The organism is Streptomyces sp. NPDC096324 (assembly GCF_044763015.1).
Classification (GTDB): domain Bacteria; phylum Actinomycetota; class Actinomycetes; order Streptomycetales; family Streptomycetaceae; genus Streptomyces.
In genome coordinates, this window is record NZ_JBIWFK010000005.1 from 570,956 (window position 1) to 672,283 (window position 101,328).

Sequence of the window (101,328 nt, forward strand, 5' to 3'; positions counted from 1 at the left end):
GAAACCGTCCAGACGGCCCTGGTCCTCCCAGCCGGACAGCGAGGAGTACGCGAAGGAGGCGTCGGCCGTCCGCGAGACGCTGGACACCCGCAGCCGGGTCGCGGAGGACAGGCTGCGTCCGGTGAACGCGCCGTGCCCCTTCGCCGCCCACCAGCGACGGCCGAGCGCGGGGGCGGAGACGACGCCCACGACCGGCTGGTAGCCGCCCTCGCCCGCCTCCATCAGGGAGATCAGCGTGGCCCACACCGGCACACCGCGGACGTAGTTCTTGGTGCCGTCGATCGGGTCGATGACCCAGCGGCGCGGGCCCGTGCCCTCGATGCCGTACTCCTCGCCGAGGACCGCGTCGCGCGGCCTGGCACGCTGGAGATGGCCGCGGATGAGTTCCTCTGCGGCCTTGTCCGCCTCGCTCACCGGCGTCATGTCCGGCTTCGTCTCGACCTTCAGGTCGAGTGCCTTGAATCGGTCCATCGTCGCGGCGTCGGCGGCGTCCGCCAGGACATGGGCGAGGCGCAGGTCATCGCGGTAGTCGGGCATGGGTGAACCGTATCTGCCCGCGTCGGGACGGGGCTACACAGGACCGCCGGGCGATCACGGGGCCGGCCCGTCCCACGGCGCCTCGGAGAGGCGCCGTCGCCGGGGCTCGTGCCGGGTCCCGGCGCGCGCGGCTTCGGGCCGCGCGCCCCTCGGGGCCGCCGCGACCCCTTGACAGTGCTCCCGCACGCGTCAAATCTGGCTCCAGAGCCGCTCGCCCCGAGGAGGCGATGATGCCCGCAGCGCGCGAATCGCTCTTGGACGCCGCCTACACGGCACTCGCGCGCAGGTCGTGGTCCGCGGTGCGGATGGTCGACGTGGCCGCGGTTGCCGGAGTGTCACGCCAGACGCTCTACAACGAGTTCGGGAGCAAGGAAGGCCTCGCGCGCGCCCTCGTACGACGGGAGGCCGACGCCTATCTCGCCGGTGTGGACCGGGCCCTGGCCGCGCACACGGACGCCCGGGACCGACTGGCCGCGACCGCCGAGTGGACGGCGTCGACGGCCCGCAGCAACGCGCTGGTGCGGGCGATGCTGACCGGATGCTGGAGCGAGCGGCTGCCCTCGCCCGCGCCGGCCGCCGTGCCCTCGTCGTCCGCGGTGCCGGCGCAGCGGCGGGCCGACGGACCGCTGCCCTCGCCCGCCGATTTCGTGACGCTGGTCCGCGACCGCGCGGTCGCCGCGCTCGCCCTGTCCCGGGCGGACACCCCCGAGGTCGCGCGGTCCTGCGAACTGGTGGCCAGGCTCGCGCTGTCGTGTGTCGTCGCGCCGCCCGCCCGGGGCGGTGTCACGGAGCTGGTCAGAACCGCGCTCGCGCCGTCCCACCGGCTGGGGGTCTGAAGGGCGGGGCGCCTCGGCGCTCAACGGGTCCCGGAGGGGGTGGACTCAGTGGGCCGATCCCGACAACTGGAGCCCGATGACGCCCATGATGACCAGGCTGATCGAGACGATCTTGAGGACCGAGACCAGGTCGTCGAGGAAGATCATGCCGTAGATGGCGGTGCCGGCCGCGCCGATGCCGGTCCACACCGCGTAGGCGGGACCGACGTCGAGCTTCTTCAGGGAGAGGGTCAGCAGACCGAAGCTGCCGAGGGCGAAGACGCAGAAGGCGACGGTCGGCCAGAATCTGGTGAAGCCGTGGGAGAGCTTCAGGCAGACGGCGAAGCCGGTTTCGAGCAGTCCCGCCACAACGACCAGCAGCCACGCCATGTCTTGTCCTCCCGCATTCGCACGTCGACGGCTTCGGCTGGTCCGGTCCGGCTCGGTGCGATTATGCATTCACCGACCCGGAGAAGCCCTTACCGACGGCGGGCGTACGCAAACACGGGGACGTCAGTCGCCCTCACGGCGCTCCCGTGTGGCCAGCAGACGGCGCAGCGAGTACAGCCGCTGCGGGTCCGCGTGGCCGTCGGCCACCCACTGGTCGAGCGCGCAGTCGGGTTCGTCGTGACTGCACGCGCGGGGGCAGCCCTCGGTGCCCGGTTCCAGGTCGGGGAAGGCGTGGATGACCCGGGACGGATCGACGTGGTGCAGGCCGAAGGACCGGACACCCGGGGTGTCCACGACCCAGCCCCCGCCGCTGCCCGCCAGCGGCAGCGCCAGCGCCGAGGTGGTCGTGTGCCGGCCGCGGCCGGTGACCGCGTTGACGTGACCGGTCGTCCGGCGCCGCTCGGGCGGCACCAGCGCGTTCACCAGGGTCGTCTTGCCGACGCCCGAGTGACCGACGAACGCCGTGATCCTGCCGTCCAGTTGTTCGCGCACCCGGTCGGCGGCGGCCTCGGTCCGCAGTTCCTCGCGGCTGGTCACCACGTACGGGATGTCGAGCGCGCCGTACAGCTCCAGGAACTTGTCCGGCGGGGCCAGGTCCGACTTCGTGAGCACGAGCAGCGGGGTCAGACCGCCGTCGAAGGCCGCGACGAGACAGCGGTCGATCAGCCGGGGCCGCGGCTCGGGGTCGGCGAGGGCGGTGACGATGGCGAGCTGGTCGGCGTTGGCGACGACCACGCGCTCGTACGGGTCGTCGTCGTCCGCCGTGCGGCGCAGCACCGAGGTGCGCGGTTCGATCCGGACGATGCGGGCGAGGGTGTCCTTCTCGCCGGACAGGTCGCCCACGATGGCCACCCGGTCGCCGACGACGGCGGCCTTGCGGCCCAGTTCGCGTGCCTTCATCGCCATCACGGCGCGGTCCTCGACCAGACAGGTCAGCCGGCCGCGGTCGACCGTGAGGACCATGCCCTCGACGGCCTCCTCGTGCTTGGGGCGGATGTTCGTACGGGGACGGTTGCCCTTGCGGTTCGGCCGCTGGCGGATGTCGTCCTCGTCGGTGTTCTTGCCGTAACGGCGCATGATCCAGGTCCGCCCGTCAGTTCCCGAGCATTCCGGTCCACAGATCGGGGAAGTCCGGCAGGGTCTTCGCCGTCGTCGCCACGTTCTCGATCTGGACGCCCTCCACCGCCAGCCCGATGATCGCACCGGCCGTCGCCATGCGGTGGTCGTCGTACGTGTGGAAGATGCCGCCGTGCAGCCGGCGCGGCCGGATGTGCAGGCCGTCGGCGGTCTCGGTGACGTCGCCGCCGAGTTCGTTGATCTCCTTGGTGAGCGCGGCCAGCCGGTCCGTCTCGTGCAGCCGCAGATGGGCCACGCCCCGCAGGGTGGAGGGGGAGTCGGCGAGCGCCGCGACCGCGGCGATGCCCGGGGTGAGCTCCCCGACCTCGCCCAGGTCCACGTCGATACCGTGGATGGCACCCGAACCGGTGAACTGCAGTCCGGCCTCGGTCAGTTCGCAGGAACCACCCATCTCGGTGAAGATCTCCCGCAGCCGGTCGCCGGGCTGGGTGGTGTGGGCCGGCCAGTCGGGGATCACGACCGTGCCGCCGGTCACCAGCGCCGCCGCCAGGAACGGCTGGGCGTTCGACAGGTCCGGCTCGATGATCAGGTCGCGGCCGAGCAGCGCGCCCGGCGTCACCCGCCACACGTTCGGCTCACCGCCCGACTCCGGGGTGTCCACCTGGGCGCCGACCGCGCGCAGCATGTCCACGGTCATCCGGATGTGCGGCATGGACGGGAGGGTCGAGCCGGTGTGCCGGACCTCGACGCCCTGGTTGAAGCGCGGGGCGGAGAGCAGCAGGGCGGACACGAACTGGGAGGACGAGGAGGCGTCGATCTCCACCGGGCCGCCGTCCAGGGCGCCCCCGCCGTGCACCGTCAGCGGCAGCGCGCCGCGGGCGTCGTCGTCGATCCGGGCGCCGAGCAGACGCAGCGCGTCGATCACGCCGTGCAGCGGACGCTCGTACGACCGCGGGTCGCCGTCGAAGCGGATGGGACCGTCCGCGAGCGCGGCCACGGGAGGCAGGAACCGCATGACGGTGCCGGCGTTGCCGACGTCGACCGTGGCCGGGCCGCGCAGGCCCGAGGGGATGACACGCCAGGCCTCGCCGGAGGCGTCCGGGCCGGCCGCGACCGTCGAGCTGGAGGCGACGGTCTCCTCGATGCCGACGCCCATCGCGCGGAGCGCGCCCGCCATCAGCAGGGTGTCGCGGGAACGCAGCGGGCGGCGCAGCCAGCCGGGCTCGGAGGCCAGCGCGGCCAGGACGAGCGCGCGGTTGGTGACCGACTTAGACCCCGGCACGTGGACCGTCGCGTCGACGGCTCCGCTTGCGTGCGGGGCTGGCCAGAGGGCGGTGTGGGCGGGGTTCACGGTCATGCGCCCCACTTTAGTGGCAGGGCGCCGGGCAGCCGCGGGTCCGTCACCGCCGGTGACGCCCGGCCGGGGACGCCGTGCGGGGTGTGCACCGGGCGCACCGGGCGGGTCACGGCGCGGCTGAGGGCCCGTCGGCCGGCGCCGGGGTGCTTCCGACGGCGTCGCGCCCGTGGAGTGTGACGTCAGGGCGCCGCGACAGCGGCTCACGGCTCCGGCGTCCCCTGGTCGCGGCGGCCGGAATCCGGAGCTCACGGTCCCGGCGGTTGGAACCCGCGGTTCACCGGTTTCAGGGCGGTGACCCGGAGGCTCACCGCCCCGGCGACGCGATCCCGCCGCTCACAGCTCCAGCAGCCAGCGTCCGCCGCCCATCAGCGAGCACAGCGACACGGCGTGGAAGAGGAACAGCCACAGCCCGGCCGGTACGTGCGTCAGCCGCGAGAGCTGATCGGCGTCGGAGTCGCCCGCGCCGCCGCGCCGCCGCTTCGCCTGGAGTTCGAAGGCCGGGCGGACACCCCCGAGGAGCAGGAACCACACCACGGCGTACGCGAACGCGGCCTGCACCTGGGGTCCGGCGAGCCAGGACACGAGCAGGAAGGTGCCGCCGGTGAGGATCACGGTGAGCGCGCCGTACGCGTTGCGGATCATCACCAGCATGGCTATCAGCAGGGCCGTGGCCACCCACAGCAGCAGCGTGATGTGGCCGGCGCCGAGCAGCGCGGCGCCGCCGAGGCCGAGCAGCGGGGGAGCGGTGTAGCCCGCGGCGGCGGTGAGGATCATGCCGAGGCCGGTCGGCTTGCCTCGGCTGACCGTGAGGCCGCTGGTGTCGGAGTGCAGCCGGATACCGCTGAGGCTGCGCCCGGTGAGCAGGGCGACCAGACCGTGGCCGCCCTCGTGCGCGATGGTGATGGCGTTGCGGGAGACCCGCCACACGCCGTGCGGGACGATCGCCGCGAGGGCCGCGACCATGGTGGCGATCACCACCCACAGATCGGGGTCCGGCTGCGTGCCGAACACCTCGTCCCACAGGGAGCTGAGCGAGGCCAGCGAGGTGGATGCGGTGCTGTCCATTGTCGGCGGTGGCTCCCTTTCGCGGCGCGGAATCTGGCAGTGTTGCACGTATGTGCGGACGGTATGCAGCCAGTCGTGGACCCGAGGATCTCGCAGCAACCTTTGAGGTCGAGAAGTGGGACCCGGAAGAGACCTTGGCGCCCGACTACAACGTGGCCCCGACCAAGGAGGTCTACGTCGTCCTCGACCGCCCTGTGAAGGACGCGGACAGCCCGAGACCGGTTCGCCAGCTCCGCAGGCTCAAGTGGGGACTCGTCCCGTCCTGGTCCAAGACGCCCGAGGGCGCCGCCCGGATGATCAACGCGCGAGCCGAGACGGTGCACGAGAAGCCCTCGTACCGCCGCGCCTTCAGTGCCCGGCGCTGTGTCATCCCCGCCGACGGCTACTACGAATGGGTCACCGGCGGGGCGGAGCGCGAGCTGGAGGTCGAGGGCAGGAAGAAGCGGCCCCGCAAGCAGCCGTACTTCGTGACGCCGGCGGACGGATCGGTCTTCGCGATGGCGGGGCTGTACGAGTTCTGGCGGGACCGGACCCTGCCGGACGAGCATCCGCTGGCCTGGTGGGTGACCTGCTCGGTCATCACGACCGAGGCGGAGACGGCACCGCTCGGGGTGGGCCCCGCCGAGGGCCCGCGAACACTGGCCGACATCCACCCCCGGATGCCCCTGATGCTCACCCCGGACCGCTGGGACCACTGGCTCGATCCCGCCCGTACGGACCCGGACGAGCTCCGTGAGCTGCTCGCGCCGCCGCCCACCGGGCTGATGCGCGCGTACCCCGTCTCCACCGCGGTCAGCAACGTCCGCAACAACGGCGCGGAGCTGCTGAAGGAGCTCGAAGGGCCCGAGGAGGGCACACTCTTCTGACGTGGCGGCGAGGATCAGCGGCCTTCCGACGTGACGAGGATCGGCGACGTGAGCGAGACCATCGAGACCGGCGCCGGTACGGCCCGGATCACCTGGCACCGGGCGGCCGAGGCGCGGCTCGTGCTCGCCGCGAGCCATGGCGCGGGCGGCGGCATCGAGGCCCGGGACCTGCGGGCGCTCGCGGAGGTGCTCCCCGCCCACGGGGTGAGCGTGGCACTCGTCGAACAGCCCTGGCGGGTGGCCGGGAAGAAGGTGGCCCCCGCGCCGAAGACGCTGGACGAGGGATGGCGGGGCGTGTGGCCCGCGCTGGCCGAGCAGGGTCTGCCCGTGATCGCCGGAGGCCGCAGCGCCGGCGCCCGGGTCGCGTGCCGGACGGCGACCGAACTGGGCGCCGCCGCCGTCCTCGCGCTGAGCTTCCCGCTGCACCCGCCGGGCAGATCGGAGAAGTCCCGCGCCGCCGAGCTGCTCGGCGCCGGGGTGCCCGCACTCGTCGTACAGGGCGCCAACGACCCGTTCGGCCGCCCGGAGGAGTTCCCGCCGGGCTCGTACGAGCTGGTCGAAGTGCCCTACGGCGATCACGGCTTCGCCGTCCCGAAGCGGGCTCCGCTCGGCGAGGAGGAGGCGCTGAAGATCATCACGGACGGTGTCGTGGGGTGGGCCGCGTCACTCGGGTGACGGCCGGGAATGCAGAGTGAGGGACTTCTGTTGTGCGGATCAGACAGCACGCAGCGTGCTGCACCGTTCGTACGAGAGGAAGTCCGCCGCATGGGTTCGACCTTCTGCCCGAGCCGCAGCAGCCGCGCTGACCTGGACTGGACGGTGCTGCACGCGGGCAAGAACGCCCCGATTCGGGCGGCGGGCGGGCATGATGTTCGTCTATCCTCCGATTCCAGTGGGACCGGTCTCGGTCTCGCTACGTCGCTGGAGGAGGTGGGTCCGGTCACTGGGACCGACGCAGGGACCGAAAACGGCCAGGCGGAGCAGCCCGAGGGCCAGGGCACGAGCGACGCGACGGCGGAGACTTCCGCCGAGCGCACCGCGCGCTTCGAGCGGGACGCGCTCGAATTCCTCGACCAGATGTACTCGGCCGCCCTGCGGATGACACGCAATCCGGCCGATGCCGAGGACCTGGTGCAGGAGACGTACGCCAAGGCGTACGCGTCCTTCCACCAGTTCCGCGAGGGCACGAACCTCAAGGCGTGGCTGTACCGCATTCTCACCAACACCTTCATCAACTCGTACCGCAAGAAGCAGCGCGAACCCCAGCGCAGCGCGGCCGAGGAGATCGAGGACTGGCAGCTCGCGCGCGCCGAGTCGCACATGTCGACCGGCCTCCGTTCCGCCGAGTCGCAGGCGCTGGACCACCTGCCCGACTCGGACGTCAAGGAAGCGCTGCAGGCGATCCCCGAGGAATTCCGCATCGCCGTCTATCTCGCGGACGTAGAGGGCTTTGCGTACAAGGAGATCGCGGACATCATGGGGACACCCATCGGTACGGTGATGTCCCGGCTGCACCGGGGCCGTCGCCAACTGCGCGGCATGCTTGAGGACTACGCCCGTGACCGCGGGCTGGTCCCCGCCGGCGCCGGAGAGTCGAACGAAGCGAAAGGCTCGGGCTCATGAGCTGCGGAGAGCCGCACGAGACGGATTGCAGTGAGGTACTCGATCACCTGTACGAGTTCCTCGATCATGAGATGCCGGACGCGGACTGCACCAAGTTCGAGGTCCACTTCGAGGAGTGCTCTCCGTGCCTGGAGAAGTACGGCCTCGAACAGGCCGTCAAGAAGCTGGTCAAGCGCTGCTGCGGCCATGACGACGTGCCCACCGACCTGCGGGCCAAGGTCATGGGCCGCATCGATCTGATCCGCTCCGGACAGGCCGTGCCCGAGCACGACGTGACCGCGACGGCCCAGGAGTCCTGATTCCCGCGGCCCAGGAGTCCTGACTCCGCGTGGTCCTCCGTCACGAGGACCACGCCGGCTGCGGCGAATGCCTCCCGGCCCTCCCTTTATCACCCGAACGTGCTAATCCGCGGGCCCAGAGCCCGCGGATTCGCACATACCCGTCCCCGCCCCCTTCCTCCCGCCCTAGGCTCCGCCCTGACAACGGGGGAGGTACGGGGGAGGTTCGGGGATGGGTTCGGTTCCGGCGTGGGCCCGTGCGTACGTGGCCGGTGTCGTCCTCCTGGCGCTCGGCTGTCTGGCTCCGCTGCCGCACCTGAGCGTGCCCTGGGAGATCGTCGCGCTGCTCGCCGTCCTGTACGCGGGCTGCGAGCGCCTCACCCTGCAACTGCGGCCGCACGGCACCGGAGCCCCCGGCGGCGACACCACGCAGGGAATGGGCACCTTCCTCCCCGTGCTGTTGGCCGGCGCCTTCCTGCTGCCGCCGCCCGCCGCCGCCCTCGTCGCGCTGCCCGGGGCGCTGCTCGCCCGGGTCGAACAGCGCCCGCGCCGTGTGCGCCGGATCTGGCGCGCCGCACAGCTCGCCGTCGCCGTCTGGGCCGCCTCCCGGGCGTACGGGGCGCTCGGCGGCCGGGACGCGCTCGACACGCCCGACTTCCCCTACGCGCTCGTGCCCGCCGGGGCCGCGGTGCTCACCTTCTGCGCCGCGCTGAGCGTCCTCGACGGCGGGATCCTCGCGCTGGCCGAGCGCGCTCCGGTGCGCGGTGCCTGGCACGGGCTCTTCGCGCGTTCGCTGGCCCCGGTCGCCGTGCACGGCCTCGCCGGGCTGATGATGGCGGTGCTCTGGCGCAGCCCGTACGGACCCGTCGCCGCGCTGCTCGTCCTGCTGCCGATGTACGTGTCCTGCTGGGTGTTCGCCCAGTACCACCGCGAACGGGCGGCTCACCAGGCCACCATCCGCGCCCTCGTCCAGGCCGTCGACATCAAGGACGGCTACACCCGCGGACACAGCGAGCGGGTCGGCCGGGCGTCCGTGCTGATCGCCCGCGAGCTGGGCATGCACGACGAGCGCGTCGAGGTGCTGCGGTTCGCCGGCATCCTGCACGACGTCGGCAAACTCGGCGTCCCCACCCGGCTGTTGCGCAAGGACGGACCGCTGACCCCCGAGGAGCGGCAGGTCATCGAACTGCATCCCGAGTACGGACACGAGATGGTCCGCGGGATCGGTTTCCTCGGCGAGGCCCGCTCGGCGATCCTGCACCACCACGAGCGGCTGGACGGAAGCGGATACCCGTACGGTCTCGCGGGGCCGCAGATCCCGGAGTTCGCCCGGGTGGTGGCCGTCGCCGACGCGTTCGACGCCATGACCTCGACCCGCTCCTACCGCAGGGCCCGCCCGGTGCGGGCGGCGCTGGACGAACTGGGGCGGTGCGCGGGCACGCAGTTCGACCCCCGGATGGTGGCGGCGCTGGTGCGGGCGCTCGACCGGCACGGCTGGCATCCCGCGGTGACCGCGGACACCGCCCCGGCGAGCCTGCCCGGCATGCCGCCGGCCCATCCGTCCGACACCGTCGGGCGGACCGCGCCGTGAGCGCCACCGCCTCCCGGCAGGAGGCCCCCGCCCGTACCGCCCGTCCCGCGTCGGCCGGCGGCGCCCCCACCCTGCTCACCGCGGTGCGCGCCCTCGCCCTCGTCCTCACGCTGCTCGCCCTCGGCGTCACCCTCTGGGAGGGCATCGACGAACGCGGCACGGCGCTCGCCTTCGGCCTGCTCATAGCCGTCGGCGAGCTGGCCCGGTGGAGCGGGGCCGAGCAGCGCGAGTCCGCGCCCCTCGGGGCCGCCGGAGCCCTCGCGTACGCGCTGCTCGGCGAGAACGCCGGGCACCGCACCGACCACGGCGTCCTCCAGGTCGTCGCCGTCGTGGTGGCGGCGGCCCTGGTCGGCTGCGTCCCGCACGTGGCGCGGGGGGACGCGCCGACGCCCGACCATCTCGCCCGCCGCGTCCTGACCGTCGCCTTCGCCGCCGTGTGCTTCCAACCCCTTTACGACCGGGGCAGGTTGCTGGACTGGGGCGGCTCGGCCCAGGCCCTGCTGCTGGTCGCGCTGCTGGTCCTCACCACCCTGTGGGACGCCGTGCTCGCGGCGGCCATGGCCCACGCGCGGACCCGGTGGCCGTTCGGGCCGATCCTGCGCGACGAGCTGCGGGCCACCCTCGGGATCGGCTCGGCCGTGTGCGCGACCGGGGCCGTCATGGCGCTCGCCGTCGCGGTGGTCGGACTGTGGGCGCTGCCCGTCTTCTCCCTGCCGCTGCTGCTCACCCAGCTCTCCTTCCGGCGCTACGCGGCCGTGCGGGTCACCTACCGGCAGACGATCGCCTCCCTCGCGCGTGCGACCGAGATCGCCGGGTACACACCGGCCGGGCACGCCCGCCGGGTGGCCGCCCTGAGCAGGGCCGTGGGCCGTGAGCTGGGCCTGTCCGAGCCCGATCTGACCGTCCTGGAGTACGCGGCGCTGATGCACGACATCGGGCAGCTCAGCCTGGTCGACCCCGTACCGGCGGGTGCCACCGCCGCGCTCCCGGCGGCCGAGCAGCGCCGCATCGCGCTGCTCGGCGGCGCCGTGGTCCGGCAGACCGGGGTGGAGGCCGAGGTCGCCGTCGTGGTGGAGCGGCAGGCGGACCCGTACCGGGACCAGCCGGTCACCGCGCGCATCGTGCGGACGGTGAACGCATACGAGGAGATGGCCCGGGCAGCAGGGCCCACAGGGCCGCTGACCGCGCTGGAGAAACTTCGGCTGGCCACCGCCCGCGACTACCAGCCCGAGGTCGTGGAGTCACTGGCCCGGGTCCTGTCCCGGGCCGGTCTGACCTTGCCCAGGGCTGGGTAACCCATGGGTAATGAGCGGCCGTCCGAAGGTACGTGGTTGGATGCGAGGGAGAGGGTGTCAGGGGGCGCGGGCCGGCCCGGGGCTGCACTGCCTCCCAGGGACTCTTCGAGGCACCGGCAGGCGGGTAACGCAAGAAACTGGCAGGCGGGAATCGTGAGGATCTTCGGCAAGGGACGACACCGGCCCTCCGCCTCATGGCGGCAGGCCACCGACCGTGCGTTCACGCTGATCGGCGACGGCCGGTACGAGGACGCGGGGGCGCTGCTGACACGCGCCGCGGACCTGGAGCCCTGGCTGTCCGAGTCCTGGTTCAACCTGGCCCTGCTGCACAAGTTCCGGCACGACTGGGAGCAGGCGCGGGCGGCGGGCCTGCGGGCCGTGGCCCTGCTCGACCGGGAGACCGGCGCACCCGACTGGTGGAACGTGGGGATCGCGGCCACCGCCCTGCAGGACTGGCCGCTGGCGCGGCGCTCCTGGCAGGCGTACGGACTGCGGGTGCCCGGCGGCGCGGCCGTCTCCGGCGAACCCATGGGCATGGACCTCGGCAGCGCGGCCGTGCGGCTGTCGCCGGAGGGCGAGGCCGAGGTGGTGTGGGGGCGCCGGCTGGACCCCGCCCGCGTCGAGGTGCTGTCGATCCCGCTGCCGTCCTCCGGGCGCCGCTGGGGCGAGGTCGTGCTGCACGACGGCGTTCCGCACGGCGAGCGGACCACCGCCGCCGGGCACGCCTACCCGGTCTTCGACGAGATCGAGCTGTGGGCCCCTTCGCCGGTGCCGACCTGGGTCGTCCTGCTCGAAGCGGCCACCGAGGAGGACCGGGACGCGCTGGAGCAGCTCGCCGCCGACGCCGGCTTCGCCGCGGAGGACTGGTCGTCGTCCGTACGGCTGCTGTGCCGGATGTGCTCCGAGTCCCGCATGCCCTCCGACGAGGGCGACGAGGAACACCTCGACCCGCACGACCACAGCGAGCCGGGGCACCCCGGTCCGCTCGGCCATCGCACCGACGGGCAGCTCTGGGTGCCCGAGCGGGAGTGCGGTCTCGCGGCACCGGCCTCGCTGGTGCGCGGCCTGCTCGACGGCTGGGTCGCCGACAGCCCGGATTCCCGCGACTGGCGGGATCTGGAAGAGGTCTGCTGAGCGCACCTTTAGGCTGTAGGCGCAGGACATCACAAGGTCTGAGGAAGGCGTACGTCGTCATGGCGCAGCAGGAAACCGATCAGCAGCACGTGGGCGTGCTCCCCGTGGACGACGACGGCTTCGTCATCGACACCGAGGACGCCGAGGAGCGCGAGACGGCCTACCGCGAGCGCGGCACCTCGCGTCCGATCACGGTGGTCGGGAACCCGGTGCTGCACAAGGAGTGCAAGGACGTCACCGAGTTCGGGGACGAACTCGACCAGTTGGTCGCCGACATGTTCGCGAGCCAGCGCACCGCCGAGGGCGTGGGCCTGGCCGCCAATCAGATCGGCGTCGACCTGAAGGTCTTCGTCTACGACTGCCAGGACGACCAGGGTGTCCGGCACGTCGGCGTGGTCTGCAACCCGAAGCCGGTCGACCTGCCCGCCGACCGGCGTCAGCTCGACGAGAGCAACGAGGGCTGCCTGTCGGTGCCGACCGCCTACGCGCCGCTCGCCCGCCCGGACTACGCCGAGGTCACCGGGCAGGACGAGAAGGGCAACCCGGTCCGGCTGCGCGGTACGGGCTACTTCGCGCGCTGCCTCCAGCACGAGACGGACCACCTGTACGGCTACCTGTACATCGACCGGCTCTCCAAGCGCGACCGCAAGGACGCGCTGCGGCAGATGGCCGAGAACGAGGCGCGCTACGCGACCGTGGCGAACGACTGAGCATCTGCTCGCCGGGCGCCCCGCGCCGCTGTGACAAAAATTGACCGGCGTGACGCGCGGTCTCTCGTGGGCCCACTCGAACGGTGCCTGGACAGGTGATCCTCCTGACCAGGCACCGTTCGCATGTACGTCGCATGTTCGATCCCTTGTGCTCCTGCAGTGATCCAGATTCAGTCACACAAGGGGAGATTCTCGGCATGGTCGAGTAGTCGGTGGGCCAAATCCGTTCCCAGAACGGTCAGTTGTGGTGCTGAATGGGAAGTGCGGGGATACGCAACGGCGTGCGCGCCCGGCACAGCGGGAGGGGCGTGACGTCAACAAGCGGCTGAGAGGGGTTTGTTCGTGCGTGCTTTCTCATACGGCTCTCCATCGACAGCGCTCGCGGTTCCACCGGCGCTCTATCTCCCGGTGATCGAGTCCGGGTTTCCCCGTCAACTGCACCCGTATTGGCCGAGGCTCCAGGAGAACACCAGGAGCTGGCTGCTCGAAAAGCGGCTGATGCCCGCGGACAAGGTCGAGGAGTACGCCGACGGCTTGTGCTACACGGACCTCATGGCGGGCTACTACATAGGCGCCCCCGACGAGGTCCTGCAGGCGATAGCGGACTACAGCGCGTGGTTCTTCGTCTGGGACGACCGGCACGACCGCGACGTCGTCCACGGCCGCGCGAACGCCTGGCGGAAGCTCAGGCTCCGGCTTCACGCGGCCCTCGACGCCCCCAGAGACCATCTGCACCACCAGGATCCCCTGGTGGCGGGGTTCGCCGACAGCATGGTGCGGCTGTACTCGTTCCTCGGCGAGCACTGGAACAAACGGTTCGCGCGGCACTTCCACGCGGTGATCGACGCGTACGACCGGGAGTTCCGGAACCGGACCTCCGGCACCGTACCCACGGTCGCGGAATACCTGGAACTCCGTCGGCTCACTTTCGCGCACCGGATCTGGACCGACCTTCTGGAACCGAGCGCGGGCCGTGAACTGCCCGCGGAAGTCCGACGGCATCCGGCATTCCGCCGGGCGGCACTGCTCAGTCAGGAATTCGCCGCCTGGTACAACGACCTCTGCTCGCTCCCCAAGGAAATAGCGGGCGACGAGGTCCACAATCTCGGAATCAGTCTCATTCACCATCAGGGGCTGACACTCGAAGAAGCCGTCGTCGAAGTGAGGCGGCGGGTCGAGGAATGCGTGGAACAATTCCTTGCCGCCGAGAAGGACGTCGCACGGCTCGCCGAATTACTCGCCGACGGCACGGTCCGGGGAAAAGAGACGAGCATCGCCGTCAGGGCGTGCCTCGGAAACATGCGGAACTGGTTCAGCTCCGTGTACTGGTTCCACCACGAGTCGGGCCGGTACATGGTCGACAACTGGGACGACCGCTCCACACCCCCGTACGTCAACAATGAAGCGGCAGGTGAGAAATGACCGTCGATGCGGTACGACCCGAGACGCCCGAGGTGCGGGAGCTGTCCGTCCCGCCCCTCGCCGGTGGCGGGGTGCCCGTGCTCGGGCACGGCTGGAAACTGGTCCGCGATCCGCTGGGCTTCCTCGCCCGGCTGCGCGACCACGGTGACGTCGTGCGGCTCAGGATGGGACCCAAGACGGTGTACGCCGTCACCACCCCCGCGCTCACCGGCGCGCTGGCGCTCAGCCCCGACTACGAGATAGGCGGCCCCCTGTGGGAGTCGCTCGAAGGGCTGCTGGGCAAGCAGGGTGTCGCCACGGCCAACGGGGCGCAGCACCGGCGCCAGCGCCGGACCATCCAGCCCGCGTTCCGGGCCGACATCATCCCCGAGTACGGCCCGATCATGGAGGAGGAGTCGAAGGCGTTCGCGGAGCGCTGGGAGAGCGGCGCGGCGGTCGACTGCACCTCCGAGTCGTTCCGTGTCGCGGTCCGTGTCGCCGCCCGCTGCCTGCTGCGCGGGCGGTTCATGGACGAGCGCGCCGAGCGGCTGAGCGCCGCGCTCGCCACCGTGTTCCGCGGCATGTACCGCCGCATGGTGATACCCGCGGGACCGCTCTACCGGCTCCCGCTTCCCTCGATACGCGCATTCGACCGCGCATTGGCCGATCTGCACGCGCTTGTCGACGAGATCATCGACGAGCGGCGGGCATCTGGTCAAAAGCCGGACGATTTGCTGACGGCATTGCTGGAAGCGAAGAACGACGACGGCGATCCCATAGACGAACAGGAGATCCACGACCAAGTCGTCGCGATACTGACCCCGGGCAGCGAAACCATCGCGTCCACGATCATGTGGTTGCTTCAGGTGCTGACGGAACATCCGGAACAGGCGGACAAAGTGGCCGCAGAGGTCCGATCCGTCGCGGGAGACCGGCCCGTCGGATTCGCCGACGTCCGGAAGCTGTCGCACACGAACAATGTCGTCGTGGAGGCGATGCGTTTACGCCCCGCCGTATGGATATTGACGCGGCGCGCGGTGGCCGAAACCGAGCTGGGCGGCTATCGGATTCCGGCCGGTGCCGACATCGTCTACAGCCCGTACGCGATCCAGCGCGACCCACGGTCGTACCGGGAGCATCTGGATTTCGATCCCGACCGCTGGCTTCCGGAACGCTCCACGGACATCCCGAAGTACGCGATGCGCCCCTTCAGCGTGGGCAACCGCAAGTGCCCGAGCGACCATTTCTCGATGGCACTGCTCTCCTTGATCACCGCGACCGTGGCGTCCCGGTGGCGCTTCGAGCCGGTGTCCGGGTCCAGCGACGTGACCCGCGTCGGCATCACCCTGCGTCCCCACGGGCTGCGGCTGAAGGCCGTGCCGCGCTAGAGCTTCCCGGATCCTCCGCCCTCACCGGCGGGTGACCGGCCCCGTACCTCCATCGGCGCACGTCCGGGCCGCCCTCGGGCTCCTGGACGTGCGCCGCGTTCGTCAGGCCTTCGGTACGACCACGGTGACCGTCCATTCCTGGAGGCCTTTGCAGGACATCCGCGCCGGATCGCTCGGGCACATCGGGCGGGACGAGGTCAGCGTGACCGTTCCCTCCGAGACCGCCCGGTAGGCCGCGGACGCGTCACCCGGCTGGAGGACGATCCCGCCGTTGGTGGCCGCCAGGGCGCCGCCTTCGCTCCTGACGGGTTTCCAGGGCCGTTTGGTGGTGCCGTCCAGCAGGACCCGGATCGTGTCGCCGGGGGCCAGACAGTACGTGCGGCCCGTGTCGGCGGCGCCGAGCTGGGCCGTGGCCTGCGCGCAGCCCGGACCCGAAGGGGTCGGGGACGGCGACGCGGGGCCGTCGGTGGGGGTCGGGGTCGGGGACACGGTGCCGCCGGTGGGGGTCGGGGACGGGGACACGGTGCCGCCGGCGCCCGCGTCGTCTCCGCCCTGCGTTCCGCAGCCCGCGAGCAGCAGGGCCAGGGCGGCGAGGGCGATGGTCCGGGTGTGAGTCGTTCGACGCATGGGGTGGCCTCCTCGGGGGTTGGACGTGCCACCGGCTGATCAGGATCCCTTCCCGGGCACGACGGGGCCCCGGCCGCCTCGGCGACCGGGGCCCCGGTGCGGCTCAGCCGGTCGTGACGGCGGTGTCGTCCACGACGAAGCTGGTCTGGAGCGAGGAGTCCTCGACGCCGCTGAACTTCAGCGTGACGGTCGAGCCGGCGAAGGAGGACAGGTCGAAGCTCTTCTGGGCGTACCCGGAGGCCTTGTTGAGGTTGGAGTAGGTCGCGAGCGTGGTGGAGCCCGCGGTGACGGTGAGCTTGTCGTAGGCCGTGCCGGTGCTGGTCTCGGCCGTGTCGACGTGCAGGTAGAAGGTGAACGTGGCCTTGCAGCCGGACGGGACGGTCACCGACTGGGACAGGGTGTCGGTGTGGGTCGAGCCGTACCCGTCGAGCCAGGCGTCGTACGACCCGGCGTGCGTGGCCTCGCCGGTGTCATTGGTGATGACCCCGCTGGTCTCGCTCCACACGGTGGCGCCCGACTCGAAGCCCTGGTTGCCGAGAAGCTGCGCCGAGGTGCAGGTGCCGCCGCCCGACGTGCTGACGGTCCAGGTGAAGGAGGCGGAGCCGGAGGCGCCGGTGCTGTCCTTGGCCGTGACGGTGGCCGCGTACGTGCCCGCGGTGCTCGCGGTGCCGGAGATCAGACCGGTCGAGCTGTTGATCGACAGGCCGGTCGGGAGTCCGGTCGCGCTGTAGGTGAGGCTCGCGCCCGCGCTGTCGCTCGCCGCCATCTGAAGGCTCACCGAGCCGCCGGTGGCCGTGGACTGGCTGCCCGGGTCGGTGACCGTCACGGTGTTGCCGGTGCTGGTGCCCGAGGCGAAGGCGGCCGTGCCGTTGGGGGTGCCCCAGCCGGTCGGGCCGTCGTAGCCGGTGCCCGCGGTGCAGAAGTACGAGGTGGAGCAGGAGCCGTTGTTGCCGCTGGTCACGTCGTACAGGTTCGCGGTGTGGGAGTAGGGGTACTTCGCCGGGTAGTCGGCGGAGCCCGGGGTGCCGGCCAGCGCGTACACGCCCGCGATGATGGGCGCGGAGGCGCTGGTGCCGCCGTAGACCGCCCAGCCGGAGCCGCCGTAGGTGTCGTAGACCGCCACGCCCGTGGCCGGGTCGGCGACGGCGGAGACGTCGGACTCCATGCGCTTGGCGCAGCCGGTGTCGGTCTGCCAGGACGGCTTGGCGTCGTAGGCGGAGCAGCCGGAGCCGGTGCCCTCGGTGCTGCTGGTCTTCCACACCGACTCGCTCCAGCCGCGGGTGCTGGAGGAGGTGCTCAGCGCGGTGCCGCCGACGGCGGTCACGTACTGGGAGGTCGCCGGGTACTCGGCGCCGTAGGCCTCGTCACCGGAGGAGACGGTGATCGCGACGCCCGGGTGCTTGAAGTACGAGATGTCCTCGCCGGTCTGCGAGGAGGACTCGGAGCCGCCCCAGCTGTTGGAGACGAACTTCGCTCCCAGCGCGACCGCCTCGTTCTCCGCGGCGCCGAGGTCGGAGTCGTTCGCGGAGTTCGCCTCGACGAGGATGATGCTGCAGTTGGGGCAGACGGCGCTGACCATGTCGATGTCGAGCGCCTCCTCACCCGCCCAGCCGGTGTCGTTCGTCGGCAGCGAGGTGGTCGAGCCTGTCTGGCTGACCTGCTTGAAGCAGCCGTTGGCCTTGGTGCAGGCGGACAGGCCGAACTGCGTGCGGTAGGTGGCCAGGTCGGCGGCCGCGTTGGGGTCGTTGTAGGCGTCGACCACGGCGACCGTCATGCCGGAGCCGCCCGTCGAGGGCAGGTTGTAGGCGCTGTGCAGGTTGGCCGGGCTGAGGCCGGACACCGCGGCCGCGGCGTCGGGGGAGACCTTCGCCGCGAGCTTCTGCGCGATGTCGGTGCGCCGTTGGGCGAAGCAGGACATCTGGCCGGGCTCGGCCGCCTCGGCGCACAGGTGCTTGGTCGCGACCTTCTGGCCGGCCCTGCCGGTCGCGTGGACCGTCTGGCGGGCGGGGTCGGTGAGGGACCGGGCGTTCTGGGTGGTGCGCGACACGTGGGGGGCCGGCGCGGGCTGCGCGCTCGCGGGCGGGGCCGCGGTGAACCCGGCGAGGCCGAGTGCCAGGGCGGGGAGGGCGGTGGTGAGGAGTCTTCGCAGGCTCCGGGCCGGTCTGCCGGCGGGTATCGGGCGCTGGGAACGCATGGGGGTGTCGCCTCCATCGGTTCGAGGCCGGTGCCGCTCGGGCCCGGGTGGGGCCGTTCGTGGCGCCATGGCCGGAAGTGGGGTTCTCGGCGCTCTGAAACGGCAGCCTGTGACGCGCGTAGCACGAACAGGGAGGGACACGTCATGGGCATGCCAAATCAGTCGTCCCGGTGTGCCGCGGTGCGTGGCGTGGCGGGACGGCCAGAACGTAACCGGGGGGAACGACGTGCGAACAGCCGTGCCGGAAGAACTTTGCCGCTCCATGGACGGGGATTGACACGGCGATTGGAGGCACGGGGGCAGTACGTGACGAAAGCCGGGCCGCAACGGGCGGCCCGGCTCTCATCGGTGACGGACGGTCAGAGCGACCGGAACCGCCGGAACGGTCAGAAGTCCTCGTCGAAGTCGACGGTGCCCTCCACCGCGACCTGGTACGCGGACGGCCGGCGCTCGAAGAAGTTGGTCAGCTCCTGGACACCCTGGAGCTCCATGAAGGAGAACGGGTTCTCGGAGCCGTACACCGGCGCGAAGCCCAGCCGCTGGAGGCGCTGGTCCGCCACGCACTCCAGGTACTGCCGCATCGAGTCGGTGTTCATGCCCGGCAGGCCCTCGCCGCACAGGTCGCGGCCGAACTGCAGCTCGGCCTCGACGGCCTCGCGCAGCATGTCCGTCACCTGCTCCTGGAGCAGGTCGTCGAACAGGTCCGGCTCCTCCTTGCGGACGGTGTCGACCACCTCGAAGGCGAAGCTCATGTGCATCGTCTCGTCGCGGAACACCCAGTTGGTGCCGGTCGCCAGGCCGTGCAGCAGACCCCGGCTGCGGAACCAGTAGACGTACGCGAAGGCCCCGTAGAAGAAGAGCCCCTCGATGCACGCGGCGAAGCAGATCAGGTTCAGCAGGAAGCGGCGGCGGTCCGCCCTGGTCTCCAGCCGGTCCATCTTCTCGACCGAGTCCATCCACTTGAAGCAGAACTGCGCCTTCTCGCGGATGGAGGGGATGTTCTCGACGGCCGCGAAGGCCGCCGTGCGGTCCTCCGGGTCGGGCAGATAGGTGTCGAGCAGCGTCAGATAGAACTGGACGTGCACGGCCTCCTCGAAGAGCTGACGGCTCAGGTACAGCCGCGCCTCGGGGGAGTTGATGTGCTTGTACAGCGTCAGCACGAGGTTGTTCGCCACGATCGAGTCGCCCGTCGCGAAGAACGCGACCAGCCGGCCGATCATGTGCTGCTCACCCGGCGTCAGCTTCGCGAGGTCGGCGACGTCCGAGTGGAGGTCGACCTCCTCGACGGTCCAGGTGTTCTTGATCGCGTCCCGGTAGCGCTCGTAGAAGTCCGGGTAGCGCATGGGACGCAGGGTGAGTTCGAAGCCCGGGTCGAGCAGGTTTTTCTCGGATGCAGCCTTCTCGGTGGAGCTCATTACTGGCAGGCCTCGCAGGACTCGGGGTTCTCAAGGGAGCAGGCGACGGCGTCGGGGTCGGCGGCCTGCTGGACGGGGATGACGGTCTCGGGTCGCGCCTGCGCCTGGGCCGCGCGGGCGATGCGCGTCGCCGGGCGCGAACGCAGGTAGTACGTCGTCTTCAGGCCCGCCTTCCAGGCGTAGGAGTACATCGAGGAGAGCTTGCCGATGGTCGGCGTCTCCAGGAACAGGTTCAGCGACTGGGCCTGGTCCAGGAACGGGGTGCGGGCGGCGGCCATGTCGATCAGGCCGCGCTGCGGGATCTCCCACGCCGTGCGGTACAGGTCGCGGACGTCCTGCGGGACCCAGGTGAAGCCCTGCACCGAGCCGCTGGACTCGCGCAGCGCCTCACGGGTCTGCGCGTCCCACACGCCGAGCGCCTTCAGCTCGGCCACCAGGTACGAGTTGACCTGGAGGAACTCGCCGGAGAGCGTCTCGCGCTTGAACAGGTTCGACACCTGCGGCTCGATGCACTCGTACACGCCCGCGATCGAGGCGATGGTGGCGGTCGGCGCGATGGCCAGCAGCAGCGAGTTGCGCATGCCGACCGAGGCGATCCGCTCGCGCAGGGCCGCCCAGCGCTCCGGCCAGTTCAGCTCGACGTCGAAGTGGTCCGGGTGCAGGACGCCACGGGCGGTACGGGTCTTCTCCCAGGCGGGGAGCGGTCCGTTGCGCTCGGCCAGGTCCGCGGAGGCCTCGTACGAGGCGAGCATGATCCGCTCGGCGATCCGGGTCGACAGGGCGCGGGCCTCGGGCGAGTCGAACGGGATCCGCAGCTTGAAGAAGACGTCCTGAAGGCCCATCGCGCCGAGGCCGACCGGACGCCATTTGGCGTTGGAGCGGCCCGCCTGCTCGGTCGGGTAGAAGTTGATGTCCACCACGCGGTCGAGGAAGGTCACCGCGGTGCGCACGGTCTGATCGAGCCGCTCCCAGTCGATGTCCCCGCCGGTCACGAACGCGCCCAGGTTGACCGAACCCAGGTTGCAGACCGCCGTCTCCCCGTCGTCCGTGACCTCCAGGATCTCGGTGCACAGGTTCGAGGAGTGGACGGTGTGACCCGGCTCCGCCGTCTGGTTGGCGGTGCGGTTGGCGGCGTCCTTGAAGGTCATCCAGCCGTTGCCGGTCTGCGCGAGGGTGCGCATCATGCGGCCGTACAGATCGCGGGCCTGGATGGTCTTCCGGGCGAGGCCCGCCTCCTCGGCCTTGCGGTAGGCCGCGTCGAACGCGTCGCCCCACAGGTCGACCAGTTCCGGCACGTCGGCCGGGGAGAACAGCGACCAGACGCCGTCCTCGTTCACCCGGCGCATGAACTCGTCCGGGATCCAGTGCGCGAGGTTCAGGTTGTGCGTACGCCGGGCGTCCTCACCGGTGTTGTCGCGCAGCTCAAGGAACTCCTCGATGTCGGAGTGCCAGGTCTCCAGGTAGACCGCCGCCGCACCCTTGCGCCGGCCGCCCTGGTTCACCGCGGCCACCGAGGCGTCGAGCGTCTTCAGGAACGGGACGATGCCGTTGGAGTGCCCGTTGGTGCCGCGGATCAGCGAACCGCGGCTGCGGATGCGGGAGTACGACAGGCCGATGCCGCCCGCGTGCTTCGACAGGCGAGCCACCTGGTGGTAGCGGTCGTAGATGGAGTCCAGCTCGTCCAGCGGGGAGTCGAGGAGGTAGCAGGACGACATCTGGGGGTGCCGCGTACCGGAGTTGAAGAGCGTGGGGGAGGAGGGCAGGTAGTCGAGACGGCTCATGAGCCGGTAGAGAGCCGCGACCTCGTCCACCGAACGGGCGGTGTCGTCCTCCGCGAGACCGGAGGCCACCCGCAGCATGAAGTGCTGGGGCGTCTCTACGACCTTGCGGGTGATCGGGTGCCGCAGCAGATAGCGGGAGTGCAGCGTGCGCAGTCCGAAGTAGCCGAAGCGGTCGTCGCCCTCGGCGTCGATCAGCGTGTCGAGACGGTCCGTGTGCAGCTCCACGAACGCGGCCGTACGGTCGGCGATCAGGCCTTCGCGGTGGCCGACGGCGACCGACTCGGAGAAGGTGGTGACGCCCTGGGAGGCGGCCTCCGCGGCGATGGTGATCGCGAGCAGACGGGCGGCCAGCCGCGAGTAGGCGGGGTCCTCGGAGATGAGACCCGCGGCCGCCTCGGTGGCCAGTTCGCGCAGCTCGGCCTCGTCGGCGCGGGCGGACCGGCCGCGCAGCGCCGCCCCGGCGACCCGGCCGGGGTCGGCGTCGGGGAGGTCGGCGGTCAGATCCGTCAGGGTCCGCAGCAGCGCGGTCCCGGGACCGTCGGTCTCCACCGGGGCCTGCGGCGCGGTCACTGAAGCCGGATCGGCTGGCGCGATGGTCACGTGGGCTCTCCTCGCTCGGCACGGGGCCTTGCGGGCGGGCAGGGGCACACGGGAGCGCTTTCGGGCAGCAGCGCACCGCGTCCACCGGCCCATTCCGCGAGGCCCGGACGTCGTCGGCACCCGGGCCGGACGGCCGGGGCGCGCTGTCGGCAGGTCCTCGGACTGACGCGAGTACGGGCACACGCAGACGCGAACACGCACAAGTACACCGTTGCGGGACAGTTCCGGATTCGCACCGGATTCCCCTGCGGCGACAGCGACCATGAGCATACATCTTGTGCCGGGCCTCGGGACTGCCCCCACATGTTGTGTCCGCTCGGTGTCCGAGAGCGCTACGGAGCGTGCCGGAACGTCAACTCGTAAGTGAGCAGCCGGATGTCGTCGAGCTCCGGAAGGGGGTTCCAGTCGCGGTCCGGGGTGCGGGTGAAGCCGACGCGCTCGTAGAGGCGGTGGGCGCTGTGCATGGTGCGCTGGGTGGACAGCACGAGGCGCGCGCAGCCCTCCAGGGCCCGTGCCCGTGCGACGCAGGCGCGCACGAGGGCCTCACCGGCGCCCCGGCCACGCGCCTCCCGCGCGACCGCGAGCATCCGGATCTCGGCCTCACCGTCGCGCGCCGAGTCGGCCATGGGGCCGCCGTCCGCCGCGAAGGTCACAGTGCCGAGCACCCGGTCCCCCTCGGCGGCGACGAGCACCTCGGCGACGGCCGCGCGCCCCGCGACGTCCCGCAGCCTTCCGAGGTACGCGTCGCTCTCCCCGAAGTCGAGCAGCCCGTCCCCGAGGTAGGCACGGGCCGCGATCTCGCCGATGACGGGGTACTCCTCGGGCCGTGCCGGCCGGATGACGATGTCCATGCGGGCGAGTGTGCCCGACCGGCACGGCGACGGGCCGCCGGTTTTCCTCCGGCGGCCCGTCGTTCTGTGGCTGTCGCGAGAGCCGGCCCGCGGGCCTGCGTGACCCACAGGTCCGGGCCTGTGGGCCGGGACCGGTCCCGGCGTCTCCTAGTGGCTCGCGTCCGCCGTCGCCGGCGGGAGTTCCGTCTCGACGCCCGTGTCGCCCGCGTCGGCCGTGTAGTCACCGGGCGAGGTCTCGTCCACGCCCTCCGGGGCCTTGAGCGCCCTGAGGACGAAGGTCAGGACGACGGTCACGGCCACGTTCAGGACGAACGCCGTCAGACCGATGTAGCCGATCTCCCCGATGCCGGGGATCTCCTTCGAGCTGCCGCCGAAGTGCTTCTGCGTCGGGGAGGCCACCCCGTAGGCGGCGATCGTGCCGTACAGCATGCCGACCGCCCAGCCGCCCAACAGCGCCCAGCGGTGGAACCAGCGGGTGAAGAGACCGCCCACCAGCGAGGGGAACGTCTGGAGGATCCAGATGCCGCCCAGCAACTGGAAGTTGATGGCGACGGTCTTGTCCATGGTCAGGACGAAGACCAGCGCGCCCACCTTCACCAGCAGCGAGACCAGCTTCGAGACCCGGGTCTCCTGCCGTGGGGTCGCGGCCGGGTTGATGAAGTCCTTGTAGATGTTGCGGGTGAAGAGATTCGCGGCCGCGATCGACATGATGGCCGCCGGGACGAGCGCGCCGATGCCGATGGCGGCGAAGGCGACGCCCGCGAACCAGTCGGGGAACATGTTCTCGAAGAGCTGGGGGATGGCGAGCTGGCCGTTGGTGACCTTCACGCCCGCCGCGATCGCCATGAACCCGAGCAGGGCGAGCAGGCCCAGCATCAGCGAGTACAGCGGCAGGATCGTCGTGTTGCGGCGGATCACCTCCCGGCTGCGGCCGGACAGCGTCGCGGTGACCGAGTGCGGGTACATGAACAGCGCCAGCGCCGAGCCGAGCGCGAGGGTGGCGTACGTCCACTGGCCCGCCTCGGCGGGGACGATCCCGCCGGCGCCCGCGGCCGTGTACTTGGCGCCCGCCGCCTTGAAGATCTCGTCGAAGCCGCCCAGCTTGATCGGGATGTAGATGATGGCCACCGCGATCACGATGTAGATCAGGGTGTCCTTCACGAACGCGATCAGCGCGGGGGCCCGGAGCCCCGAGGAGTAGGTGTACGCGGCCAGCACGCCGAAGGCGATGAGCAGCGGCAGGTCCTTGACGAACCAGTTGGTGCTGTCGCCGCCGCCCACGCCCATCACGTCCAGGACGGCCTGGATGCCGACGAGTTGGAGCGCGATGTACGGCATGGTGGCGAGGATGCCCGTGACGGCCACGGCGAGGGACAGGCCCTTGGAGCCGAAGCGGCCGCGCACGAAGTCCGAGGTCGTCACATAGCCGTGCCGGTGGGAGACCGACCACAGGCGGGGCAGGAAGGTGAAGATCAGCGGATAGACCAGGATCGTGTACGGCACCGCGAAGAAGCCGGCCGCGCCCGCCGCGTAGATCGCCGCCGGCACGGCGACGAAGGTGTACGCCGTGTAGAGGTCGCCGCCGAGCAGGAACCAGGTCACCCAGGTGCCGAAGGACCGTCCGCCCAGGCCCCATTCGTCGAGGGTGTGCTCGTCGGCGGCCCTGCGCCAGCGGGCGGCCAGGAAGCCCATGACCGTGACGGCCAGGAAGAAGAAGATGAAGACGCCGAGAGCGACGCCGTTCACACCGTCGTTCACGCTCCCGCACCCCCCTTCGCGGAGGTGCGGGCCCGCTGGTCACGCCGCCACAACTGGTAGGCGATCACCGTCAGCAGGGTGGAGAGGGGTACCCACAGCAGTTGGTACCAGTAGAAGAACGGGACACCGATGAACGCCGGGTCGGTCTTCGTGTAGGAGCCGACCCACAGCATCGCCACGAAGGGCGCGAGCAGACAGAGGGCGATCACCACGCGTACCGGTGTCACCACTGGTGGTTTCACTTCGGGTAGGTCTGACATCGTGCGACTCCGTCCCCTCGTCGATCACCTGGGTAACGCGCAGGCAATCTAGGGGACGGTCCGGCTTTAGGGAACACCGCAGCACGGCGGCCGGTGTGGAGGGTTGGTGTCGGGCACGGGGACGTGCCCCGTGCCCGTGGAGTGCCCGGTGCCGCTCAGTCCTGCGGGCGCTTGAGGCGGGCGACGAACTTGTACCGGTCGCCCCGGTACACCGAGCGCACCCATTCCACCGGCTCGCCCTGCCGGTCGAGGGAGTGGCGGGAGAGCATCAGCATGGGCAGGCCCACGTCGGTGCCGAGCAGTCCGGCCTCGCGCGGGGTGGCCAGCGAGGTCTCGATGGTCTCCTCGGCCTCGGCGAGGTGGACGTCGTACACCTCGGCCAGGGCGGTGTAGAGAGAGGTGTACTTGACCAGCGACCTGCGCAGGGCGGGGAAACGCTTGGCGGAGAGGTGGGTCGTCTCGATGGCCATGGGCTCGCCGCTCGCGAGGCGCAGCCGCTCGATGCGCAGCACCCGGCCGCCGGCGGAGATGTCGAGCAGACCGGCGAGGGCGTCGTCCGCGGTGATGTAGCCGATGTCCAGGAGCTGCGAGGTCGGTTCGAGACCCTGGGCGCGCATGTCCTCGGTGTACGAGGTCAGTTGGAGCGCCTGGGAGACCTTCGGCTTGGCGACGAAGGTGCCCTTGCCCTGGATGCGTTCGAGGCGCCCTTCGACGACCAGCTCCTGAAGGGCCTGCCGCACCGTGGTGCGCGAGGTGTCGAACTCGGCGGCGAGGGTGCGCTCCGGCGGTACCGGCGTACCGGGCGGCAGCGTCTCCGTCATGTCGAGCAGGTGCTTCTTCAGGCGGTAGTACTTGGGCACGCGCGCGGTACGGATGGGTGCCCCACCCTCGTTCTCCGCACTGCTGACGTCGGTGCTCATGCTCTGCCTTCCCGGCTCCGGATGCCGAAGCGACCGCCATGTCGTCGGCCACGGCTCACATCGTGGCACGGCTCGTCGTGCGGGTGTTCCCCGCACGCTCCGTGATCCCCTCTATATACCCTCGGCGTACCTGTTGGTCTAGTCCATCGCGGGCAGACGGTGCCGTCGAACTCGGCGCGGACAGGCCGGAAACGGTTCCTTCGCAGGCCGCGAACGGGTCCGTAATTTGTGCCGCTTGGCTACTTAAAGGTCCTTGCATATGTAGGTCCCATAACGGCCGACTGGACGGGCTTACACACCCTTGACACCCCCCTAGGTCTAGGCCAAGCTCCCGGTACTGGTCTACACCATTGGTCCAGTCCCGGCCCCACGGGCGGTACACGGCGTTTGTCACCGCGGGGAGCAGGGGGGTTTGTGGCATCCCTGAGGAGGGTGGCGTGAAGCGCAAGCTGATAGCCGCGATCGGTATCGCGGGCATGATGTTCTCCGTCGCGGCGTGTGGCAACGACGACAAGTCCGGGGGGTCGGACAAGGGCGCGGACGCCAAGGAGCTGACGGTCTGGCTCACGGTCGACGCGCAGAACAACTGGCCCGAGCTGGTCAAGCAGGCGGACGCGGCGATCGAGGCGAAGCACCCCGGCATCAAGATCAAGCACGAGTACTACGGCTGGCCGGACAAGAACACCAAGCTCGACGCGGTCCTCGCCACCGACAAGGCGCCGGACGTGGTCGAGATGGGCAACACCGAGATGCTCGGCTACATGGTCAAGGGCGCCTTCGCTCCCCTTGACGCGTCGAAGTTCGACAACTCGACCGCGTGGCTCGACGGGCTCAAGGAGTCCGTGACCTACGACGGCAAGACCTACGGCGTGCCGTACTACGCCGGTGGCCGTGTCGGCAACTGGCGCAAGGACATCGCCGCCTCGGCCGGCGTGAAGTCCACGCCGAAGACGTACGCGGAGCTCACCGCCGACCTGGACAAGATCCAGAAGAAGCAGGGCGGCAAGTTCAGCGCCTGGTACCAGCCCACCCGTGACTGGTACGCGGCCATGTCCTTCGTCTACGACGCCGGCGGCTCCATCGCGAAGGAGGAGGGCGGCCAGTGGAAGGCCAACCTCTCCTCGGCCGAGTCGGTTAAGGGCCTCAACGAGTTCAAGACCATCGTCGACAAGTACATGCACGGCGACAAGACCAAGGACGAGTCCGACCGTTACATCGTCTACGGCCAGGGCAAGTCGGGCATGATCTTCGGTGCCGCCTGGGAGGGCGCGACCGCCGAGGACCCGAAGAGCGACAAGACCGGCAAGCTCAAGGGCAACCTCGAGAACTTCGTGATGCCCGGCCCGTCCGGCAAGAACCTCCCGGTCTTCCTGGGCGGCTCCGACCTCGCCGTCCCGGTGAAGTCGAAGGCGCAGGCCGTCGCCGCCGAGTGGATCAACGCGTTCACCGGCGCCAAGGGCCAGAAGCTCCTGATGGGCAAGGGCAACCTGCCCAACAACAAGACCGACCTGGTCAGCCTCCAGAGCGACCCGAAGACGGCCGTCCCGGCGACCGCCGCCGAGTCGAGCTGGTTCGTCCCGATGGCGCCGGGCTGGGGCCAGGTCGAGAAGGCCCAGGTCCTGCAGACCATGCTGCAGAACATCGGCACCGGCAAGAAGTCCGTCGCGGACGCCGCGAAGGAAGCGGACGCCGCGATCGACAAGGTCATCAACACCAAGTGACCTGAGAGCAGGGCCCCGTCGGTCCTCCTTCGCGGAGGGGCGGGGCCCTGCCTCCCGTACGGCCCGGCCGGGGTCTCACCCCCTGACGCCCGGCCGTGCGGGCCTTCGCTTTCGAGCCTTCGCTTTCGTACGACCTGAGGGACCGCTGAGGAGCGCGCGATGAGTGCCGCAGACACGACCACCCCTGCCAAGAAGGTGCCGCCACCGCGGCAGGCACCACCACCGGCCGTCGCGAAGGCGCCACGCGCCAGGCGGACCGCGGGCGCGGCGGCGGCCCCCTGGGCCCTGCTCGCCCCGTGTCTGCTGATCCTCGCGCTCGTCCTCGGCTATCCGCTGGTGCGCCTGGTCACGCTCTCCTTCCAGAAGTTCGGGCAGTCCCAGCTCTGGGGCTTCCAGCCGGCCGAGTCGGTCGGCCTCGACAACTTCACGAAGGTGCTCTCGGACGACGAGTTCTGGCAGGTGGTCGTCCGGACCGTCCTCTTCGCCGGCGGGGCCGTCGTCTTCACGATGGTCATCGGCATGCTGATCGCGCTGCTGCTGCAGCGGGTCTCCGGCTGGGTCAAGACACTGGTCAACATCGCGCTGGTGGCGAGCTGGGGCATGCCCATCATCGTGGCCACCACGGTCTTCAAGTGGCTCTTCGACTCCGACTACGGCGTCTTCAACGCGCTGCTCAGCAAGCTGCCCGGCGTCGACATGGTCGGCCACAACTGGTTCGCCAGCGGATGGCAGGGCCTGGGCGTGATCATGCTCCTGGTCGTCTGGGGCGCGGTGCCCTTCGTGGTCATCACGCTCAGCGCGGGACTCACCCAGGTCCCCGCCGAGCTGGAGGAGGCCGCACGGCTCGACGGCGCGGGTTCCTGGGGCGTCTTCCGCCATGTCACGATCCCGATCCTCAAGCCGATCATCGTCATGCTGACGACCCTCTCCGTCATCTGGGACATGGGCGTCTTCCCGCAGGTCTTCGTCATGCGGGGCGGCCACCCGGAGGCGGAGTTCCAGCTCCTCACCACGTACTCGTACGACCGCGCCTTCGTCGTCAACGACTACGCGCAGGGCTCGGCGATCGCCGTGCTCACCGTGCTGCTGCTCCTCGGCGTGGTGGCCGTGTACATGCGTCAGATGCTCCAGATCGGAGAGGTCGAATGAGTGCCGTCGCCACGTCCGGGCGTACGTCCGCCACGGGGCGGAAGTCCTCCGGGCCCCGCAAGTCCAAGCTCGGCTGGAACCTGCTCGGTCTGCTCGTCTTCCTCACCGCGGGCTTCCCCGTCTACTGGATGCTCAACACGGCGATCAAGCCGGCCAAGGACGCGATCGACCCCGATCCGAGCCTGTTCCCCACCGGGTTCACGCTCGACAACTTCCGCCGCGCGTTCGACATCGCCGACTTCTGGGGCCCGGTGGGCCGCAGCCTGATCGTCTCCCTCGCGGTGGTCGTGATCGGCATCGCCGTCGGGATGCTGGCCGCGCTGGCCATCTCCCGCTTCGCCTTCCGCGGCCGCAAGGTCGTGATCGTGGGCATCCTCGCGGTGCAGATGATCCCGCTCGTCGCCATGATCATCCCGGTCTTCCTGCTGCTGAACGACCTGGACCAGTACGACAAGCTCTCCGGTCTGATCATCACCTACCTGACCTTCATCCTTCCCTTCACGGTGTGGACGCTGCGCGGCTTCATCGTCAACATCCCGAAGGAGCTGGAGGAGGCGGCGATGGTCGACGGATGCAGCCGCACGAGCGCCTTCATCCGCGTGGTCTTCCCGCTGCTGGCCCCCGGCATGGTCGCGACGTCCGTCTACGCCTTCATCCAGGCATGGAACGAATACCTCTACGCCCTCATGCTGCTGAGCCAGCAGAACCAGACGGCCACCGTCTGGCTCGGCAACTTCACCACCAAGCACGGCACCGAGTACGCCCCGATGATGGCCGGAGCCACCATGATGGCCGTGCCGATCGTCGTCCTGTTCCTCCTCGTCCAGCGCAAGATGGCCGCGGGTCTGACCGCGGGCGCCGTGAAGGGATAACGCCACCCGATGACGACATTCGCCAGCGGTACAGACACCCTGACGCGCGACGCCCTGACCGTGCTCCAGCCCGGGTTCACCGGGACCACGGCTCCGGACTGGCTGCTCCGCCGCCTCGGTGAAGGCCTCGCCTCCGTCGGCCTGTTCGGCCGCAACATCGCCTCGCCAGAACAACTGGCAGCCCTGACCGCCCAGTTGCGTGCCGAACGTGACGACGTCCTGGTCGCCATCGACGAGGAGGGCGGTGACGTCACCCGACTGGAGGTGCGCACCGGGTCCTCCTTCCCCGGCAACCACGCGCTGGGCGCCGTCGACGACGTGGTGCTCACCGAGGAGGTCGCCCGCGAACTCGGCCGCCGACTGGCCGCGTGCGGGGTGAACCTCAACTGGGCGCCGTCCGCCGACGTGAACTCCAACCCCGCCAACCCGGTCATCGGCGTACGGTCCTTCGGTGCCGACACCGGCCTGGTGGCCCGGCACACGGCCGCCTACGTCACCGGCCTCCAGGCCGCCGGCGTCGCTGCCTGCACCAAGCACTTCCCGGGCCACGGGGACACCGCGGTGGACTCCCACCACGCCCTGCCGCGCATCGACGCGGACCTGTCGGTCCTCCACTCCCGCGAGCTCGTCCCCTTCCGGGCCGCCATCGCCGCGGGGAGCCGGGCCGTGATGAGCGCGCACATCCTCGTCCCGGCCCTGGACCCGGACCGCCCGGCCACCCTCTCCCGCCGCATCCTCACGGGCCTGCTGCGCGAGGAACTCGGCTACGACGGCCTCATCGTCACCGACGGCATGGAGATGCAGGCCATCGCGGCGACGTACGGCATCGAGCGGGGCAGCGTGCTGGCGATCGCGGCCGGCGCCGACGCCATCTGCGTCGGCGGCGGACTGGCGGACGACGACACCGTGCGCCGGCTGCGGGACGCCCTGGTCTCCGCCGTCCGGGCCGGCGAGCTTCCCGAGGAACGCCTCGCGGACGCGGCGAACCGGGTGCGGGCCCTGGCCGAGTGGACGGCCGAGGCCTCAGCGGCCCGGAAGGCCTCCCCGGCCCTCCCGGGCCCGGCGGTCCTCTCGTCCACGAATGGCTTGAACGGCTCGAACGGCTCGAACACCTCGGGCGGTACGGGTGGTGCGAGCGGTACAAGTGGCGTGAACGGTACGGGCGGTACGGGTGTCATCGGCGGTGCGAACGGTACAGCCGGTCCGGGTGGTACGGGCAGCTCGGACGGCGCGGTCGGTCCGGACGGTGCCGGTGACACCACGGCGGCGCGAGCGGCCGACGTGGGTCTGGTCGCCGCGCGGCGCGCGCTGACCCTGACCCGCTCCGCCTCGTACACCCCGCTCACCGAGGCACCCTTCGTCGCCGCGCTCACCCCGGTCGCGAACATCGCCGTCGGCGACGAGACCCCCTGGGGCGTGGCTGCGGAGCTGGCCCGGCTGCTTCCCGGCACCGAGACCGGCAGCTTCGCCGGCGAGGACGCGGCATCCTCGGCGCTCGCGGCCGCCGGCGGGCGGCCCCTCGTCGCGGTCGTCCGCGACGAGCACCGTCACCCCTGGATGGCGGCCGCCCTCGACACGCTGCTCACCTCCCGCCCCGACACCGTCGTGGTCGAGATGGGCGTCCCCCAGTCGGCGCCCCGCGGGGCCCTGCACATCGCCACCCACGGCGCGGCGCGGGTGTGCGGCCAGGCGGCGGCGGAGGTCATCGCGGGCGCCTAGATCCGCCTACGGGCCACACGTACCGGTGCCGGGCACTCCGCGGGGGGGAGTGCCCGGCACCGGTACGTCGTGGCCCGTGGCCCGTGGCCCGGCGCCAGCGCCGGGCCACGCCCGTCAGATCCCCTGCCACTCCGGCTTGGCGGCGAACGTCTGCCGGAAGTAGTCCCCGAGCTTCAGCTTGGAGGCGGCGGCGTCGTCCACGACCACCGTCGCGTGCGGGTGCAGTTGCAGCGCCGACGCCGGGCAGACCGCCGCGACCGGCCCCTCGACCGTCGCGGCCACGGCGTCCGCCTTGCCCTCGCCGGTCGCGAGCAGCACCAGGTGCCGCGCCTCCAGGATCGTGCCGATGCCCTGGGTGATGACGTGGTGCGGCACCTGCCCGATGTCGCCGTCGAAGAACCGCGCGTTGTCCACCCGGGTCTGCTCGGTCAGCGTCTTGATGCGCGTCCGCGAGGCGAGCGAGGAGCACGGTTCGTTGAACCCGATGTGCCCGTCCGTGCCGATGCCCAGCAGTTGGAGGTCGACCCCGCCGGCCGCCGCCAGCGCCCTGTCGTACGCCTCGCACGCGGCCTGGACGTCCGCCGCCGTGCCGTCGGGCCCCATGAAGGCGTCCATGCCGATGCCCAGCGGCTCCAGCACCTCGCGCCGCAGCACGGAGCGGTAGGACTCGGGGTGCTCGGCCGGCAGTCCCACGTACTCGTCGAGCTGGGCGATGCGCGCGCCCGAGGCGTCCACGGCACCGGAACCCACCTTGGCCGCCAGCGCCGCGTAGATGGGCAGCGGCGTCGAGCCGGTGGCCACGCCGAGGAGCGCGTCGGGCTTGCGCCGGAGCAGTTCCGCCATGGCCTCGGCGATCAGCTCGCCGCCCGCCTTGGCGTCCGGGACGATGACAACTTCCACGCTGGGCCTGCCGATCTGGAGAGGGGACTCAGGAAGGCATCCGAATCCGAAGGGGGACACATGTGGTATAGACCAATCTAGCAGAGCGTCACCCTCGCGTCGCCCCGGCGCCCGGACCGAATCAAGGGCCGAATCAAGGACCGAATCGGGATAGCCTGAGGGGAGTTCCTGGTGTTGGATGAGCTGACGGTGCACAGCAACCGTAGGTCCGGGGGGAGTGGACGCGGCTCGGACACGACCGCCGACGCATGGACGGGAAACCATGGTCTAGTCCACAATGCTCTGAGAAAGTGAACAAGCCTCCGTCTTCCCCGCACAGGAAGACGGACCGAGGAACCGGCGCTCTCTGCCCTGACTGCACCGGCTCCTCTCTTCGGCCGACCGGGACCGCACACCCCACGGCCGTTGTTGCTCCGGGCTGCGGTGCCGGGAGGGCTGAGGGTCCCTCTCAGGCGCCGCGGCCCGCGGGTGTTTCCGGGGGCGTCCGGCGCCCCTCCGGAGCCCCGGACGCGCGGCCGATTTCGGGACCTGTCGGATCCTCCGGGTACGCTCGCACACGTGCCCTCCATGAACGACCTCGTACGCCAGCACACAGCCCTCGACGACTCCGATCTCGAGTGGCTGCATCTGCTGGTCTCGGAGTGGCAGCTGCTCTCCGACCTCTCCTTCGCCGACCTCGTCCTGTGGGTCCCCACACGTGACGGCACCCGCTACGTCTCGGTCGCCCAGATGCGCCCCAACACGGGGCCCACCTCGTACCAGGACGACATGGTCGGCCATCTGGTCCCGCGCGGCCGCCGCCCCCTGCTGGATGCGGCGCTCGACGAGGGCCGGATCGTGCGCGAGGGCGATCCCGAGTGGCGCGAGGAGGTGCCGGTCCGAGTCGAGTCCATTCCCGTACGACGTGAGGGCCGCGTCCTCGGTGTCATCGCGCGCAACACCAACCTGCTCACCGTGCGCACCCCGAGCCGCCTCGAACTGACGTATCTCCAGAGCGCCTCCGACCTCGCGCAGATGATCGCGGCGGGCACCTTCCCGTTCCCCGACCAGCAGGTCGACATGGACGCCTCGCCCCGGGTCGGCGACGGACTGATCCGCCTCGACGCGGACGGCATCGTCCAGTACGCCTCGCCGAACGCGCTCTCGGCGTACCACCGCATCGGCCTCGCCTCCGACCTGGTGGGGCACAACCTCGGCTCCACGACCGCCGAACTCGCCCCGTCCCGGGGCCCGGTGGACGAGGCGCTGTCGAAGGTCGCCAGCGGCTGGGCGCCCCGCGAGTTCGAGATCGAGAGCGCCGACGGGGTGATCCAGCTCCGGGCGATCCCGCTCAAGCCCAAGGGCACCCGCGTCGGTTCCCTGGTCCTGCTCCGTGACGTTACCGAACTGCGCCGCCGCGAGCGCGAATTGATCACCAAGGACGCCACCATCCGGGAGATCCACCACCGGGTGAAGAACAACCTCCAGACGGTGGCCGCCCTGCTGCGGCTCCAGGCCCGGCGCATCGAGTCGGACCGGGGCCGGGAGGCCCTGGAGGAGGCCGTGCGCCGGGTCGGCTCGATCGCCATCGTGCACGAGACGCTCTCCCAGAACCTGGACGAGCGGGTGGAGTTCGACGAGATCGCCGACCGGGTGCTCGCCATGGTCGCCGAGATCTCGCCCGGCAAGGTGACCGGCCGGCGCACCGGACGTTTCGGCATCCTGGACGCCGAGGTCGCGACCCCGCTCTCCATGGTCCTCACCGAGGTCCTGCAGAACGCGCTGGAGCACGGCTTCCGCGAGGGCGACCGGGGCACCGTCGAGGTCTCCGCGGTGCGCGGCGGCACCTCCAAGGACGCCCGGCTGCTGGTCACCGTGCAGGACGACGGGGTCGGGCTGCCCGAGGGCTTCGACCCGCACCGCTCGGGCAACCTCGGCCTCCAGATCGTACGAACGCTGGTGGAGGGCGAGTTGGGCGGCAGCTTCGACATGGTGCCCGCTCCCGGGCGCGGCACCCAGGTGCTCCTGGACATCCCGGTCGTCGTGCCCAAGTGACCGGTCCGCGCCCGGCGCGCGGACGAGCCGCACCAGCGGCCCGCGCGCGGGGCCGGTCGGAGCCCTCCGAGCATCGTCACTCACCGTGACCGGTTCCGGACGTGAACAGCAATGAGCCCCGGACCACCAGGTGGTCCGGGGCTGAAAGCTCGTTGCATCAAGCGCATCGGGGTACTGCGCGCTGCGGCTCGGGGGCGGGAGTTGCGTACTCGCTGTACGCGCCGCCAAGCTCAGGCTCGTGCGGGGTGGAACGTCAGGCGGTGGCCTGACGAGCTCGGTTGCGGGCGGCACGGCGCTTCATTGCGCGGCGCTCGTCCTCGCTGAGGCCACCCCAGACGCCGGAGTCCTGGCCGGACTCGAGCGCCCACTGCAGGCACTGCTCCATGACGGGGCAGCGGCGGCAGACGGCCTTGGCTTCCTCGATCTGCAGCAGCGCAGGACCGGTGTTGCCGATGGGGAAGAAGAGCTCGGGGTCTTCCTCGCGGCAAACGGCGTTGTGACGCCAGTCCATGGCTGCTACCTCTCCTTGGTATTACATGCACGTTGCTTGTGAATGTGAACGCTTTCACGAATCCCTCAACAAGTGAAGGGCCGACAACCAGACGGACTGGTGTGGTCCTTGATTTGAGGAGGGGTTCCGGTGCTCTGTGGGGCCGATGTTGCGGGCCGTCCCGAGCGCCACGTAGAGACTCGCAAACCTCAGCGGCGGATACAACCCCTTCCGGAAAGTTTTTTTTGATTCCTCGGTATGCGCTGAGTCACAGCCGTACTTCCATGGGGTGGACCGTGGTCTAAACGTTCGAGTGAAAGGAGTTTGGCCCCTTCCACTCACACAATCACACGCAGTGCACGGCGTACGCCTGTGAACGTCACGCTCGTACGCAGCCCCAGATGGTCACCGTCCATCTGAAGGGGGAGCGGGACCTTCGAATGCAAGGTGAAGTCCGCCAGGTCATGCAGAGTGACAGCGTGCTTGCCGTGGGGTCCACGCTCGGGGGACGAAGTGAGCAACTGGGTGGCATACCGGGCGACCGCGGGCGTCGACATGCGGCTGAGCCCGAGTACGTCGAGTCCGGTATCGAACGAGGCCTTAGGTGTCGCGTACACCGGACGATTGCCGAGAAACGTCCACGGCGAGGTGTTGCAGATGATCGACAGGACCAGATCGGTGACCGGGTCGGCGCCGGGGCGCTCCAGGGTGATCACTCCGTGCCGGCGGTGCGGATCGTCCAGAAACTGCCGCAGCACTTGGCGCAGATACAGCGCATGAGTGGAGCGCCGGCCGAGTTCGCGCTGCTGTTCGACCCGGCCCACCACCCCGGCGTCGAAGCCGAGACCGGCGCAGAAGGTGAACCAGCGGGAGGGGACGGACTCGTCCTCGGTGCCGGGCGTGCCCGCGGCCAGACCGAGGCCGACCGTGCGCTCACGCTCCTCGCGCAGCGCGTCCAGCAGGGCGCCGGTCGCCTCCACGGGATCGTTCGGCAGCCCCAGGGCGCGGGCGAAGACGTTGGTGGAGCCGCCGGGGACCACGGCGAGGCCGGGCAGACGCTCGGGGTCGGGGCCCCGGTGCAGGAGGCCGTTCACGACCTCGTTGACCGTGCCGTCCCCGCCTAGGGCCACGACCATGTCTATGTCGTCGCTGTCCGCGGCCTGCCGGCCGAGGTCCCGGGCGTGCCCGCGGTACTCGGTCATGACCACTTCGAGCTTCATCTCACTGGCCAACGCGTGGATCAAGACGTCACGCGTACGCGCACTGGTGGTGGTTGCCGCCGGATTGACCACAAGAAGTGCACGCATGCGATGCAGCGTACCTACTGGGTGGTACTCGTCCCAGACCGAGGTAGGGATCCAGTAAGAGTCCGCAGGTGGCACGGGGGTGCGGAATCGGGCCGGCGCGACCTTGGGGACCGTGCGGTTCCCGGGCCCGGGGCACCCGGGCCTGAGATGCCGGCGGCTACTCTTCGGGGGTGAGCCGTGAGCAGAATCCCGCCCCCGACGCCCCCCACTCCGACGCCCGTCCCGGACGGCTGACCGCCGCCGCGGCGCTGTCCGCGCTGGAAGGAGCCGCCCTCGTGGCGGGCGGCGTCTGCATTCTCGTCCTGGGCCTCACCGGCGACCCCGACGACCGGACGCAGGCCGTCACCGGCGGAGTCACGCTGATCGCGCTCGCGCTGCTGCCGCTGCTCGCCGCCCGCGGACTGCTGCTGCGCCGCTCCTGGAGCCGGGGCCCGGCCCTCGCCACCCAGATCCTGGCGCTGCCCGTCGCCTACACCCTGCTCCAGGCCGACAGCGTCGCCATCCCCGCCGGCATCGCCCTCGCGGCGGTCGCCCTGACGGCCCTGGTACTGCTGGCGAACCCGGAAACGACGCGGGCCCTCGGAATCCGAGGGCCCGGCGGCGACGTGCACGACGAGAAGTAGCGGGACGCGCCTCCCGGCGCGCACCACGGGAACCGGCGCGGCTCACTCCTCGACGAGGAGCTTCTCCCGGAGCTGGGCCAGCGTGCGGGCCAGCAGCCGCGAGACGTGCATCTGCGAGATGCCGACCTCCTGCGCGATCTGCGACTGCGTCATGTTGCCGAAGAAGCGAAGGAGCAGGATCCGCTTCTCCCGCGGGGGCAGGTCCTCGAGGAGCGGCTTGAGCGACTCGCGGTACTCGACGCCCTCCAGCGCCTCGTCCTCGGCGCCCAGGGTGTCCGCGACCGCCGGGGACTCGTCGTCCGTGTCGGGGACGTCCAGGGACAGCGTGGAGTACGCGTTGGCGGACTCCAGGCCCTCCAGGACCTCCTCCTCCGAGATGGCCAGCTTCTCGGCCAGCTCGTGGACCGTCGGGGAGCGGCCGTGGAGCTGGGAGAGCTCCGCGGTGGCCGTGGTCAGCGCCAGGCGCAGCTCCTGGAGACGGCGCGGCACGCGCACCGCCCAGCCCTTGTCGCGGAAGTGCCGCTTGATCTCGCCGACCACCGTCGGGGTCGCGTACGTCGAGAACTCGACACCGCGCTCCGGGTCGAACCGGTCGACCGACTTGATCAGCCCGATCGTCGCGACCTGGGTCAGGTCGTCCAGCGGCTCCCCGCGGTTGCGGAAGCGGCGGGCCAGGTGCTCGACGAGCGGCAGATGCATGCGGACGAGCTGGTTGCGCAGCTCCGCGTACTCGGTGCTGCCGTCCTGCAGCTTGCGCAGCTCGATGAACATCGCCCGCGCCCCGCTGCGGTCGTGCGGGTCGTGCTGGACGTGCCGCACGCTCGGCCCGTGCAGGATCTGCTGGGCCTCCTGCGCATGGACCTCCTGCGCATGGACCTCTTGCGCGTGGGCCTCTTGCGCGTGGGCCTCCTGCACACCCTGCGCGCCCTGCTCAGGCTCTCGCTCGTGCTGCGCGCCCTGCACGTTCTGCTCCGCGTTTCGCTCGTGCTCGCTCATAGTCCCGCCCGTCACCATTTCCCGAGCTCGAGGCTCTTCCCCCGTGTCCTCGGCCGCGCTCGAACCAGGGGGACCTCCCAGGACGGGGAAGGCTCCCGGCTGCGCCGCTGCCGCCGAGGAGACGCCGATCTCCGGATGCGGCCGGGCCTGTTCGGGGATGCCGTCGACGCCGTCCGCCGTGTGCCGCGGCCCGCCCGGACCGTCGGCGCGCTCCGCGGGAGGCTCCCGTGTGCCGCGCTCTTCGTCCCGCACCGGCCCGTCCCCGTTCCTCACGCCGGCCCGGGTCCCGCGCCGCGTTGTTTGTAGAGGCTGATCGACACGGTCTTGTCCTCGGCGACGGTGGAATCGACCTTGCCCGCGAGAGCCGACAGGACGGTCCACGCGAACGTGTCACGTGACGGAGCGTGACCGTCGGTGGTCGGCGCCGAGACCGTGACCTCCAGTGAGTCGTCGATCAGCCGGAAGACACAGCTGAGCACCGAACCGGGGACGGCCTGCTGCAGCAGGATCGCGCAGGCCTCGTCCACCGCGATGCGCAGATCCTCGATCTCGTCGAGGGTGAAGTCCAAACGGGCCGCCAGCCCGGCCGTGGCCGTGCGCAGTACCGACAGGTAGGCACCCGCGGCGGGCAGCCGGACTTCCACGAAGTCCTTCGTCGCGGGCTCGCCTGCGATCTGGGACACCCTCACCTCCATGGTGGTACAAGCTCATTCGAGCTCTTTCGGGGGCCGAGGGTCGCCCCCCGGGGTAACGCGCTACGTCGTTCAGCGGTGACGCTACCGCGCTCCCGACTTCCCTGTCCTGGGGACCCCGCCCCTTGCTGTCACTCATAGTAAGCCCATGAGTACGGACAGTGGCTAGAGGTCTGCGGCCCCAAATAGGAAGAGCGCGCGCCGGGTTGACGTACCCAGACGTCAGACGCTCGAACCGTCCGGATCGTGAGTCACGCGCGTACGCGATCGACGGCTCACGCGTACGTGATCCACGGCTCAGACGAGGACGTGGTCCACGAAACACCAACGCCAGTTCTCCCCCTGCTCGAACGTGCGCATGATCGGATGTCCGGTGTCCTTGTGGTGCTCCGAGGCGTGCCGCAGCGGTGAGGAGTCACAACAGGCGAGATGCCCGCACTCCAGACAGAGCCGGAGCTGCACCGGGTGGGTACCGGCGGCCACGCACTCCAGGCAGGTCTCGCTCCCGGGGCCGGGTTCGGGCTGCGGCAGCGCGTCGGTGTGCGTGCACTGTTTCATGATTGCCAGGTTACGTCGGGCGTGCGGGATGCCGCGCGGAATTGTCGGGCGTGCGGGAGACCGCGCGAAAAAATGAGGGCGGGCGGAAGACGATGGACGTGTTGCCACTGCTGTTGCTGGTCGCGGGGAGCGCGGCGGTCGCCGGGGCCGCCCGCCGTACCCCGGTCCCGGCACCCCTGCTGATCGTCGCCGTGGCGCTGCTGGTCTCGTACGTCCCCGGGGTGCCCGCCTACGAACTCGACCCCGACGTCGTGCTCCCGCTGGTGCTGCCGCCACTGCTGTACACGGCGGCCACCGACAGCTCCTATCTCGACCTCAGGGCTCAGTTGAGGCCGGTCGCGCTGCTGTCGGTCGGCTACGTCCTCTTCGCGACCCTCGCGGTCGGCTGGGCCGCCTATCTGCTCGTACCCGGCCTGCCGCTGCCCGCCGCGCTCGTCCTCGGCGCCGTGGTCGCGCCGCCGGACGCGGTGGCCGCCACGGCCGTGGCACGCCGGGTGGGCCTGCCCTCACGGATCACCACCATCCTGCAGGGCGAGTCCCTGGTGAACGACGCGACCGCGATCACCGCCTACAAGGTGGCGCTCGCCGCGGCCGTCGGCGAGGGCGCGACCTGGGCGGGCGGCATCGGCGAGTTCCTGCTCGCGGCGGTCGGCGGGGTCGCCGTCGGACTCGTGCTGATGATCCCCATCCACTGGCTGCGCACCCACATGAACGAAGCGCTCCTGCAGAACACCCTCTCCCTGCTGATCCCCTTCGTCGCCTACGGCATCGCCGAGCAGTTCCACGCCTCCGGAGTGCTCGCGGTGGTGGTCGTCGCGCTCTACCTCGGACACCGCTCCTGGGAGGTGGACTTCGCGACCCGGCTCCAGGAGGAGGCGGTGTGGAAGATGGTCGCGTTCGTCCTGGAGTCCGCGGTGTTCGCGCTGATCGGGCTCCAGCTCCCGGTCGTCCTCAAGGGCCTCGGCGCCTACGAGGGGACGACCGCCGCCTGGTACGCCCTCGCCCTCTTCCTGGTCGTCGTCGTGACCCGCTTCGTGTGGGTGTACCCCGCCACCTTCCTGCCCCGCCTGCTGTCGGCGCGCATCCGCGAACGGGAGGCCAACCCCACCTGGAAGGCGCCGTTCATCATCGGCTGGGCCGGAATGCGCGGCGTCGTCTCGCTCGCCATCGCCTTCTCCGTCCCGCTCACCGTCGACGGCGGCGATCCCTTCCCCGGGCGCAACCTGATCCTCTTCCTGACCTTCACCACCGTCATCGGCACCCTGGTCGTGCAGGGACTGACCCTGCCCCCGCTCATCCGCCTGCTGAAACTGCCGGGACGCGACACACAGGCCGAGACGCTCGCCGAGGCCAACGCCCAGGCGCAGGCCTCCCGCGCCGCCGAGGAGCGACTCGACGACCTCCTCACCGACGAGCGCAACGCCCTGCCGCCGCCGCTCGCCGAGCGCCTGCGCTCGGTCATGGAGCGGCGCCGCAACGCCGTCTGGGAGCGGCTCGGCGCGGTCAACCCGGTCACCGGGGAGACCGCGGACGACACCTACCGCCGTCTCTCCCGCGAGATGATCGGCGCCGAGCGCGACGTCTTCGTCAAGCTGCGCGACCTCCGCTACATCGACGACGAGATGCTGCGCACGCTGCTGCGCCGACTGGACCTGGAGGAGGCGGCGGCCTACCGGGAAGCGGCCTGAGGCCCGGTCCCCGGGGCGGGGAACGGCGCTCCGGTGATCACCGCCGCCACCGTCGTACCGCGCTCGAACGCCCCTTCCCCGGCGAGGGCGACAAGTCCGTAGAGCATCTTGGCGACATAGAGACGTTCGACGGGCAGTCCGTGCCGCTGCTCGAAGTCCTCGGCGAAGGCGTCGAGTTCGGGTGTGGTGCGGGCGTAGCCGCCGAAGTGGAAGCGGTCGTCCAGGGACCAGGTTCCGCGCCGGCCGCCGAACGCCTCCCGCTGGAGCGCCTCGGTGTCGGCGTCCAGGAAGCCGCCGCGCAGGACCGGGAAGCCCAGCGCGCGTCGGCCGGGGCCGAGACCGGCGGCCATCCCCGCCAGGGTGCCACCGGTGCCGCAGGCCAGGGCGGCCACGTCGATGCCGCCCTCGTCCCGCAGTTCCTCGCCGAGGGCCAGGCAGCCGCGTACGGCGAGGGCGTTGCTGCCGCCCTCGGGCACCACGTACGCGTCCTCGGCGCCCGCCGCGCGCAGGATCCCGGTCAGCGTCCCGGGTTCCGTCTTGTGCCGGTACGTCGATCTGTCGACGAAGTGAAGGCGCATGCCGTCGGCGGCACAGCGGGCCAGCGAGGGGTTGAGGGGGCGGTCGGCCAGCTCCTGGCCGCGGACCACCCCCACCGTGGGCCGCCCGAGGAGACGGCCCGCGGCGGCGGTGGCGCGCAGATGGTTCGAGTACGCGCCGCCGAAGGTGACCAGCGTGCGGCCCGCCGCCGCTTCGAGGTTCGGCGTCAGCTTGCGCCACTTGTTGCCGATCAGCTCCGGGTGGATCAGATCGTCCCGCTTCACGACCAGCCGGACCCCCCGCAGCCCGAACCGGGAATCCACGGCCTCCACCACGGGCGACGGAAGCCGCGCTGCCGGGCCGCCGGAACCGCGCGGGGCGTCAGGACTGATCACCCGCCCATTGTCGGACACCTGTCCGGGAACAGCCGGACGGGGGGCGACGGACGGGGGCTACGGACGGCCGGACACGCGGCGGACCCCGGTGCGTCAGGTCACTTCAGCAGTTCGCGGACGCGCGCCCGCAGGGAGTTCATCGTGAAGCCCCGCGGGTCCACCTTCCCCGGCTGCCACTCCAGGTGGCCGATGACCGAGCGTTCCGTCCAGCCGTGGAACCGGCAGATCGCGGCGGAGACCTTGGCGATGGCGTCGAGCTGCGCCTCGGGCCACGGGTCCTGGCCGTCGCCGAGGTTCTCGCACTCGAAGCCGTAGAAGTGGCGGTTGCCGTCGGTGTTCGCCTCGTTGTCGTGCGGCAGCGCCTTCTCGGCGATCACCGCGCGCAGCACGTCGTCGTCGCCGAGCCCCGCGTGGTTGGCGCGGCCGTAGCCGACCAGGTGCACGACGCCGTCCTTGGTGATGACCCCGTGGCACAGCGGTCCGGGCAGGTCCTCGCGGCCCTCGCGGCACAGACCGACCGTGGGCGCGCTGCCCGAGGTCACCGTGTGGTGGATCATCACCCCGTGCACCGGGCCCCACGGACCTTTGTGATTGCGGTTGTGGTGCTCCCAGTCGCCGACCTCGACGACGTGGACGCCTTCGTCCCTGATCCGGTCCAGGAACCTGCCCGCGGACATGGGCGATGCCATGGCCGACTCCTTCGCGCTGTACGCCGGCCGCCCTGCCGCGGCCGTCTGGTATCGCAGCTTCTATATCCGGCCGGGTGGCCGGAACCAGCCGTTCGCACAGCGTGCGAGCCGATCCGGTCAACCCCGGGACGGAGCGGAATCACCCTCCCTGCCCAGCTCCGGAGTGATCCATTCCCCCTCATTCGTGTAATGGCATCAGCACACTCCGTGATGAAAGGCTTGGCCGCGAAGATCAGTGCACGACCGGGAGGGCAATTTTCATGTCGGTAGGCGAAGAGGTCCGCGCGGAGCAGAACCGTCCGCAGCAGAGTCTCGGCACATCAGCCGCGCGGAACCTGGCCACCACCACCAAGTCCGCGCCACAGATGCAGGAGATCAGCTCGCGGTGGCTGCTGCGCATGCTTCCGTGGGTGAACGTGCAGGGTGGCACGTACCGCGTGAACCGGCGGCTCAGCTACTCGGTGGGCGACGGCCGCGTGACGTTCGTCAAGACCGGGGACCGCGTCCAGGTCATCCCCGCGGAACTCGGAGAACTGTCCGTGCTGCGGTCGTACGAGGATCACGACGTGCTGGGCGAGCTCGCCCAGCGGTGCCAGCAGCGGGAGTTCGCCCCGGGAGAGGTGCTGGCCTCGTTCGGCAACCGGGCCGAGGAGGTGTTCCTCCTGGCGCACGGCAAGGTCGAGAAGATCGGCACCGGCCCCTACGGGGGCGACGCGGTGCTCGGTGTCCTCGCCGACGGCGCCTACTTCGGCGAACAGGCACTCATCGACCCGGAGGCCATCTGGGAGTACACGGCCCGCGCGGTGACGGCGGTGACCGTGCTCGTGCTGCCCCGCCAGGACCTCGAACAGGTGGCGGAGCGCTCCGAGTCCCTGAACGAACACCTCCGGGAACTGCGCGCGATTCCCTCGCAGCGCACCAACAAGTACGGCGAGAAGGAGATCGACCTCGCGGCCGGCCACACCGGCGAGCAGGACATCCCGGGCACCTTCGTGGACTACGAGGCGTCCCCGCGCGAGTACGAACTGAGCATCGCCCAGACCGTCCTGCGGCTGCACACCCGTGTGGCCGACCTGTACAACCAGCCGATGAACCAGACCGAGCAGCAGTTGCGGCTCACCGTGGAGGCGTTGAAGGAGCGCCAGGAGCACGAGCTCATCAACAACCGCGAGTTCGGCATGCTCAACAACTGCGAGTACGACCAGCGGCTCCAGCCGCACGACGGCGTGCCGAGCCCGGACGACATGGACGAACTGCTCAGCCGCCGCCGCGGCACCAAGCTGTTCCTCGCCCATCCGCGCGCGATCTCGGCGTTCGGCCGCGAACTGAACAAGCGCGGGCTCGTCCCCGAGAGCATCGAGGTGGCCGGCAACCGCATCCCGACCTGGCGCGGGGTGCCGATCTTCCCGTGCAACAAGATCCCGGTCAGCGACGCCCGGACGACCTCGATCATCGCCATGCGTACGGGCGAGGCCGAACAGGGAGTCGTCGGACTCCAGCAGGCGGGCATCCCGGACGAGATCGAGCCGAGCCTGTCGGTGCGGTTCATGGGCATCAACGAACAGGCGGTCATCTCCTACCTGGTGACGGCGTACTACTCGGCAGCGGTGCTCGTGCCGGACGCGCTCGGCATCCTGGAGAACGTCGAGATCGGCCGATGGCGGTGACGACCCGGACGCGACAGGGACCGGCCGGATTTCCCGGCGGACGGCGTCCGCCGGGGCCCGCGGACCGACGCCTTCCCGGCGCGAGGCCCGCGGAAGGACCGGGCTCGCCGGGCCCGGTCGACGCCTCGGAGGCGGCGGTCGTCCTGGAGCGGGCGCGGGCGTGCGTCGACCCCGAACTGCGCCGGGCCGTCGACTCGCTGCCGGGCTCGATGCGCCGGATCGCGCTCTACCACTTCGGATGGGAGCAGGCGGACGGCACTCCCGGGGCGGGGAACGCCGGCAAAGCCATCCGGCCCGCGCTCGTGCTGAGCGCGGTCCAGGCCCTCGGCGGACAGCACACGGCGGCCGTACGGGCGGCCGCCGCGGTGGAGCTGATCCACAACTTCACCCTGCTGCACGACGACGTCATGGACCGGGACACCACCCGCAGACACCGTCCCACGGCGTGGACCGTGTTCGGCGACGCCGACGCGATCCTCGCCGGTGACGCCCTGCAGGCCCTGGCTCTGGGGATGCTCGCCGGGGACCCGCACCCGGCGTCCTCGGCCGCCGCCGCGCGGCTCGCGGGCTGTGTCGTCGAACTGTGCGCGGGACAGCACACGGACACGGCCATGGAGAAGCTCGGCCCGCACGAGGTCACCCTCGACGAGTGCCTCGCCATGGCCGAGGCGAAGACGGGAGCCCTGCTCGGCAGTGCCTGCGCCATCGGCGGGCTGTACGCGGGGGCGCGCGCCGAGGACGTCGATGCTCTCGACGCGTTCGGCCGGGAGGCGGGACTAGCCTTCCAGCTCATCGACGACGTGATCGGGATCTGGGGGGACCCGGGCCGTACCGGCAAACCGGCCGGGGCGGACCTCGCCGTCCGCAAGAAGTCGCTGCCCGTGGTCGCCGCGCTCACCTCGGGCACCCCGGCGGCCGCCGAACTCGCCGAGCTGTACGCGGCGCCCTACCGGGAAGGAGAGCTGGAGCGCACGGCGCTGGCCGTCGAGCGGGCGGGCGGGCGTGACTGGGCACAGGTCCAGGCGGCCGACCGGATGTCGCGGGCGATGCACGAACTGTCCCGCGCGGTTCCCGATCCCGAGGCGGCGGGCGGGCTTCTCGCCCTCGCCGAGTTCGTCACGCGCCGCAGCAACTGACCGGCCCGACGGGCCGGTCGAGGGCCCCGGAACCCCGGGCTCCGCACGGAACCTGACATCCGTGCGGTGCTCGGCTCCGGAGGCGGGCCCCGCACGGCCCCACGGCGTGCGGGCCCCGCACCCCCCACGCCGGACCTCTGTGCCGGACCCTGACGCCGGCCCTCGTGCCCGGCTCCGCGCACCCCGGGGTCGATGTGCCGGCACGTCGGCGTATTAGGCTCAACCGCCGTACGGTCGAGGCTGGTTGGGGCGAAGGGCGGGGCTGGTCATGGGTGTGGCGATCCGGGTGGCGGGCGAGGCGGACCGGGAGCGGGTCGTCCGGCTGCTGGACGAGGCCTTCCAGGACGATCCGGTGAGCAACTGGGTCTTCCCCGATCCGGCGCGGCGCCGCGCGAAGCACCCCGCGCTGATGGCGGCGTTCACCGATGTCGTGCTCGCCGATGGGCGCATCGATCTGGCCGAGGACGGTTCGGCGTGCGCCCTGTGGCTGTCCGTCCCCGTCGGCGGGAACCACGACGGCGAGGGTGACGGTGAGAACGGCCGGGGCGACGGGGCGGACGAGGACGGCCCCGCGCAGCTCCGCGCGGCCGTCGACCCGGACAACGAACGCGTCGAGCTGATCGGCCGGCTGACGGCCGGGATCCACCCCGAGGGGCGGGCCCACGCGTACCTGTGGATGATCGGGGTGACGCCGGAGCGCCAGGGCGAAGGCCTCGGCGGCGCGCTGATCGAGTCGGTCCTCGACCGCTGCGACCGTGAGGGGCTGGCCGCCTACCTGGAGGCGAGCAACGCCCGCAGCCGCGCCCTGTACGAACGGCTCGGCTTCGCGCTCGCGGGCCGCCCCCTCGACCTGCCCGACGGCCCGCGGATGTGGCCGATGTGGCGCGAGCCGCGTCCGACGGGACGGACCCAGGCCTAGGAACGGGCCGGGTCCTGTCCGCACCCGGCCCGGCCCGGCCCGGCGAGGGACGTACGACAGGAAGCGGCGGGTCCGCCGTCCTACCCTGAAGGCATGGGCACGGATGAGCATGTATGTCCAGAATGCGGGCAACCGGTGGCCACGATCGTGCACCGGTACAAGACCCTGGGCGCCTGGGTGCCCAAATGGGGTCCCGGACCCTGCCACAACCCGGACTGCGCCGCCTGCACGGACGAGCCCGTGCCCGGACACGAGGCCGTGCCCGGACACGGGCGGGGCCAGGAACCGGAGCACGGGCACGACCTGCCGGAGGAGGCCGCGGCGGAGCAGCCCTGACGGGCACCGCGCGTCGCGGCACGTCGTCGTGCGAAGTCGCGCGCGGAACGTGTAGAGAAACGCGGGCCGGCTCCGACGTCCCCTGTGAGAGCCGCCCACCACGGGCGGTCCGAGCCGAGGAAGCCGAAGGAGCGGACTCATGAAGTACCTGGTGATGGTGCAGGGAACACACGCCGACTACGACGCCATGCGGGGCAAGGCGTCCGAGGGGTCCCCGGCCTGGAGCGAACAGGAACTGCAGGCCATGTACGCCTACATGGGCGCGATCAGCGACGACCTCTCCGAGTCCGGCGAGCTCGTCGACGCCCAGGGGCTGACCGACCCGGCACTGGCCCGTCAGGTGGCCCTGGGCCCCGACGGCAAGGCCGTGATCACCGACGGCCCGTACAGCGAGACCAAGGAGCTGATGGCCGGCTACTGGGTGGTCGACTGCGCGAGCCTGGAGCGGGTCACCGAGATCGCCGAGCGGGTGACCCGGTGCCCGGGTCCCGAGGGCCAGACCGGCCGCCCCGTCGTCATCCGTCCCATCCAGGACGGGGCCGGTGACATCTGAGCGGCATGAGGGACACGACCGAGGACCTGCTGCGCCGCCACGCGCCGCAGGTCCTCGGCGCGCTCGTCCGCCGCTACGGGCACTTCGACGCGGCCGAGGACGCCACACAGGAGGCGCTGCTCGCCGCCGCCCGGCAGTGGCCCGGAAAGGGAGTGCCGGACAACCCCCGCGGATGGCTGATCAAGGTCGCCTCGCGGCGGCTCGTCGACGCCCTGCGCGCGGAGGAGGCACGGCGGCTGCGGGAGGAGAGGGCCGCGGCGCTGACACCGCGGGACGCCTTCACGGCGCCGCCGCCGGGCGCGGACCGCGCCCCGTCGCAGGACGACACCCTCTCCCTCCTCTTCCTGTGCTGCCATCCCGCCCTGTCCCCGGCCGCGCAGATCGCGCTCACCCTGCGCGCGGTCGGCGGCCTGACCACGGCGGAGATCGCGCGGGCCTACCTGGTGCCCGAGGCGACCATGGCGCAGCGGATCAGCCGGGCCAAGCAGCGGATCCGGGGCGTCGGTCTCGCCCGCCCCGACCACTGGGAGGAACGGCTCCCCGCCGTCCTGCACACCCTCTACCTGATCTTCAACGAGGGCTACACCGCGACCTCCGGCGCGGCGCTCCAGCGTGCCGAACTCGCCCACGAGGCCATCCGGTTGACCCGCACCGTCCGGCACCTGCTGCCCGAGGACGGCGAGGTGACCGGACTGCTCGCGCTGATGCTGCTCACCGACGCCCGGCGCGCCGCGCGGACCGGCCCGCACGGAGAGCTCGTACCCCTCGACGAACAGGACCGCGCCCGCTGGGACAGGGCGGCGATCGAGGAGGGCGTGGCGCTGGTGACAGAGGCGCTGGCGCTGGGTCCGGCCGGTCCCTACGCGCTCCGGGCCGCGATCGCAGCGGTCCACGACGAGGCACCCACCCCGGAGGCGACGGACTGGACCGAGATCCTCGGCCTGTACGACCTCCTCGTCCGCCGGGTCCCCGGCCCCGTCGAACACCTCAACCGCGCGGTCGCCGTGGCCATGGTGCACGGGCCGCGCGCCGCCCTCGCCGAACTCGACCGACTGGAGGGCGAGTCGGCCGCCGGACACCGGCTGGACGCGGTCCGCGGCCATCTGCTGGAGCGGGCGGGCGAACCCGACGCGGCGCGTGAGGCCTACGCGTCGGCCGCGGCCAAGACCCTCAGCCTGCCCGAGCGCCGCTATTTGGAGGTGCGGGCGGCGCGCCTGCGGTCGTAGCGTGGTCCGCATGTCCGAACCCCTGCTGCATCTGACCGAGCGTTCCCTGTGGGAAGCGGCCCGCGCGTCGGGCACCTTCGAGATCTCCACCCGCGGCCGGACCCTCCAGGAGGAGGGCTTCATCCACTGCTCGCTGCGCCGTCAACTCCCCGCCGTGGCCGCCATGGTGTACGGCTCCTACACAGGTCCCGACGAACTCGTCGTCCTCGTGGTCGACGCCGAACGGCTCACGGCGCCGGTCCGCTTCGAGGCGATGGCCCCCGGCGGGGAGGAGTTCCCCCACATCTACGGGCCCATCACGGTGGACGCGGTCGTGGACGTGGAGGCCTGGGACCAGAGCGGGGCGGCTCGGGCGTGACGGCGTCGGGGGGACGGCGCCGGGTGTGGCGCCGGATCCTGGTGGTGTGGGCGGTCGCCGTGATCGGCGGCGGCGTTCTCACGCTACGGCTCCAGGCCTCGGCGGAGCCGCCGCCGCCCACCGGTTGGTACAACTCCGAGCACGGCGGCCCCGAGGCCCCGGCCTCCCCGACGCCCCCCTGTCCGAGCGCGGGTGACGGCAGGGCAGTCCTCTGCGTCTACGCGACCGGTCCCTAGGGCCTCTCCGGCCCTAGGGCAGGCTGCCCGTCGCGGGATCGCGGCCGGTCAGACAGTAGGTGCCGCCGGCGGGGTCCCGCATCACCGTCCAGCGCGCGCCCCGGCCGACCGCCGTCGCTCCCAGGGCCTCGTGACGGGCCCGGACCGCGTCGACGTCAGAGCAGGCCAGGTCCAGATGCGCCGAGGTGGGGCGTTCGGTGCCGAGGCGCTGCAACAGGACGCGCAGCGGCAGCCCGGCGGGCGGCCTGATCAGATGGAACTCCGGGAACGCCCCGGGGCGGGACTCCCACCCCGTGAGCTCGCTCCAGAAGACGGTCTCCGCGTCGTACACACCCGGCGCCAGGTCGATGCTCACCTGGTCGAGCCGGCTCGTCGCCCCGTCCGGCCCCTCGGTCACCGGCGGCCGCGCCGAGTCGCCGTTCCACGGCACCGCGCAGAACAACTGCCCTCCGGGGGACCGCAGTACGGACCAGCCGTCGTGGTCCGCGACGACCGTGGCACCGAGTCGCAGCGACCACTCCACCAGCGCCGGTACGTCCTCCACGGACAGGCACATATGCGCGCCCCCGGGCCCCTCCCGGACGCCCTGCGCCTTCACGTAGGCGTCGCCCTCGGCGGGCAGCAGTGTCACGAACTCGCCCCGGTCGCCCCGGGGTTCGGACAGCCTCGTGCCGGTGACCGCCGTCCAGAAGCCGAGGGCCCGTCCGAGGTCCGCCGCGGGCCGGTCGACGAAGACGTGGGTCCACCGGATGGCCGGCCGCGGGGTCACCGGGGCGTTCCCGGCGCGACGTCCGTACGGTTCATTCCGCCTCCTCGGCGATCAGGGCGCGCAGCGAGGTCTTCATCCGCGCGACGAAGGCGTCCCGGGCCTCGGGGGAGAGGACGTCCAGGGAGAGATAAGGGTTGAGGTCCTCCAGCTCGACGAGCAGCAGCTCGCCTCCGGGGGCCCGGCAGGCGTCGACGCGCTGGATGCCGTACGCGATGTCGTTCCACTCGATGAAGCGCTGCGCGAACTCCCGGTCCTCGTCGGTGGGTTCGTAGGGCTCCAGCGCCCAGCGCCGCTCCGGGTCGGGCGCGTACAGGGCGTATTGCAGGGTGTGGTCGACGAAGTAGAACGACACCTCGTAGCGGAACTCGACGCGCGGCTGGACGAGGAGGTCGCCGAACGGCAGGGCGGCGAGCCTCTCGCGCGGCACGAACTCCAGGCCGATGGAGTCGGCCCCCTGCTTCGGCTTCACCGCGTACAGGCCGGCCTCGGGCAGCAGGTCCAGGTCCTCGGCGCGGTCGACGGTCGGGATGACGGGGAACCCGGCCGCGGTCAGCTCCAGCAGGTAGCCCTTGCCGGCCATGTCCCCCTTGCCCGAGAGCTGGTTGTGGACGCGGACCCCCTCCGCGAGCGCCCGTTCGCGGAACGCGTCGTACGCGGCCTGGTAGTGCAGGACGGGTCCGCTGTTGCGGACGACCACGGCGTCGAAGCCGGTCATCAGCGCGGCCGCGTCCAGCGGGTGGCAGACGGCGATGTCGAACTCCTCGCGCAGCCGCGAGGTCAGGACGATGTCCTCGTCGCAGTACCGCCGCCCCTTGGCCGGATAGGCCAGGTCGCTGATGAACAGGACGCGGGGGCGCGCGGACGGCACGGGTGGCTCCTCGGAGGGGTCGGACGGTTCGCTCCGCGGGCGCCTCGGGCCCGCGGACCACACGGACGTAGTGTCCCTCCCGGCCGATCCCGCCCGCGCGCCGCCCCCCGGCCGCCCTGTCAGCCGGCCGTGCGCTTCTGCGCGAAGCGTAGGAGGTTGCCCGCCGGGTCGCGGAACGCGCAGTCCCGCAGGCCGTACGGCTGGTCCTCGGGCTCCTGGACGACGTCGGCGCCCGAGGCGCGGACCCGCTCGAAGAGTTCGTCGCAGTCGGTCGTCGAGAAGATCACTCCGCGCAGCATCCCCTTGGCCAGTAGGGCGGCCATGGCCTGCTTGTCCGCGGGGGAGGCGTCCGGGTCCGCCGCCGGCGGTTCCAGGACGATCTCCACGTCCGGCTGGAGCGGCGAACCGACGGTGACCCACCGCATTCCCTCGAACCCGACGTCACCCCGGACCTCCAGGCCCAGCACGTCACGGTAGAAGGCGAGCGCCTTGTCGTGGTCGTCGACGGAGATGAAGCACTGGGACAGTTTCAGATCCATGCGTCCAACCTAGGCCGTGAGTCCGGACTGCGGGTCTCACAGGCGGGTGCCCGGTTCCGCCTCCGGGTTGGGGTGGCGGGCCGGGCGGGTGAGCCGGCGGGCCACGCAGGAGGGGATGGGGGCGCCGTGGTCGTGCGGGCGGGCCCGGTACGCGCTCGGGGTCTCGCCCACCAGTTCCGTGAACCGCGAGCTGAACGAACCGAGCGAGGTGCAGCCCACCGCGAAGCACACCTCGGTCACCGTCATGTCGCCGCGCCGCAGCAGCGCCTTCGCGCGCTCGATCCGGCGGGTCATCAGATAGGTGTACGGCGTCTCGCCGAACGCCTCCCGGAAACTCCGCTGGAAGTGTCCGGGCGACATCAGCGCGGTGCGCGCGAGCGTGGCCATGTCCCACGGCTCCGCGTACGCGCGGTTCATCCGGTCGCGCGCCTGCCGCAGCCGGACCAGGTCGTCGAGCGGTCGGGGATTCGCCACATCCCCAGAATGGCACACGGAACCGCCGCCCCCCGGGGGATCACTGGCCCGGGGGACGGCGGTGGCCGTGCGTGCGCGGGGTGTCCGTGCCGTCAGGCGGCGAGGACCTTGGCCTTGGCCTTCTCGAACTCCTCGGCCGTGATGTGGCCGTGGTTCTTGAGGTCCGCGAGCTTCGCCAGTTCGTCGGCCTTGCCGGTGGAGGAGCCGGCCGTCTCGCGGATGTAGGTGTTCATGTCCTCCTGGCTCTTCTGCATGCGCCGCATCTCGCGCTCACCCATGCCGCGGCCCCGCGCGATCAGGTACACGAAGATGCCCAGGAAGGGCAGGATGACGACGAAGACGCACCAGCCCGCCTTGCCCCAGCCGTTCAGCTCGTCGTCGCGGAAGATGTCCCCGATGACGCGGAACAGCAGCATGAACCAGAGGATCCAGAGGAAGAACCACATCGTGGTCCAGAAGACCTGCAGCAGGGGGTAGTCCGCTGCCAGATTGACCGTCGAGCCGTTCATGGTCGAACTCCTGTCGGTTGTGCGACATCTCCGCGAGCGTTGCCTTGGTGTCGGGCGGATCGAACTGTCGCCGGGCGCCGGGTCGCGATCTCGGGGATTCCGCCCGGGCCCGGCCGTCCTGTGTTCGCGGCCGGTCGGCAGGGCCTGGCGGGTCGGTGCGCAGAGCGCGGTGGTGCGGCGGACGGTGACGGTGCCGCGGTGTCCGCCGCGGACAGACGCTCGAAGGCGGGGGGCGAGCGGGACCCCCCGGACACACGGGACGGGCCGTGACGGCGTCGTCCGGTGTACTCGGCGTGATCGGCGCGACGTCGGGGGCGTCGTCCGGGGGCGGTGCCGGCCGCGTCGACGGCCTGCGCCGCCCGGGTCCCGGGGGCCACGGCGCGGCGAAGGACGGCCCGGGTCCGGGGTCCTTCGGGCCGTGGCGGACGGGCCCGGAGCACGGCACACCCGGCACGGGCCGGATCTGCCGCTGGATGCAGGCCATGAGCGGTGCCCTCTCTGACGCCGGACGTCTTGCCTCGGCTCCAGAGTGCGGTCACCCCCCGCCCCGCCGGATCACCCTCCGCGGGTGAGCTCGCGCGGGGGCCGCCGGGCACCCTCGCGTCACCCGCGGAAGGGCGGATACCGGCCCCCGGGAGTGCCGCGGAGCGCCCTCCGCTCACCCTTCCGGGATTTCCCAAGCCCTTTTCGGGCCCTCGTCGGGATTTTTCGGCGTCTTCCCCGCGCCCGGCGGGCACGGTGCCGGGGCGCGGGAGGAAGGTGGAGGGGCGAGGGTGCGAGCGGGAGTGTGCCGAGGTGGGCGGATGTCGCCCGCACCGGGGGATGCCACATCGGTGCGCGCGGCCGACGATGGCAGGGCATCGCAGCGGACCCCGCGCCCCGGCCCCGAGGGAAGTGCTCGTATGCGCTACGAATTCCGCATCGCCGGCATTGTTTCGGACACGCTCGCCTCGGCCTTCTCCGAACTCGACAGGGTCCGTACGAAGGAACAGACCCTGTTCTTCGGCACCGTGATCGACGACGCCCACCTCTACGGACTGCTCACCCGGTTCCAGGCCCTGGGCCTGCGGGTGATCGAGATGCGTCAGCTACCCGTGTGATCGAGGACGCCGACCGCCCCGTACGACCCCGGAAAGCAGTACGCACCCGGACCGTCGGGTCGCCGAGAACGGCGGCCCGGGGACCGGGTGCGGACAGGAGGGCGACGCGATCCGCGCGGACGCGGTTCGGACGGCCCGGGCGAAGGTCAGGCCTTCTTGGTCTCCCAGAAGATCTTGTCGATCTGGGCGATGTAGTCCAGCGCCTTCTGTCCCGTCGCCGGGTCGGTGGACGCCTTCGCGGCCGAGAGGGCCTTGAGGGTGTCGTTGACGAGCTGGTGCAGCTCCGGGTACTTCTCGAAGTGCGGGGGCTTGAAGTAGTCGCTCCAGAGCACCGACACGTGGTGCTTCGCGAGCTCGGCGCGCTGCTCCTTGATGACAATGGCGCGAGCCTGGAAGTGCGGGTCGTCGTTGCCGGCCATCTTGTCCTGAACGGCCTTGACCGACTCCGCCTCGATGCGGGCCTGGGCCGGGTCGTACACGCCGCAGGGCAGGTCGCAGTGCGCGCTGACCTTGACCTTGGGGGCAAACAGGCGGGAGAGCATTGAGCTGTCCTTCCTCGTGATCGTCTTCTCAGGTGGGACATTACTCCGTGGGAGAGGGTATTTCGCGGGTGCCCCCATGGGCTTAGGACAAAAGTCCGGGGTGAGACTGGGACTGGTGGAGGATAGGACCGGGGAGGTGCCGTTGATGCCGGAGCTGTCGCAGGAGACCGAGCGGGGGAAGGCTCTGCTGCCGTTCGGGGCGGCGGAGGTGACGGGCCCTTCGATGGTGCCCACACTCCGGCACGGGGATCGGCTGGTCGTTCAGTGGGGGGCGAGGGTGCGGCCGGGAGACGTCGTGGTCCTGCGGCACCCCTTCCAGCAGGACCTGCTCGTCGTGAAGCGGATCGCGGAACGGCGTGAGGGCGGCTGGTGGGTGCTCGGGGACAACGCGTTCGCGGGTGGGGACAGCACCGACTACGGAACCGTCCCCGAGGAACTCGTCCTCGGGAAGGTGCGGTTCCGTTTCCGGCCGCCGGCGGCGGGTCAGCGTTCGCCGTTCGCCGTCGTCCGCTGGGTGCTGGTGGCTGCCAGGCCCGTGCTCGCCGCCCGGTCCGCCTCCAGGCGCTTGCGGGCCCGGTAGGCCGCGACGTTGGCGCGGGTCGCGCAGCGGTCCGAGCAGTAGCGCCGGGAGCGGTTGGTCGAGGTGTCCAGGTAGGCGTTGCGGCACGGGGCGGCCTCGCACAGGCCGAGACGATCCACGCCGTACTCGGTCAGATGGAAGGCGAGGCCCATCGCCGCGATCGCCGCGTAGCCCGCGGTCGCGTTCGACGGGTGATCCGCCAGATGCATGTGCCACAGCGGGCGGCCGTCGTCGTCCCGGTGGTCGTGCCCCGAGATCTGCGGGCTCACCGGGAATTCGAGGAGCAGCGAGTTCAGCAGGTCCACGGCGAGCGTCTCGTCGCCGCCGGCCGCGGCCTCGAAGACCGCGCGCAGCCGCCCCCGTACCGAACGGAAGCGGGTGACGTCGGCCTCCGCGGCGCGGCGGGCCGCCGAGGCGTTGCCCCCGAACAGGTCACGGACGGCCTCGACGGAGGTCAGTGAGTCCTTGCCCCGGGCCGGTTCCTCGGTGTTGACGAGACGGACGGCGTAATCCGAGTAATAGGCCAGTTCCACTTGTAGTCCTTACGGAGGCGCTCTATCGTCGTGACGGTGGTCAGGTAACAGCTGATCGCGCTTACAGGGTATTACGTGGTCGACTGGAGGAGGGGCTTTCATGGCCATCGGCACCGGAACCGACTGGCGTGCCTGGCAGCAGAGCTGGGACCGGCAGCAGGAGTGGTACATGCCGGACCGGGAGGACCGCTTCCGGGTGATGCTCGACATGACCGAGGCGCTCGTCGGACCCGAGCCCCGCGTCCTCGACCTCGCCTGCGGCACCGGCACCATCACCGCCCGGCTGCTCGCCCGCTTCCCCCGGGCCACCAGCACCGGCGTCGACCTCGACCCCGCCCTCCTCACCATCGCCGAGGGCACCTTCGCCGGTGACGACCGGGTCTCCCTCGTCACCGCCGACCTCAAGGACCCCCAGTGGCGTGACCGGCTGCCGTACGACACGTACGACGCCGTCCTGACCGCCACCGCCCTGCACTGGCTGCACAGCGAATCCCTCACCGTCCTCTACGGCCAGATCGCCGAACTCGTCCGCGAGGGCGGCGTGTTCATGAACGCCGACCACATGATCGACGAGACGACACCCCGCATCAACGCGGCCGACCGCGCCCAGCGGCACGCCCGCATGGACCAGGCCAGGCGGATCGGCGCCCTCGACTGGGCCGAATGGTGGGAGGTGGCCGCCCAGGACCCGGTCCTCGCCGGACCCACCGCCCGCCGCTTCGAGATCTACGGCGAGCACGCCGACGGGGACACACCCTCCGCCGACTGGCACGCGCGCGTACTGCGCGAACAGGGCTTCGGCGAGGCCCGCCCGGTGTGGCGCTCCCCCTCGGACGCGCTGGTCCTCGCGGTCAAGTAGAGCCCCCGCGAGCCCTGTTGGAGGCGGTACGGAGAATCCGTACCGCCTCCACCGCGTCCTGCGGCCCCTCCCGCCGCACTGGAAGGGTGAGACGGTCCGCGAGCGCGGGCCGGGAAGGGGGCGGGATGACGCGCGGCGACGAAGCCGCTCTGCACGCTTTCGTGGAGGGCAGACGGGCGGCGCTGTTCCGCAGTGCCTATCTGCTGTGCGGCAATCGCGACGAGGCCGAGGACCTCGTCCAGACGACCCTGGTGAAGGTCGTCCTCGGCGCGCGGCGGCACGGACGCCTCGAAAGTCTCGAGGCCTACGCGCGCAAGACGCTGGTCAACACCTTCATCTCCGCCCGCCGCCGGTTCTGGCGGCGCGAGCACGCGTACGGCGAGGTGCCGGACGTGGCGGGGCGGTCGGTCGACAGCGACACCGGACTCATGGTGCGGGCCGCGCTCGCGGAACTCGCGCCGAAGCAACGGGCCGTGCTCGTCCTGCGCTACTGGGAGGACCTGAGCGTGGCCGCCACGGCCCAGGTGCTCGACATGCGCGAGAGCACGGTCAAGAGCCACACGGCCAGGGGACTCGCGGCGCTGAGGGCCGCGGTGCGGGAGGAATACGCGTGAACCAGGAACTGGAGCAGGAGTACGTGAGGGAACTGCTGGGACGGGCGGTGGACGAGGTCCAGGTGCCCGGCAGCCGCGGCAGCGAGACCGTCTTCGCGAAGGCCTCGCGGGTGCGGTGGCGGCGGCGCGCGGCGGCCACCGGTGTCGTCGCGGCCTTCGCCGCGGCCGGCCTGGTCCTCGGACCCGGAGTGCTGGACACCGGACACCGGGCCGGGGTGGCGAGCACGCCCACCGCGGGGGAGTACACGACCAAGGCGGGGCGTTTCGCGAAACTGCTCCCGGCCGGGACCGGGAAGATCAGCGAGATCTCACTGGTGCGTCTGTTCAAGCAGGCGCCGAAGGCCCAGCAGCCCAAGCCGGTCGGGCCGTACGACGGTGACTACGCCGTCGGCCGTCCCGGCGGGGTCGGCTACATCACCGTCGGGGTGGTCACCGGGGCCGAGATCACGGCGAAGACGGGCGGCAAGGGTCTGGGGAACCCCTGCAAGGACGCCCCCAAGGACGGGCGCATCGGCTGCACCACGCAGAAGCTGTCCAACGGCGCTCTCCTGGCCGTCTGGGAGCTGCCCCCGGCCGATCCGGCCCTGCACCCGGTTCCGGCCGGGGGACGGGAGTTCGACGCGCGCCTGGTACTGAAGGACGGCGGCTTCCTCCAGGTACGGGCCAGCACCGGCTTCCAGGGCAAGGGCCAGCTCGGCCCCCTGCTGAAGACCCCACCGCTGACCCGGGCCCAGCTGACCAAGCTGATCCAGAACCCCGCCCTGCTGAAGTAGCGGACAGGGCGTGAACACGGGGGAACGGGGGGCATGAGGAAGGGGCGGTACGGGAGATCCGTACCGCCCCTTGTTCCTGCGCTCGGGAGCGCAAGCGTCCCGGTCAGAGGACCTTCGACAGGAACGACTTCGTGCGCTCGTGCTGCGGGTCCGTCAGGACGTCGCGCGGGTTGCCGGACTCGACGACCACACCGCCGTCCATGAAGACCAGGCTGTCCCCGACCTCGCGGGCGAAGCCCATCTCGTGCGTGACGACGACCATCGTCATGCCGGACTCGGCGAGGTCGCGCATGACGTCGAGGACGTCACCGACCAGCTCCGGGTCCAGCGCCGAGGTCGGCTCGTCGAAGAGCATCAGCTTCGGGTCCATCGCCAGCGCGCGGGCGATCGCCACGCGCTGCTGCTGGCCACCGGAGAGCTGCGAGGGGTAGTTCTTCGCCTTGTCGGACAGGCCGACGCGCTCGAGCAGCTCCATCGCGCGGTTCTGGGCGTCGGACTTCTTGGCGCCCTTCACCTGGATCGGCGCTTCCATGACGTTCTCGACGGCCGTCATGTGCGGGAACAGGTTGAAGCGCTGGAAGACCATGCCGATGTCCCGGCGCTTCAGGGCGACTTCGCTGTCCTTGAGCTCGTAGAGCTTGTCGCCCTTCTGGCGGTAGCCGACCAGCTCCCCGTCGACGTACAGGCGGCCGGCGGTGACCTTCTCCAGGTGGTTGATGCACCTGAGGAACGTGGACTTGCCGGAGCCGGAGGGGCCGATGAGGCAGAACACCTCGCCGGACTTCACCTCCAGGTCGATGCCCTTGAGGACCTCGACGGGGCCGAAGTACTTGTGGACCCCTTCGGATTTGACCATCGCCGTGGCGGAGTCCGCCTTGGTCACGTTGGCGGTCATGCCATGCCTCCCTTCGGACGGCCCAGCGACAGCATGTGGGACTTGATCTTCTGGAACGGTGTTGCCGGGAGGCTGCGGCTGCTGCCCCGGGCGTAGTACCGCTCGAGGTAGTACTGACCGACGCTGAACACCGAGGTCAGCAGCAGGTACCAGGCGGCGGCGAGGAACAGCATCTCGACCGGGGCACCCGAGGTCTGGCCGATGTCCTGGGTCACGCGGAACAGTTCGGAGTACTGGATCACGGCGACCAGCGAGGTCGTCTTCAGCATGTTGATGACTTCGTTGCCCGTGGGGGGAACGATCACGCGCATCGCCTGCGGGATGACGATCCGGCGCAGGGTCTTGCTGTGGCTCATGCCCAGGGCCTGCGAGGCCTCGGTCTGGCCCTCGTCGACCGAGAGGAGACCGGCCCGGCAGATCTCGGCCATGTACGCGGCCTCGTTCAGGCCCAGACCCAGCAGCGCCGTCAGCAGCGGCGTCATGAAGCTGGACCAGTAGTCCTTGTAGATCGGACCGAGGTTGATGTACGTGAACACCAGGCCCAGGTTGAACCAGACCACCAACTGCACGAGGACCGGCGTACCGCGGAAGAACCAGATGTAGAACCACGCGATGGACGAGGTCACCGGGTTCTTCGACAGCCGCATCACGGCGAGCAGGATGCCGCCGCCGATGCCGATCACCATCGAGAGAGCCGTCAGCAGCAGCGTCTTGAGGACGCCGTCGATGACGCGGTGGTCGAAGAAGTAGTCGGGGATCGCTCCCCAGTTGATCTTGCCCTGGGAGAAGGCGTAGATCACGGAGACCAGGAGTGCGATCGCGATGACCGCGGAGACGTACCGCCCGTAGTGCCGGACCGGGATCGCCCTGATGGCTTCCGGTCCGGCCGGGGGAGTGTCCTCCGGGCCCGCCGTCTTGTCGATGTCAACAGTCACGGGAGTTGCGCCTTTCAGTGCCCGCTCGGTTCCGCGGTCACTTGCCGCCGTTGACCACGGCCGTCTTCACGGCGCCGGCGTCGACGCCCCACTTCGCGATGACCTTGTCGTACTCGCCGTTCTTGATGATGGCGTCCAGGGCGGCCTGGAGGGCGTCACGAAGCTGAGTGTTGGACTTGGCGACCGCGATGCCGTAAGGCGCCGCCTCGACCTGGTCGCCGACGATCTCGAAGTCCTTGCCACCGCCCGAGGTCTTCACCGCGTACGCGGCGACCGGGAAGTCCGAGGAACCGGCGTCGGCGCCACCGCCGCGCAGCCGGGTCTGGGCCTGCTGGTCGTTGTCGTACGCCTCGATGGCGATCTTCTTGCCGCCCGTGCACTTCTTGGACTCGGACTTGGCGAGGTCCTCCGAGACCGTGCCGCGCTGCACCGCGATCTTCTTGCCGCACAGGTCGGCCCAGGTCTTGATGTCCTGGGTCTTGCCCTTGGGGGTGTAGATGGACACACCGGCGGTGAAGTAGTCGACGAAGTCGACGCCCTCGCCGACCTTCTTGCCGGTGTCCGAGTCGATGCCCTCCTGACGGTCCTTGGTGTCCGTCATGGCGGACATCGCCATGTCGTAGCGCTTGGAGCGCAGGCCCGTGAGCAGCGTGTCGAAGGTGCCGTTCTGGAAGTCGAACTTCACGCCGAGCTGCTTGCCCATGGCCGCGGCCAGGTCGGGGTCGATGCCGACGACCTTGCCGGAGCTGTCCTTGAACTCGACAGGCGCGTAGGCGATGTCCGAGCCGACCTTGATGACGCCCGCGTCGCGGATCGCCTTGGGCAGCTTGTCGGCCAGCGGCGCCGTGCTCGTGCTGGACGAGCTGCTCGAGTCGTTCTTGGTCTGGTCACCGCAACCGGTGAGGATCAGGGCGCCGGCGACCGCGATCGCGCCGACCGCTGCTATCCGGGACTGAGCGGCCTTGCTACGACGGGTGGTGCGTGCGGTCATGAGGGTTCCTCCGGCGGATCAGGGAGTAGCCGATAGGTCGACGGAAACACACACCTTCGAGTGTCGCGACCTCGTGTAATGACGGCATCTTGCCATTCGGACCGCGAGATTCAGGGTGACCGCTATGTCAAAATCGGATAACGGGTGACCCCCGAAGCATCACCGGGTGATCGTGTACGGCCGGATCATGTGCGGGAATCCCTCCTTCCGGCCGGAAGATCTTCGGTACATCGCAACAGGCGGAAGACCGCTACACGGCACTCTTGTCCGAACGAGGACATGTCCGGACGTGTCAATGGATCAAGGCATGAGTCATCTCACCGGCGTGTGATCTTGGTTCTATGGACTCGTCCTCGGCACGGTCCGTCCGGTAAGAAGGTTCTTTACACCCCTCATCCGGGGCTCAGGGCGCGTGTGCGGCGCGCCCGTCGCGCAGCGGCCCGTACGCAACCACGGCGGCAGGGCCTGCGCGGTGCCCGCCCACCCCTCAACCAGGAGTGGCCACCCTCGATATTGAAGACTTAAGGGGTAAAACAAAGTGGCAGCGGAGATCGTCAATCCTCGCAGCGACAGCAGTACGGATCACGAAGGCGGGGCAGAGCCCCTCGATTCCTTCGACCCGGCTTTCGCGCTGCACCGCGGCGGCAAAATGGCTGTGCAAGCCACGGTGCCCGTCCGCAACAAGGACGACCTGTCCCTGGCTTACACGCCCGGCGTCGCGAAGGTGTGCAGCGCGATCGCCGAGCAGCCGGAACTCGTCCACGACTACACGTGGAAGTCGTCCGTGGTCGCTGTGGTGACCGACGGCACGGCAGTGCTCGGGCTCGGTGACATCGGCCCGGAGGCCTCGCTCCCCGTCATGGAGGGCAAGGCCATCCTGTTCAAGCAGTTCGGCGGAGTGGACGCGGTGCCGCTCGCCCTCGCCTGCACGGACGTCGACGAGATCGTCGAGACGGTGGTCCGGCTCGCTCCCTCGTTCGGCGGCGTCAATCTGGAGGACATCTCGGCACCGCGGTGCTTCGAGATCGAGCGCCGGCTCCAGGAACGGCTGGACATTCCCGTCTTCCACGACGACCAGCACGGGACGGCGGTCGTCACCCTCGCGGCCCTGCGGAACGCCGCCAGGCTCACCGGGCGCTCGCTCGGCGACCTGCGCGCGGTGATCTCCGGCGCGGGCGCGGCGGGTATCGCCATCGCCAAGTTCCTGCTGGAGGCGGGTCTCGGCGATGTCGCGGTCGCCGACCGCAAGGGCGTCGTGTCCCGTGACCGGGACGACCTGACGGACGTCAAGCGCGAGCTCGCGGAGATCACCAACAAGGCGGGGATCTCCGGTTCGCTGGAGGAGGCGCTCGCGGGCGCCGACGTCTTCATCGGCGTCTCCGGCGGTACGGTTCCCGAGCCGGCGGTCGCCTCCATGGCGAAGGGGGCCTTCGTCTTCGCGATGGCCAACCCGAACCCCGAGGTGCACCCCGACATCGCCCACAAGTACGCGGCCGTCGTCGCGACCGGGCGGTCGGACTTCCCGAACCAGATCAACAACGTGCTGGCCTTCCCGGGGATCTTCGCCGGTGCGCTCCAGGTCCGGGCCTCCCGGATCACCGAGGGCATGAAGATCGCCGCCGCCGACGCGCTGGCCGCGGTCGTCGGGGACGACCTCGCCGCGGACTACGTCATCCCCTCGCCGTTCGACGAGCGGGTGGCTCCGGCGGTGACGGCCGCGGTGGCTGCCGCCGCCCGGGCCGAGGGTGTCGCCCGCCGCTGAGCCGAGGCTCACCGTGACCCCGCCTGGAGGCTTCCTCCCGGCGGGGTCCGTTTTCTCGCCCCCTTCGCCCCTGCCCTCCCCCAAGGTCTCGGCTTCGCTCGACCAGGGGGGACCCCCATCGTTCCCGGGGGCGAGCTCCGGCTGTGCGCGGGGCCACCCGGTCGGTGGGGGACGTGTCACAGACGGAGGCGGTTCCCCCGGCCGGGGGCGGAGCCTATCGTCAAGGTCATGTTCGCTGCCTATGCCGCCCGAATCGACCGTGACCAGCCGCTGAACGGCCTGGAGTTGGGGGAGCGCCCGGCCCCCGGACAGAGGCCGGGCTGGACGACCGTGAACGTACGGGCCGCCTCCCTCAACCACCACGACCTGTGGTCGCTGCGCGGAGTCGGCCTCGCCGAGGACAAACTGCCGATGATCCTCGGCTGCGACGCCGCAGGAGTCGACGAGGACGGCAACGAGGTCGTCCTGCACTCCGTCATCGGCCAGAGTGGGCACGGGGTCGGCCCCGAGGAGCCCCGGTCCATCCTTACCGAGCGCTACCAGGGCACCTTCGCCGAGCAGGTCTCCGTACCGACCTGGAACGTGCTGCCGAAGCCCAAGGAGCTGTCCTTCGCGGAGGCCGCCTGTCTGCCGACCGCGTGGCTGACGGCGTACCGCATGCTGTTCACCAACGCCGGTGTACGCCCCGGCGATTCCGTCCTCGTCCAGGGGGCCGGCGGAGGCGTCGCCACCGCCGCGATCGTGCTCGGCAAGGCCGCCGGCCTGCGGGTCTTCGCGACCAGCCGGGACGAGGCCAAGCGCAAGCGGGCCCTCGAACTCGGTGCCGTCGAGGCCCTGGAGTCCGGGGCGCGGCTGCCGCAGCGGGTCGACGCGGTCATCGAGACGGTCGGCGCCGCCACCTGGTCGCACTCGGTCAAGTCGCTGCGTCCCGGCGGGACCGTCGTCATCTCGGGCGCCACCAGCGGGGACCGTCCCTCGCACGCCGAGCTGACGCGGATCTTCTTCCTCGAGCTCAAGGTGGTCGGCTCGACCATGGGCACGAAGGACGAGCTGGAGGATCTGCTGGCCTTCTGCGCGGCCACCGGTGTGCGGCCCGTCGTCGACGAGGTGCTGCCGCTCGACCGGGCCCGCGAGGGCTTCGAACGGCTGGAGTCCGGCGACCTGTTCGGCAAGATCGTGCTGACGGCGAGCTGAGACCCGGGGCGCGAGAACACACGAACGGCGGGTCCGGGTACTCCGGGCCCGCCGTTTTGCTTGGCGTGGACGCCCGGGCGTCGAAAGTGTCAATCTCGGTTGACAGGAGGGGAGTGTCAACGTAAGTTGACATCATGACCGAAGCAACGGATCTTGCCGAGCGCGCGGGTGATCGCGATCCGCGGATCGGGCTGCGGGCGGTCTCCGCGCTGCGGAGGCTGCTGGAGCAGTTGGAGGCGGTACAGGTGCGCAGTGCGCGCCATCAAGGCTGGTCGTGGCAGGAGATCGCCGCGGAACTCGGAGTGAGCAGGCAGGCCGTGCACAAGAAGTACGGGAGGCAGTGATGTTCGAACGCTTCACCAAGGATGCGCGTGCCGTCGTCGAGGGCGCGGTGGCGCACTCCGAGCGGGTGGGCGCCGAGACGGTCGAGGAGGAGCACATGCTGCTGGCCCTCCTGGACCGGGAGGGCAGCAGGGCCTCCTTCGCCCTCTCCTCGCTCGGGGAGTCCGGGTTCCGGGAGTCGCTGGAACGGGACCTCGCCGAGGCGCGGCGCAGGGGCGGGCTCTCGCGTGCCGACGCGGACGCCCTCTCCGGGCTCGGAATCGACCTGTCGGAGATCATCTCCCGGATCGAGGAGGCGCACGGGGAAGGGGCGCTGGAGTCGGGCAGGCGCGGGGCGAACGGCAGGCGGGCCCGCCGACGGCCCTTCGGGCAGGAGGCGAAGGACGTGCTGGTACGAGCCCTGCGGATCGCCGCCGCCCGTCGGGACCGGCACATCGGGGACGAACACCTGCTCCTGGCGGTCACCCTGCGGGGCGGGGTCGCCGCCGAGGTACTGGCCGACCACAACGTCACCTACGCATCGGTGACACGCGTGCTGTACGGCGAATCCGGACCGGCCGGCGAGACCGGGGTGGCGGAGGCGGGGTGATCGCCGGCGGCGGGCGGGCGTGATCGGTGACGGTCCTGTGAGGCTGCGGCCGCGGGACCGCGCTGGTCCGGCCGGGGTGGGGTCCGGAGTGAGCCACGCGGGCCCGCGTGACCTGGGCGGACCCGCCTGGACCCCGGGCCGAGGGAAGTCCCGGCCCAGGTCGTCGGAGTGGAGAGGGGCGGGCCCCAGTGAGGTCGGGGCCGGGGCCGAGCGGGGTGGCGGGGCCGTGTTCGTGGTCCCGCCGGCCATGTGCTCGGCGCCCGGGGGAGAGCTACGGGCGCCTGCTTCGCAGCGTCGAGCCGATGTGGGCCGCCGCCGCCGACAAGTGGCGGCGGACATCGCGGAGTTGGTCCTCGGTGATCCCGTGGTCGCGGGACGTGTCGCGGATGTCGTCACGGAAGCGGTCCAGCAGCCGGTCGAGGTCCCGGGCGGGTTCGCCCGTGGAGTCCTCGTGGGCCCAGGCCGGTTCGTACGCGGCGGGGAAGTCCTCCGGCGTGGCCGAGTACTCCGCGTCCACGGGCGCTCCGGAAGGCGTGCGGCCGAAGCCGAAGTCCTTGCCGAGATCCTTCCCGAAGTCCTTGCCGAAGTTCTTCCCGAAGTCGCCGAACTCCTTGGCCAGTTCGGTCAGTCCCTCGCGCACGCCCGTCGGCCAGTCACCCCGCGCGAAATGATCCTGGACCTGGTCCTGGACGCGCTTGGCCATGCGCTGCATCTCCTCCTGGGCCTGCGCACGGGCCTTCTCCTGGGCCTCCTTGGCCTGGCGGCGGGCGCGCTGCGCCTCGTCGCGGGCGCGGCGGCTCTCGTCCTTCGCGCGGCGGGCCTGTTCCTTCCACTCCTGACGGACGCGCCGCATCTCCTCCTTCGCCGCCCGCCACGACTCCTTGTCCTGGAAGTCGTCGAGGCCGGGCCCGCCCGCCGGATCGGCGTGCTGCTTCGGCCGGGCGCCCGCCCCGGAGCCGTGCCGTGCCTCGGTGGCCGCCGCCCGCATCTCGCGGCGCAGATCACCGGCCGCGCCCCGGACGTCCGCGCGGATCTCCGCCGCGAGCTCCGCGACCGACTCGCGGATCTCCAGCTCCAGATCGGCCAGCTCGCCGCTCCGGTCGGCCAGTTCGGCGCGGCCCGCGTCGGTGATCGCGTACACCTTGCGGCCGCCCTCGGAGGTGTGGGTGACGAGTCCCTCGGCCTCCAGCTTCGCCAGCCGGGGGTAGACGGTGCCCGCCGAGGGCGCGTACAGGCCCTGGAAGCGCTCCTCCAGGAGGCGGATCACCTCGTATCCGTGGCGCGGGGCCTCGTCCAGCAGCTTGAGGAGGTACAGGCGCAGTCGGCCGTGGGCGAAGACGGGGGCCATGTCAGAGCACCTTCTTGTCGGTCGAGCCGGCCGTCCGGCCCTCGGTGGCGTCGTCGCCCGGTGTGCCGCCTGCCGCGCCGGCCGTCGTGGCGGTGGCGGAGTCACCGGCCGCCTCGTCGGTGCCGCCGGTCGCGGAACCGGGTTCGTCATCGGTGCTGCCGGTCGTGGGGCCGCTCGCCCCGTCGTCCGCCGAGCCGCTTGTCGAGCCCGCCGCCGTGCCGTCCGAGGCGGTGTCCGTGGTCGCGCCCGGGGCGGTGTCCGCGGTCGTGTCCGGGCCGGTCGGCGGGGCCGTGTCCCGAGGTTCGGGAACGTCCTCGTACGGTTCGTCCTCCGTCGGGGGCCTGCGCAGCAGGGCGATCGAGCCCGAGACCGTCATCGCCCGCAGTCTGCCGTTGCCCGCGCCGAGCCGGCCGGTGATCTTCTTGGCGCCCCACTGGCCGTTGACCCGCAGGTCCTCGAAGGCGCTGGAGACGCTGCCGCTCGCGGTGTTCGCCTCCACCTCGGCGTCCGCGGGGTGGGGGAGCCGGATGGCGATCTCGCCCGAGACGTTCGACAGCCGGACGTCGGTGGGGGAGCCCGTGGCGTCGAGGTCCACGATCATCGAACCGCTCACCGACTCGGCCCGCACGGAGGTGCCGGAGCCCTCGACGACGGTCAGGTCGCCGGAGACGGAGTTGAAGTGGAGGTCGCCGGTGACGGCCTGCGCCTCCAGGTTCCCCGAGACGGTCTCCACACGCACGGGGCCGGCGACACGGACGAGCGTGGTGTCTCCGGTGACGCCCTTGACCTGGACCCGTCCGTCCGTCCCCGAGATCACGGCGGCGGCGCCGACCACGCCCACCTCGACGTGCGTGCGGGTCGGGACGGTCAGGGAGACCACGGCCGCACGGCGCCAGCCCTTGCGGTCGAGCCACTTCAGGAAGCCCTTCCAGGGAAGGTCGTCATAGGCGACCGTGAGCGTGCCGCCCTCCTGGGTGACCTGGAGCGGGGGGCCGTCCAGCTCGGACACCTCCAGCCGGGCGGAACCCTCGTCGGTCCCCACGACGTTCACTGTTCCGTTGACGATGCGTACGTGCAGCGTCTGGACGGGGCCGTCGAAGGAGAGCTTCCTCGGCTCTGTCACGGACCACTCGGACATGGTGCAGACCTCCTCGACCGGACCGGACCCTCGTGCGAGCCCGAACTCGACGCGGCATATCGCGTCTTCCGTATTCACGATATATCGCGGATACGCAAAGTCAAGACACCCGTTCTGGGGATCATGGGTGCGTCGAAGCGGGCAATTCGCCCTAAAGTGGGGCTATGTCGACTCCCACCGGTCCCTCCGGCGTGTCCAGGGGCGGCCGTCCGGCCCCCGGCGCCCTGTTGCTGTGCCGGGCCCGCCCGGAGTCGGTCGGCCCCGCCGTCCAACTGCTGCGCGAGCGCATGCTGCTCGCCGGAGCGGGCCCCGACTGGAGTGTGCTGGTCCCCGAGGGCAAGCCCTGGCAGGACGGCGCGGAACCCGTCGACCGCGTGCTCACCGGCTGGGCCGCGGCGCTCGCCGTCGGCGCGCCCTGGCCCGTCCTCGCGCTGTGGTGGGACACCGACCGCAGCGGTTTCACCCTGGCCTCGGGCTTCCGGCGCACCGTGGGCTACGAGTGGCTGGCGAACGGCACCCCGGTCGGCGAGGACGAGGCGATGCGCACCTTCGCCGCCCGGCTGGGCCTCGACCCGGTGCTCGACATGCAACTGCTGGAGCCGCTGACGCGGCCCGACCCCGTGGCCGACGCGCACGCGCGCGTGAGCGGGCTGTTCGCCGTCCTCACGCGCGCGGGGGTGATCCTCCCGGCCGGGGCCGATCCCGGAGAACCCGTGGAACGGCTGCGTGACGCGGTCCGGATCCTGCCGGACGCCGAGCAGATCGAGTGGAACGGCTGGCGTGCCGCGGTCGGTGCCGAACTCGACGTCGTGGAGAGCGGCGGTCTCGGGCCCTGGCTGCGCGGCCCCAGGGCCCGCACCCTCGCCACGGCCCAGCTCGCCGTGGGCCTTCCGCTCACCGCCTGGGGGATCCGGCGGCACAGCGGCGGCTGGATCGTCGCCGGAGCCGTCCTGATGCTCCGCGGCGCCCTCGGTCTGGCGTACGACCACCTGCGCGCGTACGACTGACCGGTCCCCGCTCGAGGACGGTGCCCGGAGCTCCCGCTCCTACTCCTCGTCGTCCTCGTCGTCGTCCAGGCGGGCCAGCCAGGTCGCCAGCCGCTCCACGGGTACCTCGAAGTCCGGGTTCAGGTCGACGAACGTACGCAACTGCTCGGCGAGCCACTCGAAGGTGACCTCTTCCTCGCCACGCCGCTTCTCAAGTTCCTCGATGCCGCGGTCGGTGAAGTACATGGATGGTGCTCCGTGGGTGAAAGGGAAGTGGAACGCTGGGAAAAGGATAGGCGGGGGCGAGGAACGGGCGGAGGGGCTCCGGGGGCGAGGAACGCCGGGAGGGCCCCTGTCGTGCGCGGGCCGCCGACGCTAGCCTGCAAGGTCGGCTCGAACCACGGGGGCGTGGGGAACGGGGGATGCCATGAGCGACGCGGTGACGCGCATCGCACGGATCGAGATGCCCGACGGGACACCGGTGTGGGCGCGGATCTCGGGAGCGGACGAACTGGAGGATCCCGGCGGCGAGCTGTCGCTGACGGACGTCGGCTTCGCGGAGCGCGTCGAGGCGCAGGTCGAGTCCTTGCAGTCGCTGATCACCGGGGTCGCCCGCTCGCTCGCCGCCCCGCTGCGCGCGGTGCGGCCCGACGAGGTCAGCGTCGAGTTCGGCATCGAGCTGACGGCGAAGGCGGGCAAGGTGGTCGGGCTGCTCGCGGACGGCGAGGCCAAGGCGGGCATCACGGTGACGCTCACCTGGAACGGCGCCCCACCCGACCTGGAAGCCGCCGGAACCACGGCCCCCCACGTGGGGTCACCCGACCCGGAGAGGCCCGGGGCCACCCCGCAGGTGAGGCCCGCCGGCCTGCGAGGGGCCGGTATCGCCGCCCCCCGCGCGGGGTCACCCGACCCGGACGGGCTCGGAACCGCCGCTCCGTACGCGGGACGGCCCGACCCGCAAGGTCCCGGGACCGCCCCGCACGCGGGCGCGTCTCCCGGCGCCCCGGCGCACGGCGCGGCCACCGACCCCTCCGGCGGGGGCGGGGCATGACGGACGGGCACGCCCCGGGCGCACCGGGCGGCTCCGGGAACGCTCACCGTGCGCTGCGTGATCTCGTCATGGCCGCCACCGTACGCATCCATCGCGCGGGCTCCGGGTATGCCCTCGACGAACCCGGCACGTTCCTCGGGAGCGGCTTCTTCATCGCTCCGAACTGGGTTCTGACCTGCGCGCATGTGGTCCGGAGCGGGGAGGGGAACGAGGTGACGGTGGTGTACGAGAGGGGGCCGGGCCGCGGTACGTCCGCCGTCACCGGCGAGGTCGCGACGGTCCTCCCGGACCGCGCCGGGCTGCCGGCCCGCGGCACGTGGCCGTCCCCCGACCTCGCCCTGGTGCGGCTGAGCGAACCGGTGGACCACGACTGCGCGTACGTCACCGAGCGCCCGGCCGCCTACTACGAGGAGGCCGTCGTCCTCTACTCGGGCTGGTCCGTGGTCGGCGGGGAGCTGCGCCGGCTGAGCGGCACCTGCACCGTCCAGGGCACGCTCGGCGGCTGGTCCGACGACGAGCAGATCCGCCTCGGCGGCGACGTGCTGCCGCCCGGCGTCTCGGGCGGGCCGGTCGTGGACCCCGTACGCGGTGAGGTCGTCGGTGTCCTGAAGTCGCGCACCGACCGGGGGCTCGGCGGGACCTGTACGGGCGTGGAGCAGTTACGGTCGCTCCCGGTGCCGGCCGAGGAGCCGGCCGCCGAGCACGACGACCCGTACCATGCCGTCTTCCAGGCGCACGACCGCTACCACCGGGACCGGCAACGCCACCCGGACACCGACCGCAGCACCTGGGCCGACGTCCAGAACCAGCTCGGCGCCCGGCCCGGCCGGGCCCTCAGCCCCGAGGAGCGGACCCAGCTCCTCGGCAGACTCGCCGACCTGCCGCCGCCGGCCAGCACCCGCGCGCTGCTCGGCCTGCTCGAATCCCTGCTCGGCGACCAGGCGGCGATCCCGCACCCGGCCCCGCGCGGCTGGCGCGACGGGCTCGGTGCGCTGTACGAGAGCTCGCGCCAGGACGCGGCCCTCGACCTCGTCCTCGACTACGCCATGCGGGCGATGTCCGCCGAACGCCCCTTCGTCACGCCGGGCACACGGGCCGCCGAACGGGCGCTGTGGGAGTGGGTGCGGCAGACGGCCGAGGGCCGTCCGGGCCCCGCCTACCGGCGCCGCCTCGGCCAACAGTGGATCGAACGGCTCCAGTTGGCGCCCCGCGGCCCCTCGGCGACGGAAGCAGAAGCGGCGCACGGCACCGCGCGGAGCGCCGACCGTGCGCCCCGCCTCTTCGTCCTGCTCGAACTGGAGCAGCTCGGCTGGGAGCCGGGCCGCTGCGACTGGCACGTCTCCGTGGGCCGGCCGACCGGGGAGGTGGTGCGGCTGCGGGACGGCGAACGCACCCCTCTGGAGGAGCTGCCGGCCGTTCTCGCTGCACCCCTGACGGAAGCCTTCCGCCAGTGCGACGAACCCGGACGGCCCGTGGACCTCCAGGTGGCGCTGCCCCATCTACTGCTCGGACTCGACGTCGACGCCTGGCGGTTCGGGCCGGACGAGGCGCCGCTCGGCGCCCAACGGCCCGTCGTCGTGCGCTGCGCCGACCGGGAGCAGCTCCCCGAACCCGCCGACACGGCGGCCCACGCCCGAAAGCCGCTCCCCGCCGACGAGGAGCGGCACGAGCGCGAGGACCGCTGGCGGTGGATCCACGCGCACGGCGCGCAGGCCGAGGTCGTCGACTGCGAGGACGGCCTGCGGGTGCCGGTACCGGCGGCGGAGTCGCTGCGCGGCCTGCCGCACAAGACCGTCCCGGTGCTCTGCCGCTACGGGGACCACCGTTTCGAGGACGACCCGGTCGCGCTCGTCCGGATCGTGCACGGCGGATACGGCGTCGCGCTGTGGCGTCGCTGGCGCGGACAGTCCGAGGCGGTCTGCGGCGAGTTCCACCGAAGAGCCGGCGACACGGTGGCGGGCGCGGGCGGCGCGGACCGGCTCCCCGCCCTGGTGCACGCCCTGCGGGCCGGACTGCGCGAGGGCCGGCCGGAGACCTACTGGGCCCATGGGATCGCCCTGTTCTACGACGACCCGGGCCGGCCCCTGCCCGGGACCGGAGACCTGCTGGAGGCGCCATGACCACATCGGTGGAGCCGTTGTCGCGCGATGCTCGAAAGAGGCCGAAGTGGGCTGCCACGAGCCCCTCTTGGGGCCTTACGGGGCCCTCCGTGGATCGATACGGTGAGGCGACGATCGACGGCTTCCGGGGTGGACGAGTGACGACGAGGACTGGGCAATGACCGATTCCAGCGAGTGGCTCATCTACCGAGGTGCAGGCGAACCCCACGACGGCCTGAACCGGCTGCCGGCCCCGCCGCCGTGGCGCGACTTCGCGAGCCGGGACACCGCCGACGGCGACGGCTCCGAGGACCGCAGGCTGGGTGCCTACCGGCATCTGGCCGAACTGCACCGGCCCGGCGCCGAGGAACTCGAAATGATCAACGCGGCGCTCTATCTGCGCCGGCCCCTGCTGGTCACCGGCAGCCCCGGCGCGGGCAAGAGCACGCTCGCGCACTCGGTCGCGTACGAACTCGGCCTCGGCAACGTCCTGCGCTGGCCGATCGTCAGCCGCTCCACGCTGCGGGACGGCCTCTACCACTACGACGCGATCGCCCGGCTCCAGGACGTGCAGCTCGCCGCCCCGCACGGCGCGGACCCCGCCGCACCCGGCGCCCCCGGTTCCGTCGAGGGGATCGGCAGCTACATCCGGCTCGGCCCGCTCGGCACCGCGCTGCTGCCCTCCGAGACCCCGCGCGTGCTGCTCATCGACGAGCTGGACAAGAGCGACATCGACCTGCCCAACGACCTCCTGAACGTGCTGGAGGAAGGCGAGTTCGAGATTCCCGAACTGCAGCGCGTCGCCGACCGGCTGCCCGGCGGCGAGGCCGCGGTGCTCACCGCCGACGGCACCAAGGCACGGGTGCGCGACGGCCGGGTGCGCTGCCACGCCTTCCCCTTCGTGGTCCTGACCAGCAACGGCGAACGCGACTTCCCCGCCCCGCTCATGCGCCGCTGCATCCACCTCGAACTGGGCCGCCCCGACCACAAGCGGCTCGCCACCTTCGTACGCGCCCACCTGGGCGACGAGGCGGCGCGGGCCGGGGACGACCTGATCACCCACTTCCTGGAGCGCTCGCGCAGTGAACTCGTCGCCGCGGACCAGCTCCTGAACGCCATCCACCTCACCGACGCCGCGGCCCCGCCCAGTCGCGACCGGCTCGCCGACCTGCTCATCCAGCGACTCGACCGCCCGAGGTGACGCGCTGATGCCCGGCGGCGACCCGATCGCCGAACTCATCGCCCGGATACGGCGGACCGGGCTGGATCCCGATGCCCGGCAACTGGCCGACGCGCTGTGGCTGGCCCGCTGGTCGCGCCCGACGGACGGGACCGGCGACGAGCGGGCGAGCGTACCGCCGTCCGGCCAGGGAACGGCGGCCGAGGACTCCGCCGCCGGGCGCCCGGACCCGCGGGGAGAAGACGGGCCGGCGCCCGGCGACCGGCCCGGACCGGCGTGGCGGGACACGGAGCCCGACCGGCGCGTCGCGCTCTACCCGGTGCCGCGCGACGGCGCCCGGCGCGGCTACGGGCAGGGCCGGTCGGCGGTGCTGCCGGTCGGCGTCCCGGCCGCGCCCGCCTTCCCCTCCCCCCTCGAACTCCAGCGCGCATTGCGCCCGTTGCAGGCCTATCGCACCGCCGCACCGCCCCTGCGCAGCGTCCTCGACGAGACCGAGACCGCCGAACGGACCGCCCGGGCGGGAGGGTTGGTCCTGCCGGTGTTCCGCGGGGTGACCCGGGCCGACGCCGCGCTCCAGCTCGTCATGGACGCCTCCTCGTCCATGCGCGTGTGGGACCGGATGTTCGCCGAACTGGAACAGGTCTTCGGCCGGCTCGGCGCTTTCCGGGACATTCAGATCAGCCACCTCCACCAGGGCCCCGACGGAGAACCCGCCGTCAGCCGCAGCCCCGAACCCGGCGCGGCCCCCCTGCACTCCGCCGACCGGCTGAGCGACCCGACGGGCCGCCGCGTCACCCTCCTCGTCAGCGACTGCGCCGGCCCCCTGTGGCACAGCGGCCACGCGCACCGCCTCCTGCACCACCTGTCCCGACTCGGCCCCGCCGCCGTACTCCAGCCGCTGCCGCAACGCATGTGGAACCGCACCCGGCTCCCCGTGTCGTACGGCGAACTGACCCGCGGCGAAGCCCTCGCGGGCGCCGCCACCCTCAAGGTCCGGCTGCCCGCGGGCACCCCGCCGGAGGCACGCGGCGGCGCGCTCCCGGTGCCCGTCCTGCCGCCCGAGCCCGCCGCGCTCGGCGCCTGGGCACGACTGCTGTCCGGAGCCGGCGCCGGACCCGTGGCCGGCGCCGTCGGCTGGGTGCGCATGCGGCACGAACCCGCCCCGAGCGCCCGGCCCGGACGCCGGATGTCCGGGCTCGAACTGGTCAGCCGGTTCCGCTCCAACGCCTCCAAGACGGCCGGGCGACTGGCCGGCTATCTGGCCGCGGCCCCGCTCAGCCTCCCCGTCATGCAGCTCGTCCAGCGCACCATGCTCCCCGACTCCGGGCCCGCCGAACTGGCCGAGGTCCTGCTCAGCGGGCTGGTCTCGCGCGCCAAGACCGAGGACCACGGCGCGGACGGCACCCAGTGGTACGAGTTCGCGCCCGGCGCGCAGGAGGCCCTGCTGTCCCCGCTGGGCCTCGACGAGGCCATGCTGGTGCTCAAGCACTGCTCCGAATACATCGAGCACCGCTTCGGCAAGGGAGGCCCCAACTTCCCCGCCCTGGCCCTGGCACAGCTCGGCGAGGGCGGCTCCGGACCGCCGTTCTCGCCAGGCGCCGGATACCCGGGCGAGAACGGTGACAACGGCGGCGCCACCCTCGTGCCCCAGCCCTTCGCCGAGGTCGCCGCACGGGTACTGGAGCGATTCATGCCGCTGCCCGAACACTTCGCGAGCTACGCGCCCACCCGCGGCCCCGACGCCCCGCCCGGCCGGCGGCCCACCCACCCCGCCGTGCTCAGGGCCCGCTCACTGGCCGGCCAGTTCGGCAGCGACCGCATGGTCCAGGACCTCATCGACGCCGTACAACTGCTGCGCGGCGCGACCGAACACGAGGTGCTCCCCGGCGCCGACCCGGAACTGTGGGCCGAGTACGCCAACTGCGTCCTGCTGCTGTGGGAGGTGCAGGGCGGCGCCGACCTGCTGCGCGAGGCGGAGGCCGCCGCCGAACGCGCCGTCGCGCACCCCCGCGCCCTGCGCGAGAGGGCCGTCCTGGCCCGGGTCCTGCACGCCGCCGCCACCGACCGCAGGCGGCGCGGCGACCGGCGCGGCGCGCTCGACCTGCTGCAACGCGGGGACCGCGAGTACGCGGTGGCCTGCGCCGCGCCCGACCTGGACGCCGCCGAGGCCCTGCGGCTCACCCTCGAACGGGTACGGGCGCTGGAGGCGCAGTGGCGACTCGGCGGCGACAGCGCGCTCCTCCAGGGCGCCGTCGGCATGCTGGAGGCGTTCGCCGACGTCTGGCCCGACCGGCGGAGCCGCCCCTCCGGACTCCCGCTCGCCCACGGCCGTGTCCTGCTGCGCCTGTCGGGCGCCACGGCCGACCACGAACAGGCCAGGCTGTACGCGGAACAGGGCGCGCGCTCCCTGCGCGCCGCCCTGGAGACCGGCCCCGAGGACCCGCCCGCGCCCGACGGCGCGTCCTCACGCGTCCGTATCCTCCTCGACCTCGTCGACGCGCTCCTGAGGTCCGGCGGCGCGCTGGACGACGCCCGGGACCACGTCGAGGAGGGGCTCGCCCTCACCCGCGACCAGGGGCTGCGCTCCGCCCTGCTGGTGCGTGCTGGGCGCGTCCACGTCGCCCGGTACGCCGACACGGGCGACCCGCGCGAACTCCAGGACGCCGCCGCGCGGTTCGAGCAGGCCTCCCGCGGCGTGCCCCGGGACGCCCCCACGCACGCCGACGTCCTCGCCGAATGGGGCGAGGCCCTGCTGCGTCACGCCGTGGCGGACAGCGGACGCGTCCCTGGCGACTCGCTGTACCGGGCCATCCGGGTGCTGCGGGACTGCCGTACCGAGACGCCCGCGGGCAGCGGCGAACTCGCCCACCGCCTGCTGCTCCTCGGCCGGGCGCTGATGCTGCGCTACCGCGCCCGCGGTGACCGGGTCGACCTGCGCGAGGCCGAGCACCTCTTCGGCCTCGCGGCCTTGGAGGACGGCCCGCCGCTCACGACCGCCCGCTGCTGGCTGGAGCTCGGGCAGGCCCAGTTCGAGGCGTACCAGAGCCTCGGCCGCAAGGCGCGGCTCGACGAGGCCATCGACGCCTTCCGGGCCGCGGCCGAGTCGGCCCGCGAGGCCGAGGAGGAGGCGGAGACGGAGCGCACGCGCCAGGAAGCCGTGGAACTGGCCGCTCGGGCACAGCACTGGCGGGGTATGTCCTACGAAGCGGCGGCGCGCCCGCGTGCCGCGCGCGAGGCCTACCGGGCCGCACGGACCGAGTGGTCCAGGCTCCCGGAGGGCGTCGCGAGCACGGGAGAGCCGACGGCCCGGCAGACGGCACAGCGGCTGGCCGAGCTGGAGTGAGAGCGCCTGCCGGCGGCCGTCGGGGGCGGAGTCAGGGAAGGCGAGGGAGAAGCCATGGGCATACGGGACGACGTGGGCGACGTGGGCGACGTAGGGGACGGCGCACAGGACCGCGATGTCGCGGGGGACCGGCAGCCGTGGTCAGCGGAGCCGCCGCAGACCCCGGACCCGTCACAGGCGCCGGGACTCGAACCGGGCCCGTCACGGGCGCCGAGGTCCGATGGAGCGCCGGGCGGTCCGGCGGAGGCGCCGGATCCCGCGGAGCTCCCCGAACTGCTGGACCTGGACCTGGCGGAGCTGCGGACCGTTCACCACCCGGTACTGGCGGAGGTGCTGGCCGAACTGCGGACGCGGTCCGCAGAGCCGAGCGAGATCCTGTGGGGGTTCAACAGCGCTTTCTGAGCGGCGGAACGAGGGAGGGCCCTGGCAGACATCACTCACGAGCAGTCAGTTCCGGTCTCCCCTCATGACTGAACCGGACAACTTCGAAAGGGTGACGTTTGTGTCCGGTGCGCGTCCGGGAATGTCGCCCCCGTACGGGCAGGGGGCCGTGGCGCGGTTCGCGGCGTGGGGTCGCGCGGCCGTACATCATGGGGGTGCCGGAGTGTCTGCAGAGGTGACCTCCCCGATCCCCGTGATCTCCGTGCCGCCCCTCGAACCGCCGCTGCCCGAACGGGCCTCCTCCGGGCCGTCGATACCCGAACCGCCCTTCCCTTTCCGGCAGTTCATCGTGAAGATGCACGGCCGCTGCAACCTCGCCTGCCGCTACTGCTACCTCTACGAGGGCCCCGACCGCAGTTGGCGCACCCGCCCCGCCGCCACCCCGCCCGACGTCCTGGAGCGGACCGCGCGGAGGATCGGCGAACACGCGGCCGCCCACGGCCTGACGGATCTGTCCCTGGTCCTGCACGGCGGCGAACCCCTGCTGGCCGGCGTCGACACCCTCGCCCGGTTCACCGGCCTCGTACGCGACCGGGTCCCGGACGGCTGTACCGTGCACGCCACCGTCCAGACCAACGCCACCCTGCTCACCGAACGGCGGCTCGCCGTCCTGGCCCGGCACTCCGTCCGGGTCGGCATCAGCCTGGACGGCGGCCTGCCCGAGCACAACACGCTGCGCACCGACCACGCCGGCCGCCCGTCCTGGCCCGCCGCCGCGCGCGGCGCCCGGCTCATCGCCGAACGCCACCCGGAGGCGTACGCCGGGATCCTCACCGTCGTCGACCCCACGACGGACCCGGTCGAGCTGTACGAGTCCCTGCTCACGCTCCGGCCGCCGGCCCTCGACCTGCTGCTCCCGCACGGCAACTGGTCCGCGCCCCCACCGCACCGGCAGGGACCGGGAACCCCCTACGGCGACTGGCTGTGCGCCGTCTTCGACCGCTGGTGGCGGGCCGGGCGACGCGAGACGCGCGTGCGGCTCTTCGAGGAGTGCCTCGCGCTGCTCCTCGGGCTGCCCGCCGCCACCGAGTCCCTCGGCCTCGCGCCCTTCGACGCACTCGTCGTGGAGACGGACGGCTCCATCGAGCAGGTCGACTCCCTCAAGTCCTGCTACGAGGGGGCGGCCAGGACCGGCCTCGACGTCTTCCGGCACCGTTTCGACGAGGCGCTGCGCCACCCCGGCGTCGCGGCCCGGCAGGCGGGCGCCGCCTCGCTGGCCGGGCGCTGCCGGGCCTGCCCGCTGCTCCACGTCTGCGGCGGCGGACACTACGCGCATCGATACCGGGCCGGACACGGATTCGCCAACCCCTCCGTGTACTGCGCCGACCTCCAGCGCCTCATCCACCACGTCGCTCGCGGGCTGGCCGGGGCCGCCGCCCCCGCCGCTTCCGAAGGAGGCGTCCCGTGATCCCGCCGGCGGTCCCGGAACGGGCCCTGACCGAACTCGGCCGCACCGAAGGCGGCCCCGAGACCCTCCGGCTCCTCGTCCGCGACCAGCACACCCGACGCCTGCTCCTGCTCCGCGCGGTCCTCGACGCGGCCGAGGCGGCCGGCCCGGGCGTCTGCCCGGCCGCCGCCCTGACCCGGCTGCGCGAGGACTGGGCCCTGCTGGAGGAGGCCGAACGACGGGAACCGTCCGCCCACCTCCGGGGACGGTCCTACGGGGGTGGGCCGGGGGCGGGGCGGCCGGGCGGCCGGGTGTCCGCGCCGCGGGACGGTTCCGCGCGGGGACCCGTCCGGCCAGGTGCGGCCTCGCCGGTGTCCGGAGGGCCGGCCGGATCCGCCGCGGAGTTCACGCGACCGGGCGACTCCGCGCCCGGGGCCGGCCGGTCCGGTGGTTCCGAGCCGGTGTCCGAGGGGGACGCGGCGTCCGGGACCCGCCCTCCGACGTCCCCCGTCCGGGCCCTCCTCCTTCACCCGTTCATCGGCCCCTGGGCCCGGGACACCCTGCGCGCGCTCGGGTCCGGAACGGGCCCGGGCACCGACCGGGACACCCGTGAACCGGCCCGCGCGCTCGCGCACTTCGGGGCGCTCGCCGCCGCGGCCGCCGCCCGTTCAGGGGTGTCCTACGCGGTGCGGCTGACCGCCCACGACGGCGTGCTGGCGCTGCCCTCGCTCGGCGCCCTGCGGACGGGCGGTCCCGGTTCCGGGGACACGGAGGTGGGCGTCGTGCACCGACGGGGACGGCTGACCCTCCGGCGGCCCGGCGAGGCAGACGTCGTCGTTCGCCTGCAGAGCGGTGCCGGCGCCTGGTCGGAGGCCGCGGCCTGGACGCCGGCGTACGCGCTGCCCGGTCTGGTGCCGGGCTCCGCCGCCGTCCCGCTGGACGACCTCGACCCGTACCGGACCGCACGCGGCGGACCCCGCCCGGACGCGCTGAGCGGCCCGGCCGTCCTCGACGACGCCGACCGCAAGCACTGGCTGCACACGTGGTCGGGCACCGCGGCGGCGCTCGGTCTCGGCGGCGAACGGCGGCTCGCGGAGGCCGTGACCCTGTTGAGCTGTCTGGTCCCCCTGGCCGCCCCGCCCGGCTCGGTACCGGGCGGCGGGGGAAGCTGCAGCGGCACCCGCCGCGAGGCCTTCGGCGCGGTCCTCAGCAGCGCGCCCGCGACGGCGACCGAGTTCGCGGCCACCCTCGTCCACGAGATCCAGCACACGAAACTCGCCGCGCTCGGCGACATGGTGACGCTCCATCACGCGAGCTCGGAGGCGCGCCACTTCGCGCCCTGGCGCCCCGATCCCCGCCCCTACGACGGGCTGTTGCAGGGTGCCTACTCCCACCTCGCGCTCGCCGACTTCTTCCAGCGCAGCGCGCTCGCCACCACGCATCCCACCCGCCGCGACGCCGCCTGGACACAGCACGCGCGCTGTCAGGCACAGGTCGGGGCCGTCCTGCCCGCGCTCGTCGGATCGGGTGATCTCACCGTGCGGGGGCGCCGGTTCGTCGACCGCATGGTCGAGGTGTACGAACAGCTCGCCGAACAGCCGCCGCCACGCGGACACGCGGCACGCGCGACGGGGTACGTACAGGCCGCCCGGGCGCTGTGGAACCGGCGCCACGCGCCGGGCGGATGAGGCCCGCACCCCAAGGGGGGCGCGGCGGAAGCCGGTCGAGTCACATCGCCCCCTCGGTACGCGCCCCGCGCGCCGGTCGAACCGGCCATGACCCGTCACGATTGAGCCATCCTCGCCGAAAGAAGTGGGTTCCCGGACGCGAGGCGGACCGTGCGCCAAGATCGGCGCTGAACACCTTTGAGAAGGAACCGTGGAGCAAGCGACTGGTGTGCGTCGGCGCCCTATCGCCGACCCTCGCGGCGGTTCTAAAATCACGCGCGGGGAGGCCGCTGCATGTCTGGAGCTCGTACGCCGGTCGGGCCAGCCGAGAGGGGGTCCGCGAAGCAGACCGTCACCATCAGCTTCGCCGGTTTCAACCGGGCCTGGGCGGCCTGGATCGGGGACCGTCTGGAGCGGCGTGGACATCGTGTGGTGTACCAGCGCTGGGACTCCCCGGCCGAGGTGCCCCTCGTCGACCTGCTGCGCGACCTGACGCTGGCCAAGGGCCGCATCCTGATCGTCGTGAGCGAGTGGTACTTCCAGCTCGGCCCGCGCACCCACGAGGAGTGGAACGCCGCGCTGCGCGAGGTCGTCGCGCCCGACCCGTCCCGCTTCGCGGCCGTCTCCGTCACCAACAGCACGCTGCCGACGGCCACCACCGTGCTCGGCGCGGTCGACCTGAACAACATGGGCTCCGACGAAGCCGAGCGCCGCGTCCTCGAACGCCTCGACCTGCCCTCCGAACCGCTCCCCGAGTCCGTCGAAGGCGCCCGGCGCGGCCCCCGCTTCCCGGCCGCCATGCCCGAGGTCTGGGGCGGAGTACCGCGCCGCAACACCCGCTTCACGGGCCGCGAGCCGCTCCTGAACGACGCCTACCACCTGCTCCAGGGCGCCGAGGCGGGCGCGGGCGTGGTCACGCTGCACGGCATGTCCGGCGTCGGCAAGACCCAGCTCGCCGCCGAGTACGTCTACCGCTTCGGTTCCGAGTACGACGTGGTGTGGTGGGTCAACGCCGAGAAGCGGGTGACCTACCGGCGCCGACTGGCCGAGCTCGCACCGCAGTTGGGCCTCAGCACCGGCGCCGAGTACGGCGAACGGCTGCGTGCCGTACGCGACTCGCTGCGCCGGGGCGCCCCGTACTCGCGCTGGCTGCTGATCCTGGACGGCGCGGACGAACCCGACCAGATCTACGACCTCGTCCCCACCGGACCCGGCCACGTCCTGATCACCTCGCGCAACCCCGAGTGGAGCGAGCACAACAGCAAACTGCTGGAGGTGCCGGTCTACGCGCGCGACGAGTCCGTCGCCTTCATCCGCCGCCGCGCACCCCGCCTGACCGAACCCGAGGCGGACCAACTCGCCGAGGCGCTGGAGGACTTGCCCCTCCTGCTGGACCAGACGGCCGGCTGGCTCAACGACTCGGACCTCTCCGTCCAGGAGTACATCGCCCTGCTGGACGGCGGCATCGACCAGGACGTCGTCAAGATCTCCGCCGACTTCCCGGTCGCCTTCCAGACCGCCTGGTCGATACTGCTGAACAAACTCCGCGACACCGTCCCGGAGTCCGTCGACCTGCTTCGCCTGTGCACCTTCTTCGCGCCGGGCTTCATCCCCGTACGCCTCCTGAAGGAGATGCCGCACGACCAACTGCCGGAACAGATCGCGGGACTGCTCAACGACCCGCTGCTGTGGAACAAGGCCATCAACCAGCTCCGCCAGTACTCCGTCGTCCGCCTGGAGTCCCACGAGGCGGCCGGCGACGAGGCGGCCTCCTCCGGCGAGTCCCTGTACCTGCACCGCATGGTCCACCAGATCGTCCACAAGGACATGCCCGACGAGGACCGCCGCGAGTTCATCGACGTGGTCCGGCGCGCCCTGGCCGCGGCGGACCCGCGCAGGCCCACGGACACCCGGCTGTGGAGCGGCTACGCGGAGATCGTGCCCCACCTCAAGTACGCGGACGTCCTGCAGAGCAAGGACCCGGCGGTGCAGGGGCTGGTCTTCAACTGCCTCCGCTACATGTACCTCTCGGGCGAGTACGTGGCCGGCATCAAGCTCGGCGAACGCGCCATGGAGGCCTGGCGGGTCCTGCTCGGCGAGAACCACCCGCGGGTCTGGGAGCTGACCCACCACTACGCCAACCTGCTGCGCGTGGTCGGCGACTACCAACGCACCGAGGCCATCGAACGCGCCGCCGTCGAGCACCTGCGCGAGGAGCGCGGCTCCCAGGACCTGGAGCATCTTCGCGCCGCCACCGGCCTCGCCGCCGACCTGCGCGGCCTCGCCCGCTACGACGAGGCACTGGAGATCTCCCAGTGGATCTTCGCGGCCTACCGGGACCTCCTGGGCGACGCCGACTCCCGCACCCTGGGCGCCCAGAACAACCTGGCGGTGTCCCTGCGCCTGCTCGGTCGTTTCGAGGAAGCCCTGGACATCGACCGGCGCACCATGGAGTCGCGCAGACAACTGCTGCGCGGCCGGCACCTGTGGACCCTCTCCTCCCAGATCCACTACGCGACGGACCTGCGGTACCTCGGGCGCTACTCCGAGGCGGAATCCATCCAGACGGAGAGCGTGCGCGAACACCGCATCGTCATGGGGCCCGACAACCCGCAGACCCTGGACGCCGAACACAACCTGGCCCTGTGCCAGTACCGCGGCGGTGACCGCCCGGCCGCGGGGGCGCTGTTCGCCCGCGTACTGGAGCGCTGTGAACGCGTGCTGGGCGAGACCCATCCGCAGACCCTGCGGTTCGCCGCCAACACGAGCTGCTTCGTGCGCGAGCACGGCGACATCGACCAGGCACGGGAGATCGGCGAGTCCGTCATCGCCCGCTACGAGGTGATGCTCGCCGAGGGGCACCCCTACATCGCCGGAGTCCGCGCCAACCACGCCCTGGTCCTGCGGAGCGTCGGCGAACGCGATCACGCCCATGTCGTCATCGAAGAAGCGCTGGCCGACATGACCGTGGCGGTCGGCGAGAACCACCCCTGGACGCTCGGCTGCGCCATCAACGCCGCCGCCCTGCGCAACCTCATCGGCGACCCGGAGTCGGCCGCGGCGCTCACCCAGGACACGGTCACCCGTGCCACCGAGGTCCTCGGCCGCACCCACCCGCTGACCCTCTCGGCCCGTATCGCCCTCGCGGCGGATCTGCGCGGTCTGCGGGACCGCCAGCAGGCGGAGAAGGTCGAACAGGCGGCTCTCGACGACCTGGCCGCCACCCTGGGCGCCCAGCACGTCCACACCATCTCCGCCCGCTCCCGGAACCGGCCCTTCTGGGACTTCGAACCGCAGGAGACGTGAGGTCCGGTGCCGGCAGCCCCTGCTCCCGGCACCGCCCGGAACACCGAAGGGGCCTGGCCCCGAGTCCGTCCGGACTCGGGGCCAGGCCCCTTCGTACTGCCGTGCCGGAGGCCTACGCCTCGAACACCTCACGCACAAGCTGCTCCTGCTCCGCCTGGTGCCGCTTCGCGGAACCGACGGCGGGCGAGGAGGAGTGCGGACGCGAGATGCGGCGCAGGCGCTCGGCGCCCGGGACGTCCGCGCCGACCGCCAGGTCCAGGTGGTCGATCAGGTTGAGCGCGATGAACGGCCAGGCACCCTGGTTCGCCGGCTCCTCCTGGGCCCACAGGTACTTCTCGGCGTTCGGGTACTTGGCGATCTCCGCCTGGAGCTCGGCACCCGGGAGCGGGTACAGGCGCTCGATACGGATGATCGCCGTGTCCGTGGAGCCGCGCTTCTTCCGCTCGGCCTCCAGGTCGTAGTACAGCTTGCCGGCGCAGAAGACGACCTTGCGCACGGCGGACGCCTCGACCGTGTCGTCACCGATGACCGGGCGGAACTGGCCCGTCGTGAATTCCTCCGCCTTCGACGCGGCGGCCTTGAGGCGCAGCATCGACTTCGGGGTGAAGACCACCAGCGGCTTGTGGTGCGGGTTGTGAACCTGCCACCGCAGGAGGTGGAAGTAGTTCGACGGCGACGTCGGCTGGGCGACCGTCATGTTGTTCTGCGCGCACAGCTGGAGGAAGCGCTCGATCCGGGCCGAGGAGTGGTCCGGGCCCTGGCCCTCGTAGCCGTGCGGGAGCAGCAGGGTGACGCCGGACGTCTGGCCCCACTTCTGCTCCGCCGCCGAGATGTACTCGTCGACGATCGTCTGCGCGCCGTTGACGAAGTCGCCGAACTGCGCCTCCCACAGCACGAGCGCGTCCGGGCGGGCCAGCGAGTAGCCGTACTCGAAGCCCATGACCGCGTACTCGGAGAGCAGCGAGTCGTAGACGTTCAGGCGGGCCTGCTCGTCCGAGAGGTACTGGAGCGGGGTGTAGTCCTCGCCCGTGACCCGGTCGATCAGCACCGCGTGGCGCTGGCCGAAGGTGCCGCGGCGCGAATCCTGGCCGGACAGCCGGACCGGCGTGCCCTCCAGGAGCAGCGAACCGATGGCGAGGGTCTCGCCCATGCCCCAGTCGATCGTGCCGTCCTCGATCATCGACGCACGGCGCTGGAGCTGCGGGAGCAGCCGCGGGTGCACGGTGACGTTGTCGGGGATGTTGACCTGGGACTCGGCGATCCGCTTCACGATCTCCTGGGAGACCGCGGTGGACACGGCGACCGGGAACTCGGCCTGGACGTCCGGGACGTGGGCCTCGGGCGCCTGCGCGACGGCCTCGCGGACCTCGGTGAAGACCTTCTCGAGCTGGCCCTGGAAGTCCTGGAGCGCCTGCTCGGCCTCTTCGAGGGTGATGTCGCCGCGACCGATGAGGGACTCGGTGTAGAGCTTGCGCACCGAGCGCTTCTTGTCGATCAGGTCGTACATCAGCGGCTGCGTGAACGCCGGGTTGTCGGACTCGTTGTGCCCGCGGCGGCGGTAGCAGATGAGGTCGATCACGACGTCCTTGTTGAACGCCTGACGGAACTCGAAGGCCAGACGCGCGACACGGACGACGGCCTCGGGGTCGTCACCGTTCACGTGGAAGATCGGCGCCTCGATCATGCGGGCCACGTCGGTGGCGTACATGGAGGAGCGCGACGACTCCGGGGCGGCGGTGAAGCCGACCTGGTTGTTGATGACGATGTGGACCGTGCCGCCCGTGCGGTAGCCGCGGAGCTGCGACATGTTGAGCGTCTCGGCGACCACACCCTGGCCGGCGAAGGCCGCGTCACCGTGCAGGGCGACGGGCAGGACGGTGAAGTCCGTGCCGCCCTTGTTGATGATGTCCTGGCGGGCGCGGACGATGCCCTCGATGACCGGGTCGACCGTCTCCAGGTGGGACGGGTTGGCGGCCAGCGAGACCTTGATCTGCTCGCCGTCCAGGCCGGTGAAGGTGCCGTGGGCGCCCAGGTGGTACTTCACGTCGCCGGAGCCGTGCATCGACTTCGGGTCGAGGTTGCCCTCGAACTCGCGGAAGATCTGCGCGTACGACTTGCCGACGATGTTCGCGAGGACGTTCAGGCGGCCGCGGTGGGCCATGCCGATGACGACCTCGTCCAGGCGGGACTCCGCGGCGCTGTCGATGACGGCGTCCAGGAGCGGGATGACGGACTCGCCGCCCTCCAGGGAGAAGCGCTTCTGGCCGACGTACTTCGTCTGCAGGAAGGTCTCGAACGCCTCGGCGGAGTTCAGCCGGCGCAGGATGCGCAGCTGCTCCTCGCGCTCGGGCTTGGAGTGCGGGCGCTCGATGCGGTCCTGGATCCACTTGCGCTGCTTCGGGTCCTGGATGTGCATGAACTCGATGCCGGTGGTGCGGCAGTACGAGTCGCGCAGCACGCCGAGGATGTCGCGCAGCTTCATCAGGGACTTGCCGGAGAAGCCGCCGACCGCGAACTCGCGCTCCAGGTCCCACAGGGTGAGCCCGTGCTCGGTGATGTCCAGGTCGGGGTGCTTGCGCTGCTTGTACTCCAGCGGGTCGGTGTCGGCCATGACGTGGCCGCGGACCCGGTAGGAGTGGATCAGCTCGAAGACGCGGGCGGCCTTCGTGACGTCGTCGTCGTGGCTGGCGTCGATGTCCTTGAGCCAGCGGACCGGCTCGTAGGGGATCCGCAGCGACTCGAAGATCTCGTCGTAGAAGCCGGTCTCGCCGAGCAGGTAGTTCGCGACGATGCGCAGGAACTCGCCGGAGGCGGCGCCCTGGATGACCCGGTGGTCGTAGGTCGACGTGAGCGTCATGACCTTCGCGATGCCGAGCTTGTTCAGGGTGTCCTGGGAGGTGCCCTGGAACTCCGCCGGGTAGTCCATCGAGCCGACGCCCATGATGACCGACTGTCCGGGCATCAGACGCGGGACCGAGTGGACGGTGCCGAGGCCGCCGGGGTTGGTCAGCGAGACCGTGACTCCGGTGAAGTCGTCCATCGTCAGCTTGCCGTCACGGGCGCGGCGGACGATGTCCTCGTAGGCCTGCCAGAACTCGAAGAAGTTCAGCGTCTCGGCCTTCTTGATGCCCGCGACGACGAGCTGGCGGTCGCCGTTGGGCTTCACCAGGTCGATGGCGAGGCCGAAGTTGACGTGCGGAGGCTTGACGAGGGTGGGCTTCCCGTCCTTCTCCACGAAGTGCCAGTTCATCGACGGCATGGCCTTGATGGCCTGCACCATCGCGTACCCGATGAGGTGGGTGAAGGAGATCTTCCCGCCCCGGGCGCGCTTCAGATGGTTGTTGATGACGATGCGGTTGTCGAAGAGCAGCTTCACCGGGACCGCGCGCACGGACGTGGCCGTGGGCAGCTCCAGGGAGGCGTTCATGTTCTTCGCGACGGCACCGGCGGGACCGCGGAGGGTCACGTACTCGGGGCCCTCGGGCGCCTCGGTGGCCGGAGCGGCCTTCGGCTTCGCGGCTGCCGGAGCGGCAGCGGCGGGAGCCGGCGCGGCGGCGGCGGGCTTCGGAGCCGCGGGAGCGGCGGCCGGAGCGGGCGCGGGCGCGGCCGGGGCCTGGGGAGGAGCCTGGCGCGCCGCGGGCGGCACGGGAGCGGCCGGCGCGGCCGTGGTGGTGGTCCCTGCGGCCCCCGCGGCCGCAGTACCCGCCGGAGCCGAGGCGGCGGGCGCCCCCGGCTTGTAATCGGCGAAGAAGTCCCACCAGGCTCGGTCTACCGAATTCGGGTCCTGGAGGTACTGCTGATAGATCTCGTCGACGAGCCACTCGTTGGCACCGAAGGCGGCCGCGGGGTTCTTCCCGGCGGCTTGGTCATCGGTCGAGATACTCGAGTTACTGGGGGACTGTGGCGACACGGCGCTAACCGCCCTCTTCCGCTTCGCAAGGTGATGGACAGCGGGAATAAAGGCTACGCCTCCCTGGCCGGGAAGGTCAGGCCGGGCCCGTCCAACGTCGCGTAAGTCACATCGGAATCCGTGTTTCGCCCAGGGAAATGGCGGGAAACAAGCGAGGTTCCGCTTCGGAACGGGTACGTCGACCACGGGTCGCGGCGTGCTTCACGCGGCCCTGTGCCTGATCACACGTGTACGCACACGGCGACAGTGGTGGATCTTGCGGCTCCGGTTCGAACTTTACGTCAACTTGGCAGAGAAGGGAGGCCCGGAAGGATGACCTGGATCCGGCAGCCCCGCTGAGATTCGGCCACACCTATGCGTCCGCCGTGCAGATCCACCGCCCAGCGGGCGATCGCGAGCCCCAGTCCCGTACCGCCGTCACTGCCCGGACCGTGCGGCGCGGGCACCCCGCCGCGGTTGAACCGCTCGAAGACGCGGTGCCACTCCGACTTCGGGATGCCGGGCCCCTCGTCCAGGACCTCCAGGGCCAGCGACTCGGGATGGTCGCCCCGCCGGGCCCGTACCGTCACCCGGCCGTGCGGCGGGCTGTGCTTGACCGCGTTGTCGATGAGATTCGCCACGACCTGGTGGATCCGCTCCGGGTCCGCGTGCGCGGTCAGCTCCGGCGGGGACACGTCGAGGTGCAGATGGACGTCCGTGCGGGTGTGGCCGCCGCCGGAGCCCGAGGCGAGGTCCGCGCGCGCGGAGGCGACCATGTTGGCCTCCTTCAGCACCCCGGACAGATACGGCCACACCTCGAAGCGCCGCCTGCGCAGCGGTACGACGCCGTTGTCCAGCCGCGACAGGTCGAGAAGGGTCTCCACCAGCCGGCCGAGGCGCTCCGTCTGCTTCAGCGCGGTGCGCATCGTCTCGGGATCGGCCTCCGAGACACCGTCCACGACGTTCTCCAGGACGGCGCGCAGAGCCGCGATGGGGGTCCGCAGCTCGTGCGAGACGTTCGCCACGAGCTCCTTGCGCTGATGGTCCTGGGCCTCCAGCTCGTCGGCCATGAGGTTGATCGTCTGGGCCAGGTCGCCCAGCTCGTCCCGCCGGTCGTCCCGCACCCGGCGGGTGTAGTCCCCGTGCCAGATCGACCGGGCCACCGCGTTCATCTCGTCCAGCGGCGCGGTCAGCGAGTGCGCCACGAACTGGGTGATCAGCAGCGTGGCGATCATCGAGAAGACCGTGATGAAGCGGAGTTCCGTCTTCGTGTGCACCGCGATCATCGACAGACCGGTGGTGATGAGCACGGAGATGACGACGAGCGCGCCCAGCTTGGTCTTGATCGAGAAGGGCCGCACCTCGCCCCAGCCCGAGCTCCTGCGCTCCGTGGACGCGCGCTCGCCGAGCCCGCGCCCCCGCTCTGCGGGTCCGCTCATCACATCAGCCCCTCACGCGGGACCCGCTCCCACGGGTCGCGACGATCCTGTGGAGGCCCCGCTCAGGGAGTGGGGGTCTCCAACGCGTAGCCGACGCCGTGCACCGTACGGATCCGCTCGGCACCGATCTTGCGGCGCAGCGCCTTGATGTGACTGTCGACGGTCCGGGTGCCGGAGGCGTCCGCCCAGTCCCACACCTCGGCGAGCAGCTGCTCGCGCGACAGTACGGCACGCGGGGTGTTCGCGAGGCAGACCAGCAGGTCGAACTCGGTGGGCGTGAGGTGCACGTCCTCGCTGCGGACCCGCACCCGGCGCTGCGCGTGGTCGACCTCCAGCTCACCGAGCCGCAGGATGCCGCTGCGCGGGGTGGAGGCCGCGACGACCGCGCGCTCGACCCTGCGGAGAAGGACGTGCACCCGGGCGGCCAGCTCGCGCATCGAGAACGGCTTGGTCATGTAGTCGTCGGCGCCGACCCCGAGCCCGACCAGCATGTCGGTCTCGTCGTCGCGCGCGGTGAGCATCAGCACCGGCACCGGGCGGGCGGCCTGCACGCGACGGCAGACCTCCAGACCGTCGAAGCCGGGCAGCATGATGTCGAGGATCAGCAGATCGGGCTGCCATGCCTCGGCGGTGTCGACGGCGGCCGGGCCGTCGCCCGCGGTTTGCACGAGGAATCCCTCGGCTCGCAGGCGGGCCGCGATGGCGTCGACGATCGTCGGATCGTCCTCGACGACCAATACCCGGCGTTGGGCGCCGGGAGTCGCCGCCGTGCCGTTCTGGGAGGTGTGTGTCTGCTCCATCGCCCGCCCCTGAAGTGTGCGTTCCGGAATCCGTGGGGTGATCCCATGACTGCGCTTGACGCTTGAATGATCCGCGTCAGGCAAGCAGGGTACGGGCAGTGGGTGCGGCTCGGCTATCCAGGCCTCACCGCGAGATGCACCACGTCGGGAACGCCCCGGGCAACGGGGACCACTTCGGTACGGACCCGTCGGAATCCGGCATTCCGCAAGGTTCCTTCAAATTCCGGAGAGGGCTGCGCGGACCACACGGCGAGGACGCCGCCGGGCCTCAACGCCCTTGCGCAGCTTGCCAGTCCGGACGCCCCGTATAGGCCCGCGTTGCCGTCGGTGACCGTCCAGTCCGGCCCGTTGTCGATGTCGAGGCACAGGGCGTCGAACGTGTCGGAGATCTCATTGACGTAGTCGACGAGGTCTCTCTCGACGATGTCGGTTCGCGGGTCGGCGAGCGCCCCGGCGGAGAGCGCGGCGAGGGGGCCGTCCCGGTGCCAGTCGATGATCGCTCGTTCGCGCTCGACAACGGTGATGCGCCCCCAGCGGTCACCGGCCGCGGCGTGCGTCAGCGAGAACCCGACGCCGAGGCCGCCGATCAGCACGCTCGGCTCCGGGCGCCCGTCCAGCGCGTCGTACGCCGCGTCCATGAGAAGTCGCTCGGAACGCCCGTCGGAGGTGTCCATCAGGAAGCATCCGTTGGCGATGATCTGAAGGAGGCCGCCGTGGCGCCGAAGTACGACCTCGCCGTACGGGCCCTGGCGTCGGTCGATGACTTCGGGACTCTCGTACGAGGCGGTCATGGCCGCCATCCTGGCATTTTCACCTGTACGGGTCGCGGGAATCGCGGGGAACGGCTCCCCGGCCCCGGGTGACGGCGGGCCGCACGAGATTGACGCGCCTCTCGACCGGGCCACGCCTCGACCGGGTCGCGCCTCGGCCGGGCCCCGCTCCGACCGGCTCATGGGTCGCTTCCCCGCCCCGGAGCACTGGAGCGGACAAGAAGCGACCCGTTGAGCCATCGGAGCGAGGGCCGAGGGGGGCCGGGGGAGCGCCGGCTAGCGGATGGGCGCCCCGTTCCGGGCGTCGGTCGCGGACTGCCATGCCTGCATGCCCGCCAGGGAGGCCTCCTTGGCCTGCCGCCACTTGATGGCCGCCACCTGCGACGGAGGCACATCCATGGCGCGGATCATGCGCCGGCCCGCGCTGAACACGGCGGCGGCCGCGATGACCATTCCGGTGCACGCCACCAGGGCACCGGCGGCGGTCAGCACGGCACCGGTCGTGACGAGCCGGGTGTCGATCTCGAGCTTGCTCTGGGCGAGGTGATGGTTCATGACTCCACGATCCGAGCCGGACGGCCACCCCGCATCCCGGACGACGTCCGCGACGGCCACGAGGCCCGGACGCCGGCCCGCGGATCAGCGGCCCGAAGCTGATCGCTCACAGCGAACGCCCCCCGGGGAACATTGCGTGGGCCCCGTGCATTGAGTCGACATAACTCAACTTGACTGCCGAAGGGGAGATCATGGCTTCGACGTCCACATCACTCACCCTGCCCGTGCTGCCGCTCGATGACGAGGTCGTGCTGCCCGGAATGGTGGTGCCGCTGGATCTGAACGACACCGACGTGCGTGCCGCGGTGGAGGCCGCTCAGGCCGCCGCCCGTTCAACGCCGGGAAAGCCTCAGGTACTCCTGGTGCCACGCATCGACGGGACCTACGCGAGCACCGGCGTGCTCGGCACGGTCGAGCAGGTCGGCCGGCTGGCCGACGGCGACCCGGGAGCGCTGATCCGAGGGCGTGGGCGCGTGAGGGTGGGCGCGGGGACCACCGGTCCCGGTGCCGCGCTGTGGGTCGAGGGCACCCGCGTCGAGGAGACCGTGCCCGACCCCTTGCCCGGCCGGGTCACCGACCTGGTGAAGGAATACAAGGCCCTGGCGACGAGCTGGCTGCGCAAGCGCGCCGCCTGGCAGGTCGTGGACAGGGTGCAGCAGATCGACGACGTCTCCGCCCTTGCCGACAATTCCGGTTACTCACCGTTCCTCACCGTGGAGCAGAAGGTCGAACTGCTGGAGACCGCTGATCCGGTGGCCCGGCTCAAGCTCGCCACCGAGCACCTCCGCGAGCACCTCGCCGAGCAGGACGTCGCCGAGTCCATCGCCAAGGACGTCCAGGAGGGCGTCGACAAGCAGCAGCGCGAGTTCCTGCTGCGCCGCCAGCTCGAAGCCGTACGCAAGGAGCTGCGCGACCTCAAGGGAGAGGACGGCGAGGACGAGTCCGACGACTACCGCGCCCGTGTCGAGGTCGCCGACCTTCCCGAGAGCGTCCGCGAGGCCGCCCTCAAGGAGGTCGAGAAGCTGGAGCGCTCCAGTGACCAGTCGCCCGAGGGAAGCTGGATCCGGACCTGGCTCGACACCGTCCTGGAACTGCCGTGGAACGAACGGACCGAGGACGCGTACGACATCAGGGGCGCCCAGGCCGTGCTCGACGCCGAGCACGCCGGTCTGGAGGACGTGAAGGAGCGCATCACCGAGTACCTGGCGGTGCGCAAGCGGCGTTCCGAGCGCGGTCTCGGAGTCGTCGGCGGCCGGCGCGGTGGCGCCGTGCTCGCGCTAGTCGGCCCGCCCGGCGTCGGCAAGACCTCGCTCGGCGAGTCCGTCGCGCACGCCATGGGCCGCAAGTTCGTCCGCGTCGCCCTCGGCGGCGTCCGGGACGAGGCCGAGATCCGCGGACACCGCCGTACGTACGTGGGCGCGCTGCCCGGCCGGATCGTCCGCGCCATCAAGGAGGCCGGGTCGATGAACCCGGTGGTCCTGCTCGACGAGATCGACAAGGTCGGCTCCGACTTCCGGGGCGACCCGGCGGCGGCGCTGCTCGAAGTCCTCGACCCGGCGCAGAACCACACCTTCCGCGACCACTACCTGGAGGTCGAACTCGACCTCTCCGACGTGGTGTTCCTCGCCACCGCCAACGTCCTGGAGGCCATCCCGGAGGCCCTGCTCGACCGTATGGAGCTGGTCCGCCTCGACGGCTACACCGAGGACGAGAAGGTCGTCATCGCCCGGGACCACCTGCTGCCGCGTCAGCTCGAGCGAGCGGGCCTGGAGAAGGACGAGGTCGTCCTCGACGAGAGCGCGCTGCGCAAGCTCGCGGGGGAGTACACCCGGGAAGCGGGCGTACGGAACCTGGAGCGGGGCATCGCCCGGCTGCTGCGCAAGGTCGCCGCCCAGCACGAACTGGGCCGCAGGGAGCTGCCGTTCACGGTGTCCGACGCCGATCTGCGCGAGCTCATCGGGCGCCCGCACCACGTGCCCGAGTCGGCGCAGGATCCGGCCGAGCGCCGCACGGCGGTGCCCGGTGTCGCCACCGGCCTGGCGGTCACCGGCGCGGGCGGTGACGTCCTCTACGTGGAGGCGTCGCTGGCCGACCCGGAGACGGGCGCGGCCGGACTGACCCTCACGGGCCAGCTCGGTGACGTGATGAAGGAGTCGGCGCAGATCGCGCTCTCCTTCCTGCGCTCGCACGGCGCGGAGCTCGAACTGCCCGTCGGCGACCTGAAGGACCGGGGAGCGCACATCCACTTCCCGGCGGGCGCGGTCCCGAAGGACGGTCCGAGCGCGGGTGTCACCATGACGACCGCCCTGGCCTCGCTGCTGTCGGGCCGGCAGGTCCGCACGGACGTCGCCATGACCGGTGAGGTCTCGCTGACCGGGCGGGTCCTGCCGATCGGCGGGGTGAAGCAGAAGCTGCTCGCCGCGCACCGGGCGGGTGTCACGACCGTGATCATCCCCAAGCGCAACGAGGCCGATCTGGACGACGTCCCGGCCGAGGTCCTGGAGAAGCTCGACGTCCACACCGTCACGGACGTCCGCCAGGTCCTGGAGCTGGCACTGGCGCCGGCGACGAACGGCGCCGTGCCGGAGGTTCCGGTAGCCGCGTGACGGAGGCTGCCGGAAGGGAGGGCCCGGGTCCCGTGAGGGAGGCCCGGGCCTTCGCCGTGCCGCGTGCCGGCACGTCGAGCACCTTCGCCGTACGACCGGCGGCCGGCTCCGGGCCGGCCGCCGTGCCGTACGGCAGGTGTCTCTCAGCCGTTGGCCAGTGCCTGCACCCGGTCGAGTGCCCCGTTGAACTTGTCGTGGTCCCCGACCGTCGGTCCCGACGACGTGTACTGCCAGATCGTGTAGTAGTCCCAGCCCGCCGGGAGCGTCCCCGGATCGGAGGCGTACCGCGCGATCCACAGAGGGCTGGCGGAGGCGAAGCCTCCGTAGTTGCCGGTGCACTGCGTCCACCAGCTCGCGGCCGTGTAGATCACCGCGTCACGGCCGGTCCGGGCCCTGTACTGGGTGAGGAAGCCGCTGATCCAGCTCACCATCGCGCTCTGGGTCTTGCCGTAGCAGGCGGCCCCGTACGGGTTCCACTCGATGTCGAGCGTGCCCGGCAGTGTCCTGCCGTCGCCCGACCAGCCGCCGCCGTGGTCGACGAAGTAGTTGGCCTGGGTGGCGCCCGTCGTGGTGTCCGGGGTCGCGAAGTGGTACGACCCGCGGATCATGCCGATGTTGTAGGCGCCGTTGTACTGCTGGGCGAAGTACGGGTTCGTGTAGTACGTCCCCTCGCTCGCCTTGGTGTAGGCCCATCTGACCCCGCTGTTCCACAGCGTCGACCAGGCGACGTTGCCCTGGTACCCGGCGACGTCGACCCCTTCCGTCTGCGTGGCGTCACCGGTGGTCGGGGTGCCGCCCTGACCGTCGTGGGCGATGACTCCCATGCCCATCCGGGCGGTGCCCCGGGCGGGGACGTCGGCGGCGGAGGAGGGGAGGGTGGAGAGGAGGGAGAAGGCGGCGAGCAGGGTTCCGGCCGCGAGCACGCGCAGGCGGCGGGCCGTTCCGGATCTGTGCACGGACATGTGCGTGCCTCCGAAGGGCGAGGGAGCTCCGGAGTCCTGGGGGAGCTCGGCGGAGCTCGGTGGGGGGAGAGCGCGGGCATGCGAGCCCCGGGGGGATCAGGTCGTCCTCGACCTGGGAGTGGCGTGCGCATGCCAGTAAAGGTGTCTGATAAAGAAGCTACGCACGTAGCCGACGGCGTGGGAAGAGGGGCCGGAGGCTGCCGTTGGTCTACGCCTGCGAAATACTGGCGGAGCTGCGGCAACGGTGAGTTCTGGCAGAAACTTTCAGGATCGGGAAACCGGGTCAGGGGTGCTGACGTGCACGAGGGCGGAAACGACGGCGGACGTCCGGTCGAATCCGGCGTGTCGGGAAATGGTATGGACCGGCCCGCGACGGCCGGCGTCGGGGACCGCGAATTCCTGTCCCTGGAGCGCGAGTTGACCGTTTTCCTGCGCCGCGCCCGTGCCAACCAGGGGGAGATGGCCCGCGAGGTGCATCCGGACCTGGAGTCCGCCGCGTACGGCCTCCTCGTCCGTCTGGAGGAGTGCGGCCGCCAGCGCGCCACGGAACTCGCCGCCTACATCGGCGTCGGCAAGGCCACGATGTCCCGGCAGCTCCGCGCCCTGGAGGAACTGGGCCTGGTCGCGCGCGAACCCGACCCCGCCGACGGCCGCGCCTGGCTCGTCCACCTCACCGACGAGGGCCGCGGCCGTGTCTCCAGTGTCCGGGAGGCCCGCCGGGCCCGCTATGTCCGCCAGCTCGCCCACTGGGACCAGAACGAGGTGGCGGAACTCGCCCGGCTGCTGAACCAGCTCAACCGCGGCATGGAGAAGTAGCCCCCGCCCGACCGGCTGTCGCGGCTCTCCCCCGGCGGCTCGACTCACCGCCCCCGACTGCTCGCACCCTTTCAGTCACTCGCACCCCTTCGGCCGTTCGCCACGTCGGCCGCTCACAACCCCTCAGGCTCCCGGGCCGCTCCGTCCGGCCCTCCTCCCAGCTCCACGAAGACCACCGTCGCGTCGTCGTACGCCTTGCCGCGCCGCGACCCCGGCCGCTCCGTCGCGTCCGCGCGCTCCAGACGCCGTACGCGCTCGACGAGCGAGGCCGAGCCCTCCTCGCGCACCAGCGCGAACAGCTCGGACCAGTCACCCGCGTGGAACCGCTCCACCCAGCGGGTCGCTCCGTCCGTGAGAGCCGTCAGGGCACGGACCGAGGACCGGGGGAGCGTGCCCGTCACCGCGCGCGAGGCCACCGAGGGGTCCGCGGCCGCCGTGAAGAACCCGCCCTCCTTGTTGCGGACGGTGGAGTCGGCGACGGCGTCCGAGACGAGGGACGCGCGGGGGAGCCGGGAGAGGCGGTCGTCCAGCAGGGCGGTGACCTCGCCCGCGGGGGACTCCACCAGCAGGGCCGAGTCCGAGAGGATCAGGTACTCCACCTGCGACGCGGACCACCGGGCGAGGACCACGGTTGCCTGGGGCGTGCGTGGGTGAGAAAGGTCACAAGTGTCGGCGTGCGCGTCGGCGACGCGGCGAATCGCCCGGGACAGGACCTCCGGCAGGGGCAAATCCCCCTGCGAAACGGACAGTTCGGTCAGTGCTCCGCCGAGTCGTGCGCAGAACCAGGGGACCGAATGCAGACAGCCGTCGTCACCCCGGGGCGGTGTCACCCCGTCGAGCACGACCAGGGAACCGCCTTGTCCTGGAGCGGGAAGTCCGACCGATGCGAAGTCCTCATTGGGGCGGTCCGGGTCTCCGGGCTCCGACACGAGTTCAGTGCGCATTCCGCCAGTCTGCACGAGCCCTTCACAAGGGCTCCGGCAGGACGCCGGGGAACGCCCGACGTGCGGTTCAGCCGTGCGGGCGCCGGGTTTGGCCTGGAATGATCGACTCCGGCAAGGCGTGGCGGCGAATACTGCCAAAGCCCGTCCCCGACGTCCAACCGGCCCGCCGTGCGGGCCGGTCGCGAGCACCGGGGAGACTTGCCCGCCAACTCCCCTCCGATGTTCACTCCTTCGGGTGGCGGGTCAGATGATGCGGGACCACTGCCCACCGGCACTGGGAGGGTCGGGAGCCGTACCGGGCTTACGCCGCGATTGACGGGACGTCACCCGGGCCCCAAATGGGTACACGAGTCAGGAATGCGAGCACCGGTGCAGAAGACGCGGCCGAGGCGCACAGGCAAGAAGACGGCCTCCAACTCCACAGAGGGTGGCGCCGTCGGCGACGCCACCGACTCCACGGGCCGGGGCAGGACCGCCCACGTACGCAACCGGCTGATCGTGGCCGTGGCGGTCGTCGCGGCCGCCATCGCCGGAGCCGGCGCGCCCATGGTGCTGTCCGCCTCACAGCAACTGAACGACTCCCAGAACCTGGTGACGCTCGCCGAGCGCACCCAGCAGGCGCTGACCCTCGCGCACGCGCTGGCCGACGAGCGCGACGAGGTCACCTCGTACGTCGCCGCCGGCAGGCCCCAGGCCAAGGCCCCCTCCGAGAAGCGCAGCGCCCTGGTCGACCGGCAGGTCGACGAGCTGCGCGCGGACGCGGACGCCCCCGCCGCCCTGCTCAAGGACCTCGACGGCATCGCGACGCTCAGGCGAGCGGCGCTCACCGGCAAGAGCACCGCTCTCGAAGCGCACCAGTCGTACTCCGACGCCATCGCCGAACTCCACGCCCTCGCCGAGGACCTGGCCGACCGGATGCCGCCCCGCGCGGGCTCCGGCGCGCACTCCCTCGCCGAGCTGGACACCGCCGTCCAGCAGTCCGCCGCCGCCCGCGGACTGCTCCTGGCGGCCCTCGGCGTCCCCCACACCACCCAGAGCGTCTACAACCCGGTCACGGGTCTGACGAGCACCGCGAACGTCTCGTCGGCCGCCGACACCAAGCGGCGCGACGCGCTGAGCGCCGCCGCCCAGCAGGCACGCCTCCGCTCCGACGCGGCCATCGCGGACTTCCGCGAGACCGCGCCCAAGCAGGCCGCCACGTCGTACGACTCCACGGTCACCGGCCCCGACGTCGGCTCCGCGGAGAAGTACCTGACGAACCTCACCGGACAGTCCACGCTCTCCGACTCCACGCTCGGCACCAACACCAAGAAGCTGGACGCGGCCCTGTCCGCCCGGATCGAGCTGATGCGCGGCGCGGAGGCCTCCCTCAACGACCACCGCACCAAGGACCTCGCGAAGCTGCGGGACGACGACGTCACCGCGCTGGAGCTGCGCGTCACCCTCCTCGGCGTCCTGATGCTCGTCGCGGCCGGCATGACGACGGCCATGGCCCGCAGCCTCACCCGGCCGCTCGCCGTCCTGCGGCTCGGCTCGGCCCGGCTCGCCGCCGACCCGGCCGCCGCGGAACCGGTCAAGTTCACCGGCCGCAACGACGAGTTCGCCCAGGTCGTCCGCTCCGTCAACGCGCTGCACCGGCACCTGACCACGCTGCACGAGCGGAACGCCACCCTCGAAGGCGACCGCAAGCACCTCATCGGCCAGCGCCAGCAGATGGCCGACGAGCGCGACCGGCTGCGCGGCGAACTCGCCGAGGCGGCCGCCCACCTGGAGCAGGTGCGCGGCACCATCCACAGCACCTTCGTGAACCTCGCGCTGCGCACCCTCGGCCTCGTCGAGCGCCAGCTCGGCGTCATCGAGGGCCTGGAGGAGCGCGAGCAGGACCCGGACCGCCTCTCCACCCTCTTCAAGCTCGACCACTTCGCCACCGTCATGCGACGGCACAGCGAGAACCTCCTCGTCCTCGCGGGCGCCGAGCACGTCCAGCACCACGCGGGCCCGGTCCCGCTCATCGACATCGCGCGGGCCTCGGTCAGCGAGATCGAACGGTACGAACGGGTACGGATCGCCGCGCTGCCCCCGCACGCGCACATCGCCGGGTACGCCGCCGACGACATCAGCCACCTGGTGGCCGAACTCCTGGAGAACGCCACCTCGTTCTCGCCGCCCGACGTACCCGTCGAGGTCTCCGGCTGGCTGCTGGAGAGCGGTGACGTGATGCTCTCCGTGCAGGACGAGGGCATCGGCATGACCGACGACCGGATGAGGCATCTCAACGCCCGCCTCTCCGAGTTCGACCCCGAGGACACGTACGACCAGGAGAGCGGCGAAGGCCTCGGCCTCGGCCTGTACGTCGTGGCCCGGCTCGCCCACCGGCACGGCGTACGGGTGAAGCTGCGCGAGCAGAAGCAGGGCGGGGTGGCCGCCGTGGTCGTCCTCCCGAAGGCGCTGCTCGCCGCCGCACCGGCGTCCACCGTCCCCGCCTCCGTCCGGCTGGCCGGCGGCGCCCCCGCGGTGGCCCTGCCCGGGGCGGACGCCGAGGCCAACTCCAACGTGCTGCGCGGCCGTTCGATCCTGCGCGGCTCGGTGACGGCCTCGGCCGACGCCGAGGACCCACTGATCGCGGCGGCCGAGGCGACCCTTCAGGAATCCGTCACCGAACCGGAGACGGCACCCGAGCCGACGCCGTCCCCCGAGCCCGGGCCGGCCGCCCGGATCCCGGCCCCCCGCGAGCCGGAGCCGGAACTCAGCTCCGAGACGACGATGGAGCTGCTGCTCCCGGAGCTGGCCCCGGAGGCCCCCGCCCCGGCCGCGGCCGAAGAGCCGACCGACGCGTTCGACGCGCCCGCCCCGGCCACCTTCGAGGCGCCTGAGGCACCCGGGACCGCCACCGAGGCACCCACGGACGCCGCCGCCGGCACCGCCCACGCCGTGGGCGCCACCGCCGCCGCCCCGCACCCGGCCGGCACGCCCGTGGATCCGGCGGCCGCCGACCCGTACGCCATCGGCCCCGACGACCACGAGCGGGTCTCCGACGACCACGAACGGGTCTCCGACGACGACGAACGGGTCGCCGACGAGCACCCCAGGCTCACCGACAAGGGCCTGCCCAAACGCACACCGAAGATCTCCGCCCCCGCCGCCGCCCCGCGGCCCCGCGCGGGCGGCGTTGACGCTGAGGCCCTGCGCCGCAGGCTCGGCGGGTTCCACCGGGGTGCGATCGAAGGCCGTCGCGACGTGGAGGCCGAGATCGCCGACCGGACGGCGGAGACCCCCACGCCCGAAGGACCGACCCCGCCGGCCCCCACACCCGCACACGTGCCCGCAGGACCCGCGCCCACCGGGCACCAGCCCAGCGCACAGGACGTGAAAGCACCTGGGGGCACCGTCGAGGAGGCAAGCAGTTGACCGCGACCAGTACCTTCGGCCTGAGCAGCGAAGCACGTAACCTGCACTGGCTTCTGACCAATCTCGTCGAGGAGGTGCCCGGCCTCCAGTCGGTCGCGGTCGTCTCCTCCGACGGCCTGCTGCTGCTCTCCTCCGACCCCGGCCGCAACGCCGAGGCGAGGACGGCCGACAGCGCCAGGCCGACCGGACCCAAGGGCTCCGCGGCCGACCTCGCCACCATCGTCTCCGGCATCGGCAGCCTCACCCTCGGCGCCGCCAAGCTGATGGACAACGGCGGCGTCAAGCAGACCATGGTCGCGATGGACGAGGGCAGCCTCTTCGTCATGGCGATCAGCGACGGTTCGCTGCTCGGCGTGCACGGCTCCGCGGACTGCGACATGAGCGTGGTGGCGTACCACATGGCGCTCTTCGTCGGCCGGGCCGGACACGTCCTGACCCCCGAGCTGCGCATCGAGCTCCGAAAATCCCTCGAGGCCGACGCTCCCGGGAGTGCCTGATGACCGTGTCGAACGGCGTCAAGAAGCTTCCGGTCCGCGGCGGCGACCGCAAGCCCGCCCGCGTGCGCCCCTATTCGCTCACCGGCGGACGGACGCGCTTCGGCCACGTCCTGCTGGTCGAGACGTTCGTGGCCGCGCTGGACGCCCCCGAGGCGCGCAAGGAGCTGACCAACGGCTCGCTCACCACCCGGGTCATGCCCGAGATGCGGGCCATCGTCGAGCTCTGCCGCCGGATGCGTACGGTGGCCGAGATCGCCGCGCTTCTCAGGATGCCGCTGGGAGTGGTCCGCGTGCTCTTGAGTGATCTGGCGGATCAGGGAAAGATCCGCGTGTACGGAACAGGCCACGGACCGGGACAGCCCGACCGTGCCCTGCTGGAAAGGGTGCTGAGTGGACTCCGTCGTCTCTGACGCCGAACCTGGCGTCGCTCCCCTCCTCGACGATGAGGAGAATCTGCAGGCCTGGCAGACGGACCGCACGCGCGCGCCGATCGCCACGAAGATCGTGGTGGCCGGCGGCTTCGGCGTCGGCAAGACCACGCTCGTGACGTCCGTCTCGGAGATCACGCCTCTCCAGACGGAGGCGCTGATGACCCAGGCCAGCGAGGAAACCGACGACCTCTCGGGTACGCCGGACAAGCTGACCACCACCGTGGCCATGGACTTCGGGCGCATCACGCTCGACGACGACCTGGTGCTCTACCTCTTCGGCACGCCGGGCCAGCAGCGGTTCTGGTTCATGTGGGACGACCTGGTGCGCGGCGCGATCGGCGCGGTGGTCCTCGCCGACACCCGCCGCCTCTCGGACTGCTTCCCGGCGCTCGACTACTTCGAGAGCTGCGGGCTGCCGTACGTCGTCGCCGTCAACCACTTCGAAGGAACCGACGAGTTCGAGCCCGACGATGTGCGCGAGGCCCTCACGGTTCCTCCGCACATACCTGTCATGATCATGGACGCGCGCCGCAAGATCTCGGTCGTCGAGACCCTGCTCGCGCTCGTCGGCCACGCGCTCGAAGTCAGCCCCGAATAGGGACGCCCGACTCCTAGGAGAAGCACCCCGCATGCGGAAGATACTCGTCGTGGGGGCCGGCCAGTCCGGCCTCCAGCTCGCCCTCGGACTCCAGTCGCAGGGGTACGAGGTCACCCTGATGTCGAACCGGACGGCGGACGAGATCCGTTCCGGCCGGGTCATGTCGACGCAGTGCATGTTCGACACGGCGCTCCAGCACGAGCGCGATCTTCAGCTCAACTTCTGGGAGACCCAGGCCCCGAAGATCGAGGGGCTCGGGGTCTCCGTCGCGGTCCCCGGCTCGTTCGACCCGGGCCCCTCGCAGCGCGCCATCGACTGGGTCGGCAAGCTCGACGGCTACGCGCAGTCGGTCGACCAGCGGGTCAAGATGGCCGGCTGGATGGAGACGTTCGCGCAGCGCGGCGGCCAGTTGGTCATCCACGGTGCCGCGGTCTCCGACCTCGACTACTTCTCCCGCGCGTACGACCTGGTCCTGGTCTCGGCGGGCAAGGGCGAACTCGTCTCGATGTTCGGCCGTGACGCCTCCCGCTCCCCGTACACCGAGCCGCAGCGCGCCCTCGCGGTGTCGTACGTGCACGGCCTGGGCCCGCGTCCGGAGCACCCGGACTACGACGCGGTCCGCTGCAACCTGGTCCCCGGCGTCGGCGAGCTCTTCATCATGCCGACCCTCACCACGTCGGGCCGCGCCGACATCCTCTTCTGGGAGGGCATCCCCGGCGGCCCGCTGGACGCCTTCAACGGCGTCAAGGACCCGGCCGAGCACCTCTCGCTGACCCTGGAACTCATGGAGCGGTTCACGCCCTGGGAGTACGCGCGCGCCACCAACGTCGAACTCACCGACGCGGGCGGCACGTTGTCCGGCCGGTACGCCCCCACCGTCCGCAACCCGATCGGCCGTCTCCCCGGCGGCGGACTGGTCCTCGGTGTCGCCGACGTCGTCGTGGCCAACGACCCGATCACCGGCCAGGGTTCCAACTCGGCCTCCAAGTGCGCCGCCGCCTACCTCGCCTCGATCGTCGAGCAGGGCGACAAGCCCTTCGACGAGGAGTGGATGCAGGCGACGTTCGACCGCTACTGGGACACCGCGCAGCACGTCACCAAGTGGACCAACGCGATGCTGGGCGTCCCGCCGGAGCACGTGCTCAACCTGATCGGAGCGGCGGGCCAACTCCCGCCCGTGGCCGACCGCTTCGCCAACGGCTTCAACGACCCGGCCGACTTCGAGAACTTCTTCTTCGACCCGGAGAAGACGAACGCGTACCTGGCGTCGGTCACCGGGGCCTGACGGCCCTCTGACCTGCGGTCCGACTGTCGGCGTCTGTCGTTGTTTGTCGTCGCCGGTTCCTCTCGGACGGCCCACGGACGGCCCCAGGGATCTCCCTGGGGCCGTCCGCGCTTTCCGTCGCCTGACCCCCTCGATGCGAACTATGGGCACGGCGGTCGCTGAGGTCTGCCGGGCACGTCAGATGGTCACCCAGGGGCGATGGCGTTCGGGGCTGGTCGCGAAGGTTGCGGTACTTCGCTGCTGTACAGCTGGCTGACCGCCGCTTTAGGAGTTCGATCCGAGCCCGCTCCCGCTGCTGCCGTCCATGGGTGCGAAGGGCGGACAGAGACGCCGACGTACGCCTCCGTCCGGAGTCGTTGATGTCACCTGTGGATGTCAGAGGCGTTCGGGGTCGGTCGCCTCCGAGTCCAACGAAGGCGGCAAGGGGTGGGGACCTCGCAACCGTGCGCCAGGGCGAGTACGACGCATCTCGTATCCCGGCGGTCGTAGCCCGTCGCTTCCGTGATCTCAGTGCTTGCTGCCCGCCACTTCCCCTGCTGGATCAATTGTCGTGCTCGTTCCTGCGTGGACCATGGGACGGGGATCTGGAGGGCCCGGATGACGTCTGCATCCCAGCGCTGTCGGCCAGGGCTGATTCAAAGTCTTGATGCTCGTGCTGCGTCGCTGGTCAGGGGATCTGCAGGAGGTCCAGGGGGCGGGTGAAGGGCTTGTAGGAGACGT

The 101,328-nt window shown here is 71.4% G+C and carries 92 protein-coding genes and 1 riboswitch (1 of these 93 running past the window's edge); of the genes, 51 read left to right on the forward strand and 41 right to left on the reverse strand.

Features of this window, described 5'->3' with window-relative positions:
- Nucleotides 1–537, reverse strand: the 5' portion of a protein-coding gene (hisN, locus tag ACIQ7M_RS16630) for a histidinol-phosphatase (protein WP_355775178.1). It extends 264 nt beyond the left edge of the window; the window shows 537 of its 801 coding nt (coding positions 1–537); the start codon lies at nt 535–537; the stop codon falls past the left edge of the window.
- 227 nt (nt 538–764) lie between these two features.
- Here hisN and ACIQ7M_RS16635 point away from each other — a divergent pair, with 227 nt between their 5' ends.
- Entirely contained in the window at nt 765–1,373 is a 609-nt protein-coding gene (locus ACIQ7M_RS16635) for a TetR family transcriptional regulator (RefSeq protein WP_386985670.1), read from the forward strand.
- A gap of 45 nt (nt 1,374–1,418) precedes the next feature.
- Here ACIQ7M_RS16635 and ACIQ7M_RS16640 read toward each other — a convergent pair whose 3' ends face one another.
- From ACIQ7M_RS16640 to ACIQ7M_RS16655, 4 genes are all read right to left on the reverse strand, one after another.
- On the reverse strand, nt 1,419–1,742 hold the full coding sequence (locus tag ACIQ7M_RS16640; protein WP_355771416.1) for a multidrug efflux SMR transporter: 324 nt from the start codon (nt 1,740–1,742) through the stop codon (nt 1,419–1,421).
- A gap of 123 nt (nt 1,743–1,865) precedes the next feature.
- Entirely contained in the window at nt 1,866–2,879 is a 1,014-nt protein-coding gene (gene rsgA, locus ACIQ7M_RS16645) for a ribosome small subunit-dependent GTPase A (protein ID WP_386985668.1), read from the reverse strand.
- A gap of 16 nt (nt 2,880–2,895) precedes the next feature.
- Entirely contained in the window at nt 2,896–4,236 is a 1,341-nt protein-coding gene (gene aroA, locus ACIQ7M_RS16650; RefSeq protein WP_355771410.1) for a 3-phosphoshikimate 1-carboxyvinyltransferase, read from the reverse strand.
- Between the two features lie 333 nt (nt 4,237–4,569).
- The gene (locus ACIQ7M_RS16655; RefSeq protein ID WP_355771407.1) at nt 4,570–5,301 is read right to left on the reverse strand and encodes a M50 family metallopeptidase; all 732 of its coding nucleotides are present in this window, start codon (nt 5,299–5,301) and stop codon (nt 4,570–4,572) included.
- Between the two features lie 50 nt (nt 5,302–5,351).
- On the opposite strand from ACIQ7M_RS16655, the gene ACIQ7M_RS16660 reads away from it, so the two are divergent.
- The 10 genes from ACIQ7M_RS16660 (at nt 5,352) to ACIQ7M_RS16705 (ending at nt 15,587) form a co-directional block, all read left to right on the forward strand.
- On the forward strand, nt 5,352–6,167 hold the full coding sequence (locus tag ACIQ7M_RS16660) for an SOS response-associated peptidase (RefSeq protein WP_403644391.1): 816 nt from the start codon (nt 5,352–5,354) through the stop codon (nt 6,165–6,167).
- 48 nt (nt 6,168–6,215) lie between these two features.
- Complete coding sequence (locus ACIQ7M_RS16665) at nt 6,216–6,842, forward strand: alpha/beta family hydrolase (RefSeq protein ID WP_403644394.1); 627 nt, start codon at nt 6,216–6,218, stop codon at nt 6,840–6,842.
- A 255-nt stretch (nt 6,843–7,097) separates the two neighbouring features.
- Complete coding sequence (gene sigR, locus ACIQ7M_RS16670) at nt 7,098–7,790, forward strand: RNA polymerase sigma factor SigR (protein WP_326790805.1); 693 nt, start codon at nt 7,098–7,100, stop codon at nt 7,788–7,790.
- Nucleotides 7,787–8,089 (forward strand): mycothiol system anti-sigma-R factor, encoded by a 303-nt coding sequence (gene rsrA / locus ACIQ7M_RS16675; protein WP_328448430.1) that lies wholly within the window; start codon nt 7,787–7,789, stop codon nt 8,087–8,089. Before sigR ends, rsrA begins: the two co-directional genes overlap by 4 nt.
- A 211-nt stretch (nt 8,090–8,300) precedes the next feature.
- Nucleotides 8,301–9,659, forward strand: coding sequence for an HD-GYP domain-containing protein (locus ACIQ7M_RS16680; RefSeq protein WP_403644399.1), 1,359 nt, complete (start codon nt 8,301–8,303; stop codon nt 9,657–9,659).
- 71 nt (nt 9,660–9,730) lie between these two features.
- Entirely contained in the window at nt 9,731–10,954 is a 1,224-nt protein-coding gene (locus ACIQ7M_RS16685) for an HD domain-containing protein (RefSeq protein WP_389846188.1), read from the forward strand.
- A gap of 153 nt (nt 10,955–11,107) precedes the next feature.
- Nucleotides 11,108–12,088: a hypothetical protein gene (locus ACIQ7M_RS16690; RefSeq protein WP_355771394.1), complete on the forward strand. Its 981-nt coding sequence runs from the start codon at nt 11,108–11,110 to the stop codon at nt 12,086–12,088.
- A 59-nt stretch (nt 12,089–12,147) separates the two neighbouring features.
- On the forward strand, nt 12,148–12,798 hold the full coding sequence (def, locus tag ACIQ7M_RS16695) for a peptide deformylase (RefSeq protein ID WP_403644402.1): 651 nt from the start codon (nt 12,148–12,150) through the stop codon (nt 12,796–12,798).
- Between the two features lie 342 nt (nt 12,799–13,140).
- Complete coding sequence (gene cyc1, locus ACIQ7M_RS16700) at nt 13,141–14,220, forward strand: epi-isozizaene synthase (RefSeq protein ID WP_403644405.1); 1,080 nt, start codon at nt 13,141–13,143, stop codon at nt 14,218–14,220.
- Complete coding sequence (locus ACIQ7M_RS16705) at nt 14,217–15,587, forward strand: cytochrome P450 (protein ID WP_355771385.1); 1,371 nt, start codon at nt 14,217–14,219, stop codon at nt 15,585–15,587. Before cyc1 ends, ACIQ7M_RS16705 begins: the two co-directional genes overlap by 4 nt.
- 102 nt (nt 15,588–15,689) lie before the next feature.
- Here the strand turns inward: ACIQ7M_RS16705 and ACIQ7M_RS16710 are convergent, their stop codons facing one another.
- The 8 genes from ACIQ7M_RS16710 to ACIQ7M_RS16745 all read right to left on the reverse strand — a co-directional run bounded on the left by ACIQ7M_RS16710 (nt 15,690) and on the right by ACIQ7M_RS16745 (nt 25,993).
- The gene (locus ACIQ7M_RS16710) at nt 15,690–16,214 is read right to left on the reverse strand and encodes a hypothetical protein (RefSeq protein ID WP_403644408.1); all 525 of its coding nucleotides are present in this window, start codon (nt 16,212–16,214) and stop codon (nt 15,690–15,692) included.
- 103 nt (nt 16,215–16,317) lie between these two features.
- Nucleotides 16,318–18,408, reverse strand: coding sequence for a putative Ig domain-containing protein (locus ACIQ7M_RS16715; protein ID WP_403644411.1), 2,091 nt, complete (start codon nt 18,406–18,408; stop codon nt 16,318–16,320).
- 386 nt (nt 18,409–18,794) lie between these two features.
- Nucleotides 18,795–19,823 (reverse strand): ribonucleotide-diphosphate reductase subunit beta, encoded by a 1,029-nt coding sequence (locus ACIQ7M_RS16720; protein WP_403644414.1) that lies wholly within the window; start codon nt 19,821–19,823, stop codon nt 18,795–18,797.
- Nucleotides 19,823–22,204 (reverse strand): ribonucleoside-diphosphate reductase subunit alpha, encoded by a 2,382-nt coding sequence (locus tag ACIQ7M_RS16725; protein WP_355774814.1) that lies wholly within the window; start codon nt 22,202–22,204, stop codon nt 19,823–19,825. The genes ACIQ7M_RS16720 and ACIQ7M_RS16725 overlap by 1 nt, the downstream gene beginning before the upstream one ends.
- A gap of 130 nt (nt 22,205–22,334) precedes the next feature.
- Nucleotides 22,335–22,484: riboswitch (cobalamin riboswitch) on the reverse strand.
- A 52-nt stretch (nt 22,485–22,536) separates the two neighbouring features.
- Entirely contained in the window at nt 22,537–23,055 is a 519-nt protein-coding gene (locus tag ACIQ7M_RS16730; RefSeq protein ID WP_403644418.1) for a GNAT family N-acetyltransferase, read from the reverse strand.
- A 147-nt stretch (nt 23,056–23,202) separates the two neighbouring features.
- Nucleotides 23,203–24,813, reverse strand: a complete 1,611-nt coding sequence (gene mctP / locus ACIQ7M_RS16735) for a monocarboxylate uptake permease MctP (protein ID WP_355774136.1) — start codon at nt 24,811–24,813, stop codon at nt 23,203–23,205.
- A complete protein-coding gene (locus ACIQ7M_RS16740; protein WP_403644423.1) occupies nt 24,810–25,073 on the reverse strand; it encodes a DUF3311 domain-containing protein in 264 nt (87 codons plus the stop codon). Before ACIQ7M_RS16740 ends, mctP begins: the two co-directional genes overlap by 4 nt.
- 155 nt (nt 25,074–25,228) lie before the next feature.
- Nucleotides 25,229–25,993 (reverse strand): GntR family transcriptional regulator, encoded by a 765-nt coding sequence (locus ACIQ7M_RS16745; protein WP_103554145.1) that lies wholly within the window; start codon nt 25,991–25,993, stop codon nt 25,229–25,231.
- A gap of 437 nt (nt 25,994–26,430) precedes the next feature.
- Here ACIQ7M_RS16745 and ACIQ7M_RS16750 point away from each other — a divergent pair, with 437 nt between their 5' ends.
- From ACIQ7M_RS16750 to ACIQ7M_RS16765, 4 genes are all read left to right on the forward strand, one after another.
- Complete coding sequence (locus ACIQ7M_RS16750) at nt 26,431–27,714, forward strand: extracellular solute-binding protein (RefSeq protein WP_355774143.1); 1,284 nt, start codon at nt 26,431–26,433, stop codon at nt 27,712–27,714.
- A gap of 159 nt (nt 27,715–27,873) precedes the next feature.
- Nucleotides 27,874–28,863: a carbohydrate ABC transporter permease gene (locus ACIQ7M_RS16755; RefSeq protein WP_384790449.1), complete on the forward strand. Its 990-nt coding sequence runs from the start codon at nt 27,874–27,876 to the stop codon at nt 28,861–28,863.
- Nucleotides 28,860–29,735: a carbohydrate ABC transporter permease gene (locus ACIQ7M_RS16760; RefSeq protein WP_355774148.1), complete on the forward strand. Its 876-nt coding sequence runs from the start codon at nt 28,860–28,862 to the stop codon at nt 29,733–29,735. The genes ACIQ7M_RS16755 and ACIQ7M_RS16760 overlap by 4 nt, the downstream gene beginning before the upstream one ends.
- 9 nt (nt 29,736–29,744) lie before the next feature.
- On the forward strand, nt 29,745–31,454 hold the full coding sequence (locus tag ACIQ7M_RS16765; RefSeq protein ID WP_403644429.1) for a glycoside hydrolase family 3 protein: 1,710 nt from the start codon (nt 29,745–29,747) through the stop codon (nt 31,452–31,454).
- A gap of 114 nt (nt 31,455–31,568) precedes the next feature.
- Here ACIQ7M_RS16765 and nagB read toward each other — a convergent pair whose 3' ends face one another.
- Nucleotides 31,569–32,354 (reverse strand): glucosamine-6-phosphate deaminase, encoded by a 786-nt coding sequence (gene nagB / locus ACIQ7M_RS16770; RefSeq protein WP_355772389.1) that lies wholly within the window; start codon nt 32,352–32,354, stop codon nt 31,569–31,571.
- 567 nt (nt 32,355–32,921) lie between these two features.
- Here nagB and ACIQ7M_RS16775 point away from each other — a divergent pair.
- Complete coding sequence (locus ACIQ7M_RS16775) at nt 32,922–34,388, forward strand: PAS domain-containing sensor histidine kinase (RefSeq protein ID WP_355772416.1); 1,467 nt, start codon at nt 32,922–32,924, stop codon at nt 34,386–34,388.
- Nucleotides 34,389–34,641: 253 nt separating this feature from the next.
- Here the strand turns inward: ACIQ7M_RS16775 and ACIQ7M_RS16780 are convergent, their stop codons facing one another.
- Nucleotides 34,642–34,899: a WhiB family transcriptional regulator gene (locus ACIQ7M_RS16780; RefSeq protein WP_006380970.1), complete on the reverse strand. Its 258-nt coding sequence runs from the start codon at nt 34,897–34,899 to the stop codon at nt 34,642–34,644.
- Nucleotides 34,900–35,216: 317 nt separating this feature from the next.
- The gene (locus ACIQ7M_RS16785) at nt 35,217–36,185 is read right to left on the reverse strand and encodes a diacylglycerol/lipid kinase family protein (RefSeq protein ID WP_386985766.1); all 969 of its coding nucleotides are present in this window, start codon (nt 36,183–36,185) and stop codon (nt 35,217–35,219) included.
- Between the two features lie 170 nt (nt 36,186–36,355).
- Between ACIQ7M_RS16785 and ACIQ7M_RS16790 the strand changes: the two genes are divergently transcribed.
- Nucleotides 36,356–36,808 carry a hypothetical protein gene (locus ACIQ7M_RS16790; RefSeq protein WP_355772396.1) on the forward strand — a complete coding sequence of 151 codons (453 nt, stop codon included), beginning with the start codon at nt 36,356–36,358 and terminating at the stop codon, nt 36,806–36,808.
- Between the two features lie 42 nt (nt 36,809–36,850).
- Here ACIQ7M_RS16790 and ACIQ7M_RS16795 read toward each other — a convergent pair whose 3' ends face one another.
- From ACIQ7M_RS16795 to ACIQ7M_RS16805, 3 genes are all read right to left on the reverse strand, one after another.
- Nucleotides 36,851–38,077, reverse strand: a complete 1,227-nt coding sequence (locus ACIQ7M_RS16795; RefSeq protein WP_403644435.1) for a SigB/SigF/SigG family RNA polymerase sigma factor — start codon at nt 38,075–38,077, stop codon at nt 36,851–36,853.
- Nucleotides 38,074–38,487 carry an anti-sigma regulatory factor gene (locus ACIQ7M_RS16800; RefSeq protein WP_054228129.1) on the reverse strand — a complete coding sequence of 138 codons (414 nt, stop codon included), beginning with the start codon at nt 38,485–38,487 and terminating at the stop codon, nt 38,074–38,076. Before ACIQ7M_RS16800 ends, ACIQ7M_RS16795 begins: the two co-directional genes overlap by 4 nt.
- A gap of 306 nt (nt 38,488–38,793) precedes the next feature.
- Complete coding sequence (locus ACIQ7M_RS16805; protein ID WP_355772402.1) at nt 38,794–39,054, reverse strand: UBP-type zinc finger domain-containing protein; 261 nt, start codon at nt 39,052–39,054, stop codon at nt 38,794–38,796.
- 92 nt (nt 39,055–39,146) lie between these two features.
- On the opposite strand from ACIQ7M_RS16805, the gene ACIQ7M_RS16810 reads away from it, so the two are divergent.
- Nucleotides 39,147–40,742, forward strand: a complete 1,596-nt coding sequence (locus tag ACIQ7M_RS16810) for a Na+/H+ antiporter (RefSeq protein WP_403644438.1) — start codon at nt 39,147–39,149, stop codon at nt 40,740–40,742.
- Here the strand turns inward: ACIQ7M_RS16810 and ACIQ7M_RS16815 are convergent.
- Nucleotides 40,724–41,674, reverse strand: coding sequence for a 1-aminocyclopropane-1-carboxylate deaminase/D-cysteine desulfhydrase (locus ACIQ7M_RS16815; protein WP_403644441.1), 951 nt, complete (start codon nt 41,672–41,674; stop codon nt 40,724–40,726). The two genes, ACIQ7M_RS16810 and ACIQ7M_RS16815, sit on opposite strands and share 19 nt — an antisense overlap.
- A 98-nt stretch (nt 41,675–41,772) precedes the next feature.
- Entirely contained in the window at nt 41,773–42,363 is a 591-nt protein-coding gene (locus tag ACIQ7M_RS16820) for an N-acetylmuramoyl-L-alanine amidase (protein WP_355772410.1), read from the reverse strand.
- Nucleotides 42,364–42,623: 260 nt separating this feature from the next.
- On the opposite strand from ACIQ7M_RS16820, the gene ACIQ7M_RS16825 reads away from it, so the two are divergent.
- The 8 genes from ACIQ7M_RS16825 to ACIQ7M_RS16860 all read left to right on the forward strand — a co-directional run bounded on the left by ACIQ7M_RS16825 (nt 42,624) and on the right by ACIQ7M_RS16860 (nt 48,794).
- Complete coding sequence (locus tag ACIQ7M_RS16825; RefSeq protein ID WP_355772413.1) at nt 42,624–44,030, forward strand: family 2B encapsulin nanocompartment shell protein; 1,407 nt, start codon at nt 42,624–42,626, stop codon at nt 44,028–44,030.
- Complete coding sequence (locus tag ACIQ7M_RS16830) at nt 44,021–45,166, forward strand: family 2 encapsulin nanocompartment cargo protein polyprenyl transferase (RefSeq protein WP_386985776.1); 1,146 nt, start codon at nt 44,021–44,023, stop codon at nt 45,164–45,166. The genes ACIQ7M_RS16825 and ACIQ7M_RS16830 overlap by 10 nt, the downstream gene beginning before the upstream one ends.
- A 268-nt stretch (nt 45,167–45,434) precedes the next feature.
- On the forward strand, nt 45,435–46,085 hold the full coding sequence (locus tag ACIQ7M_RS16835) for a GNAT family N-acetyltransferase (RefSeq protein WP_403644446.1): 651 nt from the start codon (nt 45,435–45,437) through the stop codon (nt 46,083–46,085).
- A 135-nt stretch (nt 46,086–46,220) separates the two neighbouring features.
- Nucleotides 46,221–46,421 (forward strand): hypothetical protein, encoded by a 201-nt coding sequence (locus ACIQ7M_RS16840; protein ID WP_403644449.1) that lies wholly within the window; start codon nt 46,221–46,223, stop codon nt 46,419–46,421.
- A gap of 139 nt (nt 46,422–46,560) precedes the next feature.
- A complete protein-coding gene (locus ACIQ7M_RS16845; RefSeq protein ID WP_386985781.1) occupies nt 46,561–46,974 on the forward strand; it encodes a YciI family protein in 414 nt (137 codons plus the stop codon).
- 5 nt (nt 46,975–46,979) lie between these two features.
- Nucleotides 46,980–48,200, forward strand: a complete 1,221-nt coding sequence (locus ACIQ7M_RS16850) for an RNA polymerase sigma factor (protein ID WP_386985783.1) — start codon at nt 46,980–46,982, stop codon at nt 48,198–48,200.
- Between the two features lie 10 nt (nt 48,201–48,210).
- Nucleotides 48,211–48,558, forward strand: a complete 348-nt coding sequence (locus ACIQ7M_RS16855) for a DUF952 domain-containing protein (RefSeq protein WP_355764818.1) — start codon at nt 48,211–48,213, stop codon at nt 48,556–48,558.
- The gene (locus ACIQ7M_RS16860; protein ID WP_389847038.1) at nt 48,555–48,794 is read left to right on the forward strand and encodes a hypothetical protein; all 240 of its coding nucleotides are present in this window, start codon (nt 48,555–48,557) and stop codon (nt 48,792–48,794) included. Before ACIQ7M_RS16855 ends, ACIQ7M_RS16860 begins: the two co-directional genes overlap by 4 nt.
- A gap of 13 nt (nt 48,795–48,807) precedes the next feature.
- Here ACIQ7M_RS16860 and ACIQ7M_RS16865 read toward each other — a convergent pair whose 3' ends face one another.
- The 5 genes from ACIQ7M_RS16865 to ACIQ7M_RS16885 all read right to left on the reverse strand — a co-directional run bounded on the left by ACIQ7M_RS16865 (nt 48,808) and on the right by ACIQ7M_RS16885 (nt 51,953).
- Nucleotides 48,808–49,563: a VOC family protein gene (locus ACIQ7M_RS16865; RefSeq protein ID WP_386985789.1), complete on the reverse strand. Its 756-nt coding sequence runs from the start codon at nt 49,561–49,563 to the stop codon at nt 48,808–48,810.
- A 31-nt stretch (nt 49,564–49,594) separates the two neighbouring features.
- Entirely contained in the window at nt 49,595–50,431 is an 837-nt protein-coding gene (locus ACIQ7M_RS16870) for a hypothetical protein (protein ID WP_403644454.1), read from the reverse strand.
- A 119-nt stretch (nt 50,432–50,550) separates the two neighbouring features.
- Nucleotides 50,551–50,970: a VOC family protein gene (locus ACIQ7M_RS16875; protein WP_355764829.1), complete on the reverse strand. Its 420-nt coding sequence runs from the start codon at nt 50,968–50,970 to the stop codon at nt 50,551–50,553.
- A gap of 36 nt (nt 50,971–51,006) precedes the next feature.
- Nucleotides 51,007–51,387 (reverse strand): helix-turn-helix transcriptional regulator, encoded by a 381-nt coding sequence (locus ACIQ7M_RS16880; RefSeq protein ID WP_355764899.1) that lies wholly within the window; start codon nt 51,385–51,387, stop codon nt 51,007–51,009.
- Nucleotides 51,388–51,536: 149 nt separating this feature from the next.
- Nucleotides 51,537–51,953: an SHOCT domain-containing protein gene (locus ACIQ7M_RS16885; protein WP_403644457.1), complete on the reverse strand. Its 417-nt coding sequence runs from the start codon at nt 51,951–51,953 to the stop codon at nt 51,537–51,539.
- A gap of 902 nt (nt 51,954–52,855) precedes the next feature.
- Here ACIQ7M_RS16885 and ACIQ7M_RS16890 point away from each other — a divergent pair.
- Complete coding sequence (locus ACIQ7M_RS16890; protein WP_326785570.1) at nt 52,856–53,053, forward strand: hypothetical protein; 198 nt, start codon at nt 52,856–52,858, stop codon at nt 53,051–53,053.
- Between the two features lie 146 nt (nt 53,054–53,199).
- On the opposite strand, the gene sodN is transcribed toward ACIQ7M_RS16890, so the two are convergent.
- Entirely contained in the window at nt 53,200–53,595 is a 396-nt protein-coding gene (gene sodN, locus ACIQ7M_RS16895; RefSeq protein ID WP_339131416.1) for a superoxide dismutase, Ni, read from the reverse strand.
- A gap of 145 nt (nt 53,596–53,740) precedes the next feature.
- Here sodN and sodX point away from each other — a divergent pair, with 145 nt between their 5' ends.
- Nucleotides 53,741–54,175 carry a nickel-type superoxide dismutase maturation protease gene (sodX, locus tag ACIQ7M_RS16900; RefSeq protein ID WP_403644589.1) on the forward strand — a complete coding sequence of 145 codons (435 nt, stop codon included), beginning with the start codon at nt 53,741–53,743 and terminating at the stop codon, nt 54,173–54,175.
- On the opposite strand, the gene ACIQ7M_RS16905 is transcribed toward sodX, so the two are convergent.
- Complete coding sequence (locus ACIQ7M_RS16905; protein ID WP_355764836.1) at nt 54,079–54,708, reverse strand: CGNR zinc finger domain-containing protein; 630 nt, start codon at nt 54,706–54,708, stop codon at nt 54,079–54,081. The two genes, sodX and ACIQ7M_RS16905, sit on opposite strands and share 97 nt — an antisense overlap.
- Nucleotides 54,709–54,808: 100 nt before the next feature.
- Here ACIQ7M_RS16905 and ACIQ7M_RS16910 point away from each other — a divergent pair, with 100 nt between their 5' ends.
- The 3 genes from ACIQ7M_RS16910 to ACIQ7M_RS16920 all read left to right on the forward strand — a co-directional run bounded on the left by ACIQ7M_RS16910 (nt 54,809) and on the right by ACIQ7M_RS16920 (nt 56,954).
- Nucleotides 54,809–55,567, forward strand: a complete 759-nt coding sequence (locus ACIQ7M_RS16910) for a class I SAM-dependent methyltransferase (RefSeq protein ID WP_403644461.1) — start codon at nt 54,809–54,811, stop codon at nt 55,565–55,567.
- A 125-nt stretch (nt 55,568–55,692) separates the two neighbouring features.
- On the forward strand, nt 55,693–56,181 hold the full coding sequence (locus ACIQ7M_RS16915) for a sigma-70 family RNA polymerase sigma factor (protein ID WP_403644464.1): 489 nt from the start codon (nt 55,693–55,695) through the stop codon (nt 56,179–56,181).
- Nucleotides 56,178–56,954, forward strand: coding sequence for a hypothetical protein (locus tag ACIQ7M_RS16920; protein ID WP_403644467.1), 777 nt, complete (start codon nt 56,178–56,180; stop codon nt 56,952–56,954). Before ACIQ7M_RS16915 ends, ACIQ7M_RS16920 begins: the two co-directional genes overlap by 4 nt.
- A gap of 103 nt (nt 56,955–57,057) precedes the next feature.
- Here ACIQ7M_RS16920 and ACIQ7M_RS16925 read toward each other — a convergent pair whose 3' ends face one another.
- Genes ACIQ7M_RS16925 through ACIQ7M_RS16935 form a run of 3 tightly spaced genes read right to left on the reverse strand, consistent with a single transcriptional unit; the run spans nt 57,058 to nt 59,775 of the window.
- Nucleotides 57,058–57,849 carry an amino acid ABC transporter ATP-binding protein gene (locus ACIQ7M_RS16925; RefSeq protein WP_386985799.1) on the reverse strand — a complete coding sequence of 264 codons (792 nt, stop codon included), beginning with the start codon at nt 57,847–57,849 and terminating at the stop codon, nt 57,058–57,060.
- A complete protein-coding gene (locus ACIQ7M_RS16930; protein WP_403644471.1) occupies nt 57,846–58,784 on the reverse strand; it encodes an amino acid ABC transporter permease in 939 nt (312 codons plus the stop codon). The genes ACIQ7M_RS16925 and ACIQ7M_RS16930 overlap by 4 nt, the downstream gene beginning before the upstream one ends.
- Before the next feature lie 37 nt (nt 58,785–58,821).
- The gene (locus ACIQ7M_RS16935) at nt 58,822–59,775 is read right to left on the reverse strand and encodes an ABC transporter substrate-binding protein (protein ID WP_386985803.1); all 954 of its coding nucleotides are present in this window, start codon (nt 59,773–59,775) and stop codon (nt 58,822–58,824) included.
- Between the two features lie 538 nt (nt 59,776–60,313).
- Here ACIQ7M_RS16935 and ACIQ7M_RS16940 point away from each other — a divergent pair.
- The 4 genes from ACIQ7M_RS16940 to ACIQ7M_RS16955 all read left to right on the forward strand — a co-directional run bounded on the left by ACIQ7M_RS16940 (nt 60,314) and on the right by ACIQ7M_RS16955 (nt 63,662).
- Entirely contained in the window at nt 60,314–61,537 is a 1,224-nt protein-coding gene (locus ACIQ7M_RS16940; RefSeq protein ID WP_355764857.1) for an NADP-dependent malic enzyme, read from the forward strand.
- 228 nt (nt 61,538–61,765) lie between these two features.
- On the forward strand, nt 61,766–62,731 hold the full coding sequence (locus tag ACIQ7M_RS16945) for a zinc-binding dehydrogenase (protein ID WP_403644475.1): 966 nt from the start codon (nt 61,766–61,768) through the stop codon (nt 62,729–62,731).
- A gap of 134 nt (nt 62,732–62,865) precedes the next feature.
- On the forward strand, nt 62,866–63,075 hold the full coding sequence (locus ACIQ7M_RS16950; RefSeq protein WP_148010429.1) for a helix-turn-helix domain-containing protein: 210 nt from the start codon (nt 62,866–62,868) through the stop codon (nt 63,073–63,075).
- Nucleotides 63,075–63,662: a Clp protease N-terminal domain-containing protein gene (locus tag ACIQ7M_RS16955; protein ID WP_389847020.1), complete on the forward strand. Its 588-nt coding sequence runs from the start codon at nt 63,075–63,077 to the stop codon at nt 63,660–63,662. Before ACIQ7M_RS16950 ends, ACIQ7M_RS16955 begins: the two co-directional genes overlap by 1 nt.
- 271 nt (nt 63,663–63,933) lie before the next feature.
- Here the strand turns inward: ACIQ7M_RS16955 and ACIQ7M_RS16960 are convergent, their stop codons facing one another.
- Nucleotides 63,934–65,010: a helix-turn-helix transcriptional regulator gene (locus ACIQ7M_RS16960; RefSeq protein ID WP_389847018.1), complete on the reverse strand. Its 1,077-nt coding sequence runs from the start codon at nt 65,008–65,010 to the stop codon at nt 63,934–63,936.
- A gap of 1 nt (nt 65,011) precedes the next feature.
- A complete protein-coding gene (locus tag ACIQ7M_RS16965) occupies nt 65,012–66,148 on the reverse strand; it encodes a DUF4097 family beta strand repeat-containing protein (protein ID WP_403644479.1) in 1,137 nt (378 codons plus the stop codon).
- A gap of 164 nt (nt 66,149–66,312) precedes the next feature.
- On the opposite strand from ACIQ7M_RS16965, the gene ACIQ7M_RS16970 reads away from it, so the two are divergent.
- Nucleotides 66,313–67,155 (forward strand): hypothetical protein, encoded by an 843-nt coding sequence (locus tag ACIQ7M_RS16970; protein WP_403644482.1) that lies wholly within the window; start codon nt 66,313–66,315, stop codon nt 67,153–67,155.
- Between the two features lie 39 nt (nt 67,156–67,194).
- Here ACIQ7M_RS16970 and ACIQ7M_RS16975 read toward each other — a convergent pair whose 3' ends face one another.
- Nucleotides 67,195–67,380: a DUF6104 family protein gene (locus ACIQ7M_RS16975; protein ID WP_030207192.1), complete on the reverse strand. Its 186-nt coding sequence runs from the start codon at nt 67,378–67,380 to the stop codon at nt 67,195–67,197.
- Between the two features lie 181 nt (nt 67,381–67,561).
- Between ACIQ7M_RS16975 and ACIQ7M_RS16980 the strand changes: the two genes are divergently transcribed.
- From ACIQ7M_RS16980 to fxsT, 8 genes are all read left to right on the forward strand, one after another.
- Nucleotides 67,562–68,185: a CU044_2847 family protein gene (locus ACIQ7M_RS16980; protein ID WP_403644485.1), complete on the forward strand. Its 624-nt coding sequence runs from the start codon at nt 67,562–67,564 to the stop codon at nt 68,183–68,185.
- Entirely contained in the window at nt 68,182–70,305 is a 2,124-nt protein-coding gene (locus ACIQ7M_RS16985; protein ID WP_403644488.1) for a trypsin-like peptidase domain-containing protein, read from the forward strand. The genes ACIQ7M_RS16980 and ACIQ7M_RS16985 overlap by 4 nt, the downstream gene beginning before the upstream one ends.
- A gap of 157 nt (nt 70,306–70,462) precedes the next feature.
- Nucleotides 70,463–71,485: an AAA family ATPase gene (locus ACIQ7M_RS16990; RefSeq protein ID WP_386984818.1), complete on the forward strand. Its 1,023-nt coding sequence runs from the start codon at nt 70,463–70,465 to the stop codon at nt 71,483–71,485.
- A 7-nt stretch (nt 71,486–71,492) separates the two neighbouring features.
- Nucleotides 71,493–74,807, forward strand: coding sequence for an SAV_2336 N-terminal domain-related protein (locus ACIQ7M_RS16995; RefSeq protein ID WP_403644491.1), 3,315 nt, complete (start codon nt 71,493–71,495; stop codon nt 74,805–74,807).
- 54 nt (nt 74,808–74,861) lie between these two features.
- Nucleotides 74,862–75,209, forward strand: coding sequence for an FxSxx-COOH cyclophane-containing RiPP peptide (gene fxsA, locus ACIQ7M_RS17000; RefSeq protein ID WP_403644494.1), 348 nt, complete (start codon nt 74,862–74,864; stop codon nt 75,207–75,209).
- Between the two features lie 262 nt (nt 75,210–75,471).
- Nucleotides 75,472–76,656, forward strand: a complete 1,185-nt coding sequence (locus tag ACIQ7M_RS17005; RefSeq protein ID WP_403644592.1) for an FxsB family cyclophane-forming radical SAM/SPASM peptide maturase — start codon at nt 75,472–75,474, stop codon at nt 76,654–76,656.
- On the forward strand, nt 76,656–78,323 hold the full coding sequence (locus ACIQ7M_RS17010) for an aKG-HExxH-type peptide beta-hydroxylase (RefSeq protein WP_403644596.1): 1,668 nt from the start codon (nt 76,656–76,658) through the stop codon (nt 78,321–78,323). Before ACIQ7M_RS17005 ends, ACIQ7M_RS17010 begins: the two co-directional genes overlap by 1 nt.
- A 273-nt stretch (nt 78,324–78,596) precedes the next feature.
- Nucleotides 78,597–81,608: an FxSxx-COOH system tetratricopeptide repeat protein gene (fxsT, locus tag ACIQ7M_RS17015; RefSeq protein ID WP_386984824.1), complete on the forward strand. Its 3,012-nt coding sequence runs from the start codon at nt 78,597–78,599 to the stop codon at nt 81,606–81,608.
- A gap of 112 nt (nt 81,609–81,720) precedes the next feature.
- Here the strand turns inward: fxsT and ACIQ7M_RS17020 are convergent, their stop codons facing one another.
- The 5 genes from ACIQ7M_RS17020 to ACIQ7M_RS17040 all read right to left on the reverse strand — a co-directional run bounded on the left by ACIQ7M_RS17020 (nt 81,721) and on the right by ACIQ7M_RS17040 (nt 89,061).
- Nucleotides 81,721–85,518 (reverse strand): multifunctional oxoglutarate decarboxylase/oxoglutarate dehydrogenase thiamine pyrophosphate-binding subunit/dihydrolipoyllysine-residue succinyltransferase subunit, encoded by a 3,798-nt coding sequence (locus ACIQ7M_RS17020; RefSeq protein WP_403644497.1) that lies wholly within the window; start codon nt 85,516–85,518, stop codon nt 81,721–81,723.
- A gap of 281 nt (nt 85,519–85,799) precedes the next feature.
- Nucleotides 85,800–86,939 carry an ATP-binding protein gene (locus ACIQ7M_RS17025; protein ID WP_386981612.1) on the reverse strand — a complete coding sequence of 380 codons (1,140 nt, stop codon included), beginning with the start codon at nt 86,937–86,939 and terminating at the stop codon, nt 85,800–85,802.
- Between the two features lie 59 nt (nt 86,940–86,998).
- Nucleotides 86,999–87,736: a response regulator transcription factor gene (locus ACIQ7M_RS17030; RefSeq protein WP_339131445.1), complete on the reverse strand. Its 738-nt coding sequence runs from the start codon at nt 87,734–87,736 to the stop codon at nt 86,999–87,001.
- 113 nt (nt 87,737–87,849) lie between these two features.
- Nucleotides 87,850–88,527: a spermidine synthase gene (locus ACIQ7M_RS17035; protein WP_403644599.1), complete on the reverse strand. Its 678-nt coding sequence runs from the start codon at nt 88,525–88,527 to the stop codon at nt 87,850–87,852.
- A 255-nt stretch (nt 88,528–88,782) separates the two neighbouring features.
- Nucleotides 88,783–89,061, reverse strand: a complete 279-nt coding sequence (locus tag ACIQ7M_RS17040) for a hypothetical protein (RefSeq protein ID WP_355773513.1) — start codon at nt 89,059–89,061, stop codon at nt 88,783–88,785.
- 191 nt (nt 89,062–89,252) lie between these two features.
- On the opposite strand from ACIQ7M_RS17040, the gene lon reads away from it, so the two are divergent.
- Nucleotides 89,253–91,667 carry an endopeptidase La gene (lon, locus tag ACIQ7M_RS17045; RefSeq protein ID WP_403644501.1) on the forward strand — a complete coding sequence of 805 codons (2,415 nt, stop codon included), beginning with the start codon at nt 89,253–89,255 and terminating at the stop codon, nt 91,665–91,667.
- A 143-nt stretch (nt 91,668–91,810) separates the two neighbouring features.
- Here lon and ACIQ7M_RS17050 read toward each other — a convergent pair whose 3' ends face one another.
- A complete protein-coding gene (locus tag ACIQ7M_RS17050; RefSeq protein ID WP_355764795.1) occupies nt 91,811–92,629 on the reverse strand; it encodes a lysozyme in 819 nt (272 codons plus the stop codon).
- Nucleotides 92,630–92,926: 297 nt separating this feature from the next.
- On the opposite strand from ACIQ7M_RS17050, the gene ACIQ7M_RS17055 reads away from it, so the two are divergent.
- A complete protein-coding gene (locus tag ACIQ7M_RS17055; protein WP_403644505.1) occupies nt 92,927–93,445 on the forward strand; it encodes a MarR family winged helix-turn-helix transcriptional regulator in 519 nt (172 codons plus the stop codon).
- A 113-nt stretch (nt 93,446–93,558) separates the two neighbouring features.
- Here the strand turns inward: ACIQ7M_RS17055 and ACIQ7M_RS17060 are convergent, their stop codons facing one another.
- Nucleotides 93,559–94,389: a protein phosphatase 2C domain-containing protein gene (locus tag ACIQ7M_RS17060; protein ID WP_403644508.1), complete on the reverse strand. Its 831-nt coding sequence runs from the start codon at nt 94,387–94,389 to the stop codon at nt 93,559–93,561.
- Between the two features lie 369 nt (nt 94,390–94,758).
- Between ACIQ7M_RS17060 and ACIQ7M_RS17065 the strand changes: the two genes are divergently transcribed.
- From ACIQ7M_RS17065 to ACIQ7M_RS17085, 5 genes are read left to right on the forward strand one after another with little or no spacing between them, the layout of a single operon-like run.
- The gene (locus ACIQ7M_RS17065; protein ID WP_403644511.1) at nt 94,759–97,797 is read left to right on the forward strand and encodes a nitrate- and nitrite sensing domain-containing protein; all 3,039 of its coding nucleotides are present in this window, start codon (nt 94,759–94,761) and stop codon (nt 97,795–97,797) included.
- Nucleotides 97,794–98,294, forward strand: coding sequence for a roadblock/LC7 domain-containing protein (locus tag ACIQ7M_RS17070; protein ID WP_355764783.1), 501 nt, complete (start codon nt 97,794–97,796; stop codon nt 98,292–98,294). Before ACIQ7M_RS17065 ends, ACIQ7M_RS17070 begins: the two co-directional genes overlap by 4 nt.
- Entirely contained in the window at nt 98,294–98,704 is a 411-nt protein-coding gene (locus tag ACIQ7M_RS17075; RefSeq protein WP_355764780.1) for a DUF742 domain-containing protein, read from the forward strand. The genes ACIQ7M_RS17070 and ACIQ7M_RS17075 overlap by 1 nt, the downstream gene beginning before the upstream one ends.
- Nucleotides 98,685–99,323, forward strand: a complete 639-nt coding sequence (locus tag ACIQ7M_RS17080; protein WP_355764777.1) for an ATP/GTP-binding protein — start codon at nt 98,685–98,687, stop codon at nt 99,321–99,323. Before ACIQ7M_RS17075 ends, ACIQ7M_RS17080 begins: the two co-directional genes overlap by 20 nt.
- A 31-nt stretch (nt 99,324–99,354) precedes the next feature.
- On the forward strand, nt 99,355–100,608 hold the full coding sequence (locus ACIQ7M_RS17085; RefSeq protein WP_355764774.1) for a styrene monooxygenase/indole monooxygenase family protein: 1,254 nt from the start codon (nt 99,355–99,357) through the stop codon (nt 100,606–100,608).
- Nucleotides 100,609–101,328 lie beyond the last annotated feature (720 nt).

Coding starts and splice junctions, on each gene's coding strand:
- ACIQ7M_RS16965 (WP_403644479.1), bottom strand. CDS start 66,148: ATGTCCGAGTGGTCCGTGACAGAGCCGAGGAAGCTCTCCTTCGACGGC.
- ACIQ7M_RS16820 (WP_355772410.1), bottom strand. CDS start 42,363: ATGGCATCGCCCATGTCCGCGGGCAGGTTCCTGGACCGGATCAGGGAC.
- ACIQ7M_RS16935 (WP_386985803.1), bottom strand. CDS start 59,775: ATGACCGCACGCACCACCCGTCGTAGCAAGGCCGCTCAGTCCCGGATA.
- ACIQ7M_RS16910 (WP_403644461.1), top strand. CDS start 54,809: ATGGCCATCGGCACCGGAACCGACTGGCGTGCCTGGCAGCAGAGCTGG.
- ACIQ7M_RS16950 (WP_148010429.1), top strand. CDS start 62,866: ATGACCGAAGCAACGGATCTTGCCGAGCGCGCGGGTGATCGCGATCCG.
- ACIQ7M_RS16915 (WP_403644464.1), top strand. CDS start 55,693: ATGACGCGCGGCGACGAAGCCGCTCTGCACGCTTTCGTGGAGGGCAGA.
- ACIQ7M_RS16720 (WP_403644414.1), bottom strand. CDS start 19,823: ATGAGCTCCACCGAGAAGGCTGCATCCGAGAAAAACCTGCTCGACCCG.
- ACIQ7M_RS16680 (WP_403644399.1), top strand. CDS start 8,301: ATGGGTTCGGTTCCGGCGTGGGCCCGTGCGTACGTGGCCGGTGTCGTC.
- aroA (WP_355771410.1), bottom strand. CDS start 4,236: ATGACCGTGAACCCCGCCCACACCGCCCTCTGGCCAGCCCCGCACGCA.
- ACIQ7M_RS16785 (WP_386985766.1), bottom strand. CDS start 36,185: ATGCGTGCACTTCTTGTGGTCAATCCGGCGGCAACCACCACCAGTGCG.
- ACIQ7M_RS16845 (WP_386985781.1), top strand. CDS start 46,561: ATGAAGTACCTGGTGATGGTGCAGGGAACACACGCCGACTACGACGCC.
- ACIQ7M_RS16835 (WP_403644446.1), top strand. CDS start 45,435: ATGGGTGTGGCGATCCGGGTGGCGGGCGAGGCGGACCGGGAGCGGGTC.
- ACIQ7M_RS16760 (WP_355774148.1), top strand. CDS start 28,860: ATGAGTGCCGTCGCCACGTCCGGGCGTACGTCCGCCACGGGGCGGAAG.
- ACIQ7M_RS16875 (WP_355764829.1), bottom strand. CDS start 50,970: ATGGATCTGAAACTGTCCCAGTGCTTCATCTCCGTCGACGACCACGAC.
- ACIQ7M_RS16765 (WP_403644429.1), top strand. CDS start 29,745: ATGACGACATTCGCCAGCGGTACAGACACCCTGACGCGCGACGCCCTG.
- ACIQ7M_RS17075 (WP_355764780.1), top strand. CDS start 98,294: ATGACCGTGTCGAACGGCGTCAAGAAGCTTCCGGTCCGCGGCGGCGAC.
- ACIQ7M_RS16990 (WP_386984818.1), top strand. CDS start 70,463: ATGACCGATTCCAGCGAGTGGCTCATCTACCGAGGTGCAGGCGAACCC.
- ACIQ7M_RS16855 (WP_355764818.1), top strand. CDS start 48,211: ATGTCCGAACCCCTGCTGCATCTGACCGAGCGTTCCCTGTGGGAAGCG.
- ACIQ7M_RS16830 (WP_386985776.1), top strand. CDS start 44,021: ATGGCGGTGACGACCCGGACGCGACAGGGACCGGCCGGATTTCCCGGC.
- ACIQ7M_RS16960 (WP_389847018.1), bottom strand. CDS start 65,010: ATGGCCCCCGTCTTCGCCCACGGCCGACTGCGCCTGTACCTCCTCAAG.
- ACIQ7M_RS16710 (WP_403644408.1), bottom strand. CDS start 16,214: ATGCGTCGAACGACTCACACCCGGACCATCGCCCTCGCCGCCCTGGCC.
- lon (WP_403644501.1), top strand. CDS start 89,253: ATGGCTTCGACGTCCACATCACTCACCCTGCCCGTGCTGCCGCTCGAT.
- ACIQ7M_RS16745 (WP_103554145.1), bottom strand. CDS start 25,993: ATGAGCACCGACGTCAGCAGTGCGGAGAACGAGGGTGGGGCACCCATC.
- ACIQ7M_RS16825 (WP_355772413.1), top strand. CDS start 42,624: ATGTCGGTAGGCGAAGAGGTCCGCGCGGAGCAGAACCGTCCGCAGCAG.
- ACIQ7M_RS17060 (WP_403644508.1), bottom strand. CDS start 94,389: ATGCGCACTGAACTCGTGTCGGAGCCCGGAGACCCGGACCGCCCCAAT.
- ACIQ7M_RS17035 (WP_403644599.1), bottom strand. CDS start 88,527: ATGACCGCCTCGTACGAGAGTCCCGAAGTCATCGACCGACGCCAGGGC.
- ACIQ7M_RS16850 (WP_386985783.1), top strand. CDS start 46,980: ATGAGGGACACGACCGAGGACCTGCTGCGCCGCCACGCGCCGCAGGTC.
- ACIQ7M_RS16890 (WP_326785570.1), top strand. CDS start 52,856: ATGCGCTACGAATTCCGCATCGCCGGCATTGTTTCGGACACGCTCGCC.
- ACIQ7M_RS16755 (WP_384790449.1), top strand. CDS start 27,874: ATGAGTGCCGCAGACACGACCACCCCTGCCAAGAAGGTGCCGCCACCG.
- ACIQ7M_RS16945 (WP_403644475.1), top strand. CDS start 61,766: ATGTTCGCTGCCTATGCCGCCCGAATCGACCGTGACCAGCCGCTGAAC.
- ACIQ7M_RS16705 (WP_355771385.1), top strand. CDS start 14,217: ATGACCGTCGATGCGGTACGACCCGAGACGCCCGAGGTGCGGGAGCTG.
- ACIQ7M_RS16885 (WP_403644457.1), bottom strand. CDS start 51,953: ATGAACGGCTCGACGGTCAATCTGGCAGCGGACTACCCCCTGCTGCAG.
- ACIQ7M_RS16780 (WP_006380970.1), bottom strand. CDS start 34,899: ATGGACTGGCGTCACAACGCCGTTTGCCGCGAGGAAGACCCCGAGCTC.
- ACIQ7M_RS16880 (WP_355764899.1), bottom strand. CDS start 51,387: ATGAACCGCGCGTACGCGGAGCCGTGGGACATGGCCACGCTCGCGCGC.
- ACIQ7M_RS16640 (WP_355771416.1), bottom strand. CDS start 1,742: ATGGCGTGGCTGCTGGTCGTTGTGGCGGGACTGCTCGAAACCGGCTTC.
- ACIQ7M_RS16715 (WP_403644411.1), bottom strand. CDS start 18,408: ATGCGTTCCCAGCGCCCGATACCCGCCGGCAGACCGGCCCGGAGCCTG.
- ACIQ7M_RS16925 (WP_386985799.1), bottom strand. CDS start 57,849: ATGACCGCCAACGTGACCAAGGCGGACTCCGCCACGGCGATGGTCAAA.
- ACIQ7M_RS16635 (WP_386985670.1), top strand. CDS start 765: ATGATGCCCGCAGCGCGCGAATCGCTCTTGGACGCCGCCTACACGGCA.
- ACIQ7M_RS16985 (WP_403644488.1), top strand. CDS start 68,182: ATGACGGACGGGCACGCCCCGGGCGCACCGGGCGGCTCCGGGAACGCT.
- fxsT (WP_386984824.1), top strand. CDS start 78,597: ATGTCTGGAGCTCGTACGCCGGTCGGGCCAGCCGAGAGGGGGTCCGCG.
- ACIQ7M_RS16730 (WP_403644418.1), bottom strand. CDS start 23,055: ATGGACATCGTCATCCGGCCGGCACGGCCCGAGGAGTACCCCGTCATC.
- ACIQ7M_RS16980 (WP_403644485.1), top strand. CDS start 67,562: ATGAGCGACGCGGTGACGCGCATCGCACGGATCGAGATGCCCGACGGG.
- ACIQ7M_RS16970 (WP_403644482.1), top strand. CDS start 66,313: ATGTCGACTCCCACCGGTCCCTCCGGCGTGTCCAGGGGCGGCCGTCCG.
- rsrA (WP_328448430.1), top strand. CDS start 7,787: ATGAGCTGCGGAGAGCCGCACGAGACGGATTGCAGTGAGGTACTCGAT.
- def (WP_403644402.1), top strand. CDS start 12,148: ATGGCGCAGCAGGAAACCGATCAGCAGCACGTGGGCGTGCTCCCCGTG.
- ACIQ7M_RS16655 (WP_355771407.1), bottom strand. CDS start 5,301: ATGGACAGCACCGCATCCACCTCGCTGGCCTCGCTCAGCTCCCTGTGG.
- ACIQ7M_RS17085 (WP_355764774.1), top strand. CDS start 99,355: ATGCGGAAGATACTCGTCGTGGGGGCCGGCCAGTCCGGCCTCCAGCTC.
- ACIQ7M_RS17040 (WP_355773513.1), bottom strand. CDS start 89,061: ATGAACCATCACCTCGCCCAGAGCAAGCTCGAGATCGACACCCGGCTC.
- ACIQ7M_RS16995 (WP_403644491.1), top strand. CDS start 71,493: ATGCCCGGCGGCGACCCGATCGCCGAACTCATCGCCCGGATACGGCGG.
- ACIQ7M_RS16810 (WP_403644438.1), top strand. CDS start 39,147: ATGGACGTGTTGCCACTGCTGTTGCTGGTCGCGGGGAGCGCGGCGGTC.
- sodN (WP_339131416.1), bottom strand. CDS start 53,595: ATGCTCTCCCGCCTGTTTGCCCCCAAGGTCAAGGTCAGCGCGCACTGC.
- ACIQ7M_RS16740 (WP_403644423.1), bottom strand. CDS start 25,073: ATGTCAGACCTACCCGAAGTGAAACCACCAGTGGTGACACCGGTACGC.
- ACIQ7M_RS16660 (WP_403644391.1), top strand. CDS start 5,352: ATGTGCGGACGGTATGCAGCCAGTCGTGGACCCGAGGATCTCGCAGCA.
- fxsA (WP_403644494.1), top strand. CDS start 74,862: ATGGGCATACGGGACGACGTGGGCGACGTGGGCGACGTAGGGGACGGC.
- rsgA (WP_386985668.1), bottom strand. CDS start 2,879: ATGCGCCGTTACGGCAAGAACACCGACGAGGACGACATCCGCCAGCGG.
- ACIQ7M_RS16955 (WP_389847020.1), top strand. CDS start 63,075: ATGTTCGAACGCTTCACCAAGGATGCGCGTGCCGTCGTCGAGGGCGCG.
- ACIQ7M_RS16975 (WP_030207192.1), bottom strand. CDS start 67,380: ATGTACTTCACCGACCGCGGCATCGAGGAACTTGAGAAGCGGCGTGGC.
- ACIQ7M_RS17050 (WP_355764795.1), bottom strand. CDS start 92,629: ATGTCCGTGCACAGATCCGGAACGGCCCGCCGCCTGCGCGTGCTCGCG.
- ACIQ7M_RS16805 (WP_355772402.1), bottom strand. CDS start 39,054: ATGAAACAGTGCACGCACACCGACGCGCTGCCGCAGCCCGAACCCGGC.
- ACIQ7M_RS17030 (WP_339131445.1), bottom strand. CDS start 87,736: ATGGAGCAGACACACACCTCCCAGAACGGCACGGCGGCGACTCCCGGC.
- sodX (WP_403644589.1), top strand. CDS start 53,741: ATGCCGGAGCTGTCGCAGGAGACCGAGCGGGGGAAGGCTCTGCTGCCG.
- ACIQ7M_RS16775 (WP_355772416.1), top strand. CDS start 32,922: ATGAACGACCTCGTACGCCAGCACACAGCCCTCGACGACTCCGATCTC.